Raw genomic sequence first — 113,618 nt, forward strand, 5'->3', positions numbered from 1 at the left:
CCGAACCGGTATGCGCATTGCGACCCTGCACAAGGACATAGCCTTTGTCAGCAATCTCAAGCGCTTGGCGTGCGTTTTGTTCGACCATCAGGATCGAGATGCCCGTACGGGCGACTTCGATAATCCGGTCGAAAAGCTCGTCCATCACGATGGGGCTGACGCCTGCAGTGGGCTCGTCCAGCATCAAAACCGTCGGTTTGGTCATCAGCGCGCGGCCCACGGCCACCTGTTGACGCTGCCCACCAGACAGCTCTCCGGCGGGTTGGTTGCGCTTTTCACGCAGGATCGGGAACAGCTCATAGACCTGCTCGATCGTTTCGTGGATGTCGTCGGTGCGGATGAAGCCGCCCATTTCCAGGTTCTCTTCCACAGTCATCGAGGTGAAGATGTTGTGGGTCTGCGGCACAAAGCCCATGCCCTTGCGTACCCGGGCCTGAGGCGACAGCTTGGTGATGTCTTCGCCATCCAACCGCACCGCGCCTGATCGCACGTTCAGCATACCAAACACGGCCTTCATGCCAGTGGATTTGCCTGCGCCATTCGGGCCGACGATCACGGCGATCTCGCCTTTATCGACAGCGATGGTGCAGTCATGCAGAATGTCCGGGCCCTTGCCATAGCCGCCGGTCATGCTGTCTCCGATGAGGAAGGGTTCGCTCATTACGCGTCCTCTTTCTTATTCTTCAAACCGGTGCCCAGATAGGCTTCGATTACCTGTTCGTTGGCTTTGATCTCGGCCAGAGTGCCTTCTGCCAGCACTTTACCTTCGGCCATACAGATCACCGGATCACAGATTTTCTCGATGAAATCCATGTCGTGTTCGATGACGACGAAGGTGTATCCGCGCTCTTCATTCAGACGCTTGATCGCATCGGCGATGGTATAAAGCAGCGTGCGGTTTACGCCTGCGCCCACTTCATCCAGAAAGACGATCTTGGCGTCGACCATCATGGTGCGGCCCAGCTCAAGAAGCTTCTTCTGTCCGCCTGAAATCTCACCTGCGCGCAGGTTTGCGATGTGCGAGATCGTCAGGAACTCCAGCACTTCATCTGCCTTGGCTTTCAGCGCGCGTTCTTCATCGGCAATGCGTTTGCGGCCGAACCACGTATCCCACAGGCGTTCGCCGGATTGGCCGCCGGGCACCATCATCAGGTTCTCGCGGCAGGTCATCGATCCGAACTCATGCGCGATCTGGAAAGTGCGCAGAAGGCCTTTGTGGAACAGCTCGTGTGGGGGCAGGCCGGTGATGTCTTCGCCTGCCATGGTGATCCGACCCGAGGTCGGCTTCAACACGCCCGCGATGACGTTGAACAGCGTTGTTTTGCCGGCGCCGTTGGGGCCAATCAGGCCGGTAATGGACTGATCCTGGATGGTCAGGGTTGCCCCATCGACGGCGCGAAAGCCGCCAAAATGCTTGTGGACATCCTCGATGACGATCATGTGAATTCTCCTGCCACTTTAAGTATATGGCGTAACTTACGGAAACAGCCCGGAAAACTCCGGGCTGTTTCGTTGATTTTCAGGTCGGTTTAGTGGAAGCCAACTTCGGTGAATGCGCCGCCTTCGATGACGACTTCACGATAGCTGCCGCCGCTTTCGCCGGGTCCAACCAGTTCAACGTCCGATCCGCCGACATAGTCGATGTCACCGCCGTTCGACAGGATTTCCAGCGCTTTGGCCAGTTCACCCGGTCCAATCGGTTCGCCGGGAGCGTTTGCCACTTCGGTGATGGCAGCCGAAACAGCTGCACCATCGGTGGAGCCTGCTTTGTGCATGCCCAGAAGCAGAATAGCAGCCGAGTCGTAAGCTTCTTTGGCGTAGACCGACTTGCCGTCGATGCCAGCCGCCGTCAGCGTCTCTTCCAGCTTCATCGCGCCGTCGTTCTGCGATGCAGGGTGCTGGCCGAAGCTGCCGTCCAGATCTGCGCCGAATTTGTCGGTCAGAGCGTCGGTTACCATGCCGTCGGGCAGAACGAAGGTTTCAAATGCGCCGCTGTCCAGAGCACCCTGGATTACGCCTGCACCACCTTGGTCTGCGTAACCAGCCACGACCAGTGCGTCGCCACCAGCCGATGCCAGCGCGCCGACTTCAGCCGAGTAGTCGGCTTTGCCGTCTTCGTGAGCTGCATTGATGGTGACCGAACCGCCAGCAGCTTCGAAAGCCGCGGCGAAGCTGTCAGCCAGACCTTTACCATAGTCGTTGTTGGTATAGGTCACAGCAACAGACTTGATGCCTTTGCCCATGATGATGTCAGCCATCAGCTCGCCCTGGCGGGCGTCCGAGGGGGCCAGACGGAAGAACAGGCCGTTGTCTTCCAGTGTCGACAGGGCAGGCGAGGTCGCCGAAGGCGATACCTGTGCGATACCGTTCGGCATCGACACACCTGTCAGAACGGCACCAGTTGCGCCCGAGCACATCGCACCAACGATACCGGCAACGCCGTCACCGGTAACCAGACGTTCTGCAGCTGCGGTTGCAGCAGCCGAGTCTACACAGGTCGAATCGCCACGGATTGCCATGACTTCTTTTCCACCCATGAACTTGCCGCTTGCGCTGATTTCAGCAATGGCGGCTTCAGCACCACCGGCGATCGGCGGAGCAAGGCTTTCCAGCGGGCCGGTGAAGCCCAGCAGAACGCCGATTTTGACTGCGTGGTCGTCGGCGAATGCCGCGCCACAGGTCAGTGCGGTGGCCGCAGTGGCCAGCAAGAGTTTTTTCATATTTGTTCTCCCAATTGGAAAATTCCGGTCTCGACCCTAGGCGCGGATATCGGAAAAGAAAAGGCCGAAGCAGAGGATTTGCTCAAAAAACCGCCGAGGGTTTCGGGCCGTCAGGATCCGGTCGCAACAAGGTGTAATAGTCGCTGTCGCACCATTCTCCATTGATCTGGATGGTCGCGCGCGCGGAATGCGTCAGCTTGAAACCCAAATGCGCCAACAGCCGGGCCGAAGCCGTGTTTCTGGGATCAATATCGGCTGTGATCTCGGCCACATGCGGATGGCGGAGCCACGTTGCATGAACAATCGCCCCCAAGGCCTCACGGGCCAACCCATGTCCCCAATGATCTGGATGAAGGATGTATCCCAGCTCGGCCAGACGCCACAGGCCGGCCTTTCCGATCACTGCGCCGTCGCGTTCGAGTGTGAACTCCAATCCAGTTTCACCATAAGACCAAAGCATCCCATCCAAGGTTTTCTGAGTCGTTTCGAGCGTCTCATGTGCCGGATGGCTCCAGTACTGCATTGCCTCGGTGTTTGAGAATATGTGATGCAGCGCCGACAGGTCTTCAGGCTGTGGAGGTCGCAGAACAAGGCGTTCGGTGCGCAAAATCACGCAGGTTTAGCCCCTCGGCTGCCGCGCTCACGGTAAGGCGTGGTGTCATAATGCGACCGGTAGCATTTCGAGAAATGCGAGGGGCTGGAAAAGCCGCAAGACAAAGCCACGTTGATCACGCTCATATCGGTCTGCATCAGAAGGTTTCGCGCTTTCTGCAGGCGCAATTCCATATAGTACCGTTTTGGGGATCGGTTCAGATATCGGCGGAAGAGGCGCTCAAGTTGACGGGTGGACATACCCACTTCGCTGGCCAGAACCGATGGCGAGATCGGCTCTTCGATGTTGGTTTCCATCTTGCGGATCACATCGCTGAGCTTTGGATGCCGTACACCAATGCGGGTTGGAACGGACAGGCGCTGGCTGTCGCTTTCGGTGCGGATCGTCGTATAGATCTGCTGATCTGCTACAACATTGGCGACGTCCTCGCCCTGATCTTCGGCGATGATCTTCAAGATCAGGTCAATCGCGGCAGTACCACCAGCAGCGGTCATGATCTTACCATCCACGACAAAAACGCGCTTGGTCAGCTCGACCTCATCGAATTCCTCGGAAAAACTGTCGTGGTTTTCCCAGTGAATGGTTGCGCGCTTGTCGTTCAAAAGTCCGGCTTTGGCCAGAATATGAGCCGCCGTACACAAGCCTGCGATACGCACACCACGCCGGGTCTCGCGCCGTAACCAGTTCAGAAGTTTGGTGCTGCATTTGCTTTGCACATCAACACCTGACACCAGAACCAAGGTGTCATCACGGCGCAGTTCTTCCAGCGGGCGATCAGCCAGAAAGCTTGGACCGGCAGATGACGCAACCTCACCACCGTCTTCAGACAGGATCACCCAATCATAAAGCTTCTTTCCGCTGGCACGGTTTGCAATCCGCAACGCATCAACAGCGCCTGCGAAGCTTAGAAGGGTAAACCCGTCAACCAGAACGAAAACAAACCGGCGCGGGGCCTGTTCATTCATCTCTGACAGTTTGGTCATCCGACTCACCCTTTTCTTCACGGGTTCAATAAAGGTAGCGATGAATTCAGCAGGTTTAGTCGCCCGCAGCAAGTCGCTTTTTCACCAAACATAGCGCACCTACACTTATGCGACAAACGATGGAAATTTTCCGTCATTTTTCTGTTTCACAACATTGTTTGCACGTTAGCGCCGGACAGGATAGAAGGGGCGTCGCCTATCTAGGGGGCAAAGACTGATAGTTTACGGAGAAAACCATGACGGAGTGGGACAAGTCGACCTGGCGCAACAAGCCACGGGTACAGATGCCAGACTATACAAATCCGGCCGCACTGGCCGAGGTCGAGGCGCAGCTTGCAAAGTATCCGCCGTTGGTTTTTGCGGGCGAGGCTATGCGCCTACGCGAAGAACTGGGTCGCGCGTCGCGTGGTGAAGCCTTCCTGTTGCAGGGTGGCGATTGCGCTGAAAGCTTTGCTGATTTCTCGGCAGATGGCATTCGTGACACCTTCAAGGTGATGCTGCAGATGGCGATGGTGCTGACCTTTGGCGCCAAAGTGCCTGTGATCAAGGTCGGCCGTATGGCTGGTCAATTCGCTAAGCCGCGCTCGGCCCCGACCGAGACTGTGGATGGCGTCGAGCTGCCCAGCTACCGTGGTGACATCATCAACGAACTGGATTTCACATCGGGCGCCCGGATCCCAGATCCGCAGAAAATGTTGCAAGCCTATACGCAATCGGCAGCTACACTGAACCTTCTGCGCGCATTTTCGACAGGTGGTCTGGCCGATGTGCATCAGGTGCACAAATGGACGCTGGACTTCACCGCGTCGGGCGAGGCCGAGAAGTACCGCGCGATGGCTGAACGCATTCAGGACAGCCTCGATTTCATGCAATCGGCTGGTGTAACCGCCGACCGTATGCACACATTGCAGACGGTGGATTTCTACACCTCGCATGAAAGCCTGTTGCTGGAGTACGAAGAAGCGTTGACCCGTCTGGACGCCACCACTGGCAAAACTGTGGCCGGCTCCGGCCATATGCTGTGGATCGGTGACCGTACTCGTCAGCCCGACGGGGCGCATGTTGAATTCCTGCGTGGCGTGATCAATCCGATTGGTTTGAAATGTGGTCCGACCACCACGGCCGAGGATCTGAAGGTTCTGCTTGAGAAGCTGAACCCCGAGAACGAAGCAGGCCGTTTGACCCTGATCGCACGCTTTGGTGCTGGCAACGTCGCCGAACATCTGCCGCGTCTGATCAAGACCGTGCAGGAAGAAGGCGCCAATGTGGTTTGGTCCTGTGACCCGATGCACGGCAACACCATCAAGTCGGCCTCGGGCTATAAAACTCGCCCGTTCGATAGCGTGCTGAGAGAAGTGCAAGAGTTCTTCGCCGTCCATAAGGCAGAAGGCTCGGTTCCTGGCGGTGTCCATTTCGAGATGACCGGTTCGGACGTGACCGAATGCACCGGCGGCGTTCGTGCCGTGACCGACGAGGATCTGTCGGACCGCTATCACACCGCTTGTGACCCGCGCCTGAATGCCAGCCAATCGCTGGAACTGGCCTTCTTGGTTGCAGAGGAGCTGTCGGCGCGCCGGAATGGGGATGCACTGGCCGCCAAGGCAAGCTGAACCAGATCAGAGATACAAATTGAAAACGCCCCGGAAAACTACCGGGGCGTTTTTTTGTCTGCCAAGCAGAACGTCCTAACTGCTTGGGGGACACGATAAGTTAGTCCGACGTCACCAGCTTCAAATGCGCCGATTTGGCTTTTGCTCCGCTGTCATGAAAAGGGGGCTTTCCGGGCATTTCAAAATGGCGTTGCGCTTCCGCAAACTCTCGGAACAGGTCAGTGCCATTAGGGTTCTTGTCTCGATAGACATGGCCTTTACGCCCAACAGAGCCGGTCCCAATGCGGGTATCAAGCGGGCGCGGAGTTCGTTTCGGTTCATCTTGACCGTCCTGATACGCGACCAGCGTCTGCGCCACATCATTGTCTACGACAATGGGCGTAATCTCGACAGACTGGATCGAGAACCTGTTCGGTGCGCGCTTCAGTGTTCCGTCGACCTGCAATGCGCCTAGAACACGTGTGATTTGGCCCGTGCTATCTCGCAACGGTAACATCACCAATTGCGCTTCGTGTTGTTTGCGGAACGTGCTGGGTTCCGTGATCAAAGACATCGTAACCTGCGACGGCGTATCGAATAACGCCTCAATCGCACGGTGAAGCTCTTTGCGTGCGTCCGGCAGGAAAAAGGCCGAGATCGGCATGCCCCGAACTTCCATGCCCAGAATGTCATTCAGGTGCTGGCCAGCCAGTCGGAACCGGGCCAGTCCCGGTGCAATCTTTTCAAGGATGAATGCCTCATGCAGCGCACCAGCGATGCCGCGTGGATCAACATCTTTCCGGGTTGGGCATATGCGACCATTACGCAGGCCCTCCCAATAAGCTTCGACTTGTGCGATGGAGGGATAAGATTTGGTCTGTCGGGCTGACAGCAGAGAGACAACATTCCCGTCACGCAAATACTCGATTCTCATCAATTTGTTCCCGACAATCTGGCCCCGGATTGGATCTGTCTGATCCTTGTTCATTCGGTGACCGTTTGTTAACGAATAGGTAGCTTATGCTTTCTGATCTCTTAATATGTCATAATTCTGTTCGAATTTGGCGTAAAATCTTATCAAATGGTTAACCACTCATGATTTACTCGATGACAGGATACGCCAGTGCCACTGGCGAACTGAACGGATTTACCTGGATTTGGGATATGCGATCGGTCAATGCGCGGGGGCTGGATATCCGCCTTCGACTGCCTGATGGTCTGGACGGCGTCGAGGAAACTCTCCGCAACGCATTGAAGAAAAAGATCGCGCGCGGGAACGTTTCGGTGACACTTCGAGTCTCGCATCCAGATGACGACGGACAGTACGCGGTGAACCCTGAAAGGCTGGGGCAGGCGGTTTCTCACCTATTGTCGATTGCGTCCGAAGCCGAAATGCGGGGATTGGCAGTTGCGCCGGTTTCAGCCGCAGATATCGCACAGTTGCGTGGCGTCATCGAAATGCGTGCCGCAGATGCCGACAGTCGCGCCCCGTTGATTGAAGCGTTGAAAGAGCAGATCCCCGCGCTGATCGATGCGTTCATCGCCTCTCGGCTGGAAGAAGGGCAGGCTTTGTCCGGTGTGATGTCAGGGCAGGTGGATCAGGTGGAAACCCTTGTCGGGCAAGCAGAGGCGCTGCTGGATGATCGCAGCCAAGCGCAAGCGGAGGGGCTACGCACGGCTTTGGCCCGCATTATGGATGCGACAGAAGGGGCTGATCCTGACCGGGTGTCGCAAGAGCTCGCCCTGATCGCCGTCAAAACCGATGTGCGCGAGGAATTGGATCGTTTGCGTGCCCATGTCGCGGTCGCCCGATCCCATCTGAGCGCCGGGGACCCCGCGGGCCGTAAGCTCGACTTCCTGATGCAAGAGTTCAACCGCGAGGCCAACACCTTGTGTTCCAAAGCACAATTTAACGAACTGACCCGTGTAGGGCTTGACCTGAAGCATGTGATTGATCAGATGCGCGAACAAGTTCAGAACGTGGAGTGACCCCATGAGCGCCGCAGAAAACACCCAAGAAAATCGTCGCGGTCTTCTTATCATCCTGTCTTCGCCTTCGGGCGCAGGGAAATCGACGCTGGCGAAGCGGCTGATGGAATGGGACCCGACGCTCAGCTTCTCGGTCTCGGCCACGACCCGCGCGCCGCGCGAGGGCGAAGTGGACGGCAAGGACTACCATTTCGTCGAAGAACACAAATTCAAAGACATGGTGATCAAAGGCGAGATGCTGGAACATGCCCACGTCTTCGGCAACTTCTATGGATCGCCGGCCGAACCGGTGCGCCGCGCGATTGAAAGCGGTAAGGACGTGCTGTTTGACGTGGACTGGCAGGGCGAGGTTCAGATCCGCAATTCATCCATGGCGTCGCATTCGTTGTCGATCTTCATCCTGCCGCCCTCGATCACCGAACTGCGCGCCCGTCTGGTCGGTCGCGGACAGGACAGCGACGAGGTGATCCAGAAGCGAATGCAGAAAAGCTGGGACGAGATCAGCCACTGGGGCAGCTATGACTATGTGCTGGTGAACGATGATCTGGAGGCGACGGCGCAAAGGCTGATCACCATCGTCGAGGCCACCCGCCAGCGCCGCAATCAGCAGCCGAGCCTTCTGGATCATGTGCGCAAGCTGCAAGCTGAATTCGAGGAGGGAGACGCATGATCTATGAACTGGACGGGATTGCGCCCGAGATTGCCGAGGATGTGTTTGTCGCCGCCGACGCCAATGTCATCGGACGGGTGAAGATCGGGGCCAAAGCCTCGGTCTGGTTTGGGGCGACCATTCGCGGAGACAACGAACAGATCACCATCGGCGCGGGCACGAATGTGCAGGAAAATAGCGTCTTTCACACCGATCTTGGCTTTCCGCTGACCATCGGGGCGAATGTAACCGTGGGACACAAGGTGCTGCTGCATGGCTGCACCATTGGGGACAACACGCTGATCGGCATGAACGCGACTGTGATGAACGGCGCGGTGATCGGCAAAAACTGCCTGATAGGGGCAGGGGCCTTGGTGACCGAGGGCAAGGTGATCCCCGACGGATCGATGGTTCTGGGTGCGCCGGGCAAAGTGGTGCGCGAGCTGGACGCGGCGGCGATCAAGGGGATCGAGGCGTCTGCGGTGCATTATCAGCAGAACGCGGCGCGGTTTTTGACGGGGTTGAAACCCGTAGACGAGGGTTTCTGCTGACATGGGTTATCCGGTGAAGCGCATCGTTGTCACCGGAGCCAATGGAAGTGGAAAAACATATCTTGCCCGCTGCTTGTCAAACTTGATGCCAGCAGCTCGGCTTGTTTCATTTGATGCGATCAAGTTAACGGAAAACTGGAAGCAAAAATCCAAAGTCGATATCTATGGCGCTCTTGAGGCTACTGTGACCGAAGATTGCTGGATTCTCGAAGGTGGGCCGTCCCTGTTGGAGAAAGCCCTTGATCGGGCAGATTTGGTTGTCTGGCTTGATCCGCCATTCTGGCGACGTGCTATGCGGCTATTGATCAGACCATGGAAGTATCTCGGCCAAACCCGCCCAGAACTGCCGGACGGAAACATCGATTGGCCAATTCAACAGTATCGCTTTGCAGTTCAAAGTCTGAGGCGATCTAATGCATTTCATAAGAAGATTGCGGCGGAGCTAGGCGGCTTTCCATCCGAGAAAATCATAGTGTGTAGGTATGCCAGTGATCTCGAAAGAGTTATGAACCGGGTTGGTGGTTCCAATTAAAAAGGGCCACCCAATCGGGCGGCCCTTCGTCATTCTATCGTGGGTCGGTTACGCGATAGATTCTTTGGCCTCTTTCAGCCACGCCAGAACGGTCTCGGGCGCGCTTTCGCCGTAAGGGTCTTCGCCGTGGTTGTCGCAGCGACCGGGCTCTTCGAACCATGCTTCGATAACACCATCGTTGATGACGGCGGCATAGCGCCACGAGCCCGGGCAGATTGCCGCCCAAATAGCATCTAGTTCTTATTTCTGCCTGTTTTGTCTCGTAAGGAGTATTATTGAACCTATTAACGCCTCCTTTTTCTCATCTGAAGGAGGCTTCCAGTGTAAACGAGGAGTTATCTCATGATCCCTTCGGGCAAAACCAAAACGCTTCTTCTGATTGCCGGTATTGCTTTTGCAACCAGCACATCGGCTGTGTCCGCAGCCGAGTTCAGCGATATTGATAGCAATGGCGATGACGTCCTGTCGCTTGAGGAATTTCAAGGGTATTTTGGAGATAAGATCGGAAAGGCCGCTTTTACCAAATATAACACCGATAAATGTGAAAGCGATTCAGACTGCGTCGAGGGTGTGACGGCTGACGAGATCCAAAACAAATCCAGCGAGCAAGGCAGGAAAAATTCTTCGGCGGGGATGAAGCGCGCCTACGAAAACCAGCAACAGGCTAAGGAAATTGCCGCCGCTGGCAGGGAAAAAGCAGAGAACAACCGCGGTGGCGGCAACGGAAAAGGTAGAAAATAACTCGACCATTCCGCGACGGCCTATGCGCCGTCTGCCTTCTGAATACGTTACGATTGACGGGCTTGGAGTGATCTGGGCCCGTTTTTTCCTGTGCCCACAGTGTGGATGACAATGATCTAGAAGACTTTAGACGGGCATCTCAAATAGAATTGGGCCGCTGCAAACAGCGGCCCACAATGCAGTCTGGATTTTGATTTAAGCGACAGCTTCTTTGGCCTCTTTCAGCCAAGCCAGAACGGTTTCCGGTGCGCTTTCGCCGTAAGGGTCTTCGCCGTGGTTGTCGCAGCGGCCGGGCTCTTCGAACCAAGCTTCTACAACACCGTCGTTGATGACAGCGGCATAGCGCCACGAGCGAGCACCGAAGCCCAGGTTGTCTTTTTGAACCAGCATGCCCATCAGGCGGGTGAACTCGCCCGAGCCATCGGGGATGACTTTGACGTTTTCCAGTTCTTGGTTGCGGGCCCATGCGTTCATGACGAAGCTGTCATTCACGGACATGCAGTAGATCTCGTCGATGCCTTCAGCGGCAAAGTCGGCGGCTCCGTTTTCGTACCCGGGCAGCTGATAGGTCGAGCAGGTCGGGGTGAACGCGCCGGGCAGCGAGAACAGAACAACGCGCTTTCCTTTGAAGTAATCGTCCGAGGTCATGTCCTGCCAGCGGAACGGGTTGGGGCCTTCGATGCTGTCATCACGGACGCGGGTGCGGAAGGTGATGTTGGGGACGTTAACGCCTGCTTTCATTGGGAAAATCCTTTGTTGTCGAACCGCGTGGCCGGGAATCGCTGCGCGTGTTGAGGAAAGGATTAGAACGATTCCAAATGCCACTCAACGGGGTTTTTCTGCAGCGCGTCAATTTGGTCGCTCCCTGCTTTCGGCTATGCGCGGACTGCATATCAGAAAAGCAGGGTTTCAAGGTGACTTGGGGGCATGGGGCGCTTATATAGGTCAGAACCACTTGGCCCGGAGGAAAGCCATGCGTGATCTGAAAATCCCTGAAAGCCGCCACCCTGAAAAGGCGCATCGCAAGGATAACGCTCAGCCTAAGAAACCCAGCTGGATTCGTGTGAAAGCACCCGGCGGTAAGGGCTATGCCGAGACGCATAAGATCATGCGCGAGAACAATCTGGTCACCGTCTGCGAAGAGGCAGGCTGCCCCAACGCTGGCGAATGCTGGAGCCAAGGCCACGCCACCATGATGATCATGGGCGAGATCTGTACCCGCGGCTGCACCTTCTGCAACGTGGCCACCGGCAAGCCGGATGATCTGGACGCGTTCGAACCGGGCCGCGTGGCGCATGCGGTCAAGAAGCTTGGCCTGAACCACGTTGTGATCACTTCTGTGGACCGTGACGACCTAAAAGATGGCGGGGCAGAGCATTTCGCCCAGACGATCCGTGCCGTTCGTCACCAGTCACCTGACACGACAATCGAGATCCTGACGCCTGACTTCCTGAAATGCGAAGACAGCGTGCTGGAGACCGTCGTTGAGGCGCGTCCTGACGTGTTCAACCACAACCTCGAGACGGTTCCTGGCTTGTACCCAGAGGTCCGCCCCGGTGCGCGGTATTTCCATTCGCTTCGCCTGCTCCAGCGCGTGAAAGAGCTGGATCCATCCATGTTCACAAAATCCGGCATCATGGTCGGATTGGGCGAGGATCGTCAGTCCGTCATGCAGATCATGGACGACATGCGCGCGGCAGACATCGATTTCCTGACCATCGGGCAGTACCTACAGCCCACGCCGAAACACCATGCGGTGGAACGGTTTGTGCATCCTGATGAGTTCAAGGATTACGAAACGGCTGCCTATGGCAAAGGCTTTTTGATGGTCTCGGCCACGCCTCTGACGCGGTCTTCCTATCACGCCGGCGATGACTTCGCGCAACTGCGTAAGGCGCGTGAGGAAAGCCTTGCAAAAGCCTGATAAGGTTAAAGTTTCGGCCTTCTGACGCGCTCGATCTGCATCCATTCGGGCGCGCCTATGAAGTACTCATACGCGAACAGCGCCAGACAGATGGCAATCACGATCAGGCCAAATACCACGCGTTTGGCCGAGGGCGGATTGCGCGCCCATTGTGACATGCGCATCAGCCACCGCAGGTTCATGGATCAGCTCTCGCTGTCTTGGGTGTCAAGAAACCGTACCTTGCCGATATGGGGCAGGTTGCGGTTGCGCTGCGCATAGTCGATGCCATAGCCCACAACGAACTCATCCGGGATCTCGAACCCGGTCCAGTCGGCTTTCACATCAACTTCGCGCCTTGACGGTTTGTCCAACAAGGCGATCGTGCGCAGCTTGCGTGGGCCTTTGGCGTGCAACATGTTGATCACATGTTTCAGGGTAAAACCGGTGTCCACGATGTCTTCGACGACCAGAACATCGCGTCCCGCAATCTCACCGCGTAAGTCCTTGAGAATACGGACTTCCCGGCTGCTTTCCGTCGAATTTCCATAAGACGATGCTTCCAGAAAATCGACTTCGACAGGAAGATCGAGCTCGCGCACGACATCTGCGATAAAGACGAACGAACCCCTAAGTAACCCGACAACAACCAGTTTGTCGGTACCGTCAAATTCGTCGTGAATTTCTTTTGACAGCTCTTCCACCCGCGCGGCGATTTGCTTGGCAGAAATGAGCGTATCAATGACATATGGTCGCTGAACCATGGCTTCCCCCTTGATTCTCGTCTGCATTCCTAAGACATGTGCGTCTGACTGAGAAGGAAAAAGCCTACCATGCCCACTCATGGCGAAAAACGCGTGATGCCGTATACGGCCGTCCAGATGTACGATCTGGTGGCAGACGTTGGTCGTTATCCTGAGTTTCTTCCGTGGAATTCGGCCGCACGGGTGCGTCGGGTGACGCCCTTGGACGATGGGCGGCAGCTGATGGAGGCTGATCTTGTGATCAGTTTCAAAGTCTTCCGTGAGCGCTTTACAAGCCGCGTAACTTTGGATCAGGCAGGGCATCGGATCGACACAGAATATCTAGACGGTCCGTTCAAGTATTTGAAATCCTACTGGATCTTCAGTGACCACCCACAAGGCTGCGAAGTCGAATTCTTCGTAGATTTTGAGTTCAAAAGCCCGATGCTGCAGAAAGTCATCGGCCTTGTGTTTAACGAGGCGATGCACCGGATCGTGGCCGCGTTCGAGAAGCGCGCAGCCGTTCTTTACGGCAACTGATCAGCTAATCAGAAGCAGCGCGATTGCGATCAGGGCGGGCAGGGCTTGAACCTGAAAAATCTTCTTTGACGCGGTTGCGGCACCGAAGATGCCTGCAACGGCAACACACAGCAGGAAAAACAGCGCGACATTATGCGCCCATACCGGATCGGAGATCAGGCGCGACCAGATCAAGCCTGCTGCCAGAAAGCCGTTGTACAGCCCCTGATTGGCAGCCATCGCTTTTGTCGGGGCAAACAGATCGCGCGGAAAACTTCGGAACACTTTGGGACCTCGGCTTTCCCAGGCGAACATCTCGAACCAGAGGATGTAGAGGTGAAGCGCTGCGATCAGCAGGATCAGTACGGTCGTAAGCACACTCATGTTCTATTCCTTTTCCGCAAGAGGGTGGTGGGTGAAGACCAGCTCGCGAAGGCGTTCTTCCAACACATGCGTGTAGATCTCGGTCGTCGCCAGATCGGCGTGTCCCAACAGCGCTTGGATGGATCGCAAATCCGCGCCATGGGCCAATAGATGCGTCGCAAAGGCATGGCGCAGCCGGTGTGGAGTGACATCATTCGGAGCAACTCCGGCGACCACCGCAATGTCTTTGATTATGGCATAAAACCGATGTCGTGTTAGATGGCCAGATGCACTAGATGAAGGAAACAGGAAGGCCGAAGGCTTGATGCCCTTTTCGATCCGCGCGGTATCTTCTGCAGCGTCGCGGTGCTGCAGCCAATCGTAGAGAGCAGAGCGTGCTTCGGTCGACAAAGGCACCAGTCGGTCCTTGTCGCCCTTTCCTCGGATCAACAACAGCTGCGGGTCGCCTCGCGCGGCCGAGACGGGCAGGGATACAAGTTCACTGACCCGCATGCCCGTGGCATAGAGAAGCTCCATCAAACAGGTATTGCGCAATCGATCTGCATCCGTGCGTCCAACCTCGCGCGCGGCGCCCAAAAGCGCTTCTACCTGATCTTCTGACAGGGTTTTAGGCAGAGATTTCATCTGCCCCGGACCGCGGATTTTGAGGGCTGGGTTATCTTTGCGCCAGCCTTCTTCATACGAGAACCGGTAAAGCTGTTTGATCGACGATAACCTGCGCGCCCGTGTCGACGGGGCCAGTCCTTGCACGTCGCAGTCCACCAGATAGGCTTCTATGTCTGCTCGGTCCAGATCATCGAATGTCAGTTTCTTGCGCTCAATATACTCTGAGAACGCCTTCAGATCGCGCCCATACGCCAACCGGGTGTTGTCTGATGCCCCTAGTTCGGCGGCCTGTGCATCTAGAAAAGACGAAATCCAGCGCGCATGATCAGGGGTCATCCGCGCCTCTCGAGGATCAGAACCTCAAGTGCCGCTTGCCGGGCGACACGTTCCAGTCCGATCTGTCGGAAAAAGGCCAAGGCGTCCGCGATTTCGTCCAGATTTCCGTGGGTCCCGCTTTCATAAAGCGCGATGGCACGCAGTATGGCTTCACCCACACGATCACTATCCATTAGGGACTTTAAACGTACGGGAACTTCGCTTGCATTCAGGCCATCGACTACGGCACGCGAAGTCGCGTTATAGGCCGTTGCGTCGTCAGTATTTCCCAATGCAATTGCCGTCAGAAGGCGTTCTTTGCTGTTATATTGCGCAGGCCACGCGGCTGCAAACGCTTCGCTGCTGGATGACAGAAGACCAAGCGAAAGCGCCACATTGCGCGCGCTTGGGTCTTGGGGGATTTTTGACATCAGCCGCTCGCCAAACAAGTTCGCAAATGGCACCTCAAGCGCTGCATCTTCAATCTGGGGCCACAAAGTCATCAGCGACGCAGATAGGGCCGCTTCGTTCCCACTGTTAAGGCTTTGTTCCAATCGGCGCACGGTTTGCATCCGATCCCAAATCCCACCCGAGGCCGCTGGTCGACGTTCAGTGTAAAGTCCAAGCAGCTGGTTTGGTGTTGCAGACCCCACACGCGCAAGCCGCTCGCCCGCTTCGGCGCGGGCTTTCCAGCCAACATTGGCCCGTAGATCGGCCTGTGCGAAGGCTAAGGGCAGATTTCCGGTTGGGATGTGTTCGCCAATTGCTTCGAACATTCGATATGTCAGGGGCGTCAGGTCAGACGGGCGTTGCAACGGTGGCTCGCCTTCGAACAGTTCCGGATCCAGAAAACGCGCTAGAAGCGCGTCCTCGAAGTCGCTGATATAGCCCAGTGCCAACCCGGTCTCCAGCGTCAGCACCGCGGCCTCCCACTCACCCGAGCGGGCAAGACAGAACACGCGTGCTGGAAAGGTTGGGCTTAGGTCAGGCGAGTTTTTCAAGACGTTACAAAAGCGATCTTCGGATCCTAGCAAAAGTGCGGTGTCAAACCCGCGGCGAAACACGCGCGGGTTTGTGTTCCCCGCCCGGCTCAAAAGCGCCTCAGCCTGATCCAGCGCTCCAATCGCCAGCAGGCGGTCTACGCGTGCCATGAACAGCCGATCATCCCCGGTGCGCGCGCCTTTGGGTGGATTTAACTCGGTAAGCAAAAGCGTGTTCAGCAGATCTTGCATTGCCGGGTAAAGATAAAGCGGCATTCCGGAAATTCTGCGGGCTAGATCGTCGGGACGTGACTGTCCCCACAAATCAAGGGCAAAGCCGGTTGTCGAGCTGGACAAAAGTCCCACAGCATCCAGAACCGGCGTTTCAATAAGGCTCATCGTGACCTGAGCGACAGACGCTCCGGTCGCGGTCTCGGGTTCGTTGGGGTCGGGGGGCAGGACAGCGCTGTCGATAGATGGAGCTGGCAGGGCCACGCTGTCCGACAGCCATCCAATGGCCGACATGGGGGCGGTGCCTTGCGCGGTCTGTGCCTGCGCCGTTCCTACGGACAGGGCAAAAACCGCGCCTAAGGACGCGGCTTTGTGGAACCCGTTAACCGCCATTCAACGTCACAGTGGTGCTTTGCGGCGCGCTGGGGGGCGACATATCGCCCAAATAGGCATATCCCGACAGCCCAATCACGCCCAGAATTGCAAGAAAGAACAAAAGCTTGATCAAGCGGATCAGCATGGAGAGTCACCTATTTTTTCTGCCTCGGTCTTCGTTTTCTGATTTTATATATGGTATTTTCCCCAAGATCACGCCATTCAGGAAAGAAATCTGGTTTTGGGCAAGTGGGCGCCGCTTTGGCATTCAAGGTGAAAAAATCCATCGTCATGGTGGGCATGATGGGGGCGGGGAAAACCGCTGTCGGGCAGGCATTGGCCACCCGGCTGGATGTTCCGTTTCTGGACAGCGATGAAGAGATCGTGCGCGCCGCAAACATGACCATCTCTGAGATTTTCGAACGTGATGGCGAAGCGTTCTTTCGTGACCGCGAGACGGAAGTGATTGGACGTCTGTTGGACGGTCCCCGCGCGATCCTATCGACGGGTGGCGGCGCCTTCATGGCAGAACGTAATCGTACAATGATCGGCGAGCGTGGTGTGTCTCTCTTGTTGCGCGCCAATCTGGAGCTTTTGTGGAACCGGGTCAAACACAAGGACACGCGTCCTTTGTTGCGTACAACGGATCCCAAAAAGACGCTGACCGAAATCTACAACACGCGCGTGCCGGTCTATGAGCTGGCCGAACTGGCTGTCGACGCGCATCCTGACTATACCATTGCGCAGATGACCGACGCGGTGATCGAGGTTTTGAAAACCCGCCCTGATGTGCTCGAGGAGACCCCCGAATGACCACCGTTCACGTCCCCTTGGGGGATCGCGCCTATGACGTGCGCATCGCGCCGGGGTTGATTGCACGCGCTGGAGCGGAAATCGCCCCGTTGCTGCCGAGGCCGAAGGTTTGGATCGTGACGGAAGAAACCGTCGCAGGGTTGCATCTTGAGGCTCTAAAAGCAGGGCTTTCATCGGAAGGTATCGCGTCTGAAGCGCTAATCCTGCCACCCGGCGAGTCTACGAAAAGCTGGCCTTTCCTAATGCAAACTGTCGAATGGCTGCTGGAACAAAAAGTCGAGCGCAAAGACGTCGTATTGGCCTTTGGCGGCGGTGTGATTGGTGATTTGGTTGGCTTTGCCGCTGCGATCCTGCGTCGCGGTGTACGGTTTGTGCAACTGCCGACGTCACTGCTTGCTCAGGTGGACAGCTCGGTCGGGGGCAAAACCGGGATCAACGCGCCGCAAGGCAAGAACCTGATCGGCGCATTCCATCAACCATCTTTGGTTCTGGCCGATATCGACGTGCTGGGCACTCTGAAGCCACGCGATTTTCTAGCCGGATACGGAGAGGTCGTGAAGTATGGGGGACTCGGCGACGCGTCCTTCTTTGATTGGCTTGAGGTAAACGGCCCTGCGCTGGCTGCGGGTGATCTGGCGCTTCGCGAAGAGGCCGTCCGCTGGTCTGTCCAGATGAAGGCTGACATTGTGGTGCGTGACGAGACTGAGCAGGGCGACCGCGCTCTTTTGAACCTTGGCCACACGTTCTGTCATGCGTTGGAAGCCGCGACCGGCTATTCTGATCGCCTGTTGCATGGCGAAGGTGTTGCCATTGGCTGTGCATTGGCGTTTGAAACGTCGACGCGGTTGGGGCTGCTCAGTCAGGAAAGCCCCTCGCGTTTCCGCGAGCACCTGGCAGCGATGGGCATGAAGAAAGACATCCGCGACATTCCGGGTGATCTGCCCGATGCGGATGGGCTGATTGATCTTATGGCGCAGGACAAGAAGGTTGTGCAGGGTAAACTGCGCTTCATTCTCGCGCGCTCGATTGGTGACGCTTTCGTGGCGGATGATGTGGATATGGGCGTGGTCAAAGACGTACTGAACGAAGCTCTGGCGGAAGGGTAAGTCTTGCCGCCTGTTAACGGCGCGCGTTGGCGATCACCATCAACTCACCTACATTTTCGCGGGTGATATAACCCAGAAGGTGCCCCTCGCGGTCCAGAACCGCCACCGTCGAATCCGATCCCATGCGCTCAAGGATCATTTCGAGCCCATCGGTCAACGCCGCATTCGGTACAGTTTTCATCACGCCACCCACACGGGTGCCCGAGGCACCTTCGGCCATGGCGTGAAACAAGGCTTCGCGGGTTAAAAAACCTGCCAGATGACCCTCTTTATCAACCACTGGAAACTCATGTTGCGTGGTCCGGATCAGCGTCGTCGCGGCAAGTGCGATTGGGTCCTCGGGGTGTAACACCTCGTATTCGGTGATCATGGCATCGCGCGCCATTAGCTTGCGGGCCACATCGCGCATGGCGACGTCAGCACTTTCACCGCCTGCCGCAATAAAGATGAAGCCTGCGATCAGCACCAGCATCACATTGCCAGACATGAGGCCCGTCAACGCCATCAGAAACGCAACCATCTGACCTGCGCCAGCCGCGATGCGCGTGGCCCGAACCCGGTCGGTAAACAGCGACAGAACGGCACGCAGTACCCGTCCGCCATCCATCGGAAACGCCGGGATCAAATTGAACACGGCCAGGATCAGGTTCAGGGTTGCCAATTGGGCGGGCAGGGTGGACGGCGTAATGGTAGTCCCAGTAAGCTGGTCCGTTTCTGTGGGTGCGCCTAATAGCAGCGTAAGAACCAGCCAGATAACCACATTCACCGCGGGGCCAGCCAAGGCCACTAGAATTTCCTGTCCGGGCTTTTCGGGCATACGCTCCAGTCGCGCGAGCCCACCTATGGGTAAAAGTGTCACGTCAGGCGTGCGAATGCCAAAACGGCGCGCCATCAAGGCGTGCCCGAATTCATGTGCCACGACACACGCAAATAGCAGAAGAATGAAAACGGTGGTCCAGAGCGCCGCCTCTGGCCCATCTTCAGACCAGGTTGAAGCGCCAATAAAGGCCAGAAGCAGGAAAAACGTCACATGGACGCGAAGCTGCGAGCCAAAGAGGCGCCCGATAGGAAATGACCATGACATCGCGCGCCTCCTTTTTTGTCTGTTCGTTTTAGAACGGGATTTCGTCGTCGAAGCCGCCGCCAGCCGGGGCCGGGCCACCGCCACCTTGGTTGTCGCCGCCAAAGCCTCCGCCTTGGTTGCCACCACCGTAACCACCGCCGGCGCCGCCATAGCCACCGCCACCTTGACCGCCGCCGCCTTGGCCGCCGCTGCGACCATCCAGCATGGTCAACGTGCCGTTAAAGCCTTGTAGCACAACTTCGGTCGAATAGCGGTCATTACCAGACTGGTCTTGCCATTTGCGGGTCTGCAGCTGGCCTTCCACATAAACCTTCGAGCCCTTGCGAAGAAATTGCTCACACACGCGTACCAGACCTTCCGAGAAGACCGACACAGTGTGCCATTCGGTTTTCTCGCGGCGCTCGCCTGTGTTGCGATCTTTCCAGGTTTCCGAGGTTGCAATGCGCAGGTTGCACACTTTGCCACCATTCTGGAAGGTCCGTACCTCGGGATCTGCACCCAGATTACCAATAAGCATGACCTTGTTAAGCGAACCCGCCATCCTGCGTCCTTTCGATTCTAGATTGGGCCATATGGTTACACCATATGTGGGCGAGGGGAACGCGATTTCTACGCTCTTCTTGGGCCATTGCGCTTCATATTGCCTGATTGATCGCGCGGCTCTTCCCAGACAGCCAACTTGACCCTATATTGGCGTTGTATTCAATTTGGGGGCGGGACATTGCGCCATCGAGTATTCACAATCGCCGGGCTAAGCATTGTTGCAGCCCTTGCCGTCGAAGCACCGCGTAGCGTGGCCATGGCCGAAAGTCTGTTTGGCAGTTCGGGTGGGCGCAGCACGTTCAATTCGCAGTTGTCTGTTCTGGATTCGCGCGCGGCACAGCAATACTCGAACTCGATGCGGCTCAGGCCCAATACCCCCAAGACGCCAACCAGCTTTGGCATTCCGAGCTATACCGGAAACTACAAAGGTCAGTTCCTACCGGTCGCTCAAGCCGTAGCGCGTCAACATGGCATTCCTGAAGATCTGTTTCTGCGTCTTGTGCAGCAAGAAAGCGGTTGGAACCCACGGGCGAAAAGTCACGCAGGAGCGATTGGTCTTGCTCAGTTGATGCCCTTCACGGCCCGCAAACTGGGTGTGGATCCGTGGAACCCATCGCAAAATCTGGAAGGGGGCGCGCGGTACCTGCGTCAGCAGTATGACCGGTTCCAGTCTTGGCGCCTTGCCCTTGCTGCCTATAACGCCGGACCTGAAGCTGTGGCGAAATACAATGGTGTTCCGCCCTATAAGGAAACGCGCGGCTACGTGAAAGCCATTCTAGGAAGCTAGAACCCTCGACCCTCGGGACCGGAATAGGCGCGTTCGACTTTTGCGACACGCAGATGGTACCGCGCGTACCAGCGCGTTTGACCCAGCTTTTGTGCCATCAAGTGATCTAAATCTGCCTTCCACGCTGAGATAGCAGCTTCGTCGCGCCAATACGAAACGGTAATGCCGACACCAAACGGATCTCGCGTGCTTTCGACCCCGATATATCCGTCCTGCTTCTCGGCCAGTTCCACCATTTTATCCGCCATCTGTTCGTACCCTTGCACAGTCGATGTCAGCTGATTGGTGAAAATCACCGCATAATAGGGCGGATCGGGCAGGGGGGCGAAACGGGTTTCGTCAAAAGACATGGGCGCATCCTTTCAAAGATACGCCCATTCATAAATCAATCGAAGCGTTGCGTCAGCCCTGCGTCGTTAGACGTCTGACAGCTCTTTCTTGTGCAGCCATTCGGCATGCTTGGGCGCGCGTTTGGTCTCGGACCATTCGTTCAACATATCCCACTTCACTTCATCCATGCGCTTGAGCATGGCTTCTTCTTCGGGATCCGGGCAAGCCAGCTCGACGCGGTGGCCGTTGGGGTCGAAGAAATAGATCGAATGGAAGATAGAGTGGTCAGTCACGCCCAAAACATCGACACCGTTGGCCTCAAGATGCTCTTTGAATTCAACGAGTTCAGCGCGGTCTTTTACTTTGAATGCAATGTGTTGAACCCAGATCGGTGTATTCGGATCGCGGCCCATTTCAGGCTTGGTCGGCAGTTCGAAGAAGGCCAGAACGTTTTCATTCCCGGCATCCAGGAACACATGCATATAGGGATCAGGTTCGTGCGTGGACGGGACGTGGTTTTCGGCGATGGCCAGAATAAAGTCCATCTTCAGCATCTTACCGTACCATTCGACGGTCTCTTTCGCGTCCTTGCAGCGATATGCGACGTGGTGAATCTGTTCAATTTTCATAAGCGTCCTCCTTTTAACTGAGGATATACACAACATTCGTTTCATTTGCAACGAATGTTGTGAGAGGACAGCTTGGACAGGGCGGGGCGCCTATCCCCGTTTGCGGAACGCTGAAGGTGTTTGACCAGTTTGTTTCTGGAAAGACCGCGTAAAATAGGCCGCCGAAGCAAACCCAAGCGAAGCGGCGATATCCTTGATCGGAACGCGTGTTTCGGTCAACAGGCGGCGGGCTTCATAAGTTACACGGTCTTGCAGAATGGCCGAGGCCGGACGTCCGCAGGCGTTGTTGCACACCCGGCTGAGATGCGTGGGCGTTATGCCCAGATCGGCCGCATAATCCCGCACAGTTTTTGAACTGTGGAAGTCCTGCTCGACAAGAGCCGTGAAGGCGTTGACCAAGCGCTGCCCGGATTTGGGTTCGCGATCACTTTCGTCAATTGCCTCGATCTGGCGATCCAGCCAGACAGAAATCAGACCGGCATGGCACATCATCGCACGCGAGGCGCGCGACGTTCCTTTCTCCATCTCACGCTGCAGATCATCAACAAGATTGCTGAGCTCGATTTGACGATCCGCTTCCCGAAGGCGGAGGTGGATTGTGTCCTGAGGCAGCCCCAGCAGCTCTTCGCTGTCTTTGGGAAACACGATGATCGTTCCGGCGACCTGTGCGCTCATCTCAAACCCATGCATCGTGCCTGCGGGCAAATAGATGCAATTGTGCGGGCCATAGCCTGAAGTTACGCCGTTGACGGTGATGCGCCCTTGTCCGCGGGTGAACCACAGAAGAACCGGAGCGCCATACGACCGCATGGCTTCAGTACGCCAGCGCCCACCTGCACCTAGGCGTGCCAAAGGAAGTACGCGAAAGGGGGATTTTGGTTGATTTAGATCAGTCATAAGAAAACAATCGCAGCAGCTAGTAAAATTAATTTACCGCTCAATCGCTAGCTCACTCTGTTCGACCTGTCTCAGTTTTTTTGACACATTACAACTTTTCCACAGGTTCATCCACAAGATAAGTGGCTTGGCTGTGGGTAAGTTAGATCCGCCCGCAGAAAATCAAAAAATGGACTTCAGTGATCTGCTCCTAGGGGAATCACCTCCCAGTTCCGCATCCGTTTGCGAAACCATGTACGTTGACGTTTGGCGTATTGCTGGCTGGCGATGATGGCGGAGGCGCGTGCTTCGTCCAGTGTGATCTCGCCTTTGAGATGGGCAATAAGCTCGGGCGCGCCGATCGCTTTCGCGGACGGTGCCTTAGGATCCCATGTCACTAGGTTACGCTGCGCTTCCTCCAATGCGCCCTCTTGCAGCATGATATCAAAGCGTCGTTCGATCCGGTCGCGCAGCCAATCCCGTTCGGCCTCAAGATGGAATGCCCGCGCCGCTGGCAAGGGCAACAGGGGCGGGGGCGTGTCATCCTGCCAGCTGGCCAGACCGCGCCCTGTGGTGTGTTGAACTTCCCACGCGCGGGCGACGCGTGCTGGGTTCCGTATGTCGATCCGAGCCAGCGTATCTGGGTCTAGATCCGCAAGGAGGGCGGGAAGTCCGCCCTCTGCAAATCGCGCCTCGCCATCTTTCCGAATGCCGGGTGGAGTCAGAGGAATATCCGCCAGACCTTCTGTCAAAGCAGTAAGGTTCAACCCGGTGCCTCCCACAATGATCGGGCGCTTTGGGCCTTGCAGGATCGGTGCCACCTCGCGCAGCCAATGACCCACGGAATATTCCTGATCCCCCGGAATATGCCCGTAAAGGCGGTGTGGTGCGCGGGCTTCATCCTGGGCGGATGGGCGGGCGGTCACGACGCGCCAGTTCTCAAAAACCTGCAACGCATCTGCGTTCACAATCACTCCGCCCGAGGCTTCTGCGATGGCCAAAGCCAGCGCAGACTTTCCCGAAGCGGTTGCCCCGGCAATCAGCACGGGTTGATCGCTGCCAACCTGACGGGCCAGTTCGTGAATGCTATCCTGCGCGTTCGACACGTGAAGTCGTCCTTACTTTTTTCGGTCCGTAGGGCGGATCGCTCATTGAATATCTTGCCCTAATCGGTCAAATTGCCGGGCAACACAATCACGACAATCAGAGAGTGGCAACAGATGAGTGATCAGGCCCAGACCACGGCAGAGGGTGAAACCCCGGAGCCGACCTATAAACGTGTCATGCTGAAAATCTCGGGCGAAGCCCTGATGGGCGATCAAGGGTTCGGTTTGAACCCGCCCACAGTCGAACGCATCGCCCGCGAAGTTAAGACGGTGCACGACATGGGCGTCGAGATCTGCATGGTGATCGGCGGCGGCAACATTTTCCGCGGACTTCAGGGTTCGGCACAGGGGATGGAGCGCACGACAGCGGACTATATGGGAATGCTCGCCACGGTGATGAACGCGCTGGCAATGCAGTCCGCGCTGGAAGGGCTTGGCGTGTTTACCCGCGTGATCTCGGCCATTCCGATGGATCAGGTTTGCGAACCCTACATCCGCCGCCGTGCCGTGCGCCACCTTGAGAAAAAGCGCGTTTGCATCTTCGCAGCGGGCACCGGCAACCCCTATTTTACCACCGACACAGCCGCCACTCTGCGCGCCAACGAAATGGCCTGTGAGGCGATCTTCAAAGGCACCAAGGTGGATGGGGTCTATGATAAAGATCCGGTCAAGAATGACGACGCCGTGCGCTATGACACTGTGTCCTATGACGATGTGCTGGCCAAACGTCTGGGTGTCATGGATGCGTCGGCCATCGCGCTTGCCCGCGACAACAACCTGCCGATCATCGTCTTCTCGCTGGACGAACCTGGCGGTTTCCGGGGTATTTTGGACGGGCAGGGCACCTATACACGGGTTAGTGGCTAACAACTAAGTGAGGGCGGATTTTCGCCCAGACGCATATCTTTGCCACCGTCAGTGGAACCTGACCTATACAATCAGGGGGCGGTGGCGTTATACCGGGCGAAACACGCTCGGAAAATATAAGAGCTTGAAAGACGAAGGGAACGCCTTGCCATGGCTGACGAAGAGTTTGAACTGGATATCGATGATCTGGAACGCAGGATGGAAGGCGCGATTGGCGCTTTGAGAACCGAATTCGCGTCTCTGCGCACGGGCCGAGCTTCGGCATCGATGCTGGATCCGATCACGGTCGAGGCTTATGGCCAGCGTACGCCCTTGAATCAGGTTGGCACCGTGAACGTTCCCGAACCTCGCATGGTAACGGTGAATGTTTGGGACAAAGGCATGGTTCAGGCGGTTGAAAAGGCCATTCGTGAAAGCGGTCTAGGCATCAACCCGCAGCTTAACGGCACGATCATCATGCTGCCGATCCCCGAACTGAACGAAGAACGCCGTCGGGAACTGACCCGCGTGGCCGCACAATATGCCGAACACGCCCGTGTGGCTGTGCGCAATGTGCGCCAAGATGGCATGCAGCAGATCAAGAAGGGCAAGGACAGCATGTCCGAGGACGACGCGAAAATGTGGTCGGACGAAGTGCAGGAACTGACTGACAAATTCGTCAGCGTCGTGGACAAGGCCCTGGAAAACAAACAAGAAGAGATCATGCAGGTCTGACCCTGCATTTTCTATTGTTTTGTAGGTATTGGATTAGGTGATGGATATGGCAAAGGCGGAAAAACAGGCCGAGGCGACCTCGCCGCGGCATGTTGCCATCATCATGGATGGCAATGGCCGCTGGGCCGAACGCCGTGGAAAGCCACGCTTGTTCGGGCACCACGCCGGGGCCAAGCGCGTACGCGAGATCGTCCGCGCTTGTCCTGATCTGGATGTGAAATACCTGACCATCTTTGCCTTCTCGACTGAAAATTGGAAGCGCTCGGAAGCCGAAGTAACTGGTCTGATGAGTCTGTTTCGCCGCTATATCACCAAAGAAGCTCGCGCCCTTGTAGAAGAGGGTGTGCGCGTTCGTTTTATCGGAGATCGCAGCCGCCTTGGGAAGAAGCTGATCAAACTGATGGACGAACTCGAGGAGATGACAGGTCACAACGACCATGTACATCTGACCATCGCGTTGAACTATGGCGGCCGGGATGAATTGGCACGGGCCTCGAAGCGCATGGCGCAGGACATCGCAGGCGGGACGTTGAAACCCGATGCTGTAGATGAAGAAACAATCGCAAGTTATTTGGACACAAGTGTTTTACCTGATCCAGATCTTGTCATTCGCACCTCGGGAGAGGCGCGCATCTCGAACTTCCTTCTGTGGCAATCCGCCTATGCAGAATATGAGTTCATCGAAACGCTCTGGCCAGATTTCTCGTCTGAAGTGTTTGGTGAGGTCGTAGATCGCTTCGCCGGTCGCGACCGCAGGTTCGGTGCCGTAAAACCGGCTGCAGAATAGCTGCCTGCGGGCCTTACTTTGACTTGAGGCCCAGCCCACGCAATGCGATAACCCCCAAATGAGTTCTCAGACGTCATCCTCGAAATGGGCCGACCTTGCCCCTCGCGTTTTGTCAGCCATCGCCATGGCTGCAATTGCTGTGGCAGCAATCTGGTTGGGCGGCGCAGCCTATCTTGCCCTGATCATTGTGGTCATCGGCCTGTGCATGTGGGAATTCGCCCGGCTATTACAACCGACACCCACTACGCTTCCCATCGTACTCGGGTTGGCCGCAGCATGCGGGATCTTTCTGTGTAGCCTCGGTCCGATCAACGCACCGGGCGTGGTATTGTCGCCTCAAATTGCGGCTCTGTTCGTCGCTCCTGTGATGGGCGCGATACTTGCCAACCGCCACCGCGTTCTGTTTTTTGCCTACGGCCTTCTGATCATGTTGGCCGGACTAGGCTTTCTGGCGATGGGGCCGGGCCATGCTCTGATCTGGTTTATCCTGATCATCATCATCTCGGATGTCGCCGGTTATTTCGCGGGCCGTCTCATCGGCGGAAAGAAATTCTGGCCACGTGTCAGCCCGAAGAAAACCTGGTCAGGTACGATTGCCGGTTGGATTGGTGCTTTTATCCTTGGACTGATTGGCATGACACAGGGTGTGTTTACGCCTCTTGAGGCCGCTTTGGTGCCCTTTATCGCCTTCGCAGGCCAGATGGGCGACATCGCCCAAAGCGCTATCAAGCGGATGGTCGGGGTAAAGGATAGCTCCAACCTTATTCCGGGTCATGGTGGTGTGCTTGACCGCTTTGACGCGATGATTGGTGCGGCTGGCGCCTTGGTGCTGTTGGCGGGCGCTGGGACATTGATTTTTGCGGGCTAAGGGCAGGGCATGAGCACAGCAACGGACAAGCGCCGTATCTCGATCTTTGGGGCCACCGGGTCCATCGGGCAATCTACCATCGACCTGATCCGGCGCGACAATGATGCCTATGATGTCATTGCACTGACCGGCGGACATAATATCGCGCAACTAGCCAAGGATGCGGTGGAACTGCGCGCTGACATCGCGATCACTGCCCACGAAAACAAGCTGCTCGAATTGAAAGAGGCACTAGCAGGAAGCGGGGTCGAGGCTGCTGCAGGTTCTGCTGCAATTGAAGAAGCTGCCACGCGCCCTTGTGACTGGGTCATGTCGGCGATTGTTGGGGCAGCTGGTCTGTTGCCGGGCCTGCGTGCGCTAGAAGCCCGTGCCACCTTGGCCCTTGCGAACAAGGAAAGCCTCGTAACTGCCGGGCCGTTGATCATGGCCACCGCACATGCCCATCATTCGCGCATTCTACCCGTCGACAGTGAGCATTCAGCGGTCTTCCAGGGTTTGGTCGGCGAAGATATGGACGCGGTCGAGCGGATCATTATCACTGCCTCGGGCGGTGCATTTCGCGACTGGCCAATGGAAAAATTGGCCACCGCAACGCTAGCACAGGCGAGCGCTCATCCCAATTGGGACATGGGGCAGCGGATTACCATCGACAGCGCGTCTATGTTTAACAAAGCTCTGGAAGTTATCGAAACCAAAGAGTATTTTCAGGTCGACCCCGATCAGATCGAGGTGCTTGTCCACCCACAAAGCCTTGTTCACGCGCTGGTTGGCTTCAACGACGGCGCCTTAATGGCGCATTTGGGGGCGCCAGATATGCGTCACGCCATCGGCTATGCGTTGCACTGGCCCGAACGTCGTAACCTGCCCGTTGAGCGGCTGGATCTCGCCAAGGTCGCCACGCTGGAATTCCGCGCCCCAGACGAAGCGCGCTATCCCGCTTTGCGCCTAGCGCGCGAGGTGATGGCCGCAGGTGGACTGACTGGCGCAGTGTTCAACGCCGCCAAAGAAATCGCATTGGACGGGTTCATCGCAGGGCAGATCGGATTTATGGACATGGCCGGACTGGTCGAGGACACACTGTCCCAGCTTGAAGGCGATGCAAGCCTGATCCAAGCAGCCATGACCCTTGATAATGTGCTGGCCGCTGACCAGATGGGACGAGAGGTCGCGCGCAACCTAACTGCCGCCAAGACCTGACAGGAACCGAGCAGAGGCGGTAAGCGCCCGAACCAAAGGACACGCCCGACACATGGATCTGATCAGTTTCCTGCCCGATTTCGGCAATTTTGCCTTCACGATTCTGGCCTTTGTTGCCGCGTTAACGGTAATCGTCGCCGTGCACGAATACGGTCACTATATCGTCGGACGATGGAGCGGCATCAAAGCTGATGTATTTTCCATTGGAATGGGACCGGTGTTGTTTGCGCGGACCGACCGCCACGGCACCCAGTGGCAGATCGCAGCTTTCCCCATCGGGGGGTATGTGAAGTTTCGCGGAGATGCGAACGCAGCTTCGGGTGGGGCGGACGAAGCCGTGATGGCCGAGCTGTCAGACGAGGATCGCCGCCACACGATGCACGGGGCACCCTTGTGGGCGCGCGCAGCTACTGTTGCTGCTGGACCGGTCTTCAACTTCATTCTGTCCATCATAATCTTTGCCGGTTTGATGATGTCTACCGGCGTAGCCAGCGATCCGTTGGCAGTAAAAACAGTGTCGGATGTGCCGGGGATGGAGCAAGGGCTGAAGGACGGAGATAAGATTTTGTCTATCGCCGGCTTTGACACTCCGCCGCTGTCCGAGTTCTACGACGTGATCGAAAAGCTACCGGAAACAGCTCTCGTCGAGTATCGCGTCGAACGAGACGGGCAGGTTCTGACGGTCGCTGCCACACATCCTTATCCCGCGTTGGTTGGTTCAGTCAGCCCACAATCTGCGGCCATGTCTGCGGGTTTGCGCGAAGGGGACTTTATCCAAACGGTCGACGGCGAGATCGTACCGACCTTCGGTTCACTGCGCGAGATCGTAGTAAACGGAGATGGAGCTGAGTTGTCCTTGGGAATCCTGCGCGACGGTGAACCATTGGATGTGACCCTGACGCCGCGCCGGCAAGACATTCCGTCGGCAGATGGCGGGTTTGAAACACGTTGGCTGATCGGCATCACCTCAGGATTGGTGTTTGAACCGGCGACCCGTCCGGCGGGGGTTTGGGAAAGCCTGTCTTCGGGCGTGGATCGAGTAATCTATATCATTCAAAGCAGCCTATCTGGCCTGTGGCACATGATTACTGGCGCGATTTCCAGCTGCAACCTGTCCGGCCCGATCGGGATCGCACAGGTTTCGGGTCAAGTGGCTTCGCAAGGGGCGGTCAGTTTCGTGGCCTTCATTGCTATGCTGTCCACTGCCATTGGTATGTTGAACCTGTTCCCAATCCCGGTTCTGGATGGCGGACATCTGGTGTTCTACGCATGGGAAGCGGCTACGGGTAAGCCGCCCTCGGACAAGGCGCTGAACATTCTTTTGGCAATTGGTTTGGCGCTGGTGGTGACGCTTATGGTATTCGGCCTGACAAACGACCTGTTCTGTCCCTGATCCGTTACGCTTTCGCTGCCCGCTTTACACAGTCAGCCATCCGGTGAAACTGTTGTGCCAAGGGCGAGCTTGCCCGCCAGACCATTCCGATCGTGCGGCTGGGTTTCGGGGTCTCAAATCGGGACACAGTGACCGGAGCAGAACGCGTTTCCACCGCCACGGCCATGTCAGGGATCAAGGTCACGCCCATGCCTGCGCCGACCATCTGGACAAGCGTGGACAGTGCACTGCCGTCCAAGGTCTCGCGTGGATTGGTACTTTTCATGTCACAAAAAGATAGTGCCTGATCGCGGAAACAGTGGCCTTCTTCCAGCAATAGAAGGCGCATTTCGCGCAGCACATCGCGGTTCGGGACAGGCTTATCCTTGTCAGCAAGTGGCCGCACAAGCACGAACTCTTCGTCAAACAAAGGAACTTCCGTCAGCGCAGGGTCGGATATCGGCAGGGCCAGAATGGCGGTATCGATCCGACCGTCCACTAGTTCTCGTATCAGGTTCGAGGTCATGGTCTCGCGCATGTGGATCTCGGCACCCGGAAAGTGTTCAATCAACTCTTGTACGATCCGGGGCAACAGATAGGGCGCAATGGTCGGAATGACGCCGATCCGAAGCTCGCCCACCCAATGATCCTGAGCCGCACGCGACACATCCTCAAGTTCGTCCACCGAACGCAAAATATCGCGCGTGCGCCGCAAGAATTCGCGCCCCAATGTGGTTAGGCGCACCTGTCGTGGCATACGCTCGCACAGAATGCATCCCAACGTGTCCTCGAGTTCTTTAATTTGCACTGACAGAGCGGGCTGCGACACTGCACAAGCATCAGCCGCGCGTCCGAAATGACCGTGTTCCGCAAGAGCATCGAAATAACGGAGCTGTCGCAGGGTGATATTTCCCATAAGGTGAACCTATTGCCGGTATTAAAATGTGTAATTTCCTCTTATCATTCTGCAACGCTAAGATGAAGCCAATACAGACGGTATTTGCCGTCACCAGCCAATCTACCAAATATGGGAGTCGCAAGATGGACGAAAACTCGATGGGCAAATGCCCGGTCGCACATGGCGCAACGAATGTGGGGATGCGGTCGAACAAAGATTGGTGGCCCAATCAGTTGAACCTCAGAATGCTGCATCAGAATACGGCCAAGTCGGACCCAATGGGGGGCGACTTCGACTACGCAGAAGCGTTCAAGTCACTGGATCTTGAGGCGCTGAAGGCCGATCTGACCGCATTGATGACCGATAGCCAAGACTGGTGGCCGGCTGACTATGGTCACTATGGTGGCTTCTTCATCCGCATGGCGTGGCACAGCGCCGGTACGTACCGTACCGCAGACGGGCGCGGCGGGGCAGGCACCGGGCAGCAGCGCTTTGCTCCGCTGAACTCATGGCCGGACAACGTCAATCTCGACAAGGCTCGTCGCCTCTTGTGGCCGATCAAGCAGAAATACGGCAACAAGATTTCCTGGGCGGATCTGATGATCCTTGCAGGCAATGTGGCCATCACCTCGATGGGCGGACCGACTTTTGGGTTTGCCGGAGGCCGCGCTGATGTGTGGGAGCCGGAAGAAGATACCTATTGGGGTGCCGAGAGCGAATGGCTGGCGGAAAGCGGCAGCGAAAACAGCCGTTATTCCGGCGAACGCGATCTGGAAAACCCGCTGGCGGCCGTTCAGATGGGCCTGATCTATGTAAACCCCGAAGGCCCGGATGGAGAGCCAAACATTCTGGCATCGGGCCGCGACATCCGCGAGACTTTCGCCCGTATGGCAATGAATGACGAAGAGACCGTTGCGCTAGTCGCAGGCGGGCATACTTTCGGCAAGGCACATGGGGCAGGGGACCCGGCTCTGGTTGGTCCCGAACCCGAAGCCGCCGGGATCGAGGAAATGGGCCTTGGCTGGACCAGCAAACACGGCACGGGCAAAGGTGACGACACAATCGGTTCGGGGATCGAAGGCGCCTGGACGGCGAACCCGATCCAGTGGGACAACGGCTATTTCGATCTGCTGTTCGGCTATGACTGGAACCTGACCAAGTCGCCATCTGGCGCGTGGATCTGGGAACCCGTCGGTGTCACCGATGAAGATATGGCCCCGCAAGCCCATGATCCGTCGAAGAAGGTGCCGACCATGATGACCACGGCGGATATGGCGATGCGGATGGACCCGATCTATGGTCCAATTTCCAAACGGTTCCATGAAAACCCCGACGAATTCGCAGATGCTTTCGCCCGCGCATGGTTCAAACTGACCCACCGCGATATGGGCCCGCGTGCGCGTTATCTGGGGGCTGACGTGCCGGGGGAAGAACTGATCTGGCAAGACCCCATCCCGGCGTCGGAAACGGACCTGAGCGACGAAGATGTGAATGCCCTGAAGGCCGCCGTTCTGGATACCGGGCTGAGCACATCGGACCTGGTGAAAACTGCGTGGGCATCTGCCTCGACCTTCCGGGGTTCTGACATGCGGGGCGGCGCCAATGGGGCTCGCGTCCGTCTTGAGCCGATGAACCGCTGGGACGTGAACGAACCTGAAGCACTGGATCGTGTTCTGAGCGCTTTGGAGAAATTGCGCAAAGGTTTCGGCAAACCGGTTTCGATGGCCGATCTGATCGTGATCGCTGGTGCTGCTGCAGTAGAACAGGCCGCCGCTGCTGCGGGCCATTGCATACTGGCTCCCTGTACTTTGGGTCGTGGCGATGCCACCCAAGAAATGACCGATAATGAAAGCGTCGGATATCTTGAACCGGCTGCGGATGGCTTCCGCAATTGGCAGCGTACCGAGTTCACAATCTCTCCCGAAGAGCTGTTGATCGACAAAGCCCAACTTCTGGGTCTGAGTGCACCTGAGATGACGGTGCTTATCGGTGGGCTGCGCGTTCTTGGTGCCAACCATGGCGGAAGCGCACATGGGGTATTCACGCAATCCCCGGGCAAGCTGAGCACGGATTTCTTCGTGAACGTTCTGGATATCGGCACCAAATGGTCAGATCAGGGCGACGGCACCTATGCGGGCACGGATCGCGCGTCAGGAGACCCGAAATGGACCGCCACACGTGTTGATCTGGTCTTTGGCTCAAACTCGCAATTACGGGCTCTGTCTGAAGTCTATGCACAGGACGATGCAGGTCAGAAATTCGTCGAAGACTTCGTGGCCGCCTGGACCAAAGTGATGAACGCAGATCGCTACGATCTGGGCTAACACCAAACCACTTCGAAATTAGCAACCAAAGGGGGCAGGGAACTGCCCCCTTTTTCAATCGGGCCGCGCGCGACTATCTTTCCGTCAGCCCAATTTACGCAGACGAAAGTCCTTCGAATATCTCTTTCAGGATATCCAGAGCCTGCCCCAGTTCCTCTTCGGAATAACCGCAAAAACCAAGCATCAAGCCATCCTCACCCTCACCCTCTGCATTGGCATAGGTCGATGTTAAAGGTCGCGTGACGATCCCACGTTCCTGCGCCAAACGGGCAATGTCTTTGTCCCGAACGCCGTCATCTAGGTGGAAAACGATCTGCATTCCGGCCTGATGATCCCTGAAGAAACCGTATTGCGAGAACTCTCGGTGCAGTCGTTCCAACAGATACTTTCGACGCTCGCCATAGGACCTGCGTACTCTGCGCAAATGCCGATAGAACTCGCCCGTGGACATAAATTCAGCGAGCGCTTGCTGCGGCATATAACTGGCTTTCTGACCGAACCGCGCCATGGTATTTCGAAAACGTTCGAGCAGACCCTCGGGAACGACGATGTATCCCAGTCGAAGCGCGTTTGAGAAGATCTTCGAGAAACTGCCGACATAGATCGTTCGGCTGAGTTGATCGAACCCAGCGAGGGCAGGGATCGGCCGGCCCGCATATCGAAACTCGCTGTCATAGTCATCTTCAATGATCCAGGCATCATGTGCGTTAGCCCATTTGATGAAGTCCACTCGACGATTGGGGGTCATGGCTCCGCCCAAGGGATACTGATGAGAGGGCGTCAGAACGACCAGATCTGGAAGGATTCTACCAGACGGTAGCTGCGCGCCCTCGTCGTCGATATTCATATAGGTTGGCACCAATCCCTGAGCCTGCGCGAAATGGTGCAGGGGTGGATATCCTGGATTCTCCATCCCGATCACGTCGCCCTTGTCGATCACGCTTTGCATGCAAATTTCAAGCGCATCCATAGAACCTGCCGTGATGATAATCTGATGCGCCGAGGCGTCAATTCCACGCCATTCTGCAAGGTGCGATGCAATGGCTTTGCGCAACTCGAAATTGCCAAAACTAGAGCCGCCAACCAGCATGGCCTGAGGATTGGTCCGGCACACACGCGCAACGGCTTTGGCCCATTGGCGATGCGGAAACAGACGCATATCGGGCAATCCTGTTGCGAACGGAATCGGAGGCCGTGTTTCTTCTTGTTCCGGCAGAGCAACAATTCGTGAAAGCCCGCTCGACAACTCAACATCGCCAAGGGCACACACCGTGTATCCAGACCCTCTTAGGCTTGTCAGATAGCCCTCAGCGACCAACTGCTCATAGGCGGTAATGACGGTCGAGCGTGAAACCCCAATTTCCGTAGCAAATACGCGGGTAGGGGGCATCTTCGTACCCTCTTTCAGGTCACCAGACACCACGCTTTCACGAATACCCGTGCAGATCTGTTCAAAGATTGGGGTCTTCGAGCCACGTTCGATGGATAGGGCAAGCCAAGGAAGTTGGGTCATATTGGTATGTTCATAATTGCACTTATTGGACGTTAATAAACAACCAATCTTGTGGCAACCGTGTTGTGCAGCTGACCCGCAATTTTCGTTCTCGCCGCAGTTCTGGCAGGCAGTGAAGCAACTATGGCGTTGCTTCACGCGAAATCAAAACGAAACGCATCTGCGGACAACCAATGCACGACACAATAGCGTGGTTACTAGGGTCAGTTTAACTCGATGTGTATGGGGCAGGGCATATATCTCGTTTCGCCGAATGTCTCCAAACGATTTGTCGTATCATGCTTGTTGAAAACTGACGAAGCCGCGCCATACAAACGTTTGTACGTCAGAAGCCTTTGGACGTAGCTTTCGTCACAACGAGCAGCCTGACGCCTTTGGCCAATGCTGGCTGTCGGAAAAGTAACTAAACCGACAGTTTCGAACGATTGAGTTTGCGATCAATGTTGCCACCAATTCAAATCCTAATCACCTTGATCGGTTTACAAGTTAGAAAGGGTGGTTCTGCTAAGTTACCTAATGATTACACTACGGCTTTAAGCTTACGTCACTTATACGCATAATCCATATTATGTTAATAGTGCAATCTAGTAACTCTGCCCAAACTGATTGTAATTCATACTCAATTTTCTCGACATCGTTTAAAATAATGCTGATAACACGGTGTCCGTATAAGGAAGATGATATGAGTTCACTACTGATTTTGAATGGTCCAAACTTGAACATGCTTGGTGTTCGCCAACCCGAAATCTATGGTGCGACGCGTCTTGAAGATATCAAAGCCAATTGTGTAGCGCATGCTGAAGCGCTTGGTATCTCATGTAAATTTGAACAATCTAATGATGAAGGTAAGCTCGTCACTTTGATCCAAGACGCTCGTGGTGTTCACGACGCGATCATTCTGAATGCTGGTGCCTACACTCACACGTCTATCGCGCTGATGGATGCCATCATCGCTTCTGAAGTGCCTACGATCGAGCTTCATTTGTCGAACATTCACGCCCGTGAAGAATTCCGCCATCACTCCTATATCTCTCGCGTTGCTGTCGGACAGATTTGTGGGTTTGGCGCCAAGGGTTATCTGCTTGCGATCGATGCGGCCGCTGGCCTTTCCGAGATTCCCTGATGCTTCAGTATGTTAAAGACATTTGCCAATGTGAAACCATGGCCGAAGTTTGGGAAATCCATTGCAATAAAATGGAGAGTTTCGGGTTTGATCGGCTGATCTATGGCGTAACACATTTCATGACGCCGAACTCGATCGGTCCGCGCGAAGACGTGATGACCCTTTCATCGCATGATCCTGAATACATGGAACACTATTACGGGCTGGAGCTTTATCGCTCGAGCCCCATGCTGCTTTGGGCCGCCGAAAACACTGGCGCCTGTAGTTGGTCTTGGGTTCAGAACAACATCGACATCATGGATGATAACAACAGGAAAGTGTTGGAACTGAACCGTCAAATGGGTGTTACCGCCGGCTATACCCTTTCGTTTCAAGAGACATCGCGCAGATCGAAAGGTGTTATTGCACTGACTGCAAAACGTGGTCTTACTCAAGATGCCGTGGATGCAATCTGGGCTGAACAAGGAGACGAGATCGAGGCGCTGAACAACATAGCGCATCTAAAGATTATCTCGCTTCCTTTGAGCACTGAGCGCGCCAGCCTCTCCAAGCGTCAACGCGAAGTACTCGAATGGGTCGGCGACGGGAAAACAAATCAAGATATTGCCACCATTCTTGGCGTTACCCCGGCGACTGTAGAAAAACATCTGCGCATCGCTCGTGATAAACTTGGGGTTGATACCTCGGCCCAGGCAGTACTGAAAATGTCATTTCTAAACCAGATTTTCACCCCTGAAAGATCTTAACAGGTAAAATATCAGGCGTTAATATTTACCGATATATCAAGCACTTAATCAGAAATATGCGGCAGTATTGACCCTGGGTAAACAATGGTACGGATTCCCGTACTTTCATTAGTTACACGAATCATGCATCTTTATTGTGTTCCGTGAGTGGTGGCTTTGGCCTTGGGACATTTTGGGGTGAACCGACTGTGATTTCAGATCGCGCTTCATTCTTCCGGTAAAACGGAGCTGGTGTCGATGGAGTATTGATCCCAAAGGCACCAGCACACCGAACACAGTTAACCTGCTTGCAAAGCGCTGACATTCGTCAGCGCTTTTTCTTTTGTCCCCAGCGACACGCAAAAAAAGGCCGGTCAGAACGACCGGCCTTTCTAATTACTTAAAGGGTACCAAAGCACCCTGCCCTGCGAGGTTTAGCCTTGAACAGCGGCAGCAACTTCAGCAGCGAAGTCGACTTCTTCTTTTTCGATGCCTTCGCCAACTTCCATACGCACGTAGCCGACGATTTCGGCACCGGCTTCTTTGGCAGCAGCTTCAACGGTCAGATCAGGGTTGATGACGAAGTCTTGGCCCAGCAGGGTAACTTCTGCCAGGAACTTCTTCATGCGGCCTTTGATCATGTTCTCGATGATGTTCTCAGGCTTGCCGCTTTCGCGCGCCTGATCGGTCAGAACCTGACGCTCTTTCTCGACGATAGCCGGATCCAGAGCGGCTTCGTTCAGAGCCTGCGGGTTGGCAGCTGCGATGTGCATTGCGACCTGACGGCCAAATGCTTCGTCGCCACCATTCATGGCAACCAGTACGCCGATCTTGCCCATGCCATCGGTGACAGCGTTGTGCACATAGGTCACAACGTTTTCGCCTTCGACAGTGGCCATGCGACGCAGCGACATGTTTTCGCCGATGGTGGCGATCTTGTCGGTGATGGTGCCAGAAACGGTTTTGCCGCCCATGTCAGCATCGTTCAGCGCGTCAACGTCAGCTACGGTCAGAGCCGCAGTTGCGATGCCCGATACCATGTCCTGGAATTCAGCGTTTTTCGCGACGAAGTCGGTTTCCGAGTTCACTTCGACAGCAACGCCTTTGCCACCAGCCACGGTCACAGCGACCAGACCTTCAGCGGCGGTACGGCCAGCTTTCTTGGCGGCTTTTGCCAGACCTTTGGTGCGCAGCCAGTCCTGAGCGGCTTCCATGTCGCCGTCGTTTTCGACCAGAGCTTTTTTCGCGTCCATCATGCCAACGCCGGTGGTTTCGCGCAGTTCTTTTACGAGTGCAGCAGTGATTGCCATGTCTCAACTCCTTGGGGTTCCGATCGGGTGATAATCCCGCCGGGTATCAATTCAGTGACAGTTGCGCGGGCCAGTCCCCTGCCCCGCGCGCGCGGTCTGTCTTATTCTGCCGGAGCAGCTTCTTCAGCAACGGCTTCTTCTACCGGAGCTTCGTCCATCGCACCCAGATCGATGCCAGCAGCGCCCATCTGTGCGGTCATGCCGTCCAGAGCTGCGCGGGCTGCCAGATCGCAATACATTGCAATCGCACGTGCCGCATCATCGTTGCCCGGGATCATGTAATCCACGCCTTCCGGCGGGCAGTTGGTGTCGACAACAGCAACAACCGGGATGCCCAGTTTGTTGGCTTCTGCGATGGCCAGGCTTTCTTTTTTCACGTCGATGACGAACAGCAGGTCAGGAACGCCGCCCATTTCGCGGATCCCGCCCAGCGAAGCCTGCAGCTTGGCTTGGTCACGTTCCATGCCCAGACGCTCTTTCTTGGTCAGGCCTTCAGCACCCGATGCCAGCTTCTCGTCCACCTCTTTCAGGCGGTTGATCGACTTGGAAACGGTCTGCCAGTTGGTCAGCGTGCCGCCCAGCCAACGGTGGTTCATGTAATACTGAGCCGACTTTTCAGCCGCATCAGCGATCGGGCCAGCAGCCTGACGCTTGGTGCCGACGAACAGAACGCGGCCACCTTTTGCGACGGTGTCACGAACAGCGTTCAGTGCAGCGTCCAGCATCGGCAGGGTCTGGGTCAGGTCAAAAATGTGGATCCCATTGCGTTCACCATAGATGAACGGAGCCATACGGGGGTTCCAACGTTGGGTCTGGTGACCAAAGTGAACACCAGCTTCGAGCAGCTGGCGCAGCGAGAAATCAGGCAATGCCATTTCTATATCCTTTCCGGTTTCATCCTCGGCGCTGCGTTTCGAAGGTTTCCCTTCAACCGGTGGACGCGTTGGGGATGTCTCCCCCAAAGGCCCGCACAGCACCTGTGGTTTGTGAGCGCGCGTATACATGGCGTATTCCAACCGTGCAAGTCCAAAACGACGATGCGCAATGTCGCGTGGTCATGACTTGTCCTTCCCCGGGTTTCACGGCACATAAATAGCCATGACACAGGATATTCTATGTATCGGCTCGGTCCTCTGGGATGTGATCGGGCGGACACCGCATCCCATGCGGGTGGGCTCGGACGAGCCGGGCCGGATCACGCGCCTGCCTGGCGGCGTCGCAATGAACATCGCCATCACATTGCAACGATTTGGGTTACGGTCTGCACTATTGACTGCAGTTGGTCAGGACCGCGAAGGCGACGAGCTGCTGTACGAATGTTCTGCTCGGGGAATGAATACAGATTTGATATATCGTCCGGACGGGCTGCCTACGGATCGCTACATGGCCATTGAAGGCCCGCAGGGGCTTATCTCGGCGGTGGCTGATGCCCATACGCTTGAAGCTGCCGGAGACGCGATCCTCGCCCCATTGGAAGATGGTCGACTTGGAAGCGCGCACACGCCGTACACAGGCACGATTGCGCTCGATGGAAATCTGACACGAGCGCTGTTGGATGACATCGCAACCCGCGCCAGTTTTGCCCGCGCTGATTTGCGCGTGGCCCCAGCCAGCCCCGGCAAGGCGCGCCGCCTTGCCCCTTTGATGAGACATGCAGGCGCTACGCTCTATGTTAATCGCGAGGAAGCCGGTTATTTAACAGAAGCGCAGTATGACAGCGCAGGCACCGCCGCCCAAGGGCTTTTGGCTGCGGGAGCTACACGTGTATTGGTCACCGATGGCGGAAGCTTTGCCGCCGATGGCCATCACCAACGTGGTGTGATCCAGACCCCCTGCCCTTCGGTCCGCGTGCGCCGGATCACGGGCGCCGGTGACACGTTTATGGCCGCCCATATCGCAGCCGAACTTGATGGCCAATCCCCGAAAGACGCCCTTAAAACCGCTCAGACATGCGCTGCGCGTTATGTATCAGGAGAAGACCTATGACCCTGCCCCTGCACCTGTCAGACGAGGTCGCCGCCGCCCGCGATGCTGGCGCGCCCATCGTGGCGCTTGAAAGTACCATCATTACCCATGGCATGCCGTTCCCACAAAACGTCGAAACTGCGCGCGCGGTCGAGGCCGTCATTCGTGAGAACGGCGCAGTTCCCGCAACAATTGCTGTACTGGAGGGCAAACTGCATATCGGCCTCAATGACGCGCAACTGGATGCGCTGGGTCAGGCCGATGGTGTCGCAAAGCTTTCGCGTGCCGATATGGCCGCGTGCATTGCGACTGGAGGCACTGGTGCAACCACCGTCGCCGCTACCATGATCGCCGCGCATCTGGCCGGGATTTCGGTTTTTGCGACCGGAGGGATTGGCGGCGTACATCGCGGCGCAGAAACCAGCTTTGATATCTCCGCCGATTTGCGTGAGTTGTCGAAAACCCCTGTGACGGTGGTGGCTGCGGGGGCGAAGGCCATTTTGGATCTGCCGAAAACGCTGGAAGTTCTTGAAACACTGGGCGTTCCGGTGATTGCCTATGGACAAGACAGTTTCCCGGCCTTCTGGTCTCGTAATTCAGATTTGTCTGCTCCGCTTCGCATGGACAGCGCGGATCAGATTGCCGCTTCCGGCAAAACACGCGCCCTGATGGGGCTTGAGGGTGGTCAGTTGGTCGCAAATCCGATCCCGGTCGACGCCGAAATCCCGCGTGACATCATCACGCCAGTGATTGAAGACGCTCTTACCGCTGCTGATGCCGAGGGTATTTCTGCAAAAGAGGTTACCCCATTTCTTCTAAATCGCATCTTCCATGCGACCGAAGGCGCGTCACTTAAAGCCAATATCGCCTTGGTGAAAAACAATGCGCGACTGGCTTCGCAAATCGCGCGCGCGCTTTCCAAGTCATAATACAAAAGGGCGGCCAAGCCGCCCTTCTACGAAAATCTAAAATTCTTTTGGGGTGTCTCTTAGGCACCAATCGCAATCTGTGAATCCAGCTCGACCGGATCAGGATCGCGCAGGACATATCCCCGTCCCCAGACCGTTTCGATATGGTTTTCACCGCCAGTTGCATTGGACAGTTTCTTGCGCAACTTGCAGATAAACACGTCGATAATCTTCAGTTCCGGCTCGTCCATGCCGCCATAAAGGTGGTTCAGGAACATCTCTTTCGTCAGGGTGGTTCCCTTACGCAATGAAAGAAGTTCAAGCATTTGGTACTCTTTGCCAGTCAGATGCACCGGACGGCCATCAACATCAACAGTTTTCGCGTCAAGGTTGACGCAAACCTGCCCAGTTTTGATTACTGACTGGGAATGTCCCTTCGAACGTCGAATAATCGCGTGAATACGCGCGATCAGCTCTTCCCGGTGGAAAGGCTTTGTCATGTAGTCATCAGCGCCGAACCCAAAGCCTTTTATCTTGTTCTCGGTATCATCTGCGCCCGACAGGATCAGGATCGGCGTGTCAATCCGCGCAAGCCGCAACTGGCGCAGAACTTCGTGTCCGTTCATGTCCGGAAGATTCAAATCAAGAAGAATAAGGTCGTAATCATAAAGCTTTGCCAGATCGATACCCTCTTCGCCCAGATCAGTAGCGTAGACGTTCAGGTTGGCATGTGTCAGCATCAACTCAATGCTGCGCGATGTGGTCGGATCATCTTCAACAAGAAGGATTCGCATAATGGGTTTCTCCGCATTCGGTTCTGTCTTGGGTAGAAGATTGCGTGAAATGGTTAATCACAGGTTACCCTAGAAGAACTTTTAGCGAATACCACCTAGGGTTGTCTATATTTTTGTATTGTTGTGGCTTTCAAGGCTGCTTCACCGTGCTGATTGACCGCATTCAACCATTCTTCAAGCTCTTCTTCCGACAACGCATAAAGCGAACATGCTTCTTCGGCTGTCAGCAATCCGTGCCGTATTCCCTTGACCACTGATGCTTTTCGGCTGGCAACCCACCGACGCGTGTCTGCAACTGGAAGATCTGCCCGTGTCATGATCGAGCCATCAGGCAAGGTTACAGCGCGTGGCCCTTCGATTTTTTTCAGATACATGATGAACCCTCGTAAAAGATCTGGGCCAACACTGCCTAGACAGGTTTAAAGATCCGTGAAGCCCCCTCTTGTTGTTCGTTCGAATTTTCCTATATTCCGTAACGCTTCGAAAAGGATCCCAATATGTCGGTTAACGCAACGGCTGCGCCTGCGCTGAATTCTCTTGGCTTCGCCAAATCCCCCGCTGAGACGCGGGTCGTCGTCGCCATGTCTGGCGGCGTAGACAGCTCGGTCGTGGCCGCCAAGCTGGCCGAGGAAGGGTATGATGTAATTGGCGTCACGCTTCAGCTCTATGATCACGGTGCCGCACTTGCCAAGAAAGGCGCCTGTTGCGCGGGGATCGACATCCATGATGCCCGTCGCGTGGCCGAGGATATGGGCTTCCCTCACTATGTTCTGGATTACGAAAACATCTTTCAGGATGCTGTGATTCAAGAGTTCGCAGATAGCTATCTGGGGGGCGCCACGCCCGTACCGTGCATTCGCTGTAACGAACGGGTGAAATTCAAAGATCTTCTGGAAACCGCACGTGATCTAGGAGCCGATTGTATGGCGACTGGCCACTATATCCAACGTTCCATGGGCGATCACGGTGCGGAGCTCCACCGTGCCGCGGATCCCGTGCGCGATCAAAGCTATTTCCTGTTTTCCACCACGCCCGAACAGCTAGATTATTTGCGCTTCCCGCTTGGCCACTTGAAGACCAAAGCGGAAACCCGCGAATTAGCTCGTAAATATGGGCTCGAGGTTGCGGATAAGCCAGACAGTCAGGACATCTGTTTTGTACCCGATGGCAACTATGCCGGCGTGATCGAGAAACTACGTCCGGGCGCTGCAGAGCCTGGCGAGATTGTCCACGCGGACGGTCGCGTGTTGGGTACGCATGAGGGTGTCATCCACTATACGATCGGTCAGCGTCGTGGCCTTGGCATCGGCGGGTTATCCGAGCCGCTCTACGTCGTAAAACTGGACGTGGACAACAAACAGGTCGTTGTCGGCCCTAAAGAGCTTCTGGCCACCCGCATCGTCCCCGTGCGCGAGATCAACTGGCTGGGCGACGAGCCCTTCATGTCACGCAAAGAGTGGCATTTGGGCGTCAAAATCCGTTCGACACGCCCCCCGCGCGAAGCGATCATCCGCCCGATTTCGGACACGGAAGCCGAGGTGGAGCTGTTGACCCCCGAGGAAGGCGTCAGCCCCGGACAGGCCTGTGTGTTTTATGACATGGATGGGCCGCGCATCTTTGGCGGTGGGTGGATTTGGCGCGGTTAACCCATCGCGCCCAACACCGACCGCGCGGCGCGTAAGCCTGGAGCTTCACCGCCGCGCCCTAAACGTTCCATTGTGATCCTCATGGCGTCGTTTTGTGCTTCCGGGTTCTCTAAAATGGACAAAAGCGCGGGCGTTATGCGATCCGGGGTGCACTCTTTCCCAAGAAACTCAGGGATCGTTCGAGTTTCGGACACCAGATTGACCAACGTAACTGTGTCGATCTTTAGCATCCGCCCGATTAGGAAACGACTGAGCCAGTTCATATCATAGGCGATGACCATAGGCGTGTGGGCCGCCGCAAGCTCTAAAGACACGGTTCCAGAGGCCGCCAGCGCGACATCTGCGGCTTTGAAAGCGGCCCGTTTATCATCTTGCTGAGCGGCCGGGACTAAGATGGGCGTCACTGACCATTTAGCCGTTTCTTCGCGAACCAGATCCTCGACGCCCTGCGCCATGGGCAGAACGACCTGCAGATCGGGTTTGGCGCGTTTTGCATGCGCTATCACGTCGCCAAAACGTTCGGCCAGACGCGAGACCTCGCCCTTACGAGATCCAGGCAAAACCAGCAGAAGTGGGGCGTCGCCGATGTCGTACGCATCTCGAAATTCCATTGCCGCGACATCATCTGCTTGTGGTTCTGCCACGACCGGATGCCCGACAAAGTCGCAGCCCATTCCGGCGGCTTTCATATAGGGGGGCTCGAATGGCAACAGTGCCAGCACATGATCCACCCAGCGGGCCATCTTGGCTGCTCGTTTTGGACGCCACGCCCAAACGGAAGGCGCAACGTAATGCACGATCGGAATGTCATGGCCGAATGTTTGCCCTTCGACCTCTTCCTCTTTTACGATCCGTGCCACGCGCAGACAGAAATCCGGGCTGTCGATGGTGATTAGAACATCTGGATCGGCCTCGACAACGGCCTCGGCGGTTTCACGAATACGTCGCTTCAAGTGGAGGTATTTTGGCGCAACTTCAGCAATCCCCATGACGGACAGTTCAGACATGGGAAACCGAGAGGTCAGCCCCTGCTCGTCCATTGCCGTGCCGCCAATACCCAGAAATTCGACGTCTGGGCGCAAGGATTTCAAGCCTTCCATCAGGGCTGCGCCCAGCCGGTCGCCGGAAGGTTCGCCGGCAATCAAAAAGACTTTCATGCATGCCCCTTTCTTACGTCCAGAAACAGATCATGCTCGACCAAAAGGCGTTCGACCTCGGCACGCTCCAGTACAATTACGCCTTCTTCCAAAACAATCCCACCCAAGCCAGCAGTCGCCACTGCGAGGACCGTGTCAGGTCCGATCGTTGGAATGTCCATGCGCCCGTCCTGCCCCGGCTTCGGGCGCTTCACGAACACGCCGCGCGCACCCTGTTTTAGATGCTCTAATGTCTGCCCAGCAAAGGCCAGCAACGCATTGGTGCCCTGAATGCTCTCGATGCCCAGACATTGACCGCCTGCGATCACGACGCCTTGCGCGACATCTTGTTCGGCAAGCACATCCAGCAACTGCCAGCCCCTATCCGCATCCGCGCGGTCCTGCGCGCTGGTCGCGCGACCGGCGTGACTGGCCTCGATGGCCAGCGCGGCAGTCACTTCCGTGGCGGCGACGACAGTGAAACCTTGTTCTTCAAACACATCCGCGACAAGGCGCAAGAGCGCATCATCACCTTTGCCAAGCACCGCCTTTACTCGGGGAAACAGCCCCATAGTCACACGATCCATACGCAGAGGGTTCAGCTTCGGTCGGTCTACCTTACCTGCGAATACGACGCGTTCGACCCCAGAGCCGCGCATCGCCTTAAACAGTGCTCCCAACTTTTCATAACTGGCCGCCACATGAGCGAAGCCCTCGGGTACAGCAACCTCTACGCCTTTGATGGTCACAAACAGCGCGTCTGGGTTTGCCGCTGCGATCTGTTGCGGCAGTTCCCCAGTTCCTGCGATGATGGCAAGGCGATCTGACATGCTGGGTTACTTCGGCGTCAGGAAGCCGCGGTCGCTGTCACCGGTGATGAAGGCAACCATTTCGCGAACATATTCGCTGTCGCTTTCATCGGCCAAACGCGCAGCTCGTTCCTGAAATGATCCTTCGCCCTGTTTCAGCATCAGGAAGGCAGCCCGCAAGGCGGTGATATCCGCGCGGGCCACACCGCGACGCTTCAGACCGACAAGGTTCAGACCGTCCAGCTCGCCGCGCGGGCCTTGAACCAGTGCGTGCGGCAGAACATCCGCCGTGACCATGGACAATGCCCCGATGATGGCCCCACGCCCAATCCGCACCCATTGGTGCAGGCCAGATAGGCCGCCGACGATTACATCGTCCTCGATCACCACATGGCCTGCGACGGCCACGTTGTTCACCAAGATCACATTGTTTCCGATTTGGGCGTCATGCGCCACATGGCAGCCCGCCATAAACAGCCCGTCATCGCCGACGCGCGTTACATAACCGCCACCAGCCGTGCCAGTGTTCATCGTGACATGTTCGCGAATGCGATTTCTCTTGCCGATGACCAGTTTGGTGTTCTCACCTGCGAATTTCAGATCCTGCGGAATCTCTCCGATTACCGAGAATGGAAAGATCACAGTTTCATCGCCGATCTCAGTGTCGCCCGCGACAACCACATGAGATTTCAGCTGAACACCGTCGCTCAGCTTGGCCTGCGCACCAATCGTACAAAACGGACCAATTTCGCAGCCCGCACCGATAACAGCACCGTCTTCTACGATAGCACTGGCATGGATTTTGGCCGAGGGATCAATTCCCATGATCAGCCCTTTCCGGCAGTAACGTCGATCATCGCCATGAAGGTGGCCGTACAGGCGATTTCGCCATCAACTTTGGCCACGCCATCAAACTTCCACACCTTTGCGCCGCCACGCACGGTGGTTACTTCCAGTTCCAACTTGTCGCCTGGAACGACTTTGCGCCGGAATTTCGCAGTATCGATGCCCATGAAATAGACCACAGCACCCGACCCAACCAGATCCAGCGACAGCGACACCATGACGGCTGAGGTCTGGGCCATCGCTTCAATGATCGTCACACCTGGCATAATCGGAAGACCGGGAAAGTGGCCCTGAAAATGCGGCTCGTTCATGGTCACCATCTTGATACCACGGGCGAATTCGCCAGCGCGGATATCTTCAACTTTGTCGACCAGAAGGAAGGGATAGCGGTGAGGGATACATTCCTGAATAAGCTGAATATCAGCCGTGCTGGGCACATCGACCATGTTTGTCTTTCCTTCTGTCCCGGCGCTATACGCGCCTATTGTCTGGCATGAGTGATTATCAGCCCTGTCAGAGCGAAACAATCCGATTCAGTTGTTGCTGTCATCCTCGGGCGGGGATGGCTCAGACGTATCTTCGACATTGGCGGGCGTTTCATCGTCAGTGGGTTCGGTTGAAGGGTCAGCATCCTCGGATACACCATCCCCAAGTTCTTGATCAATGCGGCGGATGGCAAGATCGGTGATATCGATATTCCGTGTCGCCAGAAGTATTGCGCGTCTATCCAGAATAACCACTGCGCCGAGTTCGCGTACCATGCCCCCCAAAATCGGCCCAATGCGGTCAAAAAAAGCCGATTGCTCGCGCTCTAGGACACTCACGAAATCCTGCTCGCGCACTTGACCTTCGGCGCGCAACTCACTGACTTTCTTGTCAAATTCATCTGCCAAAATGCGAAATGCGGCTGGATCTAATGATCCGCGCTGTTCAGTCAGAAGCTTTTCTTCCTGCGCAAGATCAATCTCTGCAGCACGCGTTTCCTGAGCCAGTCGTGTACGCTCGGTTTCAACAGTCGCAACAACCCGCCGTCCATAGGCAGTTTCAGAAAACAGCCGTTGGCGATCTATCGTTACGATCTGGGAAACAGATTGCACACCGGACTGTTGCGCTATTGCAAAATTGGGCAGTGATATGCCCAAGCCTGCAGCCGCGATGACCACAATACCAATCGTTCGCCGAAAAAAAGTGCCTCGGATGGTCCGAGGCACTTTCTGATCAGAACTGAGCCGAGATTGTAAGCTCGAAGTTGTTTTCTTCGTCATAGTTTTCCTTGGCAAGAACCTTGGAATAGTTAAAGCGCAGCGGACCAATCGGGGTATCCCAGAAGATCGACGCGCCGATGGACGACCGCAGATGTGCGCTGTCGTCGATGGCGCCACCAAGCGTGTTATCTAGCCCCCAAAGCGACCCTGCATCGGCGAACAGACCACCTGAGATGCCGTATTCTTCTGGCAAGCCCAGCGGGAACTGTGCTTCAAGGCGCGCGACTGCAAACATATTGCCGCCCAGCGTATCCTCGTTCGTGGCAGTCAAATCACGTGGCCCCAGGCCATTGGTTGCGAAACCGCGCAGTTTGGACGGTCCCAAGCGGAAGCGATCAGTGACGCGCGAGTTTGCGCCATTTAGGCTACTCAACACACCGCCCTCAACCGTCGCAACAAGCGTCACCTGATCATTCCAAACCTTGGTTTGAGCCTGAGCCAATGCCGTCGCACGCGCGTATTGATAGTCAGCACCAATACCGCCGAGATCGCCGTCCAGCTGGAACAGGAACCCTCGGTTCGGGTCTAGCCCTGTGCGTCGCGTGTCATAGCTGTACGAGAAACCAATACCGCCACCGATCTGACGACCACGTGCCGCGTCGTTTTTCAGCAGTTGCGAGCTGTCTTTGTTCACATCGGTGATTTCAGTTCCGTCAGCATAGACACGTACGCCGAGACGGGAGAATTCGTTGATCGGGAACGCGAGCGATGGTCGGAAGGCCAGAGAACGCGTGTTATAGAACGACGATGCTTGATCTGTGGATTGGTAATAGGTTTCAAACCCGAACTCGAGGTCACGACCCAAGAAGGCTGGCTCAGCAAACTGGAACGAGAAATTCAGACTATCTGACGTGTTCTGGAAGCTGGCCGAGATATACTGACCGCGCCCCAAGAAATTCCGCTCGGTAAAGGCCAGGTTCAGACCAAACCCATTCTCAAGGCTGTAAACACCCCCAAGGCTCAACGATCCGGTGGGTGCTTCTTCCACGTCCACGTCGATCACAACCTGATCAGGGGCCGAGCCTGGACGTGCTTCGACTTGAGCGTCTGCAAAGAAACCGAGGGCACGAACACGTTCAGTCGCTTCACGAATTTCGCGCGGGTTGAACGGATCGCCTTCAACCACGCGGAACTGATCGCGTACAACGCGGTCCAACGTGGTGGCGTTACCTTCGATGTCGATACGTTCGACGATAATCCGTGGGCCGCGGGTTAGAACCATCTCGATGTTCAGCAGCTGGTTGCGGTAGTCGCGAGTCACACGCGGCTCAACTCGGACAAAGTCCAGCCCCTTGCGAATGGCAAGACGCTCCATACGAGCGATGGCATTGTCCAATTGAGCAGGGCTGAACACGTTACCCGACTTGATGTTCTGAGCAGCGTGGAAATCGTCCGTAGCGACGCCATCAACCTCAGATACGGTCGTAATCTCGCCGAAGCGGAACTGCTGACCTTCTTGCACCTGGAAGGTAATAAAGAAAGCATCACGCTCTCGCGAGAACTCACTGGTCACGCCAGTGGTCTTAAAGTCCACATAGCCACGCGACAGATAGAAGTCCTTCAGTACCTGCTTATCGAATTCGATCCGCTCGGGAACATACGAGTCTTTCTGGATCACCGCACGAAGGATGCCAGCCTGCTTGGTCTCAAGCACACGGCGCAAACGTGCATCCGAAAACTGGCGGTTGCCAACGAATGACAGACGCTCGACCTCGGTGTTCTTGCCTTCGATCACTTCGAAGACCAGATCCACGCGGTTATTGGCCCGGCGGATGATCCTTGGGGTTACGCGCGCCGCAAGACGGCCCTGCGCCTGATAAACCTCGACAATGGTCTGGACGTCTTGTTCGGCCGTAGTGGGATTGAACACCTGACGCGACTGAGATTTCAGAAGGGGTGTAAACACCTCGTCCTTGACCTTGCGGTTGCCTTCCACCGACACAACGTTGATCGTCGGGTATTCGCGCACCTTTACGACCAGCACATTGCCACGTGGAATGATCTGAACATCCTCAAAGAGGCCCGACGCCACAAGGCGCTGATAGCCGTCATTCAGCTGCGCGGCGCTTACAACCTCGCCCTGAGCGATTCCCAGATAGGACAAGATGGTCGCAGCTTCGATCCGCTGCGTGCCTTCGATCTCGACCTTGTTAAATGAATATGCCTGCGCCTGCGCTGGCATCGGGGTGGTGGCAGCCGCCCCTGAAATTGCTAGGAAAATAGCCAATCCGCTGCTGCTGGCCAAACCTTTAAACGCCTTTGCTGCCGATGTACCGGCTACGCCGCCCGACCCCTCGAAAAATGCCATGCTATCTATCTTTCTTTAGACATCCCAGTAACCACGTGGATAAGGTGTCGAAACCGCCTTGTCAAAGCGCGAAACGCGGCGTTTGCAAGGTGTTGCACATCAAACTGATCGGCATCTCGTTTTGCACATTGCTGCTTTGACACTGGGAAAGCGGTTTGAGCACAGATTATCTCAAAAATAGTCACCCCGGCTCGCGTTACGTTTAAAGTGGAATGCGTTCGCTTTTCCGGCACCCGAGGTCAGCATTGGCGCCCGTTTGAGGCAGGCATCAAAGCGCAAGGAGACAATAAAATCTCAGGCCAAAGCCCTGTCGGGATTTGTCGTTTCAGTGGTGTTCGCCGGTGCCTGGTACAACTGAAGCAGAGGCTGTTCGTTTTTTGCATGCCGCTCAATCAGGCGCTTTTGAAGCTTTCCGGGGGGCATTGGCAAAGCTGGCGTAATTTCACATCCATTTTCTGCCAGCTTGATAAGCGCTTTAGCAAGCGCTTGTCGCGCGTCGGGCCCAATCGCTTCCAACGCTTGCTTGCCCGTAAAGAAGCTTTCAGTTGGCGCACCTTCGGCAAAGATCACATCATGGCCCTCAAGAAGAATATGATGATACTCGACCTCGTTGATGGTGCGATCAACATCAATGCCCGGAATATCCACAAGCTTGCACGCCCCAACCAGCACGCAATCTGTATTGAAAATGCGCTGCACGATCTTCGATGTCACCATCATGCGGTGTTGGCGGGACACCAACAGATCTCGGGTCGGAAGCCCCTGCCCCAGTGCATGCTGGCGAATTCTGATCGGGTACAACTTGGGCGACGCTTTAATCTGCTCGGCCGAGAAGTGTGACGTCCCAATCCAATTGATACGCTGCAAGCCGTTCTCGACGGTTTTGACATAATCGCCCACCTGCAAGTTTTCGACCGCCACTTGCCCATCTGCAGTGTCAATCAAAGTGCCGCGTACAAAACAGGGCACGTCTGTCAGAGCATTTGGATCGGTGGTATTAGGCGCATTGAACGGAGTGACGTTCGAGGTTGAGTACGTGTAGGTTACACCAGATTCTAAGGGCTCTGAGGTGATATAGCCAACCAGAACTCCGTTCACCTCGACGCGATAAACCTCAATCGAGCCGCCGCCCGGTTTGCTCAGGGTATAGTTTTCCTCAAGATATATGTCGCCAGAAGCATAGGTAGTCGACCCGTCAAGACTGGTGACGACCCCTGTCTGATCGAAATCGTCTCCGTTCTCGTCTTGATAGCGATCACCATCAAAGATGACACCGTTGTCTGGGCGTCCCCCTCGAACATTCCCTCCGGCATCATCGGTCACGTCAAACACGCGTCGATCGACTGTATGATCGTATGATCCGGAAAGCGAAATATTGCCGCCGGAAAACACCAGCGACCCAGGATCGTAACCAATGTAGCTATAATTAGCCAAACCTACACACCCTAAAAGACAGTTATTTCCTGACCTTAGCTTACGTTGGCACCACTATAACACAAATCTATAGGATTACCTATGCGGTAGAGATATGCTCGCAACTCCACCCTGCGTGACGCCACAATGCCCTCGCAAGCGATGCGCTCAATTGCGTTGCAAATCAGAAGTTTCGACCTAAAAAGCAAAGCACCCGAACCCGCAGGCCAGACTCTACGACTGCTTATTGCGCGCCCTTGCCTCTTTCACCTTCATCGCCAAGTCCTGTGCGATAGCGAAAGCGCCGCGAATTTTATCCGACGTCTTTCGCCAATCACGACGTACCACGATCTTGTTGTCGCGCACTTTGGCCAAACCGTTCTGGGCTTGAATAAACTCGATCAAGCCTTCCGGCGATGCAAACTTGTCATTGTGGAACTGGATCGTCGCCCCTTTTGGACCGCCATCAAGCTTCGAGATCCCTGCGCGTTTGCACATGCCCTTGATGCGAACGATCAACATCAGGGTGTTCACCTCTTTCGGAAGCGGGCCAAAACGGTCGATCAGTTCGGCAGCGAAACCTTCAAGCTCGACCTTCTTAGACAGCGACGAGAGGCGACGATACAGCCCAAGGCGTACATCAAGATCAGGCACGTAAGTATCAGGGATCAATACAGGAACGCCCAGATTGATTTGTGGCGCCCAGCCGGTATCTGCTTCGGACAGTCCTTCCAGCTGACCAGATTTAATCTTGGCGATCGCTTCTTCCAACATCTGCTGGTAAAGCTCGTATCCCACTTCGCGCATTTGACCAGATTGTTCTTCGCCGACCAGATTGCCTGCGCCACGAATGTCCAAATCTTGCGAGGCCAACGTGAATCCGGCGCCCAGAGTATCCAGAGACCCAAGCACACGCAGGCGCTTTTGCGCGGTTTGTGTCAAAGGAACGCGCGGTTTCGTCGTCAGATAGGCATAGGCGCGGGTTTTCGACCGCCCTACCCGGCCCCTAATCTGATAGAGTTGCGCCAACCCAAACATATCCGCGCGGTGCACAACCATCGTGTTTGCCGTGGGAATGTCGATACCGCTTTCGACGATCGTTGTGGCCAGAAGAACGTCGTATTTCCCGTCATAGAAGGCGTTCATGCGGTCATCCAGCTCGCCTGCAGCCATTTGGCCATGTGCGACGACGAAACTGACTTCCGGCACGTGATCTTTAAGGAAGGCCTCGATTTCCGGCAGATCCTTGATGCGCGGCACCACGTAAAAACTCTGTCCCCCGCGATAGTGTTCACGCAGCAAAGCCTCGCGGATCGTAACCCCATCGAATTCAGACACATAGGTGCGGATCGACAGGCGGTCCACCGGAGGAGTTCCAATGATCGACAGGTCCCGCACTCCAGACAAAGACATCTGCAATGTGCGCGGAATGGGTGTCGCTGACAGGGTCAGCACATGTACGTCCGAGCGCAGTTCCTTCAGGCGTTCTTTATGGTTTACACCAAAGCGTTGTTCTTCATCGACAATAAGAAGTCCGATATTTTCAAACCGCACATCCTTGGCCAAAAGCGCATGCGTACCAACAACAATGTCCATCGTGCCGCGCGACATACCCTCACGGGTGCGTTTGGCCTCGGCTTGCCCTACGAAACGCGATAACTGCCCGACATTGATTGGGAATCCGCGGAACCGCTCCGAGAAGCTTTTATAGTGCTGCCGCGCCAGCAGCGTGGTCGGTGCGATTACTGCGACCTGCTGTCCCGACATGGCTGCCACGAACGCCGCGCGCATCGCGACTTCGGTCTTACCGAAGCCCACGTCACCACAGATCAGTCGATCCATCGGTCGACCCGAGGAAAGATCTTCGATGACGTCTTCAATTGCCGACAGCTGATCGTCTGTTTCTTGATACGGAAAACGGGCCGAGAACTCCTCCCACGCATGATGCGGGGCTTCCAGCAATGGCGCTTTACGTAGCTCTCGTTCAGCTGCCAGCCGGATCAGCTTGTCTGCTATCTCGCGGATGCGCTCTTTCAGCTTGGCCTTCTTGGCTTGCCACGCGCCACCGCCCAGCTTGTCCAGAAGCCCGGTATCCTGCCCGAATTTGGACAAAAGCTCGATGTTTTCGACGGGTACGAACAAGCGATCTCCGCCCGCGTACTCCAGCGCAAGGCACTCGTGCGGTGCGCCCATAGCTGTCACGGTTTCCAACCCGTTATACTTGCCGACCCCATGGTCTACGTGAACGATCAGATCTCCTGGGGACAGGCTTTGCGCCTCGGTCAGAAAGTTTTCGGCACGGCGTTTGCGTTTCGGCGCGCGGATTAAGCGGTCGCCCAATACGTCCTGTTCCGAGATCACGGTCAGCCCCGGCCCTTCGAACCCGTGTTCCAGCGCCCAGACTGCCAGATACACGCCACCGGGCTTGTCTGGCACGTCTCGAAAATTTGTGATCACGTGACTTGTGATCACACCCTCATCAGCAAGCAAACCTTGAAGTCGCTCTCGTGCGCCTTCGGAATATGAGGCGACGACGATTGATTCTTCACTCTTAGCTTCAATATGATCTGCGAGAGACTTGAAAAGGTTCACATTCTCCTGCTGTCGTTCAGGCGAAAAGTTTCGCCCAATACGTCCACCACCATCAACAACACCGGCGCCTGTCGGCTGCGGTAAAGCAGTCAGTTGTACAACACGCCGCCCATCTAAAGCAGTCGCCCAAGCAGGATCGTCAAGATACAGAAGATCAGGGGGACAGGGTTTGTATACGCTGTCCATCCGGTTCTTTGCGTTCATCGCGATCTTGCGAGTCTCGTATTGGTCGGTGATCGCCTCCCAGCGGGCAAGCCGCGCGGGATCCAGCCCGTCATCCAGCATTACGGATGCTTCCGGAAGATAGTCAAACAGCGTTTCCAGCTCTTCATGGAAGAACGGTAACCAGTGCTCGATCCCCTGATGCTTCCGTCCAGCAGAAACTGCTTCATAAAGTGGATCGTCGGATCCGGCAGCCCCGAACTCGATGCGATAGTTCTGACGGAACCGCGTTATGGCTTTCTCGTCCAGAATGACCTCGGAAACCGGGGCCAGTTCAATCCCCTTCAGGCTATCTGTCGTGCGCTGTGTCACCGGATCAAACCGACGCACGCCATCTAGCACATCACCAAACAGGTCCAGACGCACCGGACCGCTTTCGCCCGGAGGGAAAATATCGATGATCCCGCCACGTACGGCGAAATCTCCGGGCTCCATAACTGTTGGAGATTGCGCAAAGCCCATACGGACCAGAAATGCCCGAAGTTCATCCACATCCAGCAGGTTATCAACGCTGGCCACGAAGCTTGCTTCAGCTAATGTGGCGCGGGCGGGCAAACGTTGCGTGACCGCGTTCAGCGTGGTCAGAAGGACAAAGCGTCCAGAAATCTGCCCGGTGGCCAATCCTGCCAATGTCGCCATTCGCGCAGCCGACACATCCGCATTCGGCGACACCCGATCAAACGGCAAACAATCCCACCCCGGAAACGTGACGCAAGCCACGTCTGGTGCAAAAAAGCCAAGCGCCGCTTGCATTGCCGCCAACCGCTTTTCGTCCCGAGCAACGTGGACAACTGGTCCGCCAGACCGGTCAAGCTCCTTCGCTAGAAGGGTCGCGTCAAAGCCCTCGGGGGCACCAGAAAGAATAAGCTTGTCCATGCGGCGGATGTATCCGTGCAGTTGAGGCCGCGCAAGGCCCGGGATCGGTCTGGATTACCTCAGCACGCCATAGCTGAGATTGTGGAACATGCCCCAGGTTGCGGTCACGAAGATCGAGAACATGCCGATCACTTGTATGGTAAGTCGATGACGCCCCAGCCGATCCCGCAAGGGTTTGCCGGTCAAGCCCTCACGATGGATAGCCGCCGCGGTGCGGACCGACAGGAAGGCCACAAAGACCATTGGGAGCATTAGCAAAAGTATGGCCTGTGCGAATTCGACCCCGTACCAGAAGCCTAAAGTGATTAGAGAGGACAAAATGGCCGAGGCCACTACCATCAGCGCGATGCCCGACCGCTCGGATATCGACAGCATCCGATTGCAGTTGACGCGCACGATGGCCTCGAGATCTTCTTGAGCCTGCCCTTCTTGGCGCGCCGCCCGATGCACCAAATCGTATGGAACGCCCATCACCCAGTGGCTTGCAGTCGACCACGCAACGGCAAGCCCTATCCAATACCAAAGGTTGGAAAAGGACCGCATGTCGATAATCTCGAAAACGGTGGTGTAAATGTCCAAAACCGGTCCTTCATCCTTGGTCGTGACTTGGATCACCCTAGCGTCGGGCTTGACCGTGTTCCAGCGGGAATAGAAGGATTTTCCAAGATTAGCAGACTTGTGAACTTGCTTATCTCGTGGCAGTTAGTTTCAGAAGAAAAGAACGCCCAGCCAAACAGGTTAAGGGCGTGTTTAGCCAAGGAGAGCCACGTGAGCCGCATTCCTCAGCCCAGTACGGTCGCCCCCTTCCCTGCAACGCGCCTACGCCGCACGCGGTCGTCCGGAGCTTTGCGCGATCTGGTACGGGAGAATACGCTGACGGCGGCGGATCTAATCTGGCCAGTTTTTGTGGTCGAAGGCGAGAATGTAGAGCAAGAGATCCCCTCGATGCCCGGCGTCACCCGCAAGTCTGTGGATTTGGTAGTGAAAGCCGCGAAAGAGGCCGCCGCTCTGGGCATTCCGGCCATTTGCCTGTTTCCTTACACCGATCCGGCCCTGAAGACCGAAACCTGCGAAGAGGCATGGAACCCCAACAACCTGTCAAACCGCGCCATCCGCGCGATCAAGGCCGAAGTGCCCGAAATCGCCGTAATGACCGATATTGCGCTGGACCCCTACAATGCCAATGGACATGACGGGATCGTCCGGGATGGCGAGATCGTGAATGACGAAACGGTCGAAGCTCTGGTCAAGATGGCGCTGGCGCAGGCCGAAGCCGGAGCCGACATCCTTGGCCCGTCGGACATGATGGACGGACGCATCGGGGCAATTCGCACTGCGATCGAGGCTGCTGGATATCACAACCTGACGATCATGAGCTATACCGCCAAATATGCGAGCGCCTTCTATGGCCCGTTCCGTGATGCCGTTGGGGCGTCAGGCGCCCTGAAAGGTGACAAGAAGACCTATCAGATGGACCCGGCCAACAGTGACGAGGCGATGCGCCTGGTCGAGCGTGACCTGCAAGAGGGCGCGGATATGATCATGGTTAAACCCGGCATGCCCTATCTGGATATCTGCCGCCGCGTGAAGGACAGCTTTGGCGTGCCGACTTTCGCCTATCAAGTCTCGGGCGAATACGCGATGCTGATGGCCGCCGCGCAAAACGGTTGGCTGGATGGCGACAAGGTGATGGCCGAAAGCCTGATGGCATTCAAACGCGCAGGTTGCGACGGCATCCTGACCTATTTTGCGCCGCGCATGGCCCGCCTTCTGGCTGAAAGCTAAGCCCACATTCGCGACAGGCGATTTTTCGCAGGACGCCTTACTTCTGGGTGACAGTCCAGCGGCGATCCGCTATATTTTGTGCCAAAGCGGACAAAGATCCGCGTTCGAGCAACCCGGTCGATCCTGTGCCTTGGCGGTATGGCGACCCAGCATGAGGCACAAAGGCAAACACATGCAGAATTCAACTCTCTCTCGTCGCGGATTTCTTGTCGGCGTTGGCGGTGCGGGCATGGCGCTCGCAGCTTGTGATAACAGCATCGGATCAAGCGGCGGCGCGCGGATCGACGCGCGGGTCGATAGCACACTGTCCTACCTGTACAATCGCTATCCCGGCTCGCGTCAGCTAGCAGAAAAATCGACCGGACAGCTGGTAATGCCACTGGTGACAGAAGCAGGCTTTGGCCTAGGCGGCGCTTACGGTCGCGGCGCACTGCGCATCAATGACGTAACCGTGGATTACTATTCACTGACGCAAGCCAGTGCCGGACTTCAGATTGGCGCGCAGCAGTTTGCGCATGTGCTGTTTTTCATGACGGACGAAGCCCTTCAGGATTTCCGCGCAGACGCGGGTTGGGTTGCGTCGGCGGACATCAAATATGCGTTCCAGAACGAAGGCGACCGTCTGACTGCAGATACGATCACCGCGTCATCGCCAGTTGTGGCCGTTGTATTCGGTCAGGCAGGTCTGATCGCAGGTGCGTCGATCGAGGGTGCGAAATACACCCGGATCATCCCCTGATCCTGCAAACATGTTCGAAGAAACAAAGGGCGGCTTTAATGCCGCCCTTTTTCGTTTAGTCCAATGCGCGAAGCCGCTTGATCAGACTGGACGTATCCCAACGCCCGCCTCCGAGCTTCTGCACGTCCTTATAGAACTGGTCAATCAGCGCCGTGACCGGAAGGCTCGCGCCGTTCTCATTGGCTGTGTTGAGGCAGATGCCCAGATCCTTACGCATCCAATCCACGGCGAACCCATGTTCAAAGTGATCGTCCGCCATGGTTTCGTGCCGATTCACCATCTGCCAACTGCCAGCGGCACCGCCTTGGATCACGTCGACAACCTCGCGGATGTCCAGTCCCGCTTTCTCGGCAAAATGCAGCCCTTCTGACAGACCCTGTACCAGCCCGGCTATACAGATCTGATTGACCATTTTGGTCAGCTGACCAGCTCCGCTTTCGCCAAGACGCTTCACCGTGCGACCATATACCTGCATGATGGGTTCGGCAGCTTCATATGCGGGCAGATCGCCTCCACACATGATCGATAGAACGCCATTTTCAGCCCCGGCCTGACCACCAGACACAGGTGCATCCACGAATGAAACCCCCGCGGACTGTGCTGAGCCATACAACTCGCGAGTGACAGCAGCCGAAACCGTAGTGTGATCAACAAAGATTGCACCATCGGCCATACCCGCTAATGCTCCTTGATCACCCAAAACAACCGAGCGTAGGTCGTCGTCATTGCCCACACAGGCCATGACAAAATCTGCACCCAAAGCGGCTTCGCGCGGGGTCGAGGCCCATTTCCCGCCGTGCTCTTTGGCCCAAGCTTCGGCCTTGGCGGTGGTGCGGTTGTAAACCGTGACCTCGTGCCCTTGTGCCACAAGATGCCCAGCCATGGGATACCCCATCACGCCCAAGCCTAAAAACGCACATTTCGCCATACCAAGACCCTTTCGTTGAATTCCCGTTCAGTTCACAGTAGTTACCGCTCACGAAGGCAAGTTCAACCTGCGTTTCCGACGCATGGGACAGAAATTAGGTTTGAATATGGGCAAATTCATACTGTGGATGATCCGCGGCGTCGCCGCTTTGGTAGGCTTAGCCGTCGCTGTTCTGACGCTGGTCTACTATTTGGCCTCACAGTCTTTGCCAGATTATGACGTGACCCGCGAAACGCCCGGCATCACCGCCCCGGTCGAGATTGTGCGAAACAACGCCAATATCCCGCATATTCTGGGCGAGAATGACAGCGATGTGTTCTTTGGCCTTGGCTATGTCCATGCACAGGACCGTCTGTGGCAGATGATGATGATGCGCCGCACCGTACAAGGACGATTGTCCGAGGTGTTCGGCAAACGCACCATGAAGACGGACGAGCTTATGCGGCGTCTGGATTTATATGCTCTGGCTCGTGGATCGCTTCAATATCAAGACGACGACACCAAAGCAGCTTTAGAGGCCTATGCCTCGGGTGTGAATGCGTATTTGGCGCGTGTTAATACTGAAGCTCTGGGCCGTGGTGCACCAGAATTCTTCCTGTTTTCAAACGAGATCTCGCCCTGGCAACCGGTCGACAGTCTGGCGATCCTGAAATTGATGGGTGTTCAGTTGGCAGGCCAACTGGAAGACGAGGTTCTGCGCGCACGAATATCGCTTGCCATACCCGAAGACCGCGTGCGTGACATCTTGCCGGACATGCCGGGAACAGGTGTCGCTGCGTTGCCGGATTATGCGGCTCTGTTCGACGAAGACGCGCCACGCTTTGCAACCTATGACACGCAAGACCGTCCAGACCTGTGGCCAAGTCCGAAACGAGGGTTTGCTGGGGCGTCAAACGGATGGGCTGCGGCGCCGAACAGATCGGCTGCTGGTGGCACATTGCTGGCCAATGATCCGCACCTGGGTTTCTCAGCGCCATCGATCTGGTATCTGGCACGGCTTGAACTAAGCTCGGGTGGCGTGATTGGTGGTTCTATACCCGGCATGCCTCTGATCATGGCTGGACGAACCGATGGCTTTGGCTTTGGTATCACATCCTCGTATCTGGATGATCAGGATTTGCATCTTGAAAAACTCAACCCTGACAATTCGGACGAGGTGCTGACACCTGACGGTTTCAAACCCATCACCACACGCGGAACTATCCTGCGGATCAAAGATGAAGCCCCGGTCACTCTGACACTGCAATGGACACCAAATGGCCCGATCCTGCCCTCAGAAATGTATGGGCTTGGGTTGATCACGCCAGTGGGCCACGCCATGTCCCTGTCCTGGACACTTCTGACCGAGAAAGACCGCTCGATGAGTGCCGGGATCGGTTTGATGCGTGCAAAGACTGTGATGGAAGGAATTGCCGCTGCCGCAGACTATGTTGCCCCCAGCCTGACCTTGACCATGGCCGACATGGACACGATCGCCATGAAGGTGATCGGCCAGATGCCCGGCCGCAATCCGCGCCACCAAACACAGGGCCGCATTCCAAGCCCCGGTTGGGTCAAAGACAACATGTGGGGTGCTGCGCTGAGCTACAGTGCCAACCCGGAGTTCGTGCAGCCCTCTGGTGGGATCCTTGGCAATACCAACAACAAAATCGTCAACCGTCCCTTCCCCGCACATATGAGCTTCAACTGGGGTGACAGTCAGCGTATCCAGCGTTGGCGGCGTCTGATGCAAGCACGCGAAGTCCATACCCGCGACAGCTTTATGGAAGCACAACTGGATAGCGTTTCTGTCACAGCCCGCACGCTTTTGCCTCTTGTTGGGGCGGATCTGTGGTTCACCGGTGAAGCTGCCCCTGCCGGCACGCCTGAACGAGATCGCCAAAACGCGTTGACCCTGCTGGCCAACTGGAACGGCGAAATGAACGAGCACATGCCCGAGCCGCTGATCTACTCCGCATGGATACGCGCCCTGCAAAACCGGCTGATCCGGGATGAACTTGGCCCCCTTGCCGAGGCGTTCACACATGTCGATCCGGTCTTTGTTGAACGCGTCTATCGCGACATCGATGGCGCATCGGTCTGGTGTGACGTAATTCAATCCGCCGCGACTGAAACCTGCACCGACATCGCCCGCGTCGCGCTAGATGACGCGCTTTTGTGGCTATCCGAGAACGCGGGCGGCAAGCAAGAAAGCTTGCGTTGGGGGGATTACCATCAGGCCGTCCACAAACACGCGGTTCTAGGCGATGTGCCCTTCCTGAAATGGTTCGTAAATATCCGCCAATCAACTTCGGGTGGGGACAACACATTGCTGCGAGGACTTACATCTGGCACGGGCAAGAACCCATTCCAGAATGTCCATGGTGCGGCCTATCGTGGGATCTATGATTTCTCAGATCCTGACAGCTCTCTCTTTGTGACCTCAACTGGACAATCGGGGCACCCTTTGTCGCGTCACTATGACGATCTGGGCGAGCTTTGGCGACGCGGCGAGTTTACGCCAATGTCACTGGATCCCGAGCTTGCACGCGCTGCGGCTGTCGGCGTCACACGCCTTGTCCCGCGCCCGTAAAGCCCTTGCCTTGATAGCTAGGGGGTTAACTCCAGCGGGCTTTTCCCCTTAATCGAAATCTCGATCCCTCGTTAGATCACCCTAACTGATAAATGCAGACAGATAGGGAATCCGACATGGAAAATGTCTCGCAAGGTATGGGCTGGCTACAAGCCAACGCATTGAATGTGGTTTACGTTGTCGTAATCGCCATCGCGGCCTATTGGCTTGCAAGTCTGGTGAAGCGGCTTGTCATCGGGGTTGGTAAAAGCCACGAGGCACTGGACGAAACCCTGTTCCATTTCCTTGGTTCGATTGCTCGCTATGCTGTTCTGGCCTTTGCCGGTCTCATCGTTCTGGATCGGTTTGGCATCGAGACCACTTCGCTGATCGCCATTCTGGGTGCGGCAGGTCTTGCCGTCGGTCTGGCGCTTCAGGGCACGCTGTCCAGCCTCGCCGCGGGGATCATGTTGATCCTGTTCCGCCCTTTTAAAGTTGGCGACTTCGTCGAGGCAGCAGGCACTTTCGGTAAAGTGGATTCGATCACGCTGTTTACTACAGACATGATCACGTTCGACAACCAGCACATTATCATCCCCAACTCCGAGATCTGGGGCGCCAAGATCACCAATCACTCACATCATTCGATCCGCGGTGTCGATATGGTCGCTTCAGTGGCCTATGGCAGCGACATCAAAAAGGTGAAAGCCTCAATCGCGAAGGTACTGAAAGCGAACGAGCATGTGCTGACCGAGCCTGCACCGTTTGTCGAAGTCGAGACGCTGAATGCGTCATCCGTTGATCTTCTGGTGCGTCCGTTCACCGAAGGCGCGCATTATTTCGACGTAAAGTACAGCCTTCCCCAAGCCATTTACGAGCAATTCCGGAAAGACGGGATCGAGATCCCGTTCCAGCAGATCGTCGTCCATAACGCCATCTAGTGCGTCCCCACAATTGGACGATGTGTGGCCACTCACGGCCTAGAAGGCCACCCCTTGGGGTGGTCTTCACTCATTCTAAGGGGTCAAAGGGCAGCGTATTCCGCCGCTTGCCGATCGGTCCAGGTCACGGTGATCTGCCATCCGGTTTCGCCCGGCTCTTCGGCTTCAACGATCCCTTTATCAAAAAGCCAAGCGCGTTTGCGACCATCCGAGAACGCTAGTTCCAGGGTGACAGTCTTACGCGGCGCGTCCAGCGCGCGGTCGATGGCTTCAATCAGGTCGTCGAACCCTTCACCTGTAATGGCGGACAGGGTCAGAATATCGTCATGGCGTGCAGCCTCGCGACGGCGGGCGTCGGCATCTTCTTCGTCCAGAAGATCTAGCTTGTTCCAGACCTCAAGCTGCGGTGTCTCTTCATTCACGCCCAGCTCGGCCATGATGGTGGCGACATCCTGTGCCTGCTCATCCGTGCCTTCGTGGCTGATGTCGCGCACATGAAGGATCAGATCAGCGGCCAATACCTCTTCCAGAGTAGCACGGAAAGCGGCGACCAGTTGCGTCGGCAAGTCCGAGATGAAGCCCACCGTGTCAGACAGGATCACCTTGCGGCCACCACCCTGCCCCGGCGTCTTGCCCAAGGCGGGCAGCTCGATCTGGCGCATGGTGGGATCGAGCGTCGCAAAGAGCATGTCTTTCGCCAACACCTTCGCGCCAGTCATCCGGTTGAACAGCGTCGACTTGCCGGCGTTGGTATAGCCCACCAGCGCGACAATCGGAAACGGCACCTTGGCGCGTGCGGCGCGATGCAGCTCGCGGGTTTTCACGACCTTTTCAAGCTGCTTGCGCAGACGGTTCATGTGGTCGTCAATGGCGCGGCGGTCAGCTTCGATCTGGGTTTCACCGGGACCACCGACAAAGCCAAGCCCGCCACGCTGGCGTTCAAGGTGAGTCCACGCGCGGACAAGGCGGGTGCGCTGATAGGACAGCGCGGCCATCTCGACCTGCAACACACCTTCACGGGTGCGCGCGCGGTCCGAGAAGATTTCGAGGATCAGACCTGTCCGGTCCAGAATTTTGACGTTCCATTCCTTTTCCAGATTGCGCTGCTGCACCGGGCTGACCGGGCCGTCGATCAGAACAAGATCGACCTCGGCCACCTTCAGGCGCTGGCTTAGATCATCAAGCTTGCCCTTGGAAAACAGCTTACCGGGATGTGGGTCGCGCAGACGCACGATTTCAGCCCCTGCAACCTCGAGATGAGGGAGGGCCGCCGCCAGTGAAACGGCTTCTTCCAACGCGGGACCTGCGGTCCGGCGGTTAGGGTCTGAGGTCAGTTCCGGGTGAAGGACCCAAGCGCGGGTGGCCTTCTCCTCTTGTTCAATGAGGTCTGTCAGCTTTCTTCGCCGTCATAAAGATTGATCGGTTGGCCCGGCATGATCGTCGAGATCGCATGCTTGTACACCAGCTGCGACTGGCCATCGCGGCGCAGAAGGACGCAGAAATTGTCGAACCAAGAAATTACACCCTGAAGTTTTACGCCGTTGATCAGAAAGATCGTCACCGGAACTTTCGATTTGCGCACGTGATTCAGGAATGCATCTTGAAGGTTTTGCTTATCGGCAGCCATTTTTTATTGCCTTTTTTGTTTATGCTGCCGGAAAACGGCAGGAATTTCACCTGATTGTCACTATGGCTTGCTCTTTTGGCGGTTTCCACCCCCAATTTACGTGGCTTCAATCGGGGTATGGCATGTAAACAACAGGCGAAACGGAACGGGCCTGTTGCCATTTCGTCAACGGCGCCAAATCTCTGGGCTAAGTAGCGCGATAATCGCCAGCGTTTCCAATCGGCCAAGGATCATGGCACCGGCCAACACCAACTTTGCCGGGTCGCTGAGGTCGACAACCGACAAAGGCTCTGCGACCGCCACTTCGACGACCGGCCCGGTTGTCGTCAGGCTGGCAATGGTCAAGATCATCGCGCTTTCAAAATCCTGTCCCGTCAGGGCAAACAGCGCCATGATCAGCGCGACCGACAGCGCCATAAGCATGAAGAAAACCCACGCCATATAAGCACCGCGCCCACGCAGGTGGCGCGCCTCGGTTCCTGCACCACCGATTGAACTTGGATGGACCAGCTTCTCCATTTCGCGCAATCCGTGCAGGTAAAGCGCATAAACGCGCATCAGCTTGGCCCCACCAGCAGTCGTGGCAACGCCACCCCCGATCAGGGCAAGCCCCATCAACAACAGACCGGGCGTTTCAAGTCCCGACCAGTTTCGGCTTGCCTCCCACGCTTGGCTTTCAAACCCTGCGGTCGTGAGGAAGGACAAGACGGTGAAGAACGATCCCCACAGAGACGTCAGCCCCGCAACCAAATTCAGCTCTTCATCAACTTCATAGGCCCCGATCCAGTGTCGAAGGAACAGAAACCCGGTCAGAGACACAACGAGCACCGACGCCAAACGGATCTCGGGATCGCGCCAAAGCGATGGGGTTTCGCTGTGCTGCATATCGCTGGCGAAGGTCTGGCGCGATATGGCAAAGGCTAGGAATACTGCGATCATGACTTCTCCGCCAAAGCCGGCAACGCCGCCTGACACGCCGCCAACTGGGGAAATTCCGCTGGTCGCTAAGGTGGACATCGCGTGGACTAGGCCGACAAAGGGCGTTTCGCCAGCGACGACCAGACCGATCCATAACGCGGTTGTCAGGCCGGTATAAATGGGTAGCAACCGAACACCATAGGTTCTGATCCGGTCCGAGAAATCGGCCACCCGCGTAATCTGGCTGTGCCCTGCCCCCAGTCGTGTATCCAGCGCAGACCCCCGCGCCCCAAACCGGGTGCGCACTTCGAAGCCACCAAGCGCCATTGGGGCCAGAATGGCAATCGCCCCGACCCAGATGAAAAAACCTCCCATCCAGCCAACCAAGGCGCGCCAAAGGTGCAGAGATTTCGGAAGGCGGTCTGGGTCTGGAAACAGCGTCAGCCCGGTGGTTGTCAGGGCCGAGACCATTTCGACATAGGCATTCAGGAAGGTGGTAGTGCGCAGGGCCTGATGAAACGGAACAGCCAGCATTATTGGCAACAAAACAAAGAGGCCCAACAACGCCATCAGGTGTCGACGATGCCGGGTGGATCTGGGGCGATCCGCCATCGCAATGGCCAGAAAGAACGTCAGAAATCCAAAAAGCAGAGCTCCGTACAGGAACACACGGCCCTCGTAGTATTCTGCCGCAGTCCACGCAAAGCCTGCGGGCAACAGCATTGCCAGCACGCTGATCCCCATCAGGATTACAAGAAGCGGCAGTTTGGTGATCTGGGTCAGCATGGCCACGCCTTAGAAGAAGTCGATCGAGACCTGCAACAGACGCTCTACTTCGGGTACGTCGGCGGCCATGCAGAACAGTGTCACCACATCGCCTTCATCGATGCGCGTCTTACCCGTGGGCTTCATGACGGTTTCGCCTTTCATCACCGCGCCAACCAGCACCCCCTCGGGGAAGTCCACGTCCCGGATCGCTTTGCCTGCGATGGGCGAAGTCGACAGAACTTGTGCCTCGATCACTTCAGCTTCGGCGTCGCCCAGCGAATAGACCTCACGTACCTTGCCGTGCCGGATATGGCGCAGGATCGAGCTCACCGTCTGCGTGCGTGGGTTGATATATGCATCGATGTTCAGAGGATCCATTAGGCCAACAAGCGACGGATCATTGACCAGCGCAATGGACATGGCGCAGCCTTCCGCCTTCGCCCGAACCGAGGACAAAAGGTTCACCTTGTCATCATCCGTGACAGCCAAAATGGCATCAGCGCGCGGCACGCCTGCCTCTTTCATCAACTCGCGGTTCATCCCATCGCCATGCAATACCACCGTACGCTCCAGCGTGTCGGCTGCGCGCTCAGCCACATCTCGGTTCAGTTCGATCACTTTGGCACGGATGCGGTCGGTCCGGGTCTCAAGCTCGCGGGCAACGGCGAGCCCCACATTACCACCTCCAAGGATCACCACACGTTCCTGCCGCTTGGTGGATTTGCCGAAGACTTCCAACGTGCGATTCACATCCTCACTGCGTGTGAACACATAGATCTGGTCACCTGCGAACAGCTGGTCCCCCGGCTCGGGCGCGAACAACCCCTTGTCTCGGCGTACTCCGACAACAATGGCGCTGAGCGTAGAGAACAGATCCGTCAACTGGCGCAAAGGGGTGTTCAGGACCGGGCATTCATCACCCAGTTGAATCCCCAATAGCTGCACCTTGCCACCCATAAAGCTTTCAATATCGAAGGCAGACGGTGCCTGAATGCGCTTCAGAACCGCCTCGGCGACCTCGCGCTCGGGACTGATGACTACATCAATCGGCAGGTGATCCCGGCGATAGAGATCTGCATAGATCGCATCCAAATAGCTTTGCGACCGAAGGCGTGCGATTTTGCGTGGGATCGAGAATACCGAATGCGCCACCTGACAGGTGACCATGTTCACCTCGTCCGAATAAGTAGCGGCGATGATCATGTCGGCATCCCGCGCATTGGCACGGTCCAGTACATCCGGGTGCGAGGCATGCCCCGCAATCCCCTGAACATCCAGCGTATCGGTCGCCCGCGCCACCAGTTCGGGGTTGTTATCCACCACGGTCACATCGTTCTTTTCGCTTGAAAGGTGGCGGGCGATTTGCCACCCCACCTGCCCTGCACCGCAAATGATAACCTTCATCCGGCTCTCCTTGGAACGCGTCCTGTTGAATAACAGGATCCGTTTCGACCGCACGTGACGTGCGTAATTCTGTCGAAGGGATGGCAGATGGGCGCGGCAGGGTCAATGGTTCGCCCTGTGACCGCGCACGCCAAATATCAATCACGCCTCGGCGGCTTCTTCCTCTTCGCCGGCGACATAGGCCATACGAGCGCCGGCCTTGGAACCGGTCACGACGCCCAATGATTTCAGCTTTCTATGCAGTGCTGATCGCTCCATCCCTACGAAATTTGCAGTGCGCGAGATGTTGCCCCCGAAGCGATTGATTTGGGTCAGCAAATACTCCCGCTCGAAGGCCTCACGCGCTTCGCGCAAGGGCATCATTGCTAGGGCACCGGACACAACGACAGCTTGATCGGAAGCATCCTCGGCGGCGGCTTCTTGTCCCGGAAGCTCGGCGGCTGCGATTGGATCGGTTCCATCGCCTAGGATCAGAACCCGCTCGACCACATTCTTCAGCTGCCGCACGTTGCCCGGCCACTGCATCGTTTGCAGCATTGCCTGAGCATCCTCGGCCAACTCACGCAGTGGCAAGCCCTGCTCGGAGTTGAACATCGAAATGAAGTGTTCGGCCAGCTCGGGAATATCCTCACGGCGCTCGTCCAAGGGCGGTACCGCAATCGGCACGACGTTCAAGCGGTGAAACAGTTCTTCCCGGAAATTTCCGGCAGCAATTTCAGCCTGAAGATCGCGGCTGGTGGATGACACTACCCGCAAATCAACCGAGACCTTGTCCGCTCCGCCAACTCGCTGGAACCTTTGATCTACAAGCACGCGCAGGATCTTGGATTGCGTACCGATCGGCATGTCAGCGACCTCGTCGAAATAAACGACGCCGCCACTGGCTTCTTCCAGCAGTCCCGGTTCGATCCCGCGGTCTTCGCTTTCGCGTCCGAACAGAACCTCTTCCATGCGGTCTGCTTCGATCGAGGCGGAATTGACAACGACCATAGGCGACGAAGCCCGATCAGAGTTGGCATGGATGAAGCGTGCCGCCAGTTCCTTGCCGACCCCAGCAGGACCGGTCAACATTACACGGCCGTTGGACTTCGTGACCTTTTCCAAGTTAGATTTCAATACTTTGAAAGCCGAACTTTGACCAACCATCTCAGATGGCAGGCTATCACGACGCTTAAGCTCGGTGTTCTCGCGGCGAAGGCGACTGGTTTCCATCGCCCGTGTGATCACAACCATCAACTGATCAATGTTGAAGGGCTTTTCGATAAAGTCGTAGGCCCCCTGCTTGATCGCTGCCACGGCAATCTCGATGTTCCCATGACCCGAGATGATCACCACAGGAACCTCTGGATGTTCGCGCTTAACCATCTTCAGGATGTCGATCCCGTCCATGGCGCTGTCCTTCAGCCAGATGTCTAAGATCATCAGGGCTGGAAGTTCGGCTTTGACTTGCTCGACTGCCTCGTCCGAGGTGCCGGCCAATCGAGTCGTAAAACCTTCATCTTCCAAAATATCAGATATGAGTTCACGGATGTCCCGTTCGTCATCAACAATCAGAATATCGCTCATGTCGCTGCTCCTGTCATTGCGGCTTTGGACCGGCGTTCTGCGCTGCCAAAAGGCAGGAAGATACGGGCCATGGCGCCAAAATGTGCGCCGCCGTTTTCTATTTCACGTTCAAAAACGGGCGCATCTTCCAGCGTCAGACGCCCGCCATGTTCTTCGATGATCTTCTTGACGATCGGCAGGCCCAAACCGGTGCCTTTTTCCCGCGTCGTCACATAGGGTTCAAACAGTCTTGCACGATCCTCAGGCAGACCAATGCCGTTGTCGGCTACGGTGATGCAAATACCACCATCTGCTTCCATCATTTTGACCTGTATCTCTGGCTCATGCCCGTCTGGCTTTTCGCTTTCATAAAGTGTTTCAATGGCTTCCCCGGCATTCTTAATGAGATTAGTCAATGCCTGACCAATCATGGTCTGGTCGATCTCAATCAAAACCGGGTGGTCCAGAATTTGCGAACTGAACCGTACATTTTCCTGCCCGGTTTCTTGCAACAGAAGAATGTCCCGCAGCAGTTTGGTCAGATCGGTCTCACGCCGCTCTGGCTCGGGCATCCGTGCGAATTTCGAGAACTCGTCCACAATCCGGCGCAGATCGTTGGTCTGACGTACAATCACGTCGGTGTATTGCTCCAACGCCTCTACATCGACGCCATCCACACGCGAGAACTTCCGCTTAATCCGCTCAGCTGACAGCTGGATTGGGGTCAGAGGGTTCTTGATTTCGTGCGCAATACGACGCGCCACGTCGCCCCACGCGGCCATCCGCTGGGCCGACACCAGATCGGTCACATCATCAAAGGCAACTACGTAGCCTTCAAGACCGCCTTCATCGTTCCGTCTTGTGGCAATTCGAACCAACAGGTTCTCTTGCTTGCCATTGCGCGTCAGACGCATTTCTTGCTGGGCACTAGGCTGACCTTGCGAAACCGCATCAAGAAGGGGCTGAAACTCGGGCACGACCAGCGACAGCTCGTGTTCCTGGTCGTTTTCATCCTGCACATCCAGCAAAAGCTCGGCAGCACGGTTGAGGAACGTCACCTGTCCACCGGCATTCAAGCCAATAACGCCGCCGGTAACCGAGCTGAGCACACTGTCAAACAGACGCCTACGACGCTCAATCTGTTCGGTATTCTCAAGCAAGCGATCGCGTTGGCCCTTCAGGCGGCCCGTCATTTGGTTGAAATACCGCCCAAGCATAGAGATCTCGTCATCGCCTTCTTCCTCGATGACACGTACATCCAAATCCCCTGCTCCAACACGCTGGGCCGCACTGGCCAGACGCCCCACGGGGCGCGACAGACGTTCGGCAAACCACATTCCCATCCAGATCGCTGCAAGGATCAAGATGGCGGCAAAACCCAGATAAATCAGTCCAAACTGAAACAGACGTTGGCCGCGTTGCGATTCAAGCTGGCTATAAACCCGCGCGGCCTCTTGCGTTTCGTCCACCAGATCAAGGATGTCGCCGTTCACATCACGGGTCAGCAGGATGTAGTGGTCCGTAAAGTCCTTCAAGCGGATCAGAACGCGGAACTCGTTGATGGACCAATCCTCGATCACAACGGCTTCACCAGCCTCTGCCTGTGCGAACTGTTCGGGTGTAGGTTCTTCATAATCAAACAGATACGACCGTGTGCCGCGTACGCGGATCGAACCATCACCTGATATAACATATGCCTCGCGCAGACCGCGCTGAATGCGTTCTTGTGCTTGCTTCAAGAACTGACCGACCTCGGCATCTGTCAACAATATCTGGGTCTGGCGTTGCAGTTCAAGAAAGGCGGCCATTGCGCGCGCATCCTGTATAAGTCCGTCGCGGCTTTCCTCTTTGTAAGCCTCGGCTGCTGCACGAGAGTTACCAACCACGGTCCGCACACGTTCCGAGAACCAACCTTCAAGGCCCATATTCAGGGTAAGCATTGCGAAAATGGCGACAAGGATTGTTGGGCTAAGGGCGATGACGGCAAAAACGCCGGTCAGGCGCAGGTGCAGTCGAGATCCCGCACTTTCCTTGCGCCGCGCAACAATCATACGACTGACACCCGCCAGAACAAATCCAGCGACCAGGATCACATATACGATGTCTGCTAAGATGATCAGCCGAAGCGCGTTGCTGTCTGCACCCTGCGCAAAGGGGCCGAGCACCAAAAACGTGGTCACGGCCAGAATTGGCCCGAACACGATCATTCCAAATGCGCCGTAAGAGCTGTACTTGCGCCAGCGGCGCATGGACAGATAACGCTCGTAATTCGACTTCCGCACCGCGCGCTGCGCCACTGTGCTCGCCCTCATAAAATCTCTGTCCGCAGCCTCACGCAGACAGTTGCCGCCAATATGACTCGGATCTTGTGCCCGAATGTCACGCTATGTTGCTCTTTTACATCAACTGGCGACGGCGTGTCACCTCTATTCCGAGCTCGGTGATCTTTTTGCGCAAGGTATTGCGGTTGATGCCCAGTAGATCCGCACATCTGGCCTGATTTCCTCCGGTCGCATCCAAGGCGATTTCTATCAACGGAAGCTCCATCTCGCGCAAAATACGTTGATACAAGCCAGTTGGAGGCAGCGCGCCGCCATGCAGGTCAAAATATCGCTGCAAATGCTGAGCGATCGTATCCGCCAAGCGCGCATCGGCAATATCCTGCCCAACCGCACCTGCCCCCGATGGTGCATTGACCGACTGAACACCGGTGCCACCCAGAGCAGTCTCAACTTCTTCCGGTGAGATAACCTCGTCAATTCCGGTCACCGCCAGACGGCTAACAAGGTTTTCCAGCTCGCGCACATTTCCGGGCCAAGGATATGCACGCAGAACGGCCGCCGCATTATCCGGAAGATGTCGCTTGGCCAACCCGTCCTGCGCAGCACGGCCCAGGAAATGCTCTGCCAGACCGACGATATCTTCGATCCGGTCCCTGAGCGGGGGTACCGGAATCACGATCCCAGCTAGCCGATAGTACAAATCCGAACGGAACCGCCCGTCGGCAGCTGCGCTTCCCAGTTCCCCCTGAGAGATAGACAGAACGCGTGTATTGTTTTCCGCCACTGCATCCAAAACACGCGCCAAACGTCCCTGCGACGCATCGTCCAAATCTTGGATCCCGTCAAACAAGATAACCCCATCCCGGGCGCGCGCCAAAAGCGTTTGAACAGCGTCGGTGTGGCTTAGATCATCCGGCGAAGCAATAATGAACGGTGCGCTTCCCCGATCCGAGAAATCATGCAATGCCCGCGCGATTAAAGACTTCCCGACCCCGCTTTCCCCGGTGATCAAAACCGGTAAGTCGACGTTCAAAACCCGCGCAACGAGACGATACAATTCTTGCATCGCTGCGCTATGGCCTACCAAGGGAAGATCATCCACATCCCTCCCCGTCCGCACCTGAGGTTGGTCAGGCTCAGAAGACCGAACACGTTTGCGCTCGAGCGCGCGCGCGGTTCGCTTCATCAGCTCTGGTAAGTCGAAGGGCTTGGGCAGATAGTCAAAGGCGTCCGCTTCGGCGGCCTGAATGGCCGTCATGATCGTGTTCTGTGCCGAGATCACGATCACCGGCAGATCCGGACGCAGCTTCAGGATACGCGGCAGGGCCTCAAGCCCATTGCCATCGGGCATGACCACATCCGAGATCACGACATCTCCGCGCCCCTCTTCCACCCATTTCATAAGGGTTTGCATCGATCCCGTTGCGTGAACACGGCACCCCGCGCGGGTCAGTGCCTGTGTCAGAACCGTGCGGATCGTACGATCATCATCGGCCACCAGAACTGTTCCATCCATCTCAGGACTCCTTAGGGTTTACGACTTGAGGGTTGAGGGGGTTTCATCACCGGCAGGCTGATCCGAAACACCGTACGTCCGGGCACAGAGTTGACAGAAATCAGAGCGCCATGATCCGTGATAATCTTCGAGACCAAGGCCAAGCCCAGACCGGTACCGTTTTCGCGGCCAGAAACAAATGGATCAAAGACACTGTCAGAGATATCCGGTGGAAGACCGGGGCCATCGTCAATGACCTCGACCTGAATAGGTAGATGCGCTTGATCGCCGTTGGGCAAAGGCACGCGCAATCCGCTGTCATAGAATGTTCTCAGCGTGATATTACCAGTATTACCAGATGCTTCCGAGGCGTTCTTAATAAGGTTCAGAAAGACTTGCTGGATCTGATCCGCATCCACAAAAACCTCAGGCAAAGACGGGTCATAGAGCTTAGTAACATCCATCCCAGTGGCGTAGCCCAGCTGTGCTGTTGCCCAGGCACGATCAAGAAGATCATGGATGTTCGTTGGCTGTCTTTCAGGGGGGCGCAGATCACCAAAGCGTTCCACCTGATCAAGAAGCGCGACGACACGGCGGGTCTCGGCAACGATCAGATCGGTCATTTCCTGATCTTCGGGTGGCAATGACATCGATAGAAGCTGCGCTGCACCCGAGATCCCCGCCAGCGGGTTCTTGATTTCATGTGCCAACATTTCGGCCATGCCAATGGCCTGTCGTGCTGCGGCTTTCGTACCTTGCACTTGCCCTAGCGCTTCAGATCCACCACGTGGCTGCAGGATTACGATATACTCTGCCGGCGCCTCAGGCTCTTCAGGCAAAGGCGCGATGTGCAAGTTGACATCGCGCGTCGTGCCGTCAGACAGTCGCATGTCCACACCATCCACATAAAGCGCGTTCTTGCTTTGACGAACGCGGTTTAGCAGCTCGTCAAAGTCCAGTGAAAACCCAAGCGTCACATTGGGATGCCTTCCAATCAATCGCCGTTCGGACAGGTTCAAAAAGCTCTCGGCAGCGCCGTTCACGCGAAGCACAAGTCCTTTGTCGTCAACCTCAAGCCCTGGCACGGGCAAGACGGACCAAATGCGATCATCGCGGGTCATGCGGCCTTCCTTTCAGGACTAAGCGCTTGGGGTAAAAGGTCAATCACGTGTCGCGGGTCGCGTGACGACAGGATCTGCCGTCGCAAATCCGGGTCCGATTTGGCGTCATCCATATACCAGCCCAGATGCTTACGGATAACACGCGCGCCCAGATCGGGGCCGTAGAACTCAAGGCTGGCGCGATAATGGTCTGCAACCAGCTTTGCCAATGCCTCTCCGATCGGAATAACCGGGGCTGGCGTGCCATAGAGGTCATGCGCCACCTGCGCCAGCAACCAAGGGCGTCCACCAGAACCGCGCCCGATCATCACCCCATCTGCTCCGCTTTGTGTCAGAGCTTTGCGGGCGGTGGCACTATCGACGATATCGCCATTTGCGATGACGGGGATCGACACAGCCTCTTTCACCGGTCGGATCGCGGCCCAATTGGCCGCGCCCTTGTAAAACTGACAGCGCGTGCGCCCGTGGATCGTAATCAGTTGAATGCCTGCCCCTTCGGCCAGCCGCGCTAACTCGGGAGCATTCAGGCTGTTCTCATCCCAGCCCAACCGTGTTTTCAGCGTGACAGGTATACTGACCGCGCCAACGATCGCTTCGATCAGACGCAAGGCATGGTCTAGATCACGCATCAACGCCGAGCCAGACATGCCGCCGACCACTTTGCGTGCCGGGCAGCCCATGTTGATGTCGATCAGCCGTGCGCCGTTCTGTTCGACCATACGCGCCGCCTCGCCCGCCCAATAAACATCCCGCGCCGCCAACTGGACCGAAGTCTTCTCCAGCCCGAACCCCAGCTCAGCCCGTTCACGAACACCGGGCTTGGCCTGCACCATCTCTTGACTGGCGACCATTTCGGACACCACAAGGCCCGCCCCGAACGAGGCGACCAGATTGCGAAACGGCAAATCAGTGATCCCAGCCATCGGGGCTAGAATCACAGGCGTTTCCAATTGAAGGGGTCCGACGGAAAGAGACATGCTTATTCCTTGTGCACTGCGGATAGTTAGGGCTGACAGCCCGAAATATATCAACAATTCGCGGAGTATTCGAGCATCGGATTTACATTCTGCACATTTTTTAGGCAGTTTTATGGGCGCAGACTGCAGAGTTGTCCTTCCTCTAAGCACAGCCTAAACAACTTGTATGACGACAGCAGCCATCATCGTGGCCGCCGGGCGCGGAACGCGCGCGGGTGGCGAAGTGCCGAAGCAGTGGCACCAGATTTCCGGAAACAGCGTCGCAGCTCATACGGTGCGCGTGTTTCAAGCGCATCCCGAAGTCTCGCAGATCATTCTGGTGATTCACCCGGATGATCACGGATTTGCCGATCCGATCGAGGGCGTTACTTTGGTCCACGGCGGGGCCACGCGAGATGCCAGCGTATATGCCGGTCTCGAAGCGCTTCGTTCAGACGCACCGGCCTATGTGTTGATCCATGATGTTGCGCGACCTTTGGTCTCGGATCAGGTGATCCACGATGTGATCTCCGCGCTTGACCTCACGCCGGGCGCGGCCCCTGCTCTTCAGGTCACAGATGCCCTTTGGCGCGGAGAAGATGGTAAAGTTTCGGGCACTCAGGATCGTGCGGATTTGTTTCGCGCGCAGACACCTCAAGGCTTTCGGTTTGACGACATTCTGAGCGCACACAAAGCACATGAGGGCGGCGCAGCTGATGACGTCGAGGTAGCCCGCGCCGCAGGGTTGGACGTCACAATCGTTGACGGCGATGAACAGAACCTGAAAATCACTACACCCGGCGATTTTGCTCGGGCCGAGCGGCTGCTCGCGCAGCGCCAAGTTAAGGACAAGGAGAGCCGGATGGATATTCGGGTAGGCAGCGGTTACGACGTGCATGCGTTTGAAGACGGGGATCACGTGATCCTCTGCGGGGTTAAGATCCCGCATGACCGCAAGCTGAAGGGACATTCGGATGCGGACGTAGGCATGCATGCCCTGACCGACGCAATTTACGGCGCGCTTGCAGACGGCGATATCGGCCAGCATTTCCCGCCTTCGGACCCGCAGTGGAAGGGCGCGGCCAGCGACATTTTCCTGCGTCATGCGGTCGAATTGGCGGCAACGCGTGGCTATCGGATTTCGAATGTAGATGTGACCTTGATTTGCGAGCAGCCAAAGATCGGACCACATGCGCTGGCGATGCGCGAAGCCCTGTCAGACATCATGGGATTGGCCGTGGACCGGATCAGCGTAAAAGCTACCACCAGCGAACGCCTTGGCTTTACCGGCCGGTCCGAGGGCATCGCCTCGATGGCCACGGCAACCCTGATCGGAGCCTAACATGACCCCTTCGACCGCCAAGCTGATCGCCACTTTCTTCTATTCGGGCCTGATGCGCCCTGCCCCCGGTACTTGGGGCAGTCTGGCCGCACTGCCCGCCGCGTGGCTTTTGCATCAGATCGGTGGCCCGGTCGCCCTGACCGGCGCCACCATTCTGGCCTATCTGATCGGCGTGAAAGCGACCGAAGCCTATACAGCTGGGAAGTCTGATCACGACCCGTCTGAAGTAGTGATCGACGAGGTTGTCGGCATGTGGATCGCGCTCTTCCCTGTGTCGTTTGGCGCGCGGATGATGGGCGCGGACATTCTGGCGCTCTATCCAGGCTGGATCGTCGCTTTCTTGGCTTTCCGTCTGTTTGACATCACCAAATGGGGTCCGATTGGCAAAGCGGACCGGCGTGGTGACGCCACGGGCGTCATGATGGATGATGTCTGGGCGGGTGTCGCTGCTGCGATCGTAGTGATCATTACTGCATACGCTTCCCACGGGCTGATGGCATGAGCAAAGCCGCCGCCCTTCTTGACCTCTGTCGCGCACATGGCCTGAAGCTTGCCACCGCAGAAAGCTGCACTGGCGGTATGGTCGGCGCATGGCTGACCGAGGTTCCGGGCAGCTCGGACGTGTTTGATCGCGGCTTTATCACCTATTCCAATGCAGCCAAGCAGGACATGTTGGGCGTCACGACGACCAGTTTAGAGACGTTTGGCGCTGTATCCGAGCAAGTGGCTGCTGAGATGGCGCAAGGTGCGCTGTCCCGGTCGGGCGCTGACATTACAGTCTCGATCACGGGAATTGCAGGCCCCGGCGGGTCTGAACACAAACCCGAAGGCCGCGTCTGTTTCGGTCTTGTCTATGACAACATAGTCCATGTCGAAACGCGAGAATTTGGCGCGATCGGTCGGGACAAGGTGCGAGACGCCGCGGCCAAACGCGCCTTGGAGCTGCTTACACAAGGGGCAGAAGCAAAATCGGCTCAGGCCTAATTTGTTTTCAACGCGCGCAATCTTAGCGCATCGCCCTAGGCATCCCGCCTAATAATTAAGCAGTCTTTGTTTTTGCCCCCACCTCCACGTCAGAATTGCGCGTTCTGGGTGCTTTGCGCTGGATAATCAATCACACCCCTCTTCAAAGCTTTAAAACCCAAGGAGGGGATTATGAACGGCGCAGATACCGCCTGGATCATCGTAGCAACAGCATTGGTGCTGTTCATGTCACTGCCGGGATTGGCGCTGTTCTATGGCGGCCTTGTACGGGCGCGCAATGTGCTCAGCGTCTTCATGCATGTCTACGCTATCGCTTGTCTTATGAGCATCTTGTGGCTGGCCTTTGGGTATACGATCGCGTTTGGCGACGCCTCGCATGGCTGGTTCGGCTCGCTGGACAAGGCGTTCCTGTCAGGCGTCACCGCTGACAGCCTGTCGGGCACCCTGCCCGAGGTTCTGTTCTTTGCCTTCCAAATGACCTTTGCCATCATCACACCCGCGCTGATCGTCGGCGCCTATGTGGAACGCGTAGGCTTTGGCTTTGTCCTGACGTTTTCGTCGCTGTGGATGCTTTTGTGTTACGCACCCGTGGTCCACTGGATCTGGGGCGGAGGCGCATTGGCGGATGGCGGCATCTTTGGCGAGATCGGCACCCGCGACTTCGCAGGCGGCATCGTGGTTCACGAAACCGCAGGCATCGCAGCCCTGATGATCGCCGTTGCCCTTGGCCCGCGCAAGCACCGCACCACCCCGCCTCACGCTCCGTGGATGGTCTTTGTGGGCGCCGCTATGCTTTGGGTCGGCTGGTTCGGCTTCAATGGTGGCTCGCAACTGGCCGCAGACGGTGGCGCAGCGATGGCGATCACCGTCACCCATATCTCGGCCGCCACAGCTTCGCTTAGCTGGGCGCTTTATGAAAAGATCAAGTACGGCAAGGCCAGCCTTGTCGGCATCGTCACCGGCACCATTGCGGGTCTTGCCTCGATCACGCCGGCATCCGGTTTTGTCGGTCCCATCGCAGCCCTGATCATCGGCGCCGTTGCAGGTGTCCTGTGTCAGGAAGCGGTAAACTTCATCCGTAACAAGCTGCAGATCGACGACACGCTGGACGTCTTCGCGGTTCACGGCGTTGGCGGCATCTTCGGCACGATCATGATCGCGGTCTTCGGACAGGGCAGCTTTGTGGCTCAGTTCGGTGCGTTGATCATTGTCGGCATCTTCACTTTTGTTGTCACCTATGTGCTGATCAAAGTGACCGCCGCCATCACCCCTCTGCGCGTCGATCTGGAAAGCGAAGTCAACGGGCTGGACCTGTCCGCCCACGGCGAACGCGCCTACGACATCACCTCATAAAACGCCCACTCACGGCGCGGGAAAAGGCGGAGGCGCAAGCTTTCGCCTTTTCCTTTTTGCTCTTGCCTGTGTCGCTCTCTTGAAAGCATTGCTGCAAGTGCCCATAAGATTGTGCAGAACAATGGAGTATTTGATGGAAGTGGGTATGGACACCGGATTTTGGATCAGCTGCGCGGCGATAGCCGGGCTTTTGGTGTTGTCGGCCTTCTTCTCGGGCTCGGAAACCGCATTGACAGCCGCGTCACGCGGCAAACTACGCTCGCGGGCTGACAAAGGCGATCGGGGTGCTGATCGGGCCCTGAACATCACAGAAGACAATGAACGTCTGATCGGCTCGGTCCTATTGGGCAACAACCTTGTGAACATCTTGGCGACCTCGCTGGCGACCGCGCTGTTCACGCGCCTGTTTGGCGACAGTGGCGTGGCGCTGGCCACCCTTGTCATGACCCTGTTGGTCCTGATTTTCGCCGAGGTACTGCCGAAAACCTACGCGATCACCCGCCCCGAAATGGCGGCTTCGCGCGCTTCGGGTCCGATTGCACTGATCATTCTGGTCTTCGCGCCAATCGTATCTGCCGTGCGCATGATTACGCGTGGCGTGCTGCGCCTGTTTGGTGTGGAAACCGATCCGGACAGCCAGATCCTTGCCGTCCGCGAGGAAATCATGGGCGCAATCGCGCTGGGCCACTCGGAAGGTGCGGTGGAAAAAGAAGACCGCGACCGCCTATTGGGCGCACTGGATCTTGGTGATCGCGCGGTCGAGGAAATCATGCTTCACCGCAGCCAGATCGAGATGATCGATGCCGACGCACCCGCCGTTGAGGTGCTGGAACAGATCCTAGAATCGCGCCACACACGCCTGCCCGTCTATCGTGATGAACCTGAAAACATCATCGGTGTCATCCACGCCAAAGACCTGTCGCGCTCGATGTATGCTTTCCAGCGTGAAGGCAAAGTGATCGAAGAATTCGACGTGCTTCAGGTGGCGATGGAACCTTACTTCATTCCCGAAACGACCACGCTGGACGATCAGATGCGCGAGTTTCTAAAGCGCCACACGCATTTTGCGCTGGTCGTGGATGAATATGGCTCGCTCGAGGGTCTGATCACGTTGGAAGACATTCTGGAAGAAATCGTGGGCGAGATCACCGACGAGTTCGACGTCCAGACCGAACACGAAATCAAATCGCAAAGCGATGGCAGTTTCATGGTGGAGGGTGGTGTCACCATTCGCGACCTGAACCGCGCAAAGGATTGGAACCTGCCGGATGACGAGGCCAACACCATCGCCGGGCTGGTCATCCACGAAGCGCAAATGATCCCCAATGAGGGACAAGTGTTCAGCTTCCATGGCTTCCGGTTTGAAGTGGTGAAACGCGACGGAAACCGGATCGAGCAGCTGAAAATCCGGCCGCTCTAAGCTCCGCGTCGGACGACACTGAATGGATGTCGGTTAGATTTAGTCAACAAAATATGCTATTCTGAGAAATTATTTCAATATTCAGAAGGAGCGTAATAATGAGAGTTCTTATTCTGGCTTCGTGTGCCGTTTTTGCCCTGACAGCGTGTCAAATGACAAGTAGTGGTTCGACCAGTGCGATGAAAATGCAAGATTCGCCGCAGTCCGGATACCCCCTTGCAGGAAAGACATTAGCCTATAAGGATTTGCGTTTCACTTCCCACAAAGACGGTCGTCTGACAGGAAATGACGGGACGATGGGCACATGGGAACACCGCGATGGAAAGTACTGCCGAACGATCTCGGTACCTGAGAAGTGGAAGGGTACCCAATGCCAAGATTATGAAATAGTCGGGGATCAGGTCACGATTACCCGTGAAGACGGATCACAGATAACCTACACCATCCTGTAACGTAGCGTGTCGACAAAGGGCGCTGTTCAGCGCCCTTTGAACAACGATCCCAAAATGCCGCGCACGATGCGTTTGCCTGTGGTGCCTTTCAGCTCTTTCAGCACGACATCGGTTACGGCCTTTCCAAACCCGCCTGAGGATGACTTGCTGCGCGAGGTAGACCGCCCGACTTTGCTGCCAGAATAACGACGTCCGGCGCGGTATTCACGTTCGGCAATGCTTTCGGCTTCTTCCTCTAGGCGCTCGGCCTCTTCTGCCGCTTTCGCGGCGTCCGCTGCCCGTTTGGTCAACACCTCATAGGCGCTTTCGCGATCCTGTAGTGTCTCGTACTTCCCGGCAATCGGAGAGGCGTCTATGAACGCCTTACGCTCGCCGCTTTCAATCGGGCCTAGTTGCGACGACGGTGGGCGGATCAATGTGCGTTCCACTACGCTGGGCGCGCCTTTTGATTCCAGGAACGAGGTCACGGCCTCGCCCACACCGACCTCACGGATGGCGTCTTCGGTCGAGAAACGTGGATTATCACGATAGGTTTCAGCCGCTTGCTTCAATGCGCGACGATCCTTGGCGGTAAACGCGCGCAGGGCGTGCTGCACGCGGTTGCCAAGCTGGCCCAGAATGTCCTCGGGGACATCTGCCGGGTTCTGCGTGACGAAATAGACGCCAACACCCTTCGAACGGATCAGGCGCGCAACTTGTTCAACCTTGTCGACCAAAGCCTTGGGCGCGTCGTCAAACAGCAGATGCGCCTCATCAAAGAAGAAGACCAGTTTGGGTTTGTCGGGGTCGCCGACCTCGGGCAGTTCCTCGAAAAGCTCTGACAACAGCCACAGCAGGAAAGTCGCGTACAAACGCGGTGCGCCCATTAGCTTGTCAGAGGCGAGGATCGAAATCCGCCCACGCCCATCCGTGTCGGTGCGCATGATGTCCGACAGCTCCAACGCGGGTTCGCCGAACAGCTTGTGACCGCCTTGATTCTCCAAAACCAAAAGCGCACGTTGGATTGCTCCGACAGACGAAGTCGAGACATTGCCATAGCGCAGCGACAGGTCCTTGGCGTTCTCGCCGACCCACACCAGAAGCGCCTGCAGGTCCTTCAGGTCAAGAAGACCAAGTCCCTGTTCATCGGCCACACGGAACGCAATGTTCAGCACTCCCTCTTGCGCGTCAGTCAGCTCTAGAAGCCGCGCCAGAAGCAGCGGCCCCATTTCCGAGACCGTCGTCCGGATCGGATGGCCTTGGTCGCCGTATAGATCCCAGAAGGTGACGGGGAACGATTTATAGCTGTACTCCTGAAACCCAATTTTCTCGGCCCGCGAGGTGAAAGCCTCGTGAAGTTTGAAACCTTCGCTCCCTGCCTTGGCCAGCCCAGAAAGGTCGCCTTTTACATCGGACAGAAACACTGGCACGCCCTGAGCCGCAAAGCTTTCGGCCATGATCTGCAGCGTTACGGTCTTACCAGTGCCCGTGGCCCCGGCCACAAGACCATGGCGGTTGGCATATTTCAACAAAAGCCCTTGTTTTTCGCCGTAAGTCTCGCCACCGCCACCAATGAAAATCGTACCGTCCATTTTGCCTGTCTCCCGGCGTTTGAAATCGTCCTGACCGTGACAATACTAAATTAACCACTACAGGCCATACTCTAATCATTCCCAGTGACCTTTCGGGGCTGGGAAGACTTCCTCCCTGTCAGACTGCCGCGCCTTCGGGCGCGGTTTTTTTATCATGTTCAATATGTTGCGGGGTTTAGCCCGAATTTACACCCCTCGACCCGAAAAGTCTGGCTATTGTCAAAAACACACCAAAATGTGGCTTGACCGCTCCAATTAAGTGACATAGCGTCACACCCATAAGCCGGTCAGTCCGGCAGGGAGAGACATTCGAAAGAGATCCGCGCTTGCGGGTCTCTTTCTTTTTTGGTGTGAGATAGGCGACGTTCTTTGTGGTTCTGAACCCCGTGATTAGGCCGCCAATCGGCGGTCTGCCGCCACCCCGAGTTGCTGGTCGACCATTTCGTGCCAATAGGGTGCATTTCCACCTGACACCCCCTCTGCTCCATGATATTCCATCCCCAACAAAATTTGATTTCGAAACAAGGAAAGATCATGAAAATCGAGCTGATCAAATCCCTCTCGCTGGTGGCTGCCCTTTCGCTGGGAACTGCTGCCATGGCACAGGAAAATTCGGAAGCAACTACGGAAGAGACTCCGGCCGCTGAGCCTAAGGTAGATATGGGCGAACCCGTTGATAACACCCGTCAGCCAGGCCAAACCTATGTTGAAAAGGTTGTCGGGGACTGGGAACGCAAGTGTATTACTCTTCCTGAAGGCCAAGGTGAGAACCCGTGCCAGATGTATCAGCTTCTGAAAGATGAAACGGGCAATGCAGTCGCCGAGATCTCGCTGGGCAAACTGCCCGCTGGTGGTCAGGCCGCAGCAGGCGCAACTGTCGTTGTTCCACTGGAAACACTTTTGACCCAACAGCTGACCGTTTCGGTGGATGGCTCGCAAGGCCGTCGCTATCCCTTCCGCTTCTGTGCACCGTTGGGATGTGTGGCTAATATCGGCTTTACCTCAGAAGAAATCACTGGCTTCAAAAGAGGCGCGAAGGCCACGGTATCGATCGTTCCCGCCGCAGCGCCCGATCAGCGCGTAAACCTGAGCATGTCGCTGTCTGGCTTCACCGCTGCATATGACGAACTGACCGCACCTCAGGCTGCCGCTGCTTCTCAGTAAGAACCGGATACAGATTGACAAAACGCCGCCCATTGGGCGGCGTTTTTCGTTGCTGTCATAATAAAAATCCCGTCAGTGCGCCCGCAAAGCCAACACCGCGTTTAGCCCGCCAAAGGCAAACGCATTAGACAAAACTGCCCCGACTTTCACATCCCGCGCCACATTGGGCACCACATCCAGCGCACATTCAGGATCCGGCTCTTCATAGCCGATCGTAGGTGCAATCACCCCGTCTCGCAGCGCCATGATACAAGCCAAAAGTTCGACCGCGCCGGTGCCTCCGATCAGATGGCCGTGCATTGATTTGGTGGACGAAATCATCAGCTCATCCGCGTGATGCCCAAACGCATCCGCGACCGCCGAACATTCCGTCTTGTCATTGGCCGCAGTGCCCGTGCCATGGGCGTTGATATAAGTGACCTCTTCCGGGTTCATACGGGCGTCTCGCATCGCGCCCGCAATGGCACGCGACGCCCCCTGTTTGGATGGCATCACGATGTCCGCCGCGTCCGAGGTCATGGCAAAGCCCACTACTTCAGCCAGAATTTCGGCCCCGCGCGCATGGGCGTGTTCGTATTCTTCAAACACAAAGACCGCTGAACCTTCACCCTGAACCATCCCGTTTCGATTGGCCGAGAACGGACGGCAGGCGTCTTTGGACATCACGCGCAGACCTTCCCAAGCCTTGATCCCGCCAAAGCACAGCATCGCCTCGGACCCGCCGGTGATCATCACATCCGCCATACCGGTCCGGATCATCTGCATCGCCTGCCCCATCGCATGGTTAGAGCTAGCGCAGGCCGTCGCGACGGTGAAGCTTGGCCCCTTCAGGTTCCATTCCATCGACACATGGCTGGCGGCTGCGTTGTTCATCAGCTTGGGCACAACAAACGGATGCACCCGATTTTTGCCGTCCTCATAGACCGATCGATAGTTCTCATCCAGCGTGTTCATCCCACCGCCTGAGGTGCCCAGAACGACACCAGACCGTGTGGCAAGCTCGCCCGAAAAGACCAGACCAGACTGGCTGATCGCTTCGCGCGCAGCAATTAGTGTGAACTGGGTAAACCGGTCATAAAGCGCAATCTGCTGGCGGTTGAATGTCTCTTCCGGTTCATAGCCTTTGACTTGCGCACCGATGCGGATCGACAGGCGTTCCACATCCTGAAATTCGAGATCCGAGATCCCGCACCGTCCCTCGCGCATCGCTTCAAGCGTTTCAGGAACGTTACGGCCAAGCGCGTTGATCGTGCCTTGGCCGGTGATGACAATGCGTTTCATGGGTTAGGCAGCTTGATCCGCGACCAGCCCTTCGACCGCACGAATGATGGCAGCGACTGACGAAATGTCGAAATCGCTTTCCGATGGATCGTTGGCGTTGAACGGCACTGAAATGTCGAAGGCTTCTTCAATCGCGAAGATGCTTTCGACAAGACCAAGGCTGTCAATGCCCAGATCTTCCAGAGTTTGATCGAGGCTGACATCCCCCGGCTCCAAAACAGCCTGTTCGGCGATGATTGCGATGACGCGGTTCTGAATGGTTTCAGACATGTGGTCCCCTTTCGCGTTGGCGAATTTCTAGCCCTTGTCCACCAGTTTTGTAACTGTTTTTTGAAGCTCACGTAGCGTATCGGCCAAACGTGGCAGACGACGCAATTCACGACGGATGGCCATCTCGGTTTCGATCTTCACGGCTGGGCTGCCCAGCACCGCACGCCCGGCAGGAACGTTGGTGTAAATGTTGGTGCCGCCACCGGCGATTACGTCATCCCCGATAAAGATATTGTCGCTGACGCCGACCTTGCCGCCCAGAACAACGCGATTGCCGATCTTAGCCGATCCCGAGACGCCGACATTGCCGCACATCATGACATCTTCGCCGACTTCAGCGTTGTGACCCACCTGAACCTGACAGTCGATTTTGGTGCCGCGTCCGATCCGGGTAGCACGGATGGTGCCCCGGTCAATGGTCGAACTTGCGCCAAGCTCTACATCATCCCCGATCTCGACACCGCCCAAAGAATGGACACGCGCCCAATGGGCACTTCCCTCAACAGCCCCGGCCGTTTCACCTTCGGCCATGCCGCCCCGCAGACTTTCGACTGCGCTTTCCTTGTCCAGCGTAACAAAGGAGAACCCATCGCCACCCACAACCGAGTTTGACTGACCTGTATAGCGATCCCCGATGATACAGAGATGCGCGATACGCGCGCCGGGATGCAGGATCAGATCGTTGCCGATCACGGTGCCATACCCGATCGAAGCATGAGCGCCGACCTGCGCATTCGCGCCGATTTTCACATCTGCACCAATAACGGCCAGCGGGCCAATGCGCGCGCCCTCTCCGATCTCGGCGCTGTCATCTACTACTGCGCTTGGGTGAATGCCCGGCGCGATCCCTAGCCCGGGATCTAATGCGCGTGTCAGAAGTGGCATTGCGGTTTTACCGCGCGACATGCAGATCGCACCGTCCAGACCAAGTGCCTTCCAATCAGCCCCATCCCACAACAAAGCCGCGCGCGCCTGACCTTCGGCGATTCCGTCCGCGTATTTCGGATCCATTGCCAATGCGAGTTGATCCGCGCGGGCATCCTGCGGTTCAGCTGCCCCAGACAACGCAATGTTCCCATCGCCTTGGAATTCGGCCCCCAATGCGGCGGCAATCTCGGAAAGGGTGAAAGTCATTCATCGCTCCTTTGATGGTGCCGGGCCTCTGCGCCCGAACACCGCACTAAAGGATTTAACCATCCACGGCGCGAAGTGCTACCCCGGCATTTTGCAAAGCGGCCCAAACTTTCGCATCGCGATCATAAATGTCGCGGCGATAGTTCACACGGCCCTTCGCAGGCGCCACGGCGGTGCGATAGACGATATGCACCGGCACGTGTTGCTCTAGATTGACGCGTGTCTCGCGCTTAGTGTTTAGCGCCTTATGGAAGGTCGCTTTGGGATCGCTGCTTTGCTTGGCCAGAAGCGCATAGGCAAAATCAAACGGATCGCTCAGACGGATACAGCCATGGCTAAAGGCACGCACTTCGCGGGCAAACAGGCTTTTTGACGGCGTATCGTGCAGATAAATATTGTATTTGTTCGGGAACATGAATTTCACCAGCCCCAACGCATTGCGTGACGACGGCGGCTGTTTAATCGCGAACGGAAAGCTGCGCGCGGTGAACTTGGTAAAGTCCACTGCCCCACGATTGACGACGCGGCCACGGCTGTCGATCAGCTTCAGATGGCTCACCGCGTTGCGATTACGCTTGAGCATCGGAAGGTATTCTTTCGTGGCGATCGACCGAGGCACATTCCAGGTGGGGTTGATCACCATATGCTCCATCACGTCCGAAAACTCAGGACTACGCTGATCCGAGACATTTTTGCCAATGACCGATCGAGTCTGGAACGTGACGCTACCCCCGTCCACAATCTTCGCAGTAAAATCGGTGAGGTTCACCCAGATATGGCGTTGACCGCGCTCGAAATTGGTCCAGCGCTCACGCTCCATAGCGACCAAGATCGACGCCAGACGTTTTTCCGGCGAGACATTGATCTCGGCAATGGTGCCTGCGCCTGCAACACCATCATCGGTCAGTCCGTGATCGGCCTGAAACTGCTGCACGGCCTTCTGGATCGAGGCGTCATAACTGCGGCTGGACGAGCGGTTCAGATAGCCCATGCGCACCAAACGGTTGCGCAAGGCAATCACGGCCTCACCCGATTGCCCCGGCTTAAGAGACTTCGCGGAAACGTTTTTGCCCCAGCCGCCATGTTGAATGGTATCTTCCAAGCGCAGCTTCTCGCGCATTAGGCGTCCGTACTCGGCGTTCTTGGGCGGAAGGGATTTCAAATACCCGGCGGGCGACGACGCCGCAAACCCGGCCAGAATATCAGAGCCGTCCTTGCGGTCGATCTTTCGCACAATTCCGCTATCGACTTTGACAGGGGTCAGAATGCCCGAATTCACGCCTTGCGCGTAGTCTACCAGTCGCTTGGAAAGCTCGACCTCAAGCGCACCCAGCTCGCGCACCGAGGATACATTGGCCATGCGCGCCTTCAGATCTTCCAGATCAACGCGCGGGAGCCCGTGGTCTTCGGCACCAGCAAGCGCGCCCAGTAAAGCTTTGCGCCGGGCCAGATCCTCGGCTGAGCTGCCTGTCCAAATCGGCTTATAGGCATTGGCGCGATAAAAGGCAGCAACCTCATCTTCACGCGCAGCAGCTTCGGCCACCGATTGAGCGAAGGCCGATACGACGCTTTGGGCATTTGCAGGCGCGAGCGAACCAACACCAAGAACGGCGGCCCCAACAGCTGCAAACGCCAAAGTCAGAAAGGGCGAACGTACGCGCGCAGTAAATGTTTTCGTCATGTCATGTCCGAAATGAATGAGATCGTGCTGAAATTCAGTATTCCAACATCTGGTTGCGGGTGTCTATTCACAATACCGAAAACTTTGGCACGTTTTTGTTCGACTCCCCCCGTCCTTTTCCGGAATACCCTACCCTGCGCGGATCGAGTGCAGCCTCCGGGCCACGGTTAACCGGAGTTTCACATTTTTCAGCAAATTCCCGCCGATTTTTCTTGAACCCGTTAAGGGACTAAAAACTCTACTTGGCGCACGATTCGAGTTGTGCAATAAGAAGGCACGTCTGGGGACAAGGCAAACGCATCACCCCGATTTGACCACAGAGTCAGGCGGGAATGGTGACAGGCAAGCGACGGGACACGCTACGACAATGACCTATGAGACTTCGAACGGCTTGAAATCGGGCATCACTCGGCGCGGGCTACTAGGTGCTTTCGCAGCAACGGCTGTGACATCTGCACCCATGTATGCGAACGCAGCCGGTTTTTTACGCGGTGGCGGCGATGTACGTCGTCTGGCCATGTATTCTGGCCGCACCGGCGAAACCATCAACATGATTTATTGGATCGAAGGCAAGTACATCAAAGATGCCTTGAAAGAGATCAATCATTTCATGCGTGACTGGCGTACGGACACTTCGATCAAGATTGACACCCGCAACATCGACATTATGGCCGCGGCTCATGGCCTGATGGATGTGCGTGAACCTTACACGATGCTGTCAGGCTATCGTTCGCCCAAGACCAACGCCATGCTCCGCTCGCGCTCGCGCGGAGTGGCGAAGAATTCGCTTCACATGAAGGGTCAAGCCGCTGACCTGCGTCTGAAGTCCCGTTCGGTGAACCAGATGTTCAAAGCGGCTGTGGCCTGTAACGGTGGTGGCGTCGGCAAATACTCGGGGTCGAACTTCGTGCATATGGATTGCGGAGTGGTCCGCTCGTGGGGCCGCTAAGCTCCGCCGATCCTTACCTCACAAAACAATGCAAAGCGCCCTCGGGCGCTTTTTTTGTTGTGGCGCGGTAGGTTGTTTGGCATCAAGCCCTGAACGACTGACGAGGCTTTGATGAAACCGTTCCTGATCCTGCAACTGCGCCCGGAAACCGATGCCTCGGATGATGAATTCCAGGCGTTTCTGTCAAAGGGCGGCCTGACGCCCGATCAGGTCCACCGCATTCGTCTGGATCAAGACGACATCCCCGCCGATCTGGACCTGACAAACTATGCTGGTGTCATCGTTGGCGGAGGGCCGGGCTGTGTTTCGGACGCGCCCGAGAAGAAATCCGAGATCGAGGCCAAGATCGAAGCTGAATGCCTGTCAATTATGCCGCAGATCACCGACCAGGACATTCCGTTTCTGGGCTGCTGTTATGGCATCGGCATTTTGGGTCATCACCTAAAGCCCGGCGCTGTGTCAAAAGATCAGTTCGGAGAACCCGTCAGCGCCAGCCCCTGTCGTCTAACCGATGATGGGCGCGCCGATCCATTGTTGAAAGACATTCCCGATGCGTTCGAAGCCTTCGTAGGTCACAAGGAAGCTATGCAGCATCTGCCCGACGGCTGCGTGCAGTTGGTCACATCAGCCCCCTGCCCGTTCCAAATGATCCGGTTTGGTCAAAACGTCTATGCCACGCAGTTTCATCCCGAAGCTGACGCGCACGGGTTTGAAACCCGGATCGGGATCTACAAACATCACGGATATTTCCCGCCCGAACAGGCCGACGCACTGGTCGAAATGGTCCATGCAGCGGACGTGCATGCACCAGCGCAAATTTTGCGGAACTTCGTTGACCGGTATCGGAATGGTTGAGAGAACCGATTAAAGGTTCTGTAAACGCGGCAAGAACGCCCTCAACCACGCTTCCCCATATGATTGGTTCATATGCTCGATGTCTGCTTCCGGGTGGGTGTTATTGGGCATGAGACTACTTTCCAACCGTAACGAATTCGTCGAAAACTCGTCACGAGTGGCAAACCCACCTTCGACGAGCGTCTCTTCGGGCTGCCAAATCAATTCGACGCCATAGGCTGAGGCATAGCGTTCCTGAATTGTCTCGCGAAACTCATCTGCCGGTATCAGAAGCTCACCTTTTTCTCGATACACCTGAGTAGGAAGCGGAGCAGTGGATGCAAAAATCGGTTTCTGCGTTCTTTCATTCAATAGCTTCAGATGATGCGTAAGTATCGCGCGTTGAATGACCCCACTTGCGGCCTCTATGCTAAACGCTCGTGAAAAATTGCTTTCAACAATTGGTCTCCACGGCAAAGTTCCATAACACAAAAACGCGTCATACTGTTTTACGTTAATCCGGTTTCCAACCTCGGAAGTTATTCGAAAACTCCGAGCTGCCTTCGGAGAGACCGGCAAGATCTTTGACCCACGAGCTTTCAACTTACGAACGCTTTTTCCCGGGCTCGCAAAAAAGGTGATTTCAATATCAGGGTACTCAGAATTCAGTGCACTCCATGCCAATTTCAACGCGCCAACGTGGCTGTTGCCTATGACGCACAACCTGATAGACGAACTCGAGCGCTTACTGAAAAGTTGGTTTATCATTTTATTTTGGCCCAAATGCTGCAAGGAGCTCTTCCTCGCAAACCGTAGTGTCGTCCTTTTTGTCCTGAACGCCCCTTATGCTATCTTTTGGAGGTGAATTTACCGCCCGGTTCTCGGCTGGACCAAAAGCATCGTTGAGATCACGAAAGAAACTCCGCATTACAAAATCAACACCGTCCTGGCGCACAGAACGAAGGTTCTCTGCATAGAATTCCCCCTTGAACACGGGGCTTGTGATGATTTCGTAAGACGGGAAATAGTCAACATTGCTGCGCTCTGCAGACAGTTCCCCCGCCACGGATCTTAGCACGGATTTGGAATAGGTCGTCGCGGTCAGGACATGGTGATCTGACGCTGTTGCAGTCAATGGAACAGGCGACACTGTAAGGATGACTTTCAGATCAGGATTTGCGACTTTGAAAATATCCAAAACCTCAGACAGGGCTTCTTTCACCGTCGCGTGGTTTAGATTGTCAAAGCTATGCGTATCAGGGTCAAATAGCCCGCCAACCGTACCCGGGCACATTGGATACTCGTAATTAAGGGGTTCGTTGATCCAGCGTTCTGTCAGCCCCAGAGTAAACACGAAAAAGTCGGCATCAGTGACACTGCGGGCGAAAGCCTCAAGAAGGACACGACGCATGGTCAAAAGTTCTTCTACAGACGCAAAACCTTCCGGTTCAATGGTCGGTCGGAAGGGGTCGTAAAAGCGTCCGCCTTTCTCCCAAATCTCGTCCGGTACTGGCTGGTCTTCGAGGGCCCACTTCACCCATTGCAGCAGCAAGGTCGTCGTGTAAATATTTGCGGTCCTTGAGGAAAAGATATCATAGTTATAACGCTTGCGTAGTTCTTTAGACGCCGACCGTGGTACAGTTTCCGTGCAAAACCAACAATATCCACGTGCATCCAGAGCACGCCCGATATGCTGCGCAAAGCACGAGCCATAGGTCGAAACTTTGTGATCAGGTTGAAGATCAAATTTCGGCTTCCAAAGTCCAGAGATATGCTCGGGCTGAGGATCAGCTACCGCCACTTTCCAAAACGCGTTAGGAGGTAAACTTTCGTACGGATTCTTCACAAACTCACCAGCTACTAGTTATCTATGATTGAAGCTCCGGTTATCATTTCGCCTTTAGGACTTCAACAAAACTATTTGAGCGCTGGCAATTTAAGTAAATGGCGCACCCGAGAGGATTCGAACCTCTGGCCTCTGCCTTCGGAGGGCAGCGCTCTATCCAGCTGAGCTACGGGTGCCTAAGGCCGGGATATAGGCCATCGCCCTGCCCCCCGCAACATGAAACCACTGGATTTCAGAGCAGTCCAAAAGAAAAGGGCCGCCAAACTGGCAGCCCTTCCCAAAATCTGTATCTCGGCGATTAACGCTTCGAGAACTGGAACGAACGACGTGCTTTGCGGCGGCCGAACTTCTTACGTTCAACAACACGCGAGTCACGGGTCAGGAAGCCAGCAGCTTTCAGAGCACCACGCAGCGAGGGTTCGTAAAGCTGCAAAGCTTTCGAAATCCCGTGCTTTACGGCACCAGCTTGGCCCGACAGACCGCCGCCTTTAACGGTGGCGACAACGTCGAATTCGCCTTCAACACCAGCAACCTGTGCGGGCTGACGTACGATCAGCTGCAGCACGGGGCGTGCGAAGTACTTGTCCATTTCTTTGCCGTTCACGGTGACCTTGCCGGAACCCGGCTTGATCCACACACGAGCAACAGCGTCTTTACGCTTGCCGGTGGCATAGGAACGACCCAGCTCGTCACGGACGGGCTCACGGGGGGCAGCAACCTCAACAACAGCTTCGGTGCCTTCTGCGACGGCGTTCAGCTCGTCCAGCGATTTGATCTCTTCAGTCATGATCAGCCCTCACGTGTGTTTTTGGGGTTCATCGACTTGACGTCCAGCACTTCGGGGCTCTGGGCCTCGTGGGGGTGCTCGGCGCCGGCGTATACGCGCAGATTGGTCATCTGCTGACGGCTCAGTTTGCCGCCCGGAAGCATACGCTGCACGGCTTTGGTCAGCAGACGCTCAGGGTGGTCACCCTCGAGGATCTGACCAGCGGTGCGCGACTTGATGCCGCCCGGGTAACCGGTGTGCCAGTAGTGCACTTTGTCGGTGCGCTTCTTGCCGGTCATTTGTACTTTGTCCGCATTGATCACGATGACGTTGTCACCCATGTCCATGTGCGGCGTGAACGAGGCTTTGTGTTTGCCACGAAGACGCATGGCGATAATCGATGCAAGACGACCAAGAACAACGCCTTCGGCGTCGATGATGATCCACTTTTTGTCGATATCTGCAGGCGTTGCAGAGAAGGTTTTCATTGATTCAGCCCTGATTGGGTTTCGGATGGGGTGGTTTTAGTGATTTTGAGGGTCGGGTCAAGCGCAGTCTTCCTGCATAAATCGTTCTAAATCAATGCGTTACAAATATGGTATTATTTTACCCCATACAACTTAGGCCATTTCCATGCCTTAAACGCTTAATGTGTCGGTTGGGTTGTCCAACAGATCAACTAGCTCGGCCAAGACCTCCCGGAACCGCTCGGGCGGCATCTGGCCATTAACCGAAATACGAACAGCTTGAGGAGACGGTCCATCACGCAGCGCAAAATCATCACCAGGTCGAATTCGAATGCCTTTGTTCTCCGCCTTCTGACAGAAACTAGATACGCGCCAACCATGCGGTAGTTTCAGCCAGAAAAACGGAACATCGTGGCTCCATCCAAGCTCATACCGACCCAGCATGTTAACAGCAATCTCGATATACTCCCGATTGCGGCGGCGCATTTCGGTCATGGATTGTTCGAGATCGGGATGAGACAGCATTTGAAACAGGATTTCAGCGGTGGGCGATGAGACGCCAAAGTAGTTCACATCCACCACCCGGCGCATCTTGCTTGCCCACCCCGATGGCGTCACGACATACCCTGCCCTTAACGACGGAGAGATCGTCTTCGAGAAGGACGAGATAAACCAGGATTGTTCTGGTAGAAGCGACCGATAACTTGGGCCTAGAGCTGGACCTAAGCGATAACAGTCGTCCTGCACAATATGGAAGCCATGAGTGCGCGCGACGTCAACGACCTCGTGCCGGCGCGCGGTATCGGTTACGCGACAGGTTGGGTTATGCGCCTCGGGCATGGTGAACAGAAGGCTCGCGCCCGAGCTTCTCGCAACATGCGCCAACGCTTGAGGATCGATCCCCTGCTCGTCCATGGGCACGCCGACGACTTTCGCCCCCAAAAGCTCGACCGCGCGTCGTAGTCCAGGATAGGAGTGCTCTTCAACCATGACCACCCGCGTCCCTTCGGCCAACAGGGTCTGCATCGACAGCATAATCGCGTTCTGGCCACCATTGGTGACGACAATATCGTCGGCGCTGATCCCCCCCTGTTCGTGTTTAGGAATATGCGCAAGAAGCGCTTCACGCAGATAGGCTTGCGACCCGTGGAACGGATATCGAAGCAACAAAGTGTCTGGCAGGTCTGCGGCGGCTCGTATGGCATCCCGAATGATGTCGACCTGCCCAACATCCGGCAGGCGCGGTGCAAACAGGAAATCCGTTTCTGGCTCATTGTGCAGCGCATGTGCTTGATGCTTTAGATAGCCGTCGCTTGATCTTGCCCGCTGTTTAGGTCGGTCCCTTAGGGGGCGGACATAGGTGCCGCGCCCAACTTCTGCCGACACCCACCCTTCTTCACCAAGAATGGAATAGGCCCGCGCCACTGTCCCGGGTGTGATTTTCAGCTCCCACGCCAGTTCACGCACAGGCGGTAGCTTTTCCCCTTCGGGCAAGTCACCCGACTTAATGGCTGCGACGAGACCGTCCACCAAGCGGCGATATTTGGGGCCCTGCCCGCTCATAAGGTCTGTCGAGAAAATTGTACCCATAACAATATTCCAATTGTGCGCATCACGGACGATTTGTATCAATACACCATGGCAATGATGCCACTTTGTATCAATACAATTCTTGGAGTTCAAGATGGAACACGGAAACACGTACCGGCATGACCGGCTCGCCTTTCTCGACACGAATAGCCCCCTGCCCGCTCTGGCAGAAGCCTTTCTGGTTGTCGCCGTGACCGTCACCAAATGGCGCCTGCGAATGAACACCCGACAGGCATTGAAGGATCTTCCGGATCACCTTCACAAGGATATTGGGATCACCAAAACCGAAGCACAGCTTGAGGCGGAAAAGCCCTTCTGGCGCGGCTGATACCACACGAAACCTTTTCCTGGGCCGGGGGTTTCCCCGGCCATTTTTTATTCTGGCACGCAGATTTCACCGCGAAGCATGGCTTTACCGGTGCGCCAGATCAAACCAGCAACCACCAGCACCAGCACAATCAACAGGATAAAACCGATATTGTGATGCGTACGCGAGCCATCCAGCTGGGCAAAGCGGAAGGACGCGATCGACAGCGCGGCGATAGGAAAGCTGAGCGCCCACCAGCTGAGCGCAAAGGGCAGCTTCGCCAGCCGCGGCACCTGCGCCACAACAAGTGCTGCAAAGATATAGCCCGCATAGATCAACAGACGCGCCACGCCGTCCACTTCTCCGGTCATGCTGACATAGGCCAAAAAAGCGACCGACGGCGGTGCGATCAGGATGACCATGGTCGGGAACAGTCGCGCCACAATGGGATCATGAAAGATCAGGCGGTTCATCACCAGCGTCAGAAGCACGATCCAGAAGATCATACCGCCGGAAAAGAACAGCCACGAGGTTTCGATGTAACCCATGCGTGCACCCAGCACCGGCACAATGACGTTACCCACAGCGGGAATGAACCACGCAGGCGTCAGATGCCCTACCTGAAAGGACCGATGGCTGATCCAACCCGATATCACGGCAATCGTTAGCACGCCCTGCCCCGCGACCCCCAGAAGCCAGACGTACTCTGCCAGTACGGCGTTATACGGAAACGTCGCGGTGGCAAGCAAAAGAAGCGAGATCGAGATCGTTGGAAAAAACGCCAGTTTTACTGGGTGATGCCATTCCTCGGCCACGGCGGCGGGATGGCGTAGGGCTTTGGCGACATAGACCAAAGCTATCACCAACATGACAGCCGCACCAATCAACAGCATCAAGGATGATGCGGGCTCTAACAACGGCATTGCCGGAGCCCCTGCATGCAAGGCCAGTGTCAGGCCCATAAGCCCCATCACGATGGCAAAGAAGGTGACCGGAAAATGCGCCAGACGGCTGAACTCGGTCACTGGGGTGTTTGGATCTGGGGCTTGGGTCGTGTCAGACATGGGCGTTCAAAACCTCGCGCGACATATTGAAATATACTAATGTCGTGCGCCTTTCGCCTGCCCGGGTCAACCCCGTTCCGGTGGGATCGAGTAGGTCAAACTGGCGCGGGCCACCGGCCGGTCGTGACCCTCGGAATAGATCAGCACGTCACCGACGGCCAACACTTTGCCCAGCTTGTGGATGGTCGCATGTGCCAAAAGATCCGCACCGGATGCCGGTTTGCGCATAAAATCGATCGAGCAATTGGTTGTAACGGCAAGCGCTTTAGGTCCGATCATCGCCAGCACCGCCAGATAGATTGATACATCCGCCAAGGCGAACATGCTGGGGCCCGAGACGGTACCACCGGGACGCAAATGCTTGTCGCTAATACGTTTGCGAATGATGGCACGCATGGGCGCGACCTCGGCCACTTCGAAGTCATCCGCGACCTGAGGGAACTCGGCGTGCAGAAAGGCCTGCAATTCACGTTGCGTCATTTTCAATTGCATGGTTTCCCCTTCGCTTTCTCCCGCCTATCGTGTGACGCAAACCATGGGAGGACAAGATGGCAGATCCAATTCTGATCCGCGAGGACGCTGCGTCAGTTGCGCGTTTGACGCTGAACAACCCTGGCGCGCTGAACGCGCTGTCGGACGCGATGCTGGCTGCGTTGAAGTCCGAGCTCGAGGCGCTGGCCAATGACAGTTCGATCCGGGCGATTGTGATCGCAGGTGCGGGCAAGGTGTTCTGCGCCGGTCATGACCTAAAAGAAATGACCGCAGGGCGCGCTGCCGAGGATGGAGGCCACGCCTATTTCAACGACCTGTTCACCCGCTGCGCCGAGGTGATGACCCTAATCCCCCGCCTGCCCCAACCTGTCATCGCCGAAATCCACGGCATCGCCACCGCCGCGGGCTGCCAGCTTGCTGCGACATGCGATTTGGCTGTTGCCGCTGAAGGCACGCGTTTTGGGGTGAACGGTGTGAACATTGGTCTGTTCTGCTCGACTCCGATGGTTGCCCTAACTCGCAACGTGCCGCGCAAAGTCGCCTTCGAAATGCTGACCACGGGCGAGTTCATTGACGCCGCCCGCGCCCGCGAAGTCGGGCTGGTGAACCGCGTCGTTCCGCATGAGGACCTGCGCGCAGCAACGGACGAGCTGGCGGCAACGGTTGCCTCGAAATTGGGGGCAGCCGTGAAAATCGGCAAATCCGCCTTCTATGATCAGGCCCTGATGGATCTAGAAGAAGCCTATGCCTTTACCGGCGGCGTTATGGCGGAAAACATGATGCTACGCGATACCGCCGAGGGCATTCAGGCCTTCATCGAGAAGCGCAAGCCGGAGTGGTCTCAGAACGAGGACGCTTAGATCACGGCTCAAATTCCGTAACACACACGTCCTTTTCGCTGAACTGGGCAATATGGCCGGGGGGAAGACAAATCCAATCATCTTCGCTCCGGTCCAATGGTTCGGACACCACGGCCCATCCCTGACGGCTATCTGACCAGCGATAGTAAACGGATGGCGCATACTGATCCGACGCACACCGTGCGGCCCAAAGTGAAGTTCCGTCTGACAGGGCTGCGGATAAACGCAGATGTGGCGCTGATCCATATTGAAGCGAAAGATCCAGAAGAGCCCGTGTGGCTTGCTCCAGCGCTTGTGGAACTGTTGCACCCGCCTCAATCGCCTCGATGGTCAGCAGAAACAGCACTTCGCTATCCGTGGCACCTTGCCGCTTACAATAAAGTGCATCTGGGATCAGTATGTCCGCCCGTTTGCGAAACCCTTCGAACCCGCCAATCTGCCCATTATGCATGAAGCTCCACTGTTTATATGTAAACGGATGGCAGTTGTTGCGGCTGGTGGCCGATCCTGTTGAGGCACGCACATGTGCTAGAAACAACCGCGACTTTACCTGATGGGCCAATGCCCGCAGGTTCGGATCAGACCAAGCTGGCAACACATCCCTGTAAAGTCCTGGTTCGGCACGGTGGTCATACCACGCGACCCCGAACCCATCAGCGTTGATGGCGGTCTTTGCCTCTTCCGCTTCCTGACTTTGCTGGATCAGCGAATGGCCGGGCTGAACCACGACCTCTTCTATGAAAATCGGTGCGCCCAGATAGGCTGCCCAACGGCACATACTGCCCCCTTGCTTTCCAGTCTTACCCTTCGGGCTTACTGGCCGCGATTATGGGTCTTTGCATAGAGCCGCGCGATAATGCGGCTGGCCGTCTTCTCAAATGCGGCCGGAATAAAGGCATGTATAAGCGCAGCACCCGCTGCCAGAAAGAGCCAAAAGCTGAACGTGGCAGCAAATCGGGCGTGTTCGAAATAGGTTTCATCGACGGATTGAGGATGCTCGATAAAAATGCGGTTGATCATGGTCTGTCTCCTGTCTGCGTAGCACCATGATACGGGCCCATACGTCACATAGATCCCAAATTAACGGGCATTCACATTGAATGTGTGATATTCTCCCACTATTGTCCAATTATGCATAACATTGATACAGTTGATCGAAAAATTCTGAGCGCCCTGCAACAAGACGCAGACCAAAGCCTTGAAGATCTAGGCGTAAAGGTTGGCCTGTCGCGCAATGCCTGTTGGCGACGCGTGCGTATCCTTCAAGAAAGCGGGATCATTCGCAAACGCGTGGCCTTACTGGATCCACAGAAGCTGGGGCTGGGGTTATCCGTCTTTATTCAGGTCCGCACGTCAAACCATGATGCAGACTGGCTGGAGAAGTTCTCGCGCGCGGTCAAGCTGATGCCCGAGATCCTGGGCGCCTATCGCATGACTGGTGATCTGGATTACCTAATCCATGCGCGTGTGAATGACGTAAAAGACTATGACGCGTTGTACCAGCGACTGATCGAGAAAGTCGACTTAAGCGACGTCTCGGCCAGTTTCGTCATGGAAGAGCTGAAGGAAACGACAGAACTGTCGCTTTAAGGCCTGACAGTGTGAATGGCGCGATCTAGAACGGCCTTGAAAGTTGAAAGCCGAGCCATGCCCTATCTGATCCTGATCCTTGCCGTCATTGCCGAGACCATCGGCACCACCGCCCTGCAAGCCAGCCAGCAGTTTACGCGGCTTGGACCGTCGCTGACGGTCGTCGTGGCTTATGCGATCAGCTTCTTCCTGTTGGGCTGGGCGTTGAAATACATGGCCGTCGGCGTGGCCTATGCCATCTGGTCGGGACTGGGGATCGTATTGATTGCCGCCATTGGCTATGCGCTTTTTGGTCAGAAACTGGACCTGCCTGCCCTTCTCGGCCTGTCGATGATCCTTGGTGGCATCCTGATCATTCACCTGTTTTCAAACTCGGCTCAGCACTGAACGGGTGAAATACCCCGAATTGACGCTTTTGTTCTGGCAATCGCGCCATAACCGGGCTATGCGCGCCCTAACTTATCCCTTTTCTTTCGAAGGTGGCCCTTATGGACCTGCGCAATATTGCGATCATCGCACACGTTGACCACGGCAAAACGACCCTTGTTGACGAGCTTCTGAAACAATCCGGCGCGTTCCGGGAAAACCAGGCCGTCGCTGAACGCGCCATGGACAATGACGCCATTGAACGCGAGCGTGGCATCACGATTTTCGCCAAGCCGACCTCGGTCGAATGGAAAAACACCCGGATCAACATCGTTGACACCCCCGGCCACGCCGATTTCGGCGGCGAGGTCGAGCGCATCCTGTCGATGGTGGACGGCGTTGTTCTGCTGGTCGACGCCGCAGAAGGCCCGATGCCGCAAACCAAGTTCGTAACCTCGAAAGCGCTGGCACTGGGCCTGCGCCCGATCGTGGTTCTGAACAAAGTCGACAAGCCCGACGCGGAACCCGACCGCGCGTTGGACGAATGCTTTGACCTGTTCGCCAGCCTTGAAGCCACCGAAGATCAGCTGGACTTCCCGCACATGTATGCCTCGGGCCGTTCGGGCTGGGCAGATCATGAACTAGATGGGCCGCGCGCAGACCTTCACGCGCTGTTTGACCTGATCGTCAACCACGTCCCTGCCCCCAAGCAGATCGCGCATCAGAACGAAGATTTCCGTATGCTGGCCACCACGCTGGGATCGGACCCGTTCGTTGGTCGTATCCTGACGGGTCGCGTTGAAAGCGGGACGCTGAAAGTCGGCGCTACCGTACAGGCTCTCAGCCGCATCGGTCAAAAAATCGAACAGTTCCGCGTCACCAAGATCCGCGCTTTCCGCGGTCTGGAAGAAGCCGACATCGAAGAAGCGCAGGCCGGTGACATCGTTTCGATCGCGGGCATGGCAAAGGCCACCGTGGCCGACACGATTTGTGCGCTTGCAGTCGATACTCCGCTGGACGCCCAGCCGATTGACCCGCCCACCATCACCGTGACCTTTGGCATCAATGACAGCCCCTTGGCGGGCCGTGATGGCAAGAAAGTTCAGTCGCGCGTCATCCGTGATCGCCTGATGAAAGAAGCGGAATCGAACGTCGCAATTAAGATCGCAGACACACCCGGTGGCGAGGCCTTCGAGGTTTCAGGCCGCGGCGAACTTCAGATGGGCGTTCTGATCGAAAACATGCGTCGCGAAGGCTTCGAGCTGTCAATCTCGCGCCCGCAGGTGATCATGAAGGAAGAAAACGGTGTCCGCATGGAGCCCGTCGAAGAAGCCACGATCGATGTGGATGACGAGTACTCCGGCGCCGTGATCGAGAAGCTGACCGGTTCGCGCAAAGGTGAACTGGTTGAAATGAAACCCGCTGGCGCTGGCAAAACGCGTATCATCGCGCATGTGCCTTCACGTGGCTTGATCGGGTATCACGGCGAGTTTCTGACCGATACGCGCGGCACCGGGGTTCTGAACCGCGTATTCCATGGCTGGACCGAGCACAAAGGCTCCATCCCCGGCCGTCGCGCAGGTGTTTTGATCTCGATGGAAAACGGCCAGTCGGTCGCCTTCGCTCTGTGGAACCTTGAAGATCGCGGCAAGATGTTCATCAGCTCTCAGGTTGACGTCTATCAAGGCATGATCATCGGCGAGCATAGCCGTGAAAACGACCTTGAGGTGAACCCGCTGAAAGGTAAGAAACTGACGAACGTACGTGCCTCGGGCACCGACGAAGCAGTCCGCCTGACCACGCCAGTCACCCTGTCGCTGGAAGAGGCCATCGCCTATATCAACGACGACGAGCTGGTCGAAGTGACCCCCGAGAACGTGCGCCTGCGCAAGCGTTATCTGGATCCGCACGAGCGCAAACGCCAGGCACGCGCTGCACAGTAACGTGTTTCACATTTAGGAATAGTTAAGGGGCCGAAAGGCCCCTTTTTTATTTTATATCAGTATGTTAGGTGGACTTATTCATCCGTTTCAACAATCAGCAACTCACGCTCGGACGCGTTGCGCGCATGGCTTAACGCTTCTTGATATTCGGGCGAGTGATAGCAAGCCTCTGCTGCTTCCACACTTTCGAACTTGGCGACCACGTTGCGCGGGCGGTCTTTGCCTTCGAGTTGTACATAACGGCCACCACGCGCGATGAACTTGCCGCCATGCTTCGCAACGGCGGGTCCAGCAAGCTTGGCGTATTTGCCATAGGCGTCTTCATCCGTGACGGTGACGTGAGCAATCCAAAGGGCGGGCATGGGCAGTTCTCCAGTGTAAAAAAGGCCGCGTATCGGGCAAAAGATACGCGGCCTTAAAGCTTTTGGAAAGAGCGACTTAGCCCGCGATAGCGGCCTCGGCTGCTGCAATCGCTTCAGCCGCTTTTGATGCATCAGCTCCGCCACCCTGCGCCAGCTCGGGACGACCACCGCCACCCTTACCGCCCAGTTCAGGCACAGCCGCCTTGACCAGATCGACTGCCGACAGGTTGTCGGTCAGGTCAGCAGTGACGCCAGCGGCTACGGCCACCTTGCCATCATTGTCCGAGATGATCAGAACCGCACCGGATCCCAATGCATCTTTCTGTTCATTCACAAGCGCTTGCAGGTCTTTCCCGCCAACACCGGAAATCGACATCGCCAGGAACTTCACGCCATTGATGTCCTTGGCTTCCGCGCCTGCGCCAGCCGCCTTGGCCAGTTCGCGTTTCAGCGCAGAAATCTCGTTCTGCAACGCTTTGCGTTCATCCATCAGGCCCTTAACGCGATCGACAACCTGCTCGGGTTTAGCTTTCAGCATGCCCTGAAGTTCGGACCCACGGGCGGCTTCAGCTTCGATATGGGCCACCGCGGCTTTTCCAGTTAGAGCCTCGATCCGACGAATACCTGCGGCGGACGCGCCTTCCGACAGGATCACGCAGATGCCGATGTCACCGGTCTGTTTCACATGGGTACCGCCGCAAAGTTCAAGCGAATAGGTTTCGCCATTTGCTCCCTTGCCGGTCGGCGCATGCCCCATCGAGACCACACGGACTTCGTCGCCATACTTTTCACCAAACAGCGCTTGTGCGCCCATATCGCGCGCGTCATCCGGGGTCATGATCCGGGTCTCAACGGGCGTGTTCTGGCGAATATAGGTGTTCACTTCGCGGGCAATGTTACCCAGCTCTTGCGGGCTGACGGCCTTGTTGTGGCTAAAGTCAAAGCGCAACCGGTCGTCGGCATTCAGCGACCCGCGCTGAGCGACGTGTTCGCCCAGTTCGTTACGTAGGGCTTCGTGCAGCAGGTGCGTGGCGGAGTGGTTCGCACGAATGGCAGTACGACGCAGGTGGTCCACGGCCAGTTCCGCGCCCTGCCCCTTCGCGATCTCACCCTCGTCTACCTTGGCAATGTGGATGAATACATCCGCAACTTTCTTGGTGTCGGTCACATGGGCCGAGCCGCTTTCAGTGCGGATCAGACCTGTGTCGCCCACCTGACCACCGCTTTCGGCATAGAACGGAGTCTGGTTAACCACGATCTGCACTTCGTCACCGGCTTTCGCACTGTCGACGGGCTTGCCGTCTTGCACAAGCGCCAAAACCTGCCCCTCGGCGTGTTCGGTGTCATAGCCGAGGAACTCGGTCACGCCGTGCTCTTCCGCGATATCAAACCAAATGGTTGCGTCCGCGGCCTCACCCGATCCGGACCAGGCCGCACGCGCGCGCGCTTTCTGCTCTTCCATGGCGGCATCGAAACCGGGCTGATCCACGCCCAGACCCTTTTCGCGCAGCGCATCCTGCGTCAGATCCAGCGGGAAACCGTAGGTGTCATATAGTTTGAATGCTGTTTCACCGGGAAGGTCCGCACCTTCGGCCAGACCAGACACTTCATCATCCAGCAGCTTCAAGCCACGATCCAGCGTCTTTTTGAACCGAGTTTCCTCGTTCAAAAGCGTTTCTTCGATCATCGCCTGACCGCGACCCAGTTCCGGGTAAGCCTGTCCCATCTGGGCCACCAATTCTGGCACCAGACGATGCATGACCGGATCTTTCGCGCCTAGCAGATGCGCATGACGCATGGCGCGGCGCATGATGCGACGCAGCACATAGCCACGACCTTCGTTGGACGGCATCACGCCATCCGCAATCAGGAACGAGGTTGACCGCAGGTGATCCGCGATCACGCGGTGATGCACATTCTTGTCGCCAAAAGGATCAACGCCGGTCGCGTGGGCGGACGCCTCAATCAGCGCTTTAAACAGATCCGTGTCATAGTTGTCATGGCTTCCCTGAAGCAGCGCGCCAATGCGCTCTAGCCCCATACCGGTATCGATCGACTGCATGTCCAGATCGATCATTGAGCCGTCTTCGAACTGCTCGTTCTGCATGAACACGATGTTCCAGATCTCGATGAATCGGTCACCGTCTTCTTCCGGGCTACCGGGAGGGCCACCCCAGATGTGTTCGCCGTGATCATAGAAAATTTCGGTGCAGGGACCGCAAGGACCGGTCGGGCCCATCTGCCAGAAATTGTCCGAGGTTGCGATGCGGATGATCCGATCTTCGGGCACGCCTAGCTTCTTCCAGATATCAAACGCTTCATCATCCGTATGATAGACTGTGACGTACAACCGTTCTTTCGGAATGCCGAATTCTTTGGTGATCAGGTTCCAAGCGAATGGAATGGCTTCGGACTTGAAGTAGTCCCCAAAGCTGAAGTTCCCCAGCATTTCGAAGAATGTGTGGTGACGCGCCGTGTAGCCCACATTGTCCAAGTCGTTGTGCTTACCACCAGCCCGCACACATTTCTGGGCACTCGTGGCACGCACATAGTCGCGTTTCTCGACCCCGGTGAAGAGGTTTTTAAACTGCACCATGCCCGAGTTTACGAACATCAATGTCGGGTCATTTCGCGGCACCAGCGGAGAGCTGTCCACGATCGTGTGCCCTTCGCGTTCAAAATAGTTCAGAAAGGTCGAACGGATATCGTTGAGGCTGGCCATTGTGTCTCGTCTCTTATGCGCTGTCGGTTTCATTTACCCCTGCGTGCGCGCGCTGTCCACAGCGTGTAGCCCATCATGCCGGTACAAAGAAAAAAGGACCGGCCGGGGCCAGTCCTTTGATCAAATTATCGGATGAGTTTACGCCTCAAGCAGTCCGTCATCATCCTCGCCTTTTTCATGTTCAGGCATTTCGAAATCCAGCCCATGCGCTGCGCGGATCTTGTCCTCGATCTCCAGCGCGGTGCGTGTGTGTTCGCGCAGGTAGTTCTTGGCGTTCTCACGCCCCTGCCCGATCCGTTCGTCACCATAGCTGAACCACGCGCCGGATTTTTCGACCACGCCGGCTTTGACGCCAAGGTCCAAAAGCTCGCCCATTTTCGAGATGCCTTCGCCATACATGATGTCGAATTCGACCTGTTTGAACGGCGGGGCAACTTTGTTCTTCACGACCTTGACGCGGGTGGCGTTGCCAACCACCTCGTCGCGGTCCTTGATTGCGCCGATGCGGCGGATGTCCAGACGGACCGAGCTGTAGAATTTCAGGGCGTTGCCACCGGTCGTGGTTTCTGGGCTGCCGAACATCACGCCGATTTTCATCCGGATTTGGTTGATGAAAATCACCATGCAGTTCGAACGCGCGATGGACGAAGTCAGTTTGCGCATAGCTTGGCTCATCAAGCGGGCTTGAACACCAACACTGCTGTCGCCCATATCACCTTCGAGCTCGGATTTCGGTGTCAAGGCCGCAACCGAGTCGACCACGACCATATTCACCGCGCCCGAACGCACCAATGTATCCACGATCTCAAGCGCTTGTTCGCCGGTGTCAGGCTGCGAAATCAGAAGCTCGTCCAGATCGACGCCCAGCTTCTTGGCATAAAGCGGATCCAGCGCGTGCTCGGCGTCAACAAACGCACAAACGCCACCTTTTTTCTGTTCTTCGGCAACGCAGTGCAAAGTCAGCGTCGTCTTACCCGAGCTTTCAGGGCCATAGATCTCGACGATCCGGCCTTTGGGCAGACCGCCAATCCCCAGCGCAATGTCCAGCCCCAGCGACCCGGTCGAGGTCGATTCAATCTCGGTCACCGGATTGTCCGCGCCAAGTTTCATGATCGAGCCCTTTCCGAACTGTCGTTCGATCTGAGCCAGAGCGCTGTCGAGCGCCTTTTGCTTGTCGCCGTCTTTCTTCATCTGGAAAATATCCGCTGTTGCCATGTCTTGCCCTCACTTATTCCACACCCGCCTGCATGCGGCAATCGTTGGATTGTTCTTGCCTTGTTCTCTTTTTCTGTATGAGTACAAAAAAGGAACAATTCAAGTAAAGTTTTTGCTAAACCTCAGACTAAGACCGAAATGTAACCAAGTTCTTAATGCCAGTATCATTTTGCCTAAAGGACACTATAATCCACTATTCTCACATAATTTCATCATCTTACAGAGATATGCAAAGCATGAAGTCTGAGAGTTTAGACCGAATATCAGTGTATCTGATCGTTCACAGTCGCCGTTAGATCTGTCAACGAAAACGGTTTTGGCAGAAAGACCGAGTTCGGGATCCGGGCTTGATGGTCCGATACCGAATCTTCGGCATATCCTGACATAAAGACCACCTTAACATCTGGTCGGTCCTCAAGCGCTTTGGCGACCCATGTCGGGCCATCCATCCCGGGCATAACTACATCCGAGACAAATACATCCACTCTTAGCGCGGTATCATCCAGAAGCTGCAAAGCTTGCTCTGCACAATCCGCTTCCAGAACGGTAAATCCACGCATCCGGAGTGCGCGCGAGGCAAAAGCGCGGACAGGAGCTTCATCTTCGACCAACAGGACAACGCCGCTTGTTTCGATTTCTGTCTGGCGCGCTTGTCGCCTAGGCATTTTGTCATCGATGATCGTATCCAAAGATGGCTGCAGTTCTTCGTATTCGTCTATTTGATTGGTCTGATCTACCCCTTCGGCTTCAAAAACATCTTCCGGCATGTCGATTTCCCGACTAACCGGAAAATAAAGCGTAAATGTTGTGCCTTGTCCCGGCAGAGAGTCGACAAAGATATATCCGCCCATCTGCTTCACAATGCCATATGCCATGGACAGACCAAGCCCGGTGCCCTTGCCTGCCTTCTTGGTGGTAAAGAATGGCTCGAAGATCTTGCCAATCTTGTCGGACGGAATTCCACTTCCCTGATCGATCACGCGAATAGCGACATAGTCGCCGGGTGGAACATTGGCGCGATCGCGCTGCAGGGCGCTTTCCAAGAAAACATTTCGTGTCTCGATACGGATCGCTCCCCCATCTCGCATGGCGTCACGTGCGTTCACGACGAGGTTCATTATAACTTGGTCCAACTGCCGCCGATCGGCACGAATGGGCAAGAGCTCCACGTCGTGATCCAACTGGAGTATGATCTTCTCCCCTACCAGACGGTTCAAAAGGTGGGTCAGATCTGAAAGGGATTCCGTTAGAAGAAGCTTTTCGGGTCGCAAAGTCTGCTTGCGTGAAAACGCTAGAAGCTGCCGCACAAGAGCGGCAGCACGATTGGAGTTCTGGATAATCTGTGAAAGATCGGAATAGGCTGGATCTTGTTGATCCCGCCCCATCATCAACAGGTCACAATGTCCCGAGATTGCCGTAAGCAAGTTGTTGAAATCATGCGCAACACCGCCAGCAAGTTGGCCGATGGCCTCCATCTTCTGGCTTTGAACAAACTGTGCTTCCAGCGACTTCAGTTCCGTTGCATCCTGAAGAACAGCCACAAGCGCGGTGCCGTTTTCTTCGCTGATCTGCGCCAGTGAAATTTGGATAAATACGTCTTCGTCCATGCGGGTGGCGCGTACAATCTCGGATCGCCCCAGATGACGCCCAGAATGGGCTTCACGCAGCCATTCGGAAACTGGACGCCCGAGCCCCTCAACTTGGTCCGCCATCAAAGACCCAATTGCATCACCATCCCCCAACAGATCGCGGGCGCGGCGGTTGGCCATTGTGATGCGTCCTGCAAGATCTAGTTTCAGCAATGGCACCGGCAAACCGTCGATAAAGGCCCATTCCTCACTTGTCAGTTCAGGAGCTGAGCTTGGTGGCAGCAGGTAAAGCTCGCGCCGCCCGGCGGTGGTTGGAAGCTCGCACACCAAGGCGGGAACAGGCCCACCCCGGCCCGAAACTTGCATAATGGTTCCCGGCTGAATTGGAAAATCAGTGAATATCCGGTCCAGCGTTGTTTCCCGCCCGCCCAGCAAATATCGCGCGGCTTCGTTCATGAACAGAACGGTGCCAGTTTTGGATACCGTCATCATCGGCAGGCCAATGTTCTCGCCCACATGCGCGCCTTGAGAAGGCTTGGATTGCTGCTCTAATCGCCACAAATACCCGCTGTCCTGAACAAGATGAACCCGGATGTGTAAACGCCCACGAGAGGTGCTTACCTCGTCGCTGGCGTGCCCCTTGGCCTGCGCACGTCCCTGCAGGCGATACAGGACGGACGCAGGAGCCGCGAACATGTCGACCAGCTGGGTTGAAAGCGCATCTCCAGCAGTTGGTCCCAACAGCTGCGTCGCTGCATCGTTGCGATAGATCACAGCCCCATCGCTGTCTGTTAAGACTGCAGGAGTGTCATCATTTTCGACCAATCCCGACAAGACGTTTGCAAGCCGGTCCCAGCGCAGATTTTGCAAAATTGAAACACCGCGCACGATCACAGCCAAGCAAACAAAGGACAACCCTGTCACGATCAATCCCAATCCGACCATGGGTGTTGCGACGAACCACGACGTCCCCAAGAGCACGGCACCGATCAGCATCAAAACTAATGTTCGGGGAGCGAGTCGCAGCGCAACATGCGCAAACGGGTGCGTGGTGAAGGCCGATGGCTGCACGACTATTCCTTCTTTGAATCGCCCTCTTTTTTGAAAGAAGAGAGTTAATGCTCGATTAATGAAGGAAGATTAGCAACCTATGGTTGTTTTTGCAAAGCGCTATTTGCCTGACATCTGGGCAAGATAGAACCCATCCCCGCCATCCAACGGGGTAAACTGGTGCTCAGTGGTCAATTGAAAATCGGGATGATTATCAAGAAATCTCTGCACCTGATCACGGTTTTCACTGCGTAGGACCGAGCATGTCGCATAGGCCATACGTCCACCCGCATTCAGGAACGCTGGCATGGCAGACAGAATGTCCATTTGTGCGGCATGGATCTTAGCCAATTTTTCTGCGTTCAACAGCCACTTTCCATGGGGTGCACGGCGCCAGGACCCGCTGCCAGAGCACGGAGCATCCGCCAACACTAGATCGAAGCCGCCCAGCTCTTTCAGATTCCCATGGCGCACACGTTTGATAGAAACGCAGGCACGTTCAGCGCGCAACGGTATGTCTTTCATCCGCTCCCACGACAAGTCGTGCGCAGTAACATCGGCCCCCTGCGCAGCCATGGCCAGGGCTTTGCCACCACCGCCTGCGCAATAGTCCAGAACACGCATTCCCGGCTGAATGCTCAGGGACTCGATTACTGCTTGAGAGGCCGCATCCTGAAGCTCGACAAATCCTTCAAGAAAGGCGCGTGAGTTTTTGATTTTGCGAGGGTTTATCAGAACCTCAAGCGCCGTTACAGCAAGCTTAGACGGTTTCGTTTCGACCCCATCCTCAGCCAAGATCGCCGCCGCATCATCCCGATCACATCGCGCCAGATTTACCCGAACGAACACCGGAGCACGATGGCGCAAGCTATCCAGAACGGCATCCGTGTCTTTGCCAAGGCTTTCGTCAAACGCTGGCATTAGCCAGTCCGGGCAGTCCAACGACTGAGCGCGGGTCATCTCAGTCGAGATTACCGTTTCGACGTCGTTCAGAACGGCCGGCGCATGACCTTCTCCGGTGAACAGCTCTGCTGGATCCAGCCCCTGCCCGCGCAGAAGCCCGAGCATCACCGCGCGCCCATCCGTGCCACCACCAAGCGCCTGCGAAGACGACAACCGTCGCACTGCGTCAAACACGTGGTCACGAATGGCAGCACGGTCTTTTGATCCTGCAAAGCGATGACCGCGCGCCCAGCCTGTCAGGGCTTGCTCGACCGGGGTGCCGGACAGATAGCTGTCCAGCACCTCGATTGCTGCGGCGACACGCGCGCCGGGTGTCATAGGCGGAACCCCAACGTCACCAGCTTAGCCGATCCGATAGTTCGGGCTTTCGCGGGTGATCTGAACGTCATGCACATGGCTTTCCTTCAGACCCGCGCCGGTGATCTTGACGAATTTGCAGTTGTTGCGCATCTCGTCGACCGTAGCACAGCCGGTATAGCCCATAGCCGCACGCAAACCGCCCACCAGTTGGTGGATCACAGTACCCGCGGGTCCTTTATAGGGCACCTGACCTTCGATCCCTTCCGGCACCAGCTTGTCCGACGCTGCATCCTTCTGGAAGTAACGATCGGCCGAGCCACGGGCCATTGCGCCCAATGATCCCATGCCGCGATAGGCTTTGAACGAGCGACCTTGATAAAGGATCACCTCGCCCGGGCTTTCATCCGTACCTGCGATCATCGAGCCGACCATGGCGCAGCTGGCACCCGCCGCAATCGCCTTAGCGAAATCGCCCGAGAACTTGATGCCGCCATCGGCGATCACCGGAATATCCCCGGCGGCCTTTGCACAGTCGGAAATTGCGGTCAGCTGCGGAACACCCACACCGGCCACCATACGCGTAGTGCAGATCGATCCCGGGCCAATGCCAACCTTCACGGCATCCGCGCCTGCATCAATCAGAGCGCGGGTGGCGTCGCCAGTGGCGACGTTGCCTGCGATCACCTGAACCGAGCTGGACAGCGCTTTCACGCGCTTCACAGCCTCAATCACGCCTTCCGAGTGACCATGCGCGGTGTCCACGACCACGATGTCTACGCCCGCATCAATCAGCATCTCAGAGCGCGCAAATCCACTGTCCCCGACCGAGCTTGCGGCAGCCACGCGAAGACGTCCCAGATCATCCTTACAGGCGGTCGGGTTCAACACGGCCTGTTCGGTGTCCTTCAGGGTCAGAAGCCCGGTCAGCTTGCCGTCACCATCCGTGACGAGCAGCTTCTCGATCCGACGCGCGCGCATCAGGCTTTTCGCCTCTTCCAGCTCGGCCGGCTCTTGCAGCATCGCCAGATTGTCAGATGTCATCATGACGCTGACCGGCGTGTCATCGCTTTCGGCAAAGCGCATGTCGCGGTTGGTCACGATGCCCACCACGCGGCCCTCGGGACCGACGACCGGAAAGCCGGTGACGCGATAGCGTTCTTGCAGCGCCTTCGCGTCTGCCAGAGTCTGATCCGCCGTCAGGGTAATCGGGTTGTAAACAATCCCGCTTTCAAAACGCTTCACACGACGCACTTGTTGGGCTTGCTCGTCCGCGTCCAGGTTCTTGTGGATCACCCCCATGCCGCCAGCCTGCGCCATTGCAATGGCCATACGCGCCTCGGTCACAGTGTCCATCGCCGAGCTCAGCAACGGGATATTCAGCGCGATCGAGCGGGTCACATGGGTCGACGTATCCGCAGTCGAGGGCAGCACGTTGCTGGCTGCCGGGACCAGCAGAACATCATCAAAGGTAAGGGCCTCGCGAATCTCCATGAGCGTTCTCCTTGGGAGTTTTCGTTTGGCACGTCCCTATCTCATGGGTTGGGGCATTTGGAAAGGGCTGAGGCGATTTTTCTGCCCCAGAAGGCCCTGTTTTCTTTAGCGGCGGCATTTCATGCGGATTTCCGGGGTTTGACAAACTGTTTGGCCCGTGAACTTCTGAGTAAGAACAAATGTGAACATGGCGAGGCTTTGATGGAACTGTCGACGCGCATTCGTGGCATTCTGGACGGAGGGGATGGTGGTTGCGGTGTCATCTACAAGCCCCCAGCGTTGAAGGCATCGGGCAGGCCGCCGCGGGCCATATTCGCATCGCCATGACCATCAAGGATGAGCGCTTTCAGGACGCGGTCGAACGACTGATCGCATTTGCCAACACCCTGACCGCAGGAGACACAGTATGACAGACACGAACCGAGGCACCGCCTTTCGCGCCCTGCACCAGAAGGGCAACCCGTTTATTCTTGCCAATGCGTGGGACATAGGCAGTGCAAAGATGCTGGCGGCTTTGGGGGCGGAAGCCATCGCCACATCCTCGGCCGCGCACGCTTTCACTCTGGGCCGCCCAGATATGGGCCACGTCACCCGTGACGAGGCGTTGGCCCATGCACAGGATTTGGTGACGGCGGTGGACGTCCCCGTTTCGGGCGACTTCGAGAACGGCTTTGGCGACGATCCCGATGCCTGCGCTGAGACAGTGAAGCTGGCATATGAAGCGGGACTGGCGGGGATCTCGATCGAGGACACCGCCCTGCCCGCTGCGACTCCTTACGCTCGGGACATGGCCATCGAGCGTATTCACGCTGCAGCCGCTGCCGCCCGTGCGCTTCCCGGCGATTTCGTGCTGGTGGCCCGCGCCGATGGTGTGATGAACGGACAGTATGATCTGGCCGAGGCAATGGCGCGCCTGAAGGGCTATGAAGAAGCCGGAGCGGATTGTCTGTACATTCCCCTGCCTGGTAGCTTGAACGAACAGGCCACCATCTGCGCCTCGACTGATCTGCCTGTGAACGCCTTGGCTGCGGGCCCGTTCACCCAACATAGCCGCGCTGATTTCGCCAAGGCAGGTGTGGCGCGCATCTCGCTTGGCTCAGCGCTCGCCCGTGCGACGCACCGGGTAATTTTTGACGCGGCCCACGGGATGTTCGCGGACGGAGACTTCAGTCTGCTTGGCAAAGGGATCTCAGGAGACAAGATAGACGCGCTGCTGAAGGATTAAGACTTAGGCCGTGACGTCCATGTCATATATCCAGTCATAGCGTCGCATCAGAAGCTGTGGCGCAAAACGCCCCGCGATCCGAAGCGCCGTATGCCCCGCGCCCCGCAGAAGCTGATTGGCATAGTGATAATTGCGCGCGTTCTTATGGGCTTCGGCCACGATCTTGGCCGTACGTGGGCGGCGTTTATCCTGATAGACAGCGGGGCCGCGCTCGACCCCGAAACGATCAAGGCTGTCCGCCAGCACCCAAGCATCTTCCAGCGCCATGACAGCCCCTTGCGCCATGAAGGGCAACGTGGGATGGGCCGCGTCACCCAGCAAGACCGCCTGCCCTTGATACCAATTCTTGGCAACTGGATGCAGATGAAGCCCCCAGATATGCGCCTCGTCCACACGCTCCAACAGCGCCATGGCATCATCGCAAAAGCCCGAGAACGCCGCCATCAGATTGGCGGGATCGTCTTTGTGAAACCAGCCTTCCTCGGCCCAGGCATCCCGCTCTTCGACGGCGACGATGTTGACGACGCTGCCTTCGCGCAGCGGATAAGTCACCATATGGCGCCCTGGTCCCATAAAGACGGTTGCTTCGGACTGTTCGCGCCCGGTCGCGGGCACCAAAGCGCGCCATGCCACTTGGCCGGTAAACGTCGGAGTAGCTGGACCGTTCAGCGCAGACCGCATGACAGAATGCAGCCCGTCCGCGCCAATCACGAAGCCCATATTGACTGGGCCTTGCCCCTCGAGCGTGACGTCGGTGCCGTCTGCTCCCGGCTGCACGGATAGAACCCGTTGACCACATTGGACCGTCACGCCCGCCTCGAGCGCGGCATCGTAAAGAAGCCTCTGAAGATCCGCGCGGTGATACAGCAAAAACGTATCGTCAGGTTTCAGTGTACGAAAATCCAGATCCAGAACGCCATGTCCCGACACGCCGTCGCGCAACCAGACCCCTTGCCCCCGGATCGCATGGGCGCGCGCTTTGTCGCCCAGACCCAACGCATCCAGCACCCGAACACCATTAGGGCTGATTTGAAGACCAGCGCCAACCTCGGTGATGGCGGGTGCCTGTTCCAGAACGTTCACTATCGCGCCGCGCTGGGCCAATGCCACGGCAACCGCCAGCCCGCCGATTCCGGCACCCAATACGGTGATTTGCTGATCCTTGATCATGCTCTCATGGTCCCTGTTGCGCGCCTGCGCATTGAGCGAGCTCTGCTGCCTCAAAAACGACAAAGGCGGCGGAAAGCCCGCCGCCTTTGTGACATGGTTCTTTTCACGTGGGTACGTGACAAATCGCGCCGCATTCAAGCCTGCGCAATCCACGCAGCCCCGGATTAGTCGTCGCGATGCACCTTTTCGCGGCGCTCGTGACGCTCTTGCGCCTCAAGGCTAAGCGTGGCGATCGGGCGCGCATCAAGACGCTTCAGCGAGATCGGCTCGCCAGTAGCTTCGCAATAACCGTATTCGCCTTCATCAATTCGGCGTAGCGCCTGATCAATCTTGGCAACCAGCTTGCGAGCGCGGTCACGGGTACGCAATTCCAGCGCGCGATCCGTCTCTTCCGAGGCGCGATCTGCGATGTCAGGAATGTTGCGTGTGCCGTCTTGCAGACCTTCGATCGTGTGACGGCTTTCATCCAGAAGCTCGGCCTTCCAAGCTTCAAGTTTGCGCCGGAAATATTCCAGCTGCCGGTCATTCATAAATGGTTCGTCTTCGGCTGGCCGATAATCGTCGGACAGGAATGCCTCGGCTTTCATACCAACTCCCTCTTCTACCGGATCCCAGTCCCTGTCGAACCTTTTCGTCAGTAGACACCCGGTTTCTTATGGCGCTGATGTACACCCGACTTCGGGGAATGTCACGCCTGAAAAACTTAACCTCTGCAAGCTTTTCCAAGCTTCGCACTAACTTACTGATAGCGCATAACATCTTTCATTCAATTTATGCACAGACAGGCCCGCTTACACGCAATCAGGGAATTCAATTTGCCGCGCAGCGTCAGAGCGCGTTGGCCTTGCCAAAACGGTCGACGGTGTTTACCTCGTCACAAATCGCACGAACCGGATGTAAGGAACGGGAATGACCAATCGTTTTGATGGAACCGACAGCTATGTGGCCACCGATGATCTTAAGGTTGCCGTAAACGCGGCCGTCACCTTGGAGCGCCCGCTTCTTGTCAAAGGCGAACCCGGCACCGGCAAGACCGAGCTTGCACTTCAGGTGGCCAGTGCTCTTGGCGCGCGGATGATCGAATGGAACATCAAGTCGACCACTAAGGCACAGCAGGGTCTTTACGAATATGACGCCGTATCCCGTCTTCGCGACAGCCAGCTGGGCGACGAGCGCGTGCATGACGTGAAGAATTATATCAAGCGCGGCAAGCTGTGGGAGGCCTTCGAGGCCGACGAGCGTGTCGTTCTTCTGATCGACGAAATCGACAAGGCCGACATCGAGTTTCCGAACGACCTGCTACAAGAGCTGGATAAGATGGAATTCCACGTCTACGAGACTGGCGAAACCATTAAGGCCCGCCACCGCCCGATCATCATCATCACGTCGAACAACGAAAAAGAGCTGCCCGATGCCTTCCTGCGCCGTTGTTTCTTCCACTACATCCGCTTCCCCGATACCGACACGATGTCCAAGATCGTTGAAGTGCACCATCCGGGCATCAAACCGCGCCTGCTGACCGAAGCGCTGACCCAATTCTATGAAATCCGCGAACAGCCGGGGCTGAAGAAAAAGCCGTCAACATCCGAAGTGTTGGATTGGCTTAAACTGCTGCTGGCAGAAGATATCGACCCGGCTGAATTGAAACGTGACGGTGCCAGCGCGCTGCCAACCCTGCATGGGGCGCTATTGAAGAACGAGCAGGATGTGCATCTGTTCGAACGCTTGGCCTTTATGGCGCGCGGACAGCGCTGATCGCGCAACACATTCCAGCGCAATCACAAGCGGGGCCAAGGCAACTTGGCCCCGCTTGTGATTCGGCCCCTTCTCTGCCTTACCGGCCTTGAGACTTAGTGCCGACTGAACACCGCCCCACAACATATTGATGGAATTTACTTTTCCCAAACTGCAATTCTCTGGCTAGACGGGTTTTTCTTGGTCTGATCGCGCAGAGTCTTTAAGATGGGTCGATGCCTGGGGGGGCATAAAACGGTGTGTTTGTATTGTTATGGGAAACAATGCCTGCATTTCCGTTCGGAGTATGACGTGGCGCGCAAACGTGGTGCCCTGTGACCGGTGGGACGGTCATATGCATCATGGTGTGAAATGTGCTGGATCTGGGGGACTTGAAACCACCCCATCCAGTGTTGCTATCGTCAATCCGAACGTGACCCTGTGTGAACGGGCCCCGCCCGTTAGGGATCGCGCCTATCCGGCGCGACTTAACCGGCGATCTGGCAACAGATCGACCGGGTGCTTGCATATAGATGGGCGCCTCCGCCTGCTCCTGACACATCACATCCGCAGTGGTCCGCATTGGCGCGTGACCTCTGACAGCTGTGGAAGGAGCCTCACATGCGGTCTGGTCGCCCCTCATTCCTGATCCCCTTCGCCCTTGTGCTGGCGGGCTGTATGGCCCCGGTGTCCAACACGCAAAAACCCGTACCGGGAAATGCCGTTCAACGCGGAGCCAGTGCTGGCGACGTGGCGACAAGACGTATCAACATGCCAACTACTCTTCCCGCGATGAAGGCATTTCCGGCAACTCGAACAACACAGCCGATCCGTTC

General features: G+C 56.4%; 111 protein-coding genes, 1 tRNA gene and 1 pseudogene (2 of these 113 running past the window's edge). 45 read left to right on the plus strand and 68 right to left on the minus strand.

All coding sequences use genetic code 11. The features are described 5' to 3' along the window. The 5 genes from ACP15F_RS06200 to ACP15F_RS06220 all read right to left on the minus strand — a co-directional run. On the minus strand, nt 1-661 hold the 5' portion of the coding sequence (locus tag ACP15F_RS06200) for an ABC transporter ATP-binding protein (RefSeq protein ID WP_424939949.1). It extends 53 nt beyond the left edge of the window; the window shows 661 of its 714 coding nt (coding positions 1-661); the start codon lies at nt 659-661; the stop codon falls past the left edge of the window. Further along, entirely contained in the window at nt 661-1,440 is a 780-nt protein-coding gene (locus ACP15F_RS06205; RefSeq protein WP_424939950.1) for an ABC transporter ATP-binding protein, read from the minus strand. Before ACP15F_RS06205 ends, ACP15F_RS06200 begins: the two co-directional genes overlap by 1 nt. Before the next feature lie 89 nt (nt 1,441-1,529). Next, nucleotides 1,530-2,720 (minus strand): ABC transporter substrate-binding protein, encoded by a 1,191-nt coding sequence (locus ACP15F_RS06210; RefSeq protein ID WP_424939951.1) that lies wholly within the window; start codon nt 2,718-2,720, stop codon nt 1,530-1,532. Nucleotides 2,721-2,802: 82 nt separating this feature from the next. Continuing rightward, nucleotides 2,803-3,333 carry a GNAT family N-acetyltransferase gene (locus tag ACP15F_RS06215; RefSeq protein WP_424939952.1) on the minus strand — a complete coding sequence of 177 codons (531 nt, stop codon included), beginning with the start codon at nt 3,331-3,333 and terminating at the stop codon, nt 2,803-2,805. Beyond that, entirely contained in the window at nt 3,330-4,316 is a 987-nt protein-coding gene (locus ACP15F_RS06220) for a GlxA family transcriptional regulator (RefSeq protein WP_424939953.1), read from the minus strand. The genes ACP15F_RS06215 and ACP15F_RS06220 overlap by 4 nt, the downstream gene beginning before the upstream one ends. A 236-nt stretch (nt 4,317-4,552) precedes the next feature. On the opposite strand from ACP15F_RS06220, the gene ACP15F_RS06225 reads away from it, so the two are divergent. After that, nucleotides 4,553-5,926 (plus strand): class II 3-deoxy-7-phosphoheptulonate synthase, encoded by a 1,374-nt coding sequence (locus ACP15F_RS06225; protein ID WP_424939954.1) that lies wholly within the window; start codon nt 4,553-4,555, stop codon nt 5,924-5,926. 100 nt (nt 5,927-6,026) lie between these two features. Here ACP15F_RS06225 and ACP15F_RS06230 read toward each other — a convergent pair whose 3' ends face one another. Continuing rightward, entirely contained in the window at nt 6,027-6,839 is an 813-nt protein-coding gene (locus ACP15F_RS06230; RefSeq protein WP_424939955.1) for a PAS domain-containing protein, read from the minus strand. 161 nt (nt 6,840-7,000) lie between these two features. On the opposite strand from ACP15F_RS06230, the gene ACP15F_RS06235 reads away from it, so the two are divergent. The 4 genes from ACP15F_RS06235 to ACP15F_RS06250 are packed head-to-tail and all read left to right on the plus strand — an operon-like array spanning nt 7,001 to nt 9,626. Continuing rightward, nucleotides 7,001-7,894: a YicC/YloC family endoribonuclease gene (locus ACP15F_RS06235; RefSeq protein WP_424939956.1), complete on the plus strand. Its 894-nt coding sequence runs from the start codon at nt 7,001-7,003 to the stop codon at nt 7,892-7,894. 4 nt (nt 7,895-7,898) lie between these two features. Further along, the gene (gmk, locus tag ACP15F_RS06240; protein ID WP_424939957.1) at nt 7,899-8,564 is read left to right on the plus strand and encodes a guanylate kinase; all 666 of its coding nucleotides are present in this window, start codon (nt 7,899-7,901) and stop codon (nt 8,562-8,564) included. Continuing rightward, on the plus strand, nt 8,561-9,094 hold the full coding sequence (locus ACP15F_RS06245) for a gamma carbonic anhydrase family protein (RefSeq protein ID WP_424939958.1): 534 nt from the start codon (nt 8,561-8,563) through the stop codon (nt 9,092-9,094). The genes gmk and ACP15F_RS06245 overlap by 4 nt, the downstream gene beginning before the upstream one ends. A 1-nt stretch (nt 9,095) precedes the next feature. Next, on the plus strand, nt 9,096-9,626 hold the full coding sequence (locus ACP15F_RS06250; RefSeq protein WP_424939959.1) for a DNA topology modulation protein FlaR: 531 nt from the start codon (nt 9,096-9,098) through the stop codon (nt 9,624-9,626). A 48-nt stretch (nt 9,627-9,674) separates the two neighbouring features. On the opposite strand, the pseudogene ACP15F_RS06255 reads toward ACP15F_RS06250, so the two are convergent. Then, a pseudogene (locus tag ACP15F_RS06255) lies at nt 9,675-9,830 on the minus strand (peroxiredoxin); the annotation flags it as partial. Between the two features lie 138 nt (nt 9,831-9,968). Here ACP15F_RS06255 and ACP15F_RS06260 point away from each other — a divergent pair. Then, complete coding sequence (locus ACP15F_RS06260) at nt 9,969-10,367, plus strand: hypothetical protein (RefSeq protein WP_424939960.1); 399 nt, start codon at nt 9,969-9,971, stop codon at nt 10,365-10,367. 195 nt (nt 10,368-10,562) lie between these two features. Here ACP15F_RS06260 and ACP15F_RS06265 read toward each other — a convergent pair whose 3' ends face one another. Next, a complete protein-coding gene (locus tag ACP15F_RS06265) occupies nt 10,563-11,108 on the minus strand; it encodes a peroxiredoxin (protein WP_424939961.1) in 546 nt (181 codons plus the stop codon). 232 nt (nt 11,109-11,340) lie between these two features. Here ACP15F_RS06265 and lipA point away from each other — a divergent pair, with 232 nt between their 5' ends. Further along, the gene (gene lipA / locus ACP15F_RS06270) at nt 11,341-12,291 is read left to right on the plus strand and encodes a lipoyl synthase (RefSeq protein WP_424939962.1); all 951 of its coding nucleotides are present in this window, start codon (nt 11,341-11,343) and stop codon (nt 12,289-12,291) included. 5 nt (nt 12,292-12,296) lie between these two features. Here the strand turns inward: lipA and ACP15F_RS06275 are convergent, their stop codons facing one another. Then, complete coding sequence (locus tag ACP15F_RS06275; RefSeq protein WP_424939963.1) at nt 12,297-12,473, minus strand: hypothetical protein; 177 nt, start codon at nt 12,471-12,473, stop codon at nt 12,297-12,299. 3 nt (nt 12,474-12,476) lie between these two features. Beyond that, complete coding sequence (gene hpt, locus ACP15F_RS06280) at nt 12,477-13,034, minus strand: hypoxanthine phosphoribosyltransferase (protein WP_424939964.1); 558 nt, start codon at nt 13,032-13,034, stop codon at nt 12,477-12,479. A 69-nt stretch (nt 13,035-13,103) separates the two neighbouring features. On the opposite strand from hpt, the gene ACP15F_RS06285 reads away from it, so the two are divergent. Beyond that, nucleotides 13,104-13,553 carry a type II toxin-antitoxin system RatA family toxin gene (locus ACP15F_RS06285; RefSeq protein ID WP_424939965.1) on the plus strand — a complete coding sequence of 150 codons (450 nt, stop codon included), beginning with the start codon at nt 13,104-13,106 and terminating at the stop codon, nt 13,551-13,553. Here ACP15F_RS06285 and ACP15F_RS06290 read toward each other — a convergent pair whose 3' ends face one another. From ACP15F_RS06290 to ACP15F_RS06305, 4 genes are read right to left on the minus strand one after another with little or no spacing between them, the layout of a single operon-like run. Beyond that, nucleotides 13,554-13,916 (minus strand): DUF1304 domain-containing protein, encoded by a 363-nt coding sequence (locus ACP15F_RS06290; RefSeq protein WP_424939966.1) that lies wholly within the window; start codon nt 13,914-13,916, stop codon nt 13,554-13,556. A gap of 3 nt (nt 13,917-13,919) precedes the next feature. Continuing rightward, nucleotides 13,920-14,858: a site-specific tyrosine recombinase XerD gene (locus ACP15F_RS06295; RefSeq protein WP_424939967.1), complete on the minus strand. Its 939-nt coding sequence runs from the start codon at nt 14,856-14,858 to the stop codon at nt 13,920-13,922. Further along, nucleotides 14,855-16,441 (minus strand): hypothetical protein, encoded by a 1,587-nt coding sequence (locus ACP15F_RS06300; protein WP_424939968.1) that lies wholly within the window; start codon nt 16,439-16,441, stop codon nt 14,855-14,857. Before ACP15F_RS06300 ends, ACP15F_RS06295 begins: the two co-directional genes overlap by 4 nt. Beyond that, a complete protein-coding gene (locus ACP15F_RS06305) occupies nt 16,431-16,568 on the minus strand; it encodes a hypothetical protein (protein ID WP_166636227.1) in 138 nt (45 codons plus the stop codon). Before ACP15F_RS06305 ends, ACP15F_RS06300 begins: the two co-directional genes overlap by 11 nt. 50 nt (nt 16,569-16,618) lie before the next feature. Here ACP15F_RS06305 and ACP15F_RS06310 point away from each other — a divergent pair, with 50 nt between their 5' ends. Both ACP15F_RS06310 and aroB read left to right on the plus strand, forming a co-directional pair. Beyond that, on the plus strand, nt 16,619-17,236 hold the full coding sequence (locus tag ACP15F_RS06310; RefSeq protein WP_424939969.1) for a shikimate kinase: 618 nt from the start codon (nt 16,619-16,621) through the stop codon (nt 17,234-17,236). After that, nucleotides 17,233-18,342, plus strand: a complete 1,110-nt coding sequence (aroB, locus tag ACP15F_RS06315; RefSeq protein ID WP_424939970.1) for a 3-dehydroquinate synthase — start codon at nt 17,233-17,235, stop codon at nt 18,340-18,342. Before ACP15F_RS06310 ends, aroB begins: the two co-directional genes overlap by 4 nt. 13 nt (nt 18,343-18,355) lie before the next feature. On the opposite strand, the gene ACP15F_RS06320 is transcribed toward aroB, so the two are convergent. Further along, entirely contained in the window at nt 18,356-19,426 is a 1,071-nt protein-coding gene (locus tag ACP15F_RS06320) for a site-2 protease family protein (RefSeq protein ID WP_424939971.1), read from the minus strand. A gap of 28 nt (nt 19,427-19,454) precedes the next feature. After that, complete coding sequence (gene ssb, locus ACP15F_RS06325; RefSeq protein WP_424939972.1) at nt 19,455-19,967, minus strand: single-stranded DNA-binding protein; 513 nt, start codon at nt 19,965-19,967, stop codon at nt 19,455-19,457. Between the two features lie 258 nt (nt 19,968-20,225). Between ssb and ACP15F_RS06330 the strand changes: the two genes are divergently transcribed. Beyond that, entirely contained in the window at nt 20,226-20,756 is a 531-nt protein-coding gene (locus tag ACP15F_RS06330) for a lytic transglycosylase domain-containing protein (protein WP_424940952.1), read from the plus strand. Here the strand turns inward: ACP15F_RS06330 and ACP15F_RS06335 are convergent. From ACP15F_RS06335 to miaA, 4 genes are all read right to left on the minus strand, one after another. Further along, nucleotides 20,753-21,106: an antibiotic biosynthesis monooxygenase family protein gene (locus ACP15F_RS06335; RefSeq protein ID WP_424939973.1), complete on the minus strand. Its 354-nt coding sequence runs from the start codon at nt 21,104-21,106 to the stop codon at nt 20,753-20,755. The genes ACP15F_RS06330 and ACP15F_RS06335 overlap by 4 nt on opposite strands. A gap of 66 nt (nt 21,107-21,172) precedes the next feature. After that, nucleotides 21,173-21,715, minus strand: coding sequence for a VOC family protein (locus ACP15F_RS06340; RefSeq protein WP_424939974.1), 543 nt, complete (start codon nt 21,713-21,715; stop codon nt 21,173-21,175). Nucleotides 21,716-21,805: 90 nt separating this feature from the next. After that, entirely contained in the window at nt 21,806-22,612 is an 807-nt protein-coding gene (locus ACP15F_RS06345) for an AraC family transcriptional regulator (RefSeq protein WP_424939975.1), read from the minus strand. A gap of 176 nt (nt 22,613-22,788) precedes the next feature. Continuing rightward, entirely contained in the window at nt 22,789-23,697 is a 909-nt protein-coding gene (miaA, locus tag ACP15F_RS06350; RefSeq protein WP_424939976.1) for a tRNA (adenosine(37)-N6)-dimethylallyltransferase MiaA, read from the minus strand. A gap of 114 nt (nt 23,698-23,811) precedes the next feature. Here miaA and pyrH point away from each other — a divergent pair, with 114 nt between their 5' ends. From pyrH to rseP, 6 genes are all read left to right on the plus strand, one after another. Beyond that, on the plus strand, nt 23,812-24,564 hold the full coding sequence (gene pyrH / locus ACP15F_RS06355) for a UMP kinase (protein WP_424939977.1): 753 nt from the start codon (nt 23,812-23,814) through the stop codon (nt 24,562-24,564). Nucleotides 24,565-24,714: 150 nt separating this feature from the next. Further along, nucleotides 24,715-25,278, plus strand: coding sequence for a ribosome recycling factor (gene frr, locus ACP15F_RS06360; RefSeq protein WP_424939978.1), 564 nt, complete (start codon nt 24,715-24,717; stop codon nt 25,276-25,278). A gap of 46 nt (nt 25,279-25,324) precedes the next feature. After that, nucleotides 25,325-26,065, plus strand: coding sequence for an isoprenyl transferase (locus ACP15F_RS06365; protein WP_424939979.1), 741 nt, complete (start codon nt 25,325-25,327; stop codon nt 26,063-26,065). 58 nt (nt 26,066-26,123) lie between these two features. Next, the gene (locus ACP15F_RS06370; RefSeq protein WP_424939980.1) at nt 26,124-26,933 is read left to right on the plus strand and encodes a phosphatidate cytidylyltransferase; all 810 of its coding nucleotides are present in this window, start codon (nt 26,124-26,126) and stop codon (nt 26,931-26,933) included. A 9-nt stretch (nt 26,934-26,942) separates the two neighbouring features. After that, nucleotides 26,943-28,130: a 1-deoxy-D-xylulose-5-phosphate reductoisomerase gene (gene dxr / locus ACP15F_RS06375; protein ID WP_424939981.1), complete on the plus strand. Its 1,188-nt coding sequence runs from the start codon at nt 26,943-26,945 to the stop codon at nt 28,128-28,130. Between the two features lie 52 nt (nt 28,131-28,182). Next, nucleotides 28,183-29,523, plus strand: a complete 1,341-nt coding sequence (rseP, locus tag ACP15F_RS06380) for an RIP metalloprotease RseP (protein ID WP_424939982.1) — start codon at nt 28,183-28,185, stop codon at nt 29,521-29,523. Between the two features lie 4 nt (nt 29,524-29,527). Here the strand turns inward: rseP and ACP15F_RS06385 are convergent, their stop codons facing one another. Beyond that, a complete protein-coding gene (locus tag ACP15F_RS06385; protein WP_424939983.1) occupies nt 29,528-30,418 on the minus strand; it encodes a LysR substrate-binding domain-containing protein in 891 nt (296 codons plus the stop codon). 125 nt (nt 30,419-30,543) lie between these two features. Between ACP15F_RS06385 and katG the strand changes: the two genes are divergently transcribed. Further along, nucleotides 30,544-32,724 (plus strand): catalase/peroxidase HPI, encoded by a 2,181-nt coding sequence (gene katG, locus ACP15F_RS06390; protein WP_424939984.1) that lies wholly within the window; start codon nt 30,544-30,546, stop codon nt 32,722-32,724. Nucleotides 32,725-32,818: 94 nt separating this feature from the next. On the opposite strand, the gene ACP15F_RS06395 is transcribed toward katG, so the two are convergent. Then, a complete protein-coding gene (locus ACP15F_RS06395; protein ID WP_424939985.1) occupies nt 32,819-34,237 on the minus strand; it encodes a PLP-dependent aminotransferase family protein in 1,419 nt (472 codons plus the stop codon). Between the two features lie 682 nt (nt 34,238-34,919). On the opposite strand from ACP15F_RS06395, the gene aroQ reads away from it, so the two are divergent. Both aroQ and ACP15F_RS06405 read left to right on the plus strand, forming a co-directional pair. Next, a complete protein-coding gene (gene aroQ, locus ACP15F_RS06400; RefSeq protein WP_424939986.1) occupies nt 34,920-35,360 on the plus strand; it encodes a type II 3-dehydroquinate dehydratase in 441 nt (146 codons plus the stop codon). Nucleotides 35,361-35,398: 38 nt separating this feature from the next. After that, nucleotides 35,399-36,106: a helix-turn-helix transcriptional regulator gene (locus tag ACP15F_RS06405; protein WP_424939987.1), complete on the plus strand. Its 708-nt coding sequence runs from the start codon at nt 35,399-35,401 to the stop codon at nt 36,104-36,106. A 413-nt stretch (nt 36,107-36,519) separates the two neighbouring features. On the opposite strand, the gene tsf is transcribed toward ACP15F_RS06405, so the two are convergent. After that, nucleotides 36,520-37,395 (minus strand): translation elongation factor Ts, encoded by an 876-nt coding sequence (tsf, locus tag ACP15F_RS06410; protein ID WP_424939988.1) that lies wholly within the window; start codon nt 37,393-37,395, stop codon nt 36,520-36,522. Nucleotides 37,396-37,496: 101 nt separating this feature from the next. Beyond that, nucleotides 37,497-38,270, minus strand: a complete 774-nt coding sequence (gene rpsB / locus ACP15F_RS06415; protein ID WP_424939989.1) for a 30S ribosomal protein S2 — start codon at nt 38,268-38,270, stop codon at nt 37,497-37,499. Between the two features lie 223 nt (nt 38,271-38,493). Between rpsB and ACP15F_RS06420 the strand changes: the two genes are divergently transcribed. Continuing rightward, nucleotides 38,494-39,381 carry a PfkB family carbohydrate kinase gene (locus ACP15F_RS06420; protein WP_424939990.1) on the plus strand — a complete coding sequence of 296 codons (888 nt, stop codon included), beginning with the start codon at nt 38,494-38,496 and terminating at the stop codon, nt 39,379-39,381. Then, nucleotides 39,378-40,289, plus strand: a complete 912-nt coding sequence (locus ACP15F_RS06425; RefSeq protein ID WP_424939991.1) for a pseudouridine-5'-phosphate glycosidase — start codon at nt 39,378-39,380, stop codon at nt 40,287-40,289. The genes ACP15F_RS06420 and ACP15F_RS06425 overlap by 4 nt, the downstream gene beginning before the upstream one ends. Nucleotides 40,290-40,348: 59 nt before the next feature. Here the strand turns inward: ACP15F_RS06425 and ctrA are convergent, their stop codons facing one another. Both ctrA and ACP15F_RS06435 read right to left on the minus strand, forming a co-directional pair. Beyond that, nucleotides 40,349-41,062 carry a response regulator transcription factor CtrA gene (gene ctrA, locus ACP15F_RS06430; protein ID WP_424939992.1) on the minus strand — a complete coding sequence of 238 codons (714 nt, stop codon included), beginning with the start codon at nt 41,060-41,062 and terminating at the stop codon, nt 40,349-40,351. Between the two features lie 95 nt (nt 41,063-41,157). Continuing rightward, nucleotides 41,158-41,436, minus strand: a complete 279-nt coding sequence (locus ACP15F_RS06435) for a DUF1153 domain-containing protein (protein WP_424939993.1) — start codon at nt 41,434-41,436, stop codon at nt 41,158-41,160. Between the two features lie 123 nt (nt 41,437-41,559). Between ACP15F_RS06435 and mnmA the strand changes: the two genes are divergently transcribed. Continuing rightward, the gene (gene mnmA / locus ACP15F_RS06440; RefSeq protein ID WP_424939994.1) at nt 41,560-42,708 is read left to right on the plus strand and encodes a tRNA 2-thiouridine(34) synthase MnmA; all 1,149 of its coding nucleotides are present in this window, start codon (nt 41,560-41,562) and stop codon (nt 42,706-42,708) included. Here mnmA and lpxB read toward each other — a convergent pair. The 9 genes from lpxB to ACP15F_RS06485 form a co-directional block, all read right to left on the minus strand. Beyond that, a complete protein-coding gene (gene lpxB, locus ACP15F_RS06445) occupies nt 42,705-43,865 on the minus strand; it encodes a lipid-A-disaccharide synthase (protein WP_424939995.1) in 1,161 nt (386 codons plus the stop codon). The genes mnmA and lpxB overlap by 4 nt on opposite strands. Next, on the minus strand, nt 43,862-44,674 hold the full coding sequence (locus tag ACP15F_RS06450) for an LpxI family protein (protein ID WP_424939996.1): 813 nt from the start codon (nt 44,672-44,674) through the stop codon (nt 43,862-43,864). The genes lpxB and ACP15F_RS06450 overlap by 4 nt, the downstream gene beginning before the upstream one ends. Before the next feature lie 6 nt (nt 44,675-44,680). Continuing rightward, nucleotides 44,681-45,478, minus strand: coding sequence for an acyl-ACP--UDP-N-acetylglucosamine O-acyltransferase (gene lpxA, locus ACP15F_RS06455; protein ID WP_424939997.1), 798 nt, complete (start codon nt 45,476-45,478; stop codon nt 44,681-44,683). A 2-nt stretch (nt 45,479-45,480) separates the two neighbouring features. Further along, complete coding sequence (gene fabZ, locus ACP15F_RS06460; RefSeq protein ID WP_424939998.1) at nt 45,481-45,945, minus strand: 3-hydroxyacyl-ACP dehydratase FabZ; 465 nt, start codon at nt 45,943-45,945, stop codon at nt 45,481-45,483. Nucleotides 45,946-46,032: 87 nt separating this feature from the next. Next, entirely contained in the window at nt 46,033-46,596 is a 564-nt protein-coding gene (locus tag ACP15F_RS06465) for an OmpH family outer membrane protein (RefSeq protein WP_424939999.1), read from the minus strand. A 121-nt stretch (nt 46,597-46,717) separates the two neighbouring features. Beyond that, nucleotides 46,718-49,072 (minus strand): outer membrane protein assembly factor BamA, encoded by a 2,355-nt coding sequence (gene bamA / locus ACP15F_RS06470; protein ID WP_424940000.1) that lies wholly within the window; start codon nt 49,070-49,072, stop codon nt 46,718-46,720. A gap of 294 nt (nt 49,073-49,366) precedes the next feature. Beyond that, nucleotides 49,367-50,506 carry a Hint domain-containing protein gene (locus ACP15F_RS06475; protein WP_424940001.1) on the minus strand — a complete coding sequence of 380 codons (1,140 nt, stop codon included), beginning with the start codon at nt 50,504-50,506 and terminating at the stop codon, nt 49,367-49,369. 213 nt (nt 50,507-50,719) lie between these two features. Further along, complete coding sequence (mfd, locus tag ACP15F_RS06480; RefSeq protein ID WP_424940002.1) at nt 50,720-54,175, minus strand: transcription-repair coupling factor; 3,456 nt, start codon at nt 54,173-54,175, stop codon at nt 50,720-50,722. A gap of 54 nt (nt 54,176-54,229) precedes the next feature. Continuing rightward, nucleotides 54,230-54,754, minus strand: coding sequence for a component of SufBCD complex (locus ACP15F_RS06485; RefSeq protein WP_424940003.1), 525 nt, complete (start codon nt 54,752-54,754; stop codon nt 54,230-54,232). A gap of 189 nt (nt 54,755-54,943) precedes the next feature. Here ACP15F_RS06485 and hemB point away from each other — a divergent pair, with 189 nt between their 5' ends. After that, a complete protein-coding gene (gene hemB / locus ACP15F_RS06490) occupies nt 54,944-55,960 on the plus strand; it encodes a porphobilinogen synthase (protein WP_424940004.1) in 1,017 nt (338 codons plus the stop codon). Nucleotides 55,961-56,132: 172 nt separating this feature from the next. After that, on the plus strand, nt 56,133-56,699 hold the full coding sequence (locus ACP15F_RS06495; protein WP_424940005.1) for a YSC84-related protein: 567 nt from the start codon (nt 56,133-56,135) through the stop codon (nt 56,697-56,699). A gap of 55 nt (nt 56,700-56,754) precedes the next feature. Here ACP15F_RS06495 and ACP15F_RS06500 read toward each other — a convergent pair whose 3' ends face one another. Further along, on the minus strand, nt 56,755-57,627 hold the full coding sequence (locus ACP15F_RS06500) for an NAD(P)-dependent oxidoreductase (protein ID WP_424940006.1): 873 nt from the start codon (nt 57,625-57,627) through the stop codon (nt 56,755-56,757). A gap of 106 nt (nt 57,628-57,733) precedes the next feature. Between ACP15F_RS06500 and ACP15F_RS06505 the strand changes: the two genes are divergently transcribed. Continuing rightward, nucleotides 57,734-60,199 (plus strand): penicillin acylase family protein, encoded by a 2,466-nt coding sequence (locus tag ACP15F_RS06505; protein ID WP_424940007.1) that lies wholly within the window; start codon nt 57,734-57,736, stop codon nt 60,197-60,199. Nucleotides 60,200-60,315: 116 nt separating this feature from the next. Further along, nucleotides 60,316-61,119, plus strand: coding sequence for a mechanosensitive ion channel family protein (locus ACP15F_RS06510; protein WP_424940008.1), 804 nt, complete (start codon nt 60,316-60,318; stop codon nt 61,117-61,119). A gap of 83 nt (nt 61,120-61,202) precedes the next feature. Here ACP15F_RS06510 and hflX read toward each other — a convergent pair whose 3' ends face one another. The 9 genes from hflX to dusB all read right to left on the minus strand — a co-directional run bounded on the left by hflX (nt 61,203) and on the right by dusB (nt 73,256). Further along, on the minus strand, nt 61,203-62,501 hold the full coding sequence (gene hflX / locus ACP15F_RS06515; protein WP_424940953.1) for a GTPase HflX: 1,299 nt from the start codon (nt 62,499-62,501) through the stop codon (nt 61,203-61,205). Between the two features lie 8 nt (nt 62,502-62,509). After that, complete coding sequence (hfq, locus tag ACP15F_RS06520; RefSeq protein WP_133488330.1) at nt 62,510-62,746, minus strand: RNA chaperone Hfq; 237 nt, start codon at nt 62,744-62,746, stop codon at nt 62,510-62,512. Between the two features lie 165 nt (nt 62,747-62,911). Next, nucleotides 62,912-64,450, minus strand: coding sequence for a TrkH family potassium uptake protein (locus ACP15F_RS06525; protein WP_424940009.1), 1,539 nt, complete (start codon nt 64,448-64,450; stop codon nt 62,912-62,914). Between the two features lie 9 nt (nt 64,451-64,459). Continuing rightward, nucleotides 64,460-65,836, minus strand: coding sequence for a Trk system potassium transporter TrkA (trkA, locus tag ACP15F_RS06530; RefSeq protein WP_424940010.1), 1,377 nt, complete (start codon nt 65,834-65,836; stop codon nt 64,460-64,462). 141 nt (nt 65,837-65,977) lie between these two features. Next, on the minus strand, nt 65,978-67,402 hold the full coding sequence (locus ACP15F_RS06535) for a sigma-54-dependent transcriptional regulator (RefSeq protein ID WP_424940011.1): 1,425 nt from the start codon (nt 67,400-67,402) through the stop codon (nt 65,978-65,980). Next, nucleotides 67,399-69,693, minus strand: a complete 2,295-nt coding sequence (locus ACP15F_RS06540; RefSeq protein ID WP_424940012.1) for an ATP-binding protein — start codon at nt 69,691-69,693, stop codon at nt 67,399-67,401. Before ACP15F_RS06540 ends, ACP15F_RS06535 begins: the two co-directional genes overlap by 4 nt. An 85-nt stretch (nt 69,694-69,778) precedes the next feature. After that, nucleotides 69,779-71,179, minus strand: coding sequence for a response regulator (locus ACP15F_RS06545; RefSeq protein ID WP_424940013.1), 1,401 nt, complete (start codon nt 71,177-71,179; stop codon nt 69,779-69,781). Nucleotides 71,180-71,190: 11 nt separating this feature from the next. Further along, a complete protein-coding gene (locus ACP15F_RS06550) occupies nt 71,191-72,279 on the minus strand; it encodes a two-component system sensor histidine kinase NtrB (RefSeq protein ID WP_424940014.1) in 1,089 nt (362 codons plus the stop codon). Then, the gene (dusB, locus tag ACP15F_RS06555) at nt 72,276-73,256 is read right to left on the minus strand and encodes a tRNA dihydrouridine synthase DusB (protein WP_424940015.1); all 981 of its coding nucleotides are present in this window, start codon (nt 73,254-73,256) and stop codon (nt 72,276-72,278) included. Before dusB ends, ACP15F_RS06550 begins: the two co-directional genes overlap by 4 nt. A gap of 166 nt (nt 73,257-73,422) precedes the next feature. Between dusB and ACP15F_RS06560 the strand changes: the two genes are divergently transcribed. The 6 genes from ACP15F_RS06560 (at nt 73,423) to ACP15F_RS06585 (ending at nt 78,786) form a co-directional block, all read left to right on the plus strand. Next, nucleotides 73,423-74,577 carry a bifunctional 2-C-methyl-D-erythritol 4-phosphate cytidylyltransferase/2-C-methyl-D-erythritol 2,4-cyclodiphosphate synthase gene (locus tag ACP15F_RS06560; RefSeq protein WP_424940016.1) on the plus strand — a complete coding sequence of 385 codons (1,155 nt, stop codon included), beginning with the start codon at nt 73,423-73,425 and terminating at the stop codon, nt 74,575-74,577. 1 nt (nt 74,578) lies between these two features. Then, nucleotides 74,579-75,079, plus strand: coding sequence for a phosphatidylglycerophosphatase A family protein (locus ACP15F_RS06565; protein WP_424940017.1), 501 nt, complete (start codon nt 74,579-74,581; stop codon nt 75,077-75,079). Further along, a complete protein-coding gene (locus ACP15F_RS06570; RefSeq protein WP_424940018.1) occupies nt 75,076-75,561 on the plus strand; it encodes a CinA family protein in 486 nt (161 codons plus the stop codon). The genes ACP15F_RS06565 and ACP15F_RS06570 overlap by 4 nt, the downstream gene beginning before the upstream one ends. A 171-nt stretch (nt 75,562-75,732) precedes the next feature. Beyond that, entirely contained in the window at nt 75,733-76,914 is a 1,182-nt protein-coding gene (locus ACP15F_RS06575) for an ammonium transporter (protein WP_424940019.1), read from the plus strand. Nucleotides 76,915-77,059: 145 nt separating this feature from the next. Then, on the plus strand, nt 77,060-78,334 hold the full coding sequence (locus tag ACP15F_RS06580; protein WP_424940020.1) for an HlyC/CorC family transporter: 1,275 nt from the start codon (nt 77,060-77,062) through the stop codon (nt 78,332-78,334). A 98-nt stretch (nt 78,335-78,432) separates the two neighbouring features. Beyond that, complete coding sequence (locus ACP15F_RS06585) at nt 78,433-78,786, plus strand: hypothetical protein (RefSeq protein ID WP_424940021.1); 354 nt, start codon at nt 78,433-78,435, stop codon at nt 78,784-78,786. Between the two features lie 26 nt (nt 78,787-78,812). Here ACP15F_RS06585 and ACP15F_RS06590 read toward each other — a convergent pair whose 3' ends face one another. Next, nucleotides 78,813-80,357, minus strand: coding sequence for a helicase HerA-like domain-containing protein (locus ACP15F_RS06590; RefSeq protein WP_424940022.1), 1,545 nt, complete (start codon nt 80,355-80,357; stop codon nt 78,813-78,815). A gap of 534 nt (nt 80,358-80,891) precedes the next feature. Between ACP15F_RS06590 and ACP15F_RS06595 the strand changes: the two genes are divergently transcribed. Then, nucleotides 80,892-81,521 (plus strand): invasion associated locus B family protein, encoded by a 630-nt coding sequence (locus tag ACP15F_RS06595; RefSeq protein WP_424940023.1) that lies wholly within the window; start codon nt 80,892-80,894, stop codon nt 81,519-81,521. A gap of 72 nt (nt 81,522-81,593) precedes the next feature. Here ACP15F_RS06595 and ACP15F_RS06600 read toward each other — a convergent pair whose 3' ends face one another. The 4 genes from ACP15F_RS06600 to ACP15F_RS06615 are packed head-to-tail and all read right to left on the minus strand — an operon-like array spanning nt 81,594 to nt 85,887. Continuing rightward, entirely contained in the window at nt 81,594-82,802 is a 1,209-nt protein-coding gene (locus tag ACP15F_RS06600) for a beta-ketoacyl-[acyl-carrier-protein] synthase family protein (RefSeq protein ID WP_424940024.1), read from the minus strand. Between the two features lie 3 nt (nt 82,803-82,805). Beyond that, entirely contained in the window at nt 82,806-83,072 is a 267-nt protein-coding gene (locus ACP15F_RS06605; protein ID WP_424940025.1) for an acyl carrier protein, read from the minus strand. A gap of 27 nt (nt 83,073-83,099) precedes the next feature. Further along, the gene (locus ACP15F_RS06610; protein ID WP_424940026.1) at nt 83,100-84,206 is read right to left on the minus strand and encodes a UDP-3-O-(3-hydroxymyristoyl)glucosamine N-acyltransferase; all 1,107 of its coding nucleotides are present in this window, start codon (nt 84,204-84,206) and stop codon (nt 83,100-83,102) included. A gap of 55 nt (nt 84,207-84,261) precedes the next feature. After that, nucleotides 84,262-85,887, minus strand: coding sequence for a L,D-transpeptidase family protein (locus ACP15F_RS06615; protein WP_424940027.1), 1,626 nt, complete (start codon nt 85,885-85,887; stop codon nt 84,262-84,264). 367 nt (nt 85,888-86,254) lie between these two features. Between ACP15F_RS06615 and ACP15F_RS06620 the strand changes: the two genes are divergently transcribed. Beyond that, nucleotides 86,255-86,836, plus strand: a complete 582-nt coding sequence (locus ACP15F_RS06620; protein ID WP_424940028.1) for a YcbK family protein — start codon at nt 86,255-86,257, stop codon at nt 86,834-86,836. 111 nt (nt 86,837-86,947) lie between these two features. Continuing rightward, complete coding sequence (locus ACP15F_RS06625) at nt 86,948-87,691, plus strand: glutamine amidotransferase (RefSeq protein ID WP_424940029.1); 744 nt, start codon at nt 86,948-86,950, stop codon at nt 87,689-87,691. A gap of 9 nt (nt 87,692-87,700) precedes the next feature. On the opposite strand, the gene ACP15F_RS06630 is transcribed toward ACP15F_RS06625, so the two are convergent. The 6 genes from ACP15F_RS06630 to ACP15F_RS06655 form a co-directional block, all read right to left on the minus strand. Beyond that, complete coding sequence (locus ACP15F_RS06630; RefSeq protein ID WP_424940030.1) at nt 87,701-88,462, minus strand: hypothetical protein; 762 nt, start codon at nt 88,460-88,462, stop codon at nt 87,701-87,703. Then, nucleotides 88,440-89,516 (minus strand): GSCFA domain-containing protein, encoded by a 1,077-nt coding sequence (locus ACP15F_RS06635; RefSeq protein ID WP_424940031.1) that lies wholly within the window; start codon nt 89,514-89,516, stop codon nt 88,440-88,442. Before ACP15F_RS06635 ends, ACP15F_RS06630 begins: the two co-directional genes overlap by 23 nt. A gap of 99 nt (nt 89,517-89,615) precedes the next feature. Then, nucleotides 89,616-89,692 (minus strand) — tRNA-Arg (locus tag ACP15F_RS06640). A 122-nt stretch (nt 89,693-89,814) separates the two neighbouring features. After that, nucleotides 89,815-90,303: a 30S ribosomal protein S9 gene (gene rpsI / locus ACP15F_RS06645; RefSeq protein ID WP_142853027.1), complete on the minus strand. Its 489-nt coding sequence runs from the start codon at nt 90,301-90,303 to the stop codon at nt 89,815-89,817. Between the two features lie 2 nt (nt 90,304-90,305). Then, entirely contained in the window at nt 90,306-90,770 is a 465-nt protein-coding gene (gene rplM / locus ACP15F_RS06650) for a 50S ribosomal protein L13 (RefSeq protein ID WP_424940032.1), read from the minus strand. Nucleotides 90,771-90,920: 150 nt separating this feature from the next. Continuing rightward, entirely contained in the window at nt 90,921-92,339 is a 1,419-nt protein-coding gene (locus tag ACP15F_RS06655) for a PLP-dependent aminotransferase family protein (RefSeq protein ID WP_424940033.1), read from the minus strand. Between the two features lie 94 nt (nt 92,340-92,433). On the opposite strand from ACP15F_RS06655, the gene ACP15F_RS06660 reads away from it, so the two are divergent. Beyond that, entirely contained in the window at nt 92,434-92,667 is a 234-nt protein-coding gene (locus ACP15F_RS06660) for a DUF1127 domain-containing protein (RefSeq protein ID WP_424940034.1), read from the plus strand. 47 nt (nt 92,668-92,714) lie between these two features. Here ACP15F_RS06660 and ACP15F_RS06665 read toward each other — a convergent pair whose 3' ends face one another. Both ACP15F_RS06665 and ACP15F_RS06670 read right to left on the minus strand, forming a co-directional pair. Next, on the minus strand, nt 92,715-93,710 hold the full coding sequence (locus tag ACP15F_RS06665; RefSeq protein WP_424940035.1) for an SLAC1 anion channel family protein: 996 nt from the start codon (nt 93,708-93,710) through the stop codon (nt 92,715-92,717). A gap of 66 nt (nt 93,711-93,776) precedes the next feature. Continuing rightward, nucleotides 93,777-94,202 (minus strand): PaaI family thioesterase, encoded by a 426-nt coding sequence (locus ACP15F_RS06670; protein WP_424940036.1) that lies wholly within the window; start codon nt 94,200-94,202, stop codon nt 93,777-93,779. Between the two features lie 56 nt (nt 94,203-94,258). Between ACP15F_RS06670 and ACP15F_RS06675 the strand changes: the two genes are divergently transcribed. After that, a complete protein-coding gene (locus ACP15F_RS06675; protein ID WP_424940037.1) occupies nt 94,259-95,062 on the plus strand; it encodes an enoyl-CoA hydratase in 804 nt (267 codons plus the stop codon). Between the two features lies 1 nt (nt 95,063). Here the strand turns inward: ACP15F_RS06675 and ACP15F_RS06680 are convergent, their stop codons facing one another. Together ACP15F_RS06680 and ACP15F_RS06685 are read right to left on the minus strand one after the other, a co-directional pair. Beyond that, nucleotides 95,064-95,840, minus strand: a complete 777-nt coding sequence (locus ACP15F_RS06680; RefSeq protein WP_424940038.1) for a class II glutamine amidotransferase — start codon at nt 95,838-95,840, stop codon at nt 95,064-95,066. 35 nt (nt 95,841-95,875) lie between these two features. Then, nucleotides 95,876-96,082 (minus strand): DUF6356 family protein, encoded by a 207-nt coding sequence (locus ACP15F_RS06685; protein ID WP_424940039.1) that lies wholly within the window; start codon nt 96,080-96,082, stop codon nt 95,876-95,878. A 111-nt stretch (nt 96,083-96,193) separates the two neighbouring features. Between ACP15F_RS06685 and ACP15F_RS06690 the strand changes: the two genes are divergently transcribed. From ACP15F_RS06690 to typA, 3 genes are all read left to right on the plus strand, one after another. Further along, on the plus strand, nt 96,194-96,652 hold the full coding sequence (locus ACP15F_RS06690; protein ID WP_424940040.1) for an Lrp/AsnC family transcriptional regulator: 459 nt from the start codon (nt 96,194-96,196) through the stop codon (nt 96,650-96,652). A gap of 57 nt (nt 96,653-96,709) precedes the next feature. Continuing rightward, nucleotides 96,710-97,039, plus strand: coding sequence for a DMT family transporter (locus tag ACP15F_RS06695; protein WP_108856434.1), 330 nt, complete (start codon nt 96,710-96,712; stop codon nt 97,037-97,039). A 101-nt stretch (nt 97,040-97,140) separates the two neighbouring features. Then, nucleotides 97,141-98,961 carry a translational GTPase TypA gene (typA, locus tag ACP15F_RS06700; RefSeq protein WP_424940041.1) on the plus strand — a complete coding sequence of 607 codons (1,821 nt, stop codon included), beginning with the start codon at nt 97,141-97,143 and terminating at the stop codon, nt 98,959-98,961. 74 nt (nt 98,962-99,035) lie between these two features. On the opposite strand, the gene ACP15F_RS06705 is transcribed toward typA, so the two are convergent. The 6 genes from ACP15F_RS06705 to guaB form a co-directional block, all read right to left on the minus strand. After that, entirely contained in the window at nt 99,036-99,323 is a 288-nt protein-coding gene (locus tag ACP15F_RS06705; protein WP_424940042.1) for a DUF1330 domain-containing protein, read from the minus strand. A gap of 76 nt (nt 99,324-99,399) precedes the next feature. Next, nucleotides 99,400-102,045 (minus strand): alanine--tRNA ligase, encoded by a 2,646-nt coding sequence (gene alaS / locus ACP15F_RS06710; protein ID WP_424940043.1) that lies wholly within the window; start codon nt 102,043-102,045, stop codon nt 99,400-99,402. Nucleotides 102,046-102,183: 138 nt separating this feature from the next. Further along, the gene (gene recA, locus ACP15F_RS06715) at nt 102,184-103,260 is read right to left on the minus strand and encodes a recombinase RecA (RefSeq protein WP_424940044.1); all 1,077 of its coding nucleotides are present in this window, start codon (nt 103,258-103,260) and stop codon (nt 102,184-102,186) included. Between the two features lie 263 nt (nt 103,261-103,523). Continuing rightward, entirely contained in the window at nt 103,524-105,920 is a 2,397-nt protein-coding gene (locus tag ACP15F_RS06720) for an ATP-binding protein (RefSeq protein WP_424940045.1), read from the minus strand. Between the two features lie 99 nt (nt 105,921-106,019). Continuing rightward, nucleotides 106,020-107,180 carry an RsmB/NOP family class I SAM-dependent RNA methyltransferase gene (locus ACP15F_RS06725; protein WP_424940046.1) on the minus strand — a complete coding sequence of 387 codons (1,161 nt, stop codon included), beginning with the start codon at nt 107,178-107,180 and terminating at the stop codon, nt 106,020-106,022. A 24-nt stretch (nt 107,181-107,204) separates the two neighbouring features. Beyond that, a complete protein-coding gene (guaB, locus tag ACP15F_RS06730; RefSeq protein ID WP_424940047.1) occupies nt 107,205-108,653 on the minus strand; it encodes an IMP dehydrogenase in 1,449 nt (482 codons plus the stop codon). A 251-nt stretch (nt 108,654-108,904) separates the two neighbouring features. On the opposite strand from guaB, the gene ACP15F_RS06735 reads away from it, so the two are divergent. Both ACP15F_RS06735 and ACP15F_RS06740 read left to right on the plus strand, forming a co-directional pair. Continuing rightward, nucleotides 108,905-109,063, plus strand: coding sequence for a hypothetical protein (locus ACP15F_RS06735; protein ID WP_424940048.1), 159 nt, complete (start codon nt 108,905-108,907; stop codon nt 109,061-109,063). Beyond that, entirely contained in the window at nt 109,060-109,878 is an 819-nt protein-coding gene (locus tag ACP15F_RS06740; protein WP_424940049.1) for an isocitrate lyase/PEP mutase family protein, read from the plus strand. The genes ACP15F_RS06735 and ACP15F_RS06740 overlap by 4 nt, the downstream gene beginning before the upstream one ends. A gap of 3 nt (nt 109,879-109,881) precedes the next feature. On the opposite strand, the gene ACP15F_RS06745 is transcribed toward ACP15F_RS06740, so the two are convergent. Further along, nucleotides 109,882-111,048: an FAD-dependent monooxygenase gene (locus ACP15F_RS06745; protein WP_424940050.1), complete on the minus strand. Its 1,167-nt coding sequence runs from the start codon at nt 111,046-111,048 to the stop codon at nt 109,882-109,884. Nucleotides 111,049-111,212: 164 nt separating this feature from the next. Continuing rightward, the gene (gene dksA / locus ACP15F_RS06750; protein ID WP_424940051.1) at nt 111,213-111,635 is read right to left on the minus strand and encodes an RNA polymerase-binding protein DksA; all 423 of its coding nucleotides are present in this window, start codon (nt 111,633-111,635) and stop codon (nt 111,213-111,215) included. Nucleotides 111,636-111,957: 322 nt separating this feature from the next. On the opposite strand from dksA, the gene ACP15F_RS06755 reads away from it, so the two are divergent. Together ACP15F_RS06755 and ACP15F_RS06760 are read left to right on the plus strand one after the other, a co-directional pair. Beyond that, nucleotides 111,958-112,803 carry an AAA family ATPase gene (locus tag ACP15F_RS06755; RefSeq protein ID WP_424940052.1) on the plus strand — a complete coding sequence of 282 codons (846 nt, stop codon included), beginning with the start codon at nt 111,958-111,960 and terminating at the stop codon, nt 112,801-112,803. A gap of 600 nt (nt 112,804-113,403) precedes the next feature. Next, nucleotides 113,404-113,618 carry the beginning of a DUF2927 domain-containing protein gene (locus ACP15F_RS06760; RefSeq protein ID WP_424940053.1) on the plus strand. The gene runs 1,201 nt beyond the window's last position, so the window shows 215 of its 1,416 coding nt (coding positions 1-215); the start codon lies at nt 113,404-113,406; its stop codon lies off the right edge, out of view.

It is taken from the genome of Aliiroseovarius sp. S253 (assembly GCF_049800855.1).
In the GTDB taxonomy this organism is placed as follows: Bacteria; Pseudomonadota; Alphaproteobacteria; order Rhodobacterales; family Rhodobacteraceae; genus Aliiroseovarius.

Excerpts from the sequence above, each read along its gene's own strand:
- ACP15F_RS06535 (WP_424940011.1), bottom strand. The coding sequence starts at position 67,402 with ATGAGCGATATTCTGATTGTTGATGACGAACGGGACATCCGTGAACTC.
- ACP15F_RS06345 (WP_424939975.1), bottom strand. The coding sequence starts at position 22,612 with ATGACTGATCTAAATCAACCAAAATCCCCCTTTCGCGTACTTCCTTTG.
- ACP15F_RS06695 (WP_108856434.1), top strand. The coding sequence starts at position 96,710 with ATGCCCTATCTGATCCTGATCCTTGCCGTCATTGCCGAGACCATCGGC.
- ACP15F_RS06620 (WP_424940028.1), top strand. The coding sequence starts at position 86,255 with ATGACCTATGAGACTTCGAACGGCTTGAAATCGGGCATCACTCGGCGC.
- ACP15F_RS06560 (WP_424940016.1), top strand. The coding sequence starts at position 73,423 with ATGACGACAGCAGCCATCATCGTGGCCGCCGGGCGCGGAACGCGCGCG.
- ACP15F_RS06320 (WP_424939971.1), bottom strand. The coding sequence starts at position 19,426 with ATGTCATGGTCATTTCCTATCGGGCGCCTCTTTGGCTCGCAGCTTCGC.
- ACP15F_RS06505 (WP_424940007.1), top strand. The coding sequence starts at position 57,734 with ATGGGCAAATTCATACTGTGGATGATCCGCGGCGTCGCCGCTTTGGTA.
- ACP15F_RS06500 (WP_424940006.1), bottom strand. The coding sequence starts at position 57,627 with ATGGCGAAATGTGCGTTTTTAGGCTTGGGCGTGATGGGGTATCCCATG.
- dksA (WP_424940051.1), bottom strand. The coding sequence starts at position 111,635 with ATGAAAGCCGAGGCATTCCTGTCCGACGATTATCGGCCAGCCGAAGAC.
- ACP15F_RS06275 (WP_424939963.1), bottom strand. The coding sequence starts at position 12,473 with ATGAACCTGCGGTGGCTGATGCGCATGTCACAATGGGCGCGCAATCCG.
- lpxB (WP_424939995.1), bottom strand. The coding sequence starts at position 43,865 with ATGAAAGTCTTTTTGATTGCCGGCGAACCTTCCGGCGACCGGCTGGGC.
- ACP15F_RS06510 (WP_424940008.1), top strand. The coding sequence starts at position 60,316 with ATGGAAAATGTCTCGCAAGGTATGGGCTGGCTACAAGCCAACGCATTG.
- ACP15F_RS06595 (WP_424940023.1), top strand. The coding sequence starts at position 80,892 with ATGAAAATCGAGCTGATCAAATCCCTCTCGCTGGTGGCTGCCCTTTCG.
- alaS (WP_424940043.1), bottom strand. The coding sequence starts at position 102,045 with ATGGCCAGCCTCAACGATATCCGTTCGACCTTTCTGAACTATTTTGAA.
- mfd (WP_424940002.1), bottom strand. The coding sequence starts at position 54,175 with ATGGACAAGCTTATTCTTTCTGGTGCCCCCGAGGGCTTTGACGCGACC.
- ACP15F_RS06335 (WP_424939973.1), bottom strand. The coding sequence starts at position 21,106 with ATGTCTTTTGACGAAACCCGTTTCGCCCCCCTGCCCGATCCGCCCTAT.
- ACP15F_RS06365 (WP_424939979.1), top strand. The coding sequence starts at position 25,325 with ATGGCAAAGGCGGAAAAACAGGCCGAGGCGACCTCGCCGCGGCATGTT.
- ACP15F_RS06575 (WP_424940019.1), top strand. The coding sequence starts at position 75,733 with ATGAACGGCGCAGATACCGCCTGGATCATCGTAGCAACAGCATTGGTG.
- ACP15F_RS06210 (WP_424939951.1), bottom strand. The coding sequence starts at position 2,720 with ATGAAAAAACTCTTGCTGGCCACTGCGGCCACCGCACTGACCTGTGGC.
- lpxA (WP_424939997.1), bottom strand. The coding sequence starts at position 45,478 with ATGGGAATTGATCCCTCGGCCAAAATCCATGCCAGTGCTATCGTAGAA.
- ACP15F_RS06705 (WP_424940042.1), bottom strand. The coding sequence starts at position 99,323 with ATGCCCGCCCTTTGGATTGCTCACGTCACCGTCACGGATGAAGACGCC.
- ACP15F_RS06625 (WP_424940029.1), top strand. The coding sequence starts at position 86,948 with ATGAAACCGTTCCTGATCCTGCAACTGCGCCCGGAAACCGATGCCTCG.
- ACP15F_RS06580 (WP_424940020.1), top strand. The coding sequence starts at position 77,060 with ATGGACACCGGATTTTGGATCAGCTGCGCGGCGATAGCCGGGCTTTTG.
- ACP15F_RS06690 (WP_424940040.1), top strand. The coding sequence starts at position 96,194 with ATGCATAACATTGATACAGTTGATCGAAAAATTCTGAGCGCCCTGCAA.
- ACP15F_RS06370 (WP_424939980.1), top strand. The coding sequence starts at position 26,124 with ATGAGTTCTCAGACGTCATCCTCGAAATGGGCCGACCTTGCCCCTCGC.
- ACP15F_RS06435 (WP_424939993.1), bottom strand. The coding sequence starts at position 41,436 with ATGTATCTGAAAAAAATCGAAGGGCCACGCGCTGTAACCTTGCCTGAT.
- ACP15F_RS06420 (WP_424939990.1), top strand. The coding sequence starts at position 38,494 with ATGACACAGGATATTCTATGTATCGGCTCGGTCCTCTGGGATGTGATC.
- ACP15F_RS06725 (WP_424940046.1), bottom strand. The coding sequence starts at position 107,180 with ATGACACCCGGCGCGCGTGTCGCCGCAGCAATCGAGGTGCTGGACAGC.
- ACP15F_RS06495 (WP_424940005.1), top strand. The coding sequence starts at position 56,133 with ATGCAGAATTCAACTCTCTCTCGTCGCGGATTTCTTGTCGGCGTTGGC.
- ACP15F_RS06245 (WP_424939958.1), top strand. The coding sequence starts at position 8,561 with ATGATCTATGAACTGGACGGGATTGCGCCCGAGATTGCCGAGGATGTG.
- ACP15F_RS06205 (WP_424939950.1), bottom strand. The coding sequence starts at position 1,440 with ATGATCGTCATCGAGGATGTCCACAAGCATTTTGGCGGCTTTCGCGCC.
- tsf (WP_424939988.1), bottom strand. The coding sequence starts at position 37,395 with ATGGCAATCACTGCTGCACTCGTAAAAGAACTGCGCGAAACCACCGGC.
- pyrH (WP_424939977.1), top strand. The coding sequence starts at position 23,812 with ATGAGTGATCAGGCCCAGACCACGGCAGAGGGTGAAACCCCGGAGCCG.
- ACP15F_RS06310 (WP_424939969.1), top strand. The coding sequence starts at position 16,619 with ATGGTATTTTCCCCAAGATCACGCCATTCAGGAAAGAAATCTGGTTTT.
- ACP15F_RS06425 (WP_424939991.1), top strand. The coding sequence starts at position 39,378 with ATGACCCTGCCCCTGCACCTGTCAGACGAGGTCGCCGCCGCCCGCGAT.
- ACP15F_RS06450 (WP_424939996.1), bottom strand. The coding sequence starts at position 44,674 with ATGTCAGATCGCCTTGCCATCATCGCAGGAACTGGGGAACTGCCGCAA.
- ACP15F_RS06685 (WP_424940039.1), bottom strand. The coding sequence starts at position 96,082 with ATGATCAACCGCATTTTTATCGAGCATCCTCAATCCGTCGATGAAACC.
- ACP15F_RS06660 (WP_424940034.1), top strand. The coding sequence starts at position 92,434 with ATGGAACACGGAAACACGTACCGGCATGACCGGCTCGCCTTTCTCGAC.
- rseP (WP_424939982.1), top strand. The coding sequence starts at position 28,183 with ATGGATCTGATCAGTTTCCTGCCCGATTTCGGCAATTTTGCCTTCACG.
- ACP15F_RS06225 (WP_424939954.1), top strand. The coding sequence starts at position 4,553 with ATGACGGAGTGGGACAAGTCGACCTGGCGCAACAAGCCACGGGTACAG.
- trkA (WP_424940010.1), bottom strand. The coding sequence starts at position 65,836 with ATGAAGGTTATCATTTGCGGTGCAGGGCAGGTGGGGTGGCAAATCGCC.
- ACP15F_RS06385 (WP_424939983.1), bottom strand. The coding sequence starts at position 30,418 with ATGGGAAATATCACCCTGCGACAGCTCCGTTATTTCGATGCTCTTGCG.
- dusB (WP_424940015.1), bottom strand. The coding sequence starts at position 73,256 with ATGTCTCTTTCCGTCGGACCCCTTCAATTGGAAACGCCTGTGATTCTA.
- ACP15F_RS06405 (WP_424939987.1), top strand. The coding sequence starts at position 35,399 with ATGGCCGAAGTTTGGGAAATCCATTGCAATAAAATGGAGAGTTTCGGG.
- typA (WP_424940041.1), top strand. The coding sequence starts at position 97,141 with ATGGACCTGCGCAATATTGCGATCATCGCACACGTTGACCACGGCAAA.
- ACP15F_RS06740 (WP_424940049.1), top strand. The coding sequence starts at position 109,060 with ATGACAGACACGAACCGAGGCACCGCCTTTCGCGCCCTGCACCAGAAG.
- ACP15F_RS06340 (WP_424939974.1), bottom strand. The coding sequence starts at position 21,715 with ATGAAAATTGAACAGATTCACCACGTCGCATATCGCTGCAAGGACGCG.
- ACP15F_RS06330 (WP_424940952.1), top strand. The coding sequence starts at position 20,226 with ATGGCCGAAAGTCTGTTTGGCAGTTCGGGTGGGCGCAGCACGTTCAAT.
- ACP15F_RS06290 (WP_424939966.1), bottom strand. The coding sequence starts at position 13,916 with ATGAGTGTGCTTACGACCGTACTGATCCTGCTGATCGCAGCGCTTCAC.
- ACP15F_RS06655 (WP_424940033.1), bottom strand. The coding sequence starts at position 92,339 with ATGGGTACAATTTTCTCGACAGACCTTATGAGCGGGCAGGGCCCCAAA.
- ACP15F_RS06260 (WP_424939960.1), top strand. The coding sequence starts at position 9,969 with ATGATCCCTTCGGGCAAAACCAAAACGCTTCTTCTGATTGCCGGTATT.
- ACP15F_RS06220 (WP_424939953.1), bottom strand. The coding sequence starts at position 4,316 with ATGACCAAACTGTCAGAGATGAATGAACAGGCCCCGCGCCGGTTTGTT.
- ssb (WP_424939972.1), bottom strand. The coding sequence starts at position 19,967 with ATGGCGGGTTCGCTTAACAAGGTCATGCTTATTGGTAATCTGGGTGCA.
- ACP15F_RS06605 (WP_424940025.1), bottom strand. The coding sequence starts at position 83,072 with ATGTCTGAAACCATTCAGAACCGCGTCATCGCAATCATCGCCGAACAG.
- ACP15F_RS06610 (WP_424940026.1), bottom strand. The coding sequence starts at position 84,206 with ATGACTTTCACCCTTTCCGAGATTGCCGCCGCATTGGGGGCCGAATTC.
- rplM (WP_424940032.1), bottom strand. The coding sequence starts at position 90,770 with ATGAAAACCTTCTCTGCAACGCCTGCAGATATCGACAAAAAGTGGATC.
- ACP15F_RS06295 (WP_424939967.1), bottom strand. The coding sequence starts at position 14,858 with ATGACCCCTGATCATGCGCGCTGGATTTCGTCTTTTCTAGATGCACAG.
- hpt (WP_424939964.1), bottom strand. The coding sequence starts at position 13,034 with ATGGTTCAGCGACCATATGTCATTGATACGCTCATTTCTGCCAAGCAA.
- lipA (WP_424939962.1), top strand. The coding sequence starts at position 11,341 with ATGCGTGATCTGAAAATCCCTGAAAGCCGCCACCCTGAAAAGGCGCAT.
- rpsB (WP_424939989.1), bottom strand. The coding sequence starts at position 38,270 with ATGGCATTGCCTGATTTCTCGCTGCGCCAGCTGCTCGAAGCTGGTGTT.
- mnmA (WP_424939994.1), top strand. The coding sequence starts at position 41,560 with ATGTCGGTTAACGCAACGGCTGCGCCTGCGCTGAATTCTCTTGGCTTC.
- ACP15F_RS06755 (WP_424940052.1), top strand. The coding sequence starts at position 111,958 with ATGACCAATCGTTTTGATGGAACCGACAGCTATGTGGCCACCGATGAT.
- recA (WP_424940044.1), bottom strand. The coding sequence starts at position 103,260 with ATGGCAACAGCGGATATTTTCCAGATGAAGAAAGACGGCGACAAGCAA.
- gmk (WP_424939957.1), top strand. The coding sequence starts at position 7,899 with ATGAGCGCCGCAGAAAACACCCAAGAAAATCGTCGCGGTCTTCTTATC.
- ACP15F_RS06670 (WP_424940036.1), bottom strand. The coding sequence starts at position 94,202 with ATGCAATTGAAAATGACGCAACGTGAATTGCAGGCCTTTCTGCACGCC.
- ACP15F_RS06300 (WP_424939968.1), bottom strand. The coding sequence starts at position 16,441 with ATGGCGGTTAACGGGTTCCACAAAGCCGCGTCCTTAGGCGCGGTTTTT.
- bamA (WP_424940000.1), bottom strand. The coding sequence starts at position 49,072 with ATGGCATTTTTCGAGGGGTCGGGCGGCGTAGCCGGTACATCGGCAGCA.
- ACP15F_RS06525 (WP_424940009.1), bottom strand. The coding sequence starts at position 64,450 with ATGCTGACCCAGATCACCAAACTGCCGCTTCTTGTAATCCTGATGGGG.
- ACP15F_RS06395 (WP_424939985.1), bottom strand. The coding sequence starts at position 34,237 with ATGACCCAACTTCCTTGGCTTGCCCTATCCATCGAACGTGGCTCGAAG.
- ACP15F_RS06680 (WP_424940038.1), bottom strand. The coding sequence starts at position 95,840 with ATGTGCCGTTGGGCAGCCTATCTGGGCGCACCGATTTTCATAGAAGAG.
- ACP15F_RS06615 (WP_424940027.1), bottom strand. The coding sequence starts at position 85,887 with ATGACGAAAACATTTACTGCGCGCGTACGTTCGCCCTTTCTGACTTTG.
- ACP15F_RS06550 (WP_424940014.1), bottom strand. The coding sequence starts at position 72,279 with ATGACCCGCGATGATCGCATTTGGTCCGTCTTGCCCGTGCCAGGGCTT.
- rpsI (WP_142853027.1), bottom strand. The coding sequence starts at position 90,303 with ATGACTGAAGAGATCAAATCGCTGGACGAGCTGAACGCCGTCGCAGAA.
- aroQ (WP_424939986.1), top strand. The coding sequence starts at position 34,920 with ATGAGTTCACTACTGATTTTGAATGGTCCAAACTTGAACATGCTTGGT.
- katG (WP_424939984.1), top strand. The coding sequence starts at position 30,544 with ATGGACGAAAACTCGATGGGCAAATGCCCGGTCGCACATGGCGCAACG.
- ACP15F_RS06230 (WP_424939955.1), bottom strand. The coding sequence starts at position 6,839 with ATGAGAATCGAGTATTTGCGTGACGGGAATGTTGTCTCTCTGCTGTCA.
- guaB (WP_424940047.1), bottom strand. The coding sequence starts at position 108,653 with ATGGAGATTCGCGAGGCCCTTACCTTTGATGATGTTCTGCTGGTCCCG.
- ACP15F_RS06540 (WP_424940012.1), bottom strand. The coding sequence starts at position 69,693 with ATGAGGGCGAGCACAGTGGCGCAGCGCGCGGTGCGGAAGTCGAATTAC.
- ACP15F_RS06285 (WP_424939965.1), top strand. The coding sequence starts at position 13,104 with ATGCCCACTCATGGCGAAAAACGCGTGATGCCGTATACGGCCGTCCAG.
- ACP15F_RS06745 (WP_424940050.1), bottom strand. The coding sequence starts at position 111,048 with ATGATCAAGGATCAGCAAATCACCGTATTGGGTGCCGGAATCGGCGGG.
- fabZ (WP_424939998.1), bottom strand. The coding sequence starts at position 45,945 with ATGGTCGATGTGCCCAGCACGGCTGATATTCAGCTTATTCAGGAATGT.
- hfq (WP_133488330.1), bottom strand. The coding sequence starts at position 62,746 with ATGGCTGCCGATAAGCAAAACCTTCAAGATGCATTCCTGAATCACGTG.
- frr (WP_424939978.1), top strand. The coding sequence starts at position 24,715 with ATGGCTGACGAAGAGTTTGAACTGGATATCGATGATCTGGAACGCAGG.
- ACP15F_RS06665 (WP_424940035.1), bottom strand. The coding sequence starts at position 93,710 with ATGTCTGACACGACCCAAGCCCCAGATCCAAACACCCCAGTGACCGAG.
- ACP15F_RS06235 (WP_424939956.1), top strand. The coding sequence starts at position 7,001 with ATGATTTACTCGATGACAGGATACGCCAGTGCCACTGGCGAACTGAAC.
- ACP15F_RS06590 (WP_424940022.1), bottom strand. The coding sequence starts at position 80,357 with ATGGACGGTACGATTTTCATTGGTGGCGGTGGCGAGACTTACGGCGAA.
- ACP15F_RS06600 (WP_424940024.1), bottom strand. The coding sequence starts at position 82,802 with ATGAAACGCATTGTCATCACCGGCCAAGGCACGATCAACGCGCTTGGC.
- ACP15F_RS06675 (WP_424940037.1), top strand. The coding sequence starts at position 94,259 with ATGGCAGATCCAATTCTGATCCGCGAGGACGCTGCGTCAGTTGCGCGT.
- ACP15F_RS06565 (WP_424940017.1), top strand. The coding sequence starts at position 74,579 with ATGACCCCTTCGACCGCCAAGCTGATCGCCACTTTCTTCTATTCGGGC.
- aroB (WP_424939970.1), top strand. The coding sequence starts at position 17,233 with ATGACCACCGTTCACGTCCCCTTGGGGGATCGCGCCTATGACGTGCGC.
- ACP15F_RS06250 (WP_424939959.1), top strand. The coding sequence starts at position 9,096 with ATGGGTTATCCGGTGAAGCGCATCGTTGTCACCGGAGCCAATGGAAGT.
- ACP15F_RS06545 (WP_424940013.1), bottom strand. The coding sequence starts at position 71,179 with ATGGATGGAACAGTTCTGGTGGCCGATGATGATCGTACGATCCGCACG.
- dxr (WP_424939981.1), top strand. The coding sequence starts at position 26,943 with ATGAGCACAGCAACGGACAAGCGCCGTATCTCGATCTTTGGGGCCACC.
- ACP15F_RS06570 (WP_424940018.1), top strand. The coding sequence starts at position 75,076 with ATGAGCAAAGCCGCCGCCCTTCTTGACCTCTGTCGCGCACATGGCCTG.
- ACP15F_RS06265 (WP_424939961.1), bottom strand. The coding sequence starts at position 11,108 with ATGAAAGCAGGCGTTAACGTCCCCAACATCACCTTCCGCACCCGCGTC.
- ACP15F_RS06305 (WP_166636227.1), bottom strand. The coding sequence starts at position 16,568 with ATGCTGATCCGCTTGATCAAGCTTTTGTTCTTTCTTGCAATTCTGGGC.
- ACP15F_RS06585 (WP_424940021.1), top strand. The coding sequence starts at position 78,433 with ATGAGAGTTCTTATTCTGGCTTCGTGTGCCGTTTTTGCCCTGACAGCG.
- ctrA (WP_424939992.1), bottom strand. The coding sequence starts at position 41,062 with ATGCGAATCCTTCTTGTTGAAGATGATCCGACCACATCGCGCAGCATT.